The sequence below is a fragment of the Pseudomonas sp. NFACC42-2 genome (genome assembly GCF_900116055.1).
Classification (GTDB): Bacteria; Pseudomonadota; Gammaproteobacteria; order Pseudomonadales; family Pseudomonadaceae; genus Aquipseudomonas; species Aquipseudomonas marginalis.
Genome location: NZ_FOZO01000013.1, coordinates 1 through 115,343 on the forward strand (window position 1 = coordinate 1; position 115,343 = coordinate 115,343).

A 115,343-nucleotide genomic window follows, 5' to 3' on the forward strand; every position below is an offset into this window, starting at 1 on the left:
CTTCAGGTGCTGGTGATCGCAAGGTCGTGGAAGTTCGAGTCTTCTCCTGGGCACCAAATTCAGATCAAACCCGCGAAAGCGGGTTTTTTCGTTTCCGGGGTTTGAAAACCTCCACCAGCAATTTCCCCCTTTCGGCGCACTTGAGAAGTTTTATCGTTTATCCTTGCAATGATTTGTTGCACTCAAGTGAGGAAAACCCCGGATGATGATCCGCGATACCCGTCTCAAGACATCCCTTCTGCGTGGCCTGACCATCACTCTGCTCGGCCTGACCCTACTCTCTCCCGCCGCCTACTCCGCCGACAAAGTCTCCCTGACCCTGTACAACGGCCAACACAAAGAAGTCGGCGATGAACTCGCCAAGGCCTTCGAAGCCAAGACCGGCATTCACGTCAACGTACGCAAGGGCAGCAGTAACCAACTGGCCAGCCAAGTCGTGGAGGAAGGCGACCGCTCCCCTGCCGACGTGATCTACACCGAAGAATCGCCGCCATTGAACAAACTTGGCGAGCAAGGCCTGCTGGCCAAGATCGATGCAGGCACGCTCGACGTCCTGCCCAAGGATTACGTGGGCCGTAACGGCGACTGGATGGGCGTGACCGCACGCACCCGCGTCGTAGCCTTCAACCCCAAACTGATTGCCGAGAAAGACCTGCCCAAGTCGGTATTGGATTTCGCCGGCCCCGAGTGGCAAGGCAAGGTCGGCTTCGTACCTACCAGCGGCGCCTTCCAGGAACAGGCCGTGGCGATCATCAAGCTGCACGGCCGTGAAGCCGCCGAAGAATGGCTGACCGGCCTGCGCGCCTTCGGCAAGGTGTACAGCAACAACATGGTCGCCCTGAAGGCCGTGGAAAACGGCGAAGTAGCCACCGTTCTGGTGAACAACTACTACTGGTTTGCCCTGAAAAAAGAAAAAACCACCCTCGATTCCCAACTGCACTACTTCACCGATGGCGATGCCGGCGGCCTGATCACCGTGTCTTCGGCGGCCGCGCTGAAGTCCAGCAAGCATCCAAAAGAAGCCCAGCAACTGCTGGCGTTCATGGCCAGCGAAGAAGGCCAGCGCGTGATTACCACGACCTCGGCCGAGTACCCGCTGCGCAAAGGCATGGAATCCAACCGCGGCCTTAAGCCCTTCAGCGAACTGCAACCGCCGAAAGTCACGCCTGCCGACCTGGGCAACGCAGAAGAAGCCCTGGACCTGGAACGTGAGGTTGGCTTGAACTGATGAACCCATCGCTACCCACCCCCGCCCTGCGCGGGGGGCTCAGCCCGCGCCGCAAGCGCCCTTCGATCTGGCTACTGCTCCCCGTCCTGCTACTGGTTGGCCTGAGCCTGCTGCCGCTGGTGTACGTCGGGCTGAAGGCTTGGCAGGCGGGCTGGGAGCAGGCGGTGCATCTGCTCTGGCGGCCCTACGTCTTCGGGCTGCTGCGCAACACCCTGGCGCTGATGGTCGGCGTGACGGTGGCGTGCGGAGTGATCGGCCTGTCCCTGGCCTGGCTGCTGGAACGCAGCAATCTGCCGGGGCGCCGCCTCTGGGGCGTAATCCTGTGCCTGCCGTTCGCGGTGCCGGCGTTTGTCAGCAGCTTTACCTGGGTATCCCTGAGCGCCCACTTCGAAGGGCTCGGCGGCGCGATCCTGGTGATGACCCTGTCCAAATACCCGTTGGTGTTTTTGCCAGTGGCCGCAACCTTGCGCAACCTGGACCCGTCCCTTGAAGAATCGGCCCGCACCCTGGGGCTGAATCGCTGGGGCGTATTCCTGCGCATCACCCTGCCCTTGCTGTGGCCGTCGCTGCTGGCCGGGGCACTGCTGATTGCCCTGCATATGCTGGTCGAGTTCGGCGCGCTGTCGATCATCGGCCTGCAAACCTTTACCACTGCGATCTACCAGCAATTTGAACTGGAATTCAGTAATGCCAATGCCGCGATGCTTTCGGCGGTATTGCTGGTGATGTGCCTGACCCTGCTGTGGCTGGAACTGCGCGTGCGCGGCAAGGGCCGGCACGTGCGCATCGGCCAGGGCGCGGCGCGGCATGGGGAGCAGGTGCGACTGGGCAAGTGGGCGCCACTGGGCCAGGCGTATTGCCTGGCGTTGGCGATCATCGGCAGCGGCATCCCCTTGGGCATGCTCGGCTATTGGCTGGCGGTAGGTTCATCGGCGGCATTTCCAATGGCCGAGATTGGTGAGGCATTGCTGTCCTCCCTGATGCTGTCGCTGGGTGGCGCAGCGCTGTGCCTGGCGCTGGCGGTACCGGTGGGGCTGCTGGTGGTGCGCTACAAGGGCCGACTGGCAATCTGGGCCGAACGCCTGCCGTACCTGCTGCACGCCCTGCCCGGCCTGGTGATTGCGTTGACGCTGGTGTATTTCGCCCTGCATTACGTGCCGGCGCTGTACCAGACGTCGGCGTTGTTGCTGATCGCCTATGCGTTGTTGTTTCTTCCATTGGCCCAGGCGCCGATCCGCACGGCCTTGAACAAAGCTGCACCGCAGCTGGAAGAGGCTGCGCGCACGCTGGGGGCATCGTCGTTCAGTGCATTTTGCCGAGTGACGCTGCCCATTATTTTCCCGGCATTGGGTGCGGCATTTGCGCTGGTGTTCCTGGACGCCATGAAGGAATTGACGGCGACGTTGCTGCTCAGCCCCACCGGGCTGAACACCTTGGCGACTGCCGTGTGGGCGCACACCTCGAATGTGGAGTTTGCGGCGGCGGCGCCTTATGCGGCGTTGTTGATAGTGGTGTCGGGGTTGCCGGTCTATCTGCTGACAACTCGGATGTACTTGAGCCGCTGAGATCGCTATCGGGGGCAAGCCCCCGATGAGGCCAGAACGGACGACGCTAAGCCCGGAACTGCCCCAGACTCGCCTTCAACTGCGCCGCCAACCCATCCAGCACCTTGCCACTGGCGGTAGTCTCCACCACCGCCTGCGCCGCACGCTCGGCCTGGGCATGGATCACCTCGACCCGGCCTCGTACCGCATGGGCGCCCTGGGCCTGATGCTCGGCGGCGCGGGTCGCCAGACCAATCGCTGCATGCACCTGCTCCACCGAGGCCTGCACCGTCTGCTGCAAGCGCACGCTGTCGCGCAGCACCAGCAAACCTTCGTTGGCCTGGCGCCCGGCCTTGCCGATGGTTTCCACCGCCTCCCGCGCGCCCTGCTGCAACGCGACGATATGGGCCTGGATATCGCCGGTAGAACTTTGGGTCTTGCTGGCCAACGCACGCACTTCGTCCGCCACCACCGCAAAGCCCCGCCCGGTCTCGCCCGCACGCGCGGCTTCAATGGCCGCGTTGAGCGCCAGCAGGTTGGTCTGCTCGGCGATACCATGGATGACCGTCAGCACCACTTCGATCTGCTCGCTTTGCTGGGCCAGGCGCTCGATAACCTGGGACCCGGCCTGGACTTGCCCCGCCAGTGCCTCGATCAAACTGCCGACTTCGGCCGACGTGCGCGAGTTCTCGTCCGTCGCCTGACGAATATCCACCACCTGCTGCAACGCCGCCTGCATGGCGTGGCTTTCGGCCTGGGCCTCGTCGGCCATTTGCGACAGCGCGCGCAAACTCTCCGCCACCTCATCACGCTGCAAGCCAGCGGCCGCATCGGCGCCGGCATTGCGCAAGGTCATGGCGCCGATTTCCACGCCGGTACGCTGGGCCACATCGCCCGCCTCGCGCACGATGGGTTGCAACTTATCCACAAAGCGATTGACCGCCGAGGCCATGTCGCCGATTTCGTCCTTGCTGTTGATCTGCACGCGCTTGGTGAGGTCGCCCTCGCCTGCTGCCAGGTCATCCATGGCCGCGATAAGCAGTTTCAGGCGATTGACCACACGGCGGCCGAGAACCACGGCGATCAGCAGCAATACGCCGAAACCGACCACCGCCAGCCCCATGCCGATGCGCCAACGCAAGGTGCCGGCAGCCTCCTGCACGGCGCCGGTGGTGTTGACGGTCATCTGGGTCGCAGTGGCTTGCGCCGACTGCAGGCGAGCACCCATGGCCGCCGCGCTATCCGCCGCGGCACCTTTGAGGCTGTCGCCGACCAACTGATCACCGCTGGCTATCAGTGCGGCAAAACGCTTGTCCAGCGCTTGCAGATCGGCCTCGACCGACGCGGTCGACACCCCCATGAGCACCTTGCCAATCTCCACGCCGTTAGGGCTGATGGACGCCTCGACGTAGAACACCGAAGGATCGTTCTTCGCGGCGTTCAGGACTTTGTCCAGGGCGCGATCGCCCTGGCCTTTTTCCAGCAACGCCTTGTTGATCGGATTTTCGCGATTCAGATAACGAGTCAGGTGCTCACCCGCCGCGTCGTCATAGACCACGAACAGCACGTTGGGATTGCGCTGGGCGCGTCGGGCAAACTCGGACAGCGTTGGCACATCGCTGTCCCACATGGCGCGGGGCGCAACCGAGGCCAGCAGTTGCGCCATATCGTTGGCGGAGTCTTGCAGGTCTTTTTCCAGGGTCGCACGCAACTGTTTCTGCTCTGCCTGCAGGCGCTCGGAAAGCCCGGCGGTCAGGCGCTGACGGGTACTGGTGGACAAGCTGTCCAGGCTCGACGTGACTTCCTTGCCGGCCTGGGCCAATTCACCGGACAGCTTCTGGCTGTCGATGCCCAGGCGACTGCCTAAATCGGCCTCCAGCGCCGTGACCGTGCTCCGGGTGAGAGCGACCGCCACCAGCACTTGCACCAAAAGAGCGATACCTAGGGTAACGAACACCGGCCGCAACAGACGGCTTTGTAACAATGAGAGAACGGCAGACATCGGGAATCCCTCCACCACGGGTGCCATTAATTTGATAGCACCGCGAAAGAAAGAAACATAGCAAGGGTCGTGCCGCTTGGCATGCAGATACGACAAAGGGCTCCCGAAGGAGCCCTTTGCTTTTTACATCAATAGCTTATTAAGCGAACGGATGACGCAGAACGATGGTCTCGTTGCGATCCGGGCCCGTCGAAATAATGTCAATCGGCGCACCGATCAGCTCTTCAACGCGCTTGATGTAGGCACGAGCATTGGCTGGCAACTCTTCCAGGGTCTTGGCACCCACGGTCGACTCGCTCCAGCCCGGCACTTCTTCGTACACAGGCTGCAGGCCCACGTAGCTGTCGGCGTCAACCGGGGCAACGTCCTTGCCTTCGGCATCTTTGTAACCGACGCAGATGTTGATGGTTTCCAGGCCGTCGAGTACATCCAGCTTGGTGAAGCAGATGCCCGAGATGCTGTTCACATCGATCGCGCGACGCAGGATAACGGCGTCGAACCAGCCACAGCGACGAGCACGGCCGGTGGTCGCGCCGAATTCGTGACCCTGCTTGGCCAGGTGCGCACCGACTTCGTCGAACAGTTCAGTCGGGAACGGGCCCGAACCTACACGGGTGGTGTAGGCCTTGGTGATGCCGAGGATGTAGTCCAGGAACATAGGACCAACGCCCGAACCGGTAGCGACGCCGCCAGCAGTGGTGTTGGAGCTGGTCACGTACGGGTAGGTACCGTGATCGATGTCCAGCAACGAACCCTGGGCGCCTTCGAACATGATGTCCTTGCCGGCGCGACGCAGGTCGTGCAGCTCGGCGGTCACATCCAGCATCAGCGGCTTGAGCAGCTCAGCGTATTCCTTGCACTCGGCCAGGGTCTTGTCGAATTCGATGGCTGGCTCTTTGTAGTAACCCACCAGCATGAAGTTGTGGTAATCCACCAGTTCACGCAGCTTGTCTTCAAAGCGCGGCATGTTGAGCAGGTCGCCCACACGCAGGCCACGACGCGCAACCTTGTCTTCGTAGGCCGGGCCGATGCCGCGACCGGTGGTGCCGATCTTCAGCTCGCCACGGGCCTTTTCACGGGCCTGGTCCAGCGCGACGTGGAAGGACAGGATCAGCGGGCAGGACGGGCTGATACGCAGGCGCTCGCGCACCGGTACGCCTTTTTCTTCCAGCTTGGTGATCTCACGCAGCAGGGCATCCGGCGCAACCACGACGCCGTTGCCGATCAGGCACTGCACGCCTTCGCGCAGGACGCCCGACGGGATCAGGTGCAAGACGGTTTTTTCGCCATCGATGACCAGGGTGTGGCCAGCGTTGTGGCCGCCTTGGTAGCGCACTACGGCGGCAGCATGTTCGGTCAGCAGATCGACGATCTTGCCTTTGCCCTCATCACCCCATTGGGTGCCCAGGACTACGACATTCTTACCCATAACACTTGTCCTCATTCGCGCAAACTTGGTGCCGGCGATGGCCGGCAGGAAAACTCAAGAAGCCAGTGGCGATACTTGCCAAAGCCCGTTCTGCAGAATCAATTGCCGGTCGCAGTCCGCTTCACGGGCGGCGGCCAATGGCTGCCCAGGCAATGCCTGGACAACACGCTGACCCTCACTGCGCAACTGGCAAACCTGCTGCCAGAGTGCTGCGTCCGTACTGTCGGGCATCCAGATGCCACCAGACGGCAGCTCGACCTCAGCACGCCCCAGGGTCACCAGGGTTTTCAAATCGGTGGAAAAGCCGGTGGCCGGACGCGCACGACCGAAGTCGGCGCCGATGTCGTCGTAGCGACCACCTTGGGCGATGGCCTGGCCAACGCCCGGTACAAACACCGCGAACACCACACCGGTGTGGTAGTGGTAACCGCGCAACTCGCCCAGATCAAAATACAGCGGCAACTGCGGGAACCGCGCCGACAACCGCTCAGCAATCGCCAGCAGGTCATCCAGTGCAGCCAATACCGGCGCCGGCGCCTTGGCCAGGCGTTCACGTGCAGCCACCAGCACTTCACGGCCGCCACACAGGTTGACCAGTGCACGCAGCATCTCGGCCAGATCCGCAGGCACGCCAGCGGTCAGGGCAATGACTTCATCGATCGCCTTGCGCTGCAGGGCATCGAACAGCTGTTGCTCGGCTTCACCGGACAAACCGGCCGCACGGGCCAGGCCACGGTAGATACCCACGTGACCGAGGTCCATGTGGACATCTGGCACATCAGCCAGTTGCAGCATGGCCAGCATCAGGCTGATCACTTCAACGTCGCTGCTCGGGCTGGCATCACCGTACAACTCCGCGCCCAACTGGATAGGGCTGCGGGAAGACGACAAGGCACGCGGTTGAGCGTGCAGCACGCTGCCGGCGTAGCACAGGCGGCTCGGGCCTTCGCGGCGCAGAGTGTGCGCATCGATGCGCGCCACTTGCGGCGTGATGTCGGCACGGAACCCCATTTGCCGGCCCGATTGCGGGTCGATGACCTTGAAGGTGCGCAGATCCAGGTCCTGGCCCGCGCCGGTCAGCAGGGATTCCAGGTACTCGATATGGGGGGTCACGACAAACTCGTAACCCCAGCTCTGGAACAGATCCAACACCTGGCGACGCGCTACTTCAATGCGCGCAGCTTCTGGTGGCAGTACTTCTTCGATGCCATCTGGCAGCAGCCAGCGGTCTACCGTTGCCATTACGCCATTCCCCTATGATCCGGGCGGCCAGCCCTCGGCCGAGCCTTGAGTGAAGCAGAAAACACCCGCCCCCTGCATAAACCACGCGCAAGAGCGACGTGACGAACGACCTGTTAACGGCCTCGTCGGGCACTTTCCTCGAAAAACCTGTCACGCCTGCCGAATCAAACATGCAGACGCAAAAAAGCCGGGAATTTCCCGGCTGCCGCATCATACACCCGTTTTCTGAAAGGATCACCCCGCCAGGCGTTTTAGCCGCCCGACGGAGTGCGCCCTACAAAATCACGGGCTGGTTACTTGGACTTTTCCAGGTAGCGGAAGAAGTCGCTGCTTGGGTCCAGCACCATGACGTCGGTTTTGTTCGCGAAGCTTTCACGGTAGGCACGCAGGCTACGGTAGAACGCGTAGAACTCCTGGTCCTGGCCGTAAGCCTTGGCGTAGATCGCCGCGGCTTGAGCATCACCATCACCACGGGCCTCTTCAGACTCGCGATAGGCTTCTGCCAGCAGTACACGGCGCTGACGGTCGGCATCCGCACGGATACCTTCAGCCAGCTCGTTACCCTTGGCACGGTGCTCACGGGCCTCACGCTCACGCTCGGTGCTCATGCGCTCGAACACGCTGCGGTTCACTTCCTTCGGCAAATCGATGGCCTTGACCCGAACATCGACAACTTCGATGCCCAGCTCTTTTTCCGCCATCGTGTTCAACGAACGGGTGATATCCGCCATCAGCGCATCACGTTCACCGGACACCACCTCGTGCAGGGTGCGCTTACCAAACTGGTCACGCAGGCCCGACTCCAGACGACGCGACAAACGCTCGTCGGCAATCTGCTTGAGGCCGGAGGTCGCAGTGTAGAAGCGCTCGGCGTCCTTGACGCGCCACTTGGCGTAGGCGTCAACCATCACGGCTTTCTTTTCCAGGGTCAGGAAGCGCTGTGTCGGTGCATCCAGGGTCATCAGGCGGGCGTCGAACTTGCGCACCTGGTTGACGTAGGGGACTTTCACATGCAGGCCCGGCTGGACATCCGCCTGGACCACGCGACCGAATTGCAGCAGCACCGCACGCTCGGTCTGAGCCACGATGTAGAAGCAGTTCCAGGCAGCGATGACCACGACGACGCCCACAATCAGGGCGGTCAGCGATTTATTGCTCATCAACGACTCTCCCTGGTACGTGTTTGCTGTTGCAGCAAGTCAGCGGCCGCACGGGCGCTCGCTTCATTGGCAGCGGCATTGGAACCGGTGGACGGTGCACTGGAGCTGCTGCGACCACCTTCGATCATCTTGTCCAGCGGCAGGTACAGCAGGTTATTCTGCCCACCCTTGCTGCCGGTCACGAGGACCTTGCTGGTATTGCTGAAGACTTCCTGCATGGTGTCCAGGTACAGACGCTCACGCGTCACTTCAGGCGCCTTGCGATACTCGGCGACCAGCTTGGTAAAGCGATCCGCTTCACCCTTGGCACGGGAGACCACTTCGTCACGGTAACCATTGGCATCCTCAAGGATACGCTGGGCCTGGCCACGGGCTTCCGGCACGACGCCGTTGGCGTAGGTTTCAGCCTGGTTGCGCGAACGCTGTTCGTCTTCACGGGCGCGGATCACGTCGTCGAACGCTTCCTGCACTTCACGCGGTGCCGCTGCGCTCTGTACGTTCACCTGGGTGACGGTGATACCGGTGCGATAGGTATCGAGGAAGCGTTGCAGGCGCTCCTTGATTTCGCTGGCCATCAGTTCACGGCCTTCGGTCAGCACCTGGTCCATGGCGGTGGAACCCACCACGTGGCGCAGGGCGCTTTCGGTTGCGTGCTGCAGGCTGATTTCCGGCTGATCGACGTTCAGCACGAAGTCCTGCAGGTTGCTGATCTTGTACTGCACGGTCAGCGGCACTTCGACGATGTTCTCGTCTTCGGTCAGCATCTGGCCCTGCTTGGTGTAGGCACGCTCACGCGTGACGTTCTCCATGTACTTCTTGTCGATCGGCGGGAAATAGATATTCAGGCCAGGACCGACAGTCTCGTAGTACTTGCCGAAGCGCAGCACCACGGCTTGCTCCTGCTCGTCCACGACGTATACGGCGCTGTACAGCCATACGGCCGCCAGCACGACAAGACCCAGGCCCAGCAGGCCGTAGCCGCCGCCCTTGCCGGTGCGACCACCTTCATCACCACCACGTTTTTTTCCACCACCGAACAACCCATTCAGGCTTTCCTGCAGCTTTCGGAAGGCCTCGTCGAGATCTGGTGGCCCCTTGCGGTCGCCATTATTGCGGCGCTTACCACCCCAAGGATCCTGATTATTCGAGTTGCCACCCGGCTCATTCCAAGCCATAGCGCTCTCCATCTGATAAAGCAAAGACGCACCCACGGCGCGCCGACCAATGCTACAGAATGCCTGCTACTGCGGCACAACCGCTTTCGGAGGCTTTTATTGCAAAGTGTGTTGTTCGATGAACTCTGTCGGTACTACGCCTTCACGGCTGACCAGCCGATTGAGCTCCGAGCGCGGCAATCGAACGGCCAGCAAGCTGACACCTTCTTCGTCGTGTTCTTCTTTCTGTACCGCGCCCAGCTCGAAAAACTGTGCACGCAGTCGAGCAAAACGCTGAGGCAAGCGCAAGGTGCCGACGAACAAATCGCTGCCGAGCAATTCGGCAATCGCTTGTTCAAGCAGCTCCAAACCACTGCCATCGCGCGCCGACAGCCAGACCCGCTGGGGCTTGCCGTTCTCGTCGCGCTGGATTTGTGGCTCAACGCCTTCAAGCAAATCGAGTTTGTTATAGACCTCGAGGATCGGCAAGTCCTGGGCACCAATCTCACCCAGCACGACCATCACCTGTTCAATCTGCAACATGCGATCCGGTTCGGCCGCATCGATCACGTGCAACAACAGGTCGGAATTGCTCGACTCTTCGAGCGTAGACCGAAATGCCTCGACCAGCTTGTGGGGCAGGTGCCGAATGAAACCCACGGTGTCGGCCAGGACAATCGGCCCCAGGTCGTCAATATCCAGACGGCGCAAGGTCGGGTCGAGGGTAGCGAACAGTTGGTCAGCCGCGTACACGTCCGATTTGGTCACGTTGTTGAACAGCGTGGACTTGCCGGCGTTGGTATAGCCCACCAGGGACACGGTAGGAATATCGGCACGTGAACGGCCACGTCGCGATTGCTCGCGCTGGCTACGCACCTTCTCCAGTCGGCCCTTGATCTGACGCAGGCGAACCCGCAGCAGGCGGCGGTCGGTTTCCAACTGGGTTTCACCCGGGCCCCGCATGCCGATACCGCCACCCTGACGCTCAAGGTGAGTCCACCCGCGAACCAGCCGGGTGCTCATATGGTCAAGCTGGGCCAGTTCTACCTGGAGCTTGCCCTCATGGGTACGGGCGCGTTGGGCGAAAATATCGAGAATCAGACCGGTGCGGTCGATCACGCGACACTCGAATACACGTTCGAGGTTACGTTCCTGACTGGGCGTGAGGGTGTGATTGAAGATCACCAGATCGGCTTCTTCGGCATGGACCAGGTCGCGCAATTCCTCGACCTTGCCACTGCCAATCAGGAATTTGGCGGTTGGCCGATGACGCGGCACGTTAAAAAACGCAACGGTCTCGGCGCCGGCCGAATTTGCCAGCTCCTGAAACTCCTGCGGATCTTCGCGCGCCTCAGGGTCCTGTCCATCCAAGTGAACGAGGATTACTCGCTCACCACCACCGTGGCGCTCAAAGAACAAAGGAGACTCCTATCAGGCGTTACCTGGCTCAGCGTCAGCTGCATCATCACCGGCGGCGCTAGGCAGACGGATTGGACGAACTGGAACCACTGTCGAGATAGCGTGCTTGTAGACCATCTGGCTGACGGTGTTTTTCAGCAGGATCACGAACTGGTCGAACGACTCGATCGTGCCTTGCAGCTTGATACCGTTGACCAGGTAGATGGAAACCCCCACTTTCTCTTTACGTAAAGTATTCAAGTAAGGGTCTTGTAGCGAATGCCCTTTTGACATGTGCCGCACTCCTTTAAGGATCAATAATAAAAAATCGGAAAATAGATAGCTTATGGCCGTCACACCCCCAAGGATAGACGGCAATTGCAAGGACTCAGCTCAATATGGAGACCGTTCCCAAGTATTTCAAGGCGCGTGACAGATTGTCGCTGCCCAGGCTGTCCAACCAGTGCAAATCGCTCCAGCTGCGCAGCCAGGTGAACTGGCGCTTCGCTAATTGGCGCGTGGCAATGATGCCGCGCTCCTGCATTTCGGCTGACGTCAGCTTGCCATCCAGATGATCCCAGACTTGGCGGTAGCCTACAGCACGTATCGAAGGTAACCCTGGATGCAGGTCACCTCTTGAACGCAGTGCTACGACCTCGTCCACAAACCCCTGTTCCAACATAATTGTGAATCTTTGTGCAATTCGTTCATGCAGCACCTGGCGATTTGCCGGAGCGATGGCCAGATTCGCCACAGTATAGGGCAATTGTGACTGTCCAGATGCGCCTGCATCAGCACTTTGCGCAGTTTGTTTCAGCCGCAGTTCAGTCATGGTCTGCCCGCTGACCCGCCAGACTTCCAGGGCGCGACTGAGGCGCTGGGGATCATTGGGGTGAATGCGCGCGGCAGATACCGGGTCAACCACTGCCAACTGGTCGTGCAGGGCTTGCCAGCCAAGGCGTGCAGCCTCTTCTTCAAGTTCGGCGCGCACCTGGGCATCGGCGGGCGGCATGTCGGCCAGCCCTTCCTGCAAAGCCTTGTAGTAGAGCATCGTACCGCCCACCAGCAGGGGGATGTTGCCCCGCGCGGTGATTTGCGCCATGGCGGCCAGGGCGTCGGTGCGGAAATCCGCTGCGGAATAGCTCTCGGCCGGATCGATGATGTCGATCAACCGGTGCGGATACTGCGCCAGCAGCGCTTTGGAAGGCTTGGCGGTACCGATGTCCATGTCCCGGTAAACCAGGGCAGAGTCGACACTGATCAGCTCGCACGGCAGCACCTTGGTGAGCTCGATGGCCAGGTCGGTCTTGCCGGCGGCCGTGGGGCCCATCAGGAAGATCGCGGGGGGCAAGGCACTCATCAACGGCCGCGCAAGAACAGTTTGTCCAGATCGTCCAGGCCCATCTGGGTCCAGGTCGGACGGCCATGGTTGCACTGGCCGCTGCGTTCGGTGTTTTCCATGTCGCGCAGCAGGCCGTTCATTTCCGGCAAGGCCAGGCGGCGATTGGCGCGGATGGCGCCGTGGCAGGCCATGGTGCCGAGTAGTTCGTTGATGTGTGCCTGGATACGGTCACTGGTGCCGTACTCCATCAGGTCAGCCAATACATCGGCCACCAGTCGGTTGGCTTCGGCCTGCTTGAGCAGCGCGGGAATCTGGCGAATCGCCAGGGTCTCAGGGCCCAGGCGCTGCAACTCGAAGCCCAGTTTCTGGAACACACCATGATGTTCTTCAGCGCAATCGGCCTCACGCTGGCTGACGGCCAGGGATTCCGGCACCAGCAACGGCTGGCCACTCAGGCCTTCGCTGGCCATGGCGATTTTCAGGCGCTCGTACATGATCCGCTCGTGGGCGGCGTGCATGTCCACCAGCACCAGGCCATGGGCATTTTCCGCGAGGATGTAGATGCCCTTGAGCTGCGCCAACGCGTAGCCCAGGGGTGGGATATCACCGCCACCTTCCGGCAAGGCCACGGCGCCCGGCTCGGCACCCGGCAACGGCGCAAAGAACTCACGATAGGCAGCCTGCGCTTCGGCGACCGGCACGGCCGATTGCGGACGCGGTGTGTATTGGTACTGATAACCCGCCCCCGAGCCAGAGCCCGGCGCCGTATAGCTCGGCTGGGGTTGCGGCGATTGCAGCAGGTTTGCCGCCAGGCTCATTTCGCCCTGAGGGCCAAACTCGCCCGCTTCGGGGCCGCTCGGCCGCACCACCGCCGTCACGATGGGCGCAGACAACTGGTCATCCGGGCGCACATCGCCCAGGGCACGGTGCAAGGTGCCATAGAGGAAGTCATGCACCATGCGCCCGTCACGGAAGCGTACTTCGTGCTTGGTAGGGTGCACGTTGACGTCAACCACCGAAGGGTCGACCTCGAAAAACAGCACAAAGGTCGGATGCCGGCCGTTGAACAGCACATCGCGATAAGCCTGGCGCACCGCGTGGGCCACCAGTTTGTCGCGTACCGCCCGACCATTCACAAAGAAATACTGCAAGTCCGCCTGGCTGCGGGAGAAGGTCGGCAAGCCCACCCAACCCCACAGGCGCAGGCCGTTGCGTTCGATTTCAATCGGCAGCGCCTGCTCCAGGAACCCCGCACCGCACACTGCCGCGACACGGCGAGCACGCGCGGCGTCGTCGTTGGCTTCGTGCAGGCTAAGGATGGTCTTGCCGTTGTGGCGCAGGTGAAACGCCACATCGAAACGCGCCAGGGCCAGGCGCTTGATGACTTCTTGCAGGTGATCGAATTCGGTTTTTTCGGCCTTGAGGAATTTGCGCCGCGCCGGGGTGTTGAAGAACAGGTCGCGCACTTCCACCGAGGTGCCCACCGGGTGTGCAGCCGGCTGGACTCGAGGCGCCATGTCGCGGCCTTCGGTTTCCACCTGCCAGGCCTGCTCGGCATCACGGGTGCGCGACGTCAGGGTCAGGCGAGCCACGGAGCTGATGGAAGCCAATGCCTCACCGCGAAAGCCCAGGCTCATCACCCGCTCCAGGTCTTCCAGGTCGCGGATCTTGCTGGTGGCGTGACGGGCCAGGGCCAGCGGCAGGTCATCGGAGGAGATCCCGCTGCCATCGTCGCGGACGCGCAGCAGCTTGACGCCGCCCTGCTCCACATCGACATCGATGCGCCGGGCGCCGGAGTCGATGCTGTTCTCCAGCAACTCCTTGATCACCGATGCCGGCCGTTCAACGACCTCGCCCGCCGCAATCTGGTTGGCGAGGCGCGGGCTGAGCAATTCAATGCGCGACCCGCTGTTCAAGACTGATTCGCTCATTACTGTGCCGCCAATTCAGTGCCGGGGATGGTCAATACCTGGCCGATTTTCAACTCATCGCTCTTCAGGTTGTTGGCGCTGCGCAGAGACGCGGCCGAGACCTGGAAACGCACGGCCAGCATGGCCACGGTGTCGCCGGGCTGCACGCGATGGTCGCGCGGGCCCTGGGCGATTTTTCCGGAATCGCGCAGCCAGGCAATGTAGGTGCCCGGCGGTGGGTTCTGCTGGAAGAACTGGCGCACGCCAGCACTGATGGAGCGCGCCAAGGCCTGCTGGTGGCTGGCACTGGCCAGCTTCGAGGCTTCGTTGGCATTGGAGATAAACCCGGTTTCCACCAGGATCGATGGGATGTCCGGCGACTTCAACACCATGAACCCGGCCTGTTCCACGCGCTGCTTATGCAACGAGGTCACCCGGCCGATGTTGCTCAACACCTTCTGACCGACGTTCAAGCTGGAGGTCAGCGAGGCCGTCATCGACAGGTCAAGCAGTACCCCGGCGAGCATCTTGTCCTTGTCATCGAGGGACACGTTGCCGGCCCCGCCGATCAAGTCGGAACGGTTTTCGCTGTCGGCCAGCCAGCGGGCGGTCTCGGACGTGGCGCCGCGATCCGACAGGGCAAACACCGAGGCACCGAAGGCGGCCGCCGAAGGTGCGGCGTCGGCATGGATCGAGACGAACAGGTCGGCGCCCTTCTTACGGGCGATTTCGGTACGCCCGCGCAACGGAATGAAGTAGTCGCCGGTACGGGTCAGCTCGGCGCGGTAGCCTTTCATGCCGTTGACCTGGCGCTGCAGCTCACGGGCGATGGCCAGCACCACGTCTTTCTCATGCTGGCCGCGCGAGCCGGACGCGCCCGGGTCTTCACCGCCGTGGCCGGCATCGATCACCACGATAATGTCGCGCTTGCCGGCCGGCGCTGGCGGCGGCGGTGGCAGCTTGACCTGGGGTTGGGACGGGTTGACCGGTACGGCCGGCACTGTCGCCACGGCCGGGGTTGGCGCCGGCGGCGGCGCGGCATCGGCGGCGTTGTCGAACAGATCGACCACCAGCCGGTTGCCGTATTGGGCGTTTGGCGCCAGGGAGAAGCTTTTCGGGGTCACGACCTTTTTCAGGTCGATTACCACCCGCAGGTCGGTCGGCGTGCGCTGCGCCGAGCGCATGGCGGTAATCGGCGTGTTGGCGGTGGACACGTTCAACGGCGCGGCCAGGGTCGCACCATTGATGTCGATCACCAGGCGATCGGGCGCCGTGAGGGTAAAGACACTGTGCTGGACCGGGCCAGACAGGTCGAACACCAGTCGCGTGTTATCCGGCGCTCGCCACAGGCGAACACTCTTCACCTGTGAAGCAGCCAGAGCATTGACAGTCATTGCCGCAAGCAACACCCCTACGACAGCAACCAACGCGCGAAAGCGCATACCTAACCCCACCAATTATTTGAATTCCAAAGCCAGAGCGGCGCACCACGACTCACCGCGCGCGCCCTGGGGCAACAACTTCAGCTGACGTCCGTGATCATGCGGCGTAATGGTAATGGTCAGGTCCGGCTTTGGCAAAAAGCCTGTGCCTTTATCTGGCCACTCGATCAGGCACAGTGCGTCTTCATCGAAGTAATCACGGATGCCCATGAATTCGAGTTCTTCGGGATCCACCAGGCGGTAGAGGTCGAAATGGAACGCCCGCACTGCACCGATCTCGTAGGGTTCAACCAGGGTGAACGTGGGACTCTTGACCGCCCCCGTGTGGCCCAGGCCGCGAATGATCCCCCGGGACAGCGTGGTCTTACCCGCCCCCAGGTCGCCTTCAAGAAAGATCAGCCCTGACCCGGCCGTGACCTGGGCAATACGCTGACCTAACGCCACCATGGCGTCTTCATCGGCCAGGAAAAGAATTACTTCAGACACGGCGACTGTTCCTCCAGCAATTGACGAATGGCGGGTATCAGGTCGCTGGCGGCCAGCCCGCGACCAAAGCTGCCCTGGCGATCCCCCGCCGTGGCGTGCAACCAGACGGCCAGGCAGCTGGCTTCATAAGCCGGCATGCCCTGGGCCAGCAGCGCACCTACCAGGCCGGCCAAAACGTCACCGAGACCCGCCGTCGCCATCGCCGGATGGCCTTGGTCACAGCGTGAAACGCGCCCGTCCGGACTGGCAATCAAACTGCCAGCACCCTTGAGGATAGCCACTGCCTTGAATTTCTGACTCAACGCGCGCGCCACCTTAAGACGGTCGGCCTGAACCTCGGCTGTCGAAATACCCAACAAGCGCGCCGCCTCCCCAGGATGCGGAGTGATCACGCAATGGGCCGGCAGGCTCACGCTGCCAGTCGCCAGTTGATTGAGCGCATCGGCATCCCAGACCTGCGGCTGCCGTGCATTGGCTGCGACGGACAACAGACTTTTGCCCCAGGCGGCCTCGCCCAGGCCGGGGCCAATGACGATTACCGAGATTTTTTCCAGCAACCCCATCAACTGGTTGGCCGAGCTCACACCGACGCTCATGACTTCCGGCAAACGCGCCAGCGCGGCCGGCACATGCTCAAGGCGAGTGGCCAGGGACACCATGCCCGCACCACTGCGCAAGGCGCTTTCGGCACTCAACAGGGCGGCACCGCCAAAGCCACGGTCGCCGCCAATCATCAGCAGATGACCGAACTGGCCTTTATGGGCGTCCGGTGAACGCGCAGCCAGTTGCGGCAAATGGCCATGCAACAAAGGCTGAACGTCGGTTATTTCGTGTTTTGTCTGCGGCATGCGTCTTCAAGCTCCGATGTCTGGCAGAATTATACGCATCTAACCTGTGGTTTCCCGTGTCTCATGCCCGCTATTACCTCCGATCTGCCCGCCCTCGCCCAATCGATCAAAGACTGGGGCCGCGAGCTGGGCTTTCAACAAGTCGGCATCAGCGGCCTGGACCTGGCCGAGCATGAACAACATCTGCAACGCTGGCTCGACGCGGGCTACCACGGCGAGATGGACTACATGGGCGCCCATGGCAGCAAACGCTCGCACCCGGACGAACTGGTGCCGGGTACCCTGCGCGTGGTGTCGCTGCGCATGGATTACCTGCCCGGCGACACGCAGATGGCGCAACTGCTGGCAAAACCGGAAAAAGCCTACATCTCCCGTTATGCCCTGGGCCGCGACTACCACAAGCTGATCCGCAAGCGCGTGCAGCAGTTGGCCGACCGCATCCAGGCGCAGATCGGCCCTTTCGGCTTTCGCGCCTTTGTCGATAGCGCGCCCGTGCTGGAAAAGGCCATTGCCGAACAAGCCGGGTTGGGCTGGATCGGTAAAAACACCCTGGTGCTCAATCGCAAGGCCGGCAGTTATTTCTTCCTCAGCGAACTGTTTGTCGATTTGCCGCTGCCCGTGGATCCCCCCCACGCCACCGAGCACTGTGGCCGCTGCACCGCCTGCCTGGACATCTGCCCTACCAATGCGTTCGTCGGCCCCTATGTACTGGACGCCCGGCGCTGCATTTCCTACCTGACCATCGAACTCAAGAGCGCGATCCCGGAAGACCTGCGCCCGCTGATCGGCAATCGGGTATTCGGCTGCGATGACTGTCAGATCGTTTGTCCGTGGAATCGTTTCGCGCGCCCCACTGCCGAAAGCGATTTCAAGCCACGGCACAACCTGGATAACGCAGAACTGGCAGAGCTGTTCATGTGGGATGAGGATAAATTCCTCAGCAGCACCGAAGGCTCACCGTTGCGCCGTGCCGGTTACGAGCGCTGGCTGCGCAACCTGGCGGTGGGCCTGGGCAATGCGCCGTCGAGCATTCCGGTGCTGGAAGCCTTGAAGGCACGCCGGGATTACCCGTCGGAGCTGGTGCGCGAGCATGTGGAATGGGCGCTGAACCAGCACGCGGCGCGTTAGTGCACGTCGTCGTTGTAGACGAACTTGGGCATTTCCCAGTGAAAACGGATCGCCAGCAGGCGCAATAGAAAGCCGCTGAACAGGGTCAGCAGAATCGCCTGCTCGCTGGGCAGTTCCAGATAGAGGCACAGCAGATAGAACCAGGCAGCGAGGAATGACACGCTGGCATACAGTTCACGGCGGAAGATCAGCGGAATGTCGTTGCAGAAGATATCCCGCAGAATGCCGCCGAAGACGCCGGTGATCACCCCGCTGACCGAGGCCACCAGCATGCCGTGGCCCATTTCCAGGGCGGTCATGCAGCCGATCAAGGTGAAAGCGACCAGGCCCACGGCATCCAGCGCGAGGAACAGCGAGCGCAGGCGACGCATCAGGGGTGCGATAAAGATCGTCACCAGCGCCGCGATGGAGGTCAGCACCAGGTATTCCGGATGCTTGACCCACGTCAGCGGGTAGTGGCCGAGTAATACGTCACGTACCGAGCCGCCGCCCAACGCCGTCACGCAGGCGATCAGCACCACACCAAACCAGTCCATGCCGCGCCGGCCGGCGGACAACGCGCCGGTCATGGCTTCGGCGGTGATGGCGATGAGGTAGAGCATCAGCAGCATGATGGCGATCCTTGTAGTGAGCGGGCTTGCCCCGCGCTGGGCTGCGCAACAGCCCCAAATACTTGGCGATGATATCTATAGGGAGAAATGCGGCAACGGCAGTGGGGCCGCTACGCAGCCCAGCGCGGGGCAAGCCCGCTCACCACAGGAAGCCCGGACACGATAAGAAACCGTTTCAAGCCTTGATGAAATGCTTGCGGTAGTGCTGCAACTCGGCGATCGACTCGCGAATATCATCCAGCGCCAGGTGGGTGCTGCCTTTATGGAAGCTGTCCTTGACCTCCGGCGCCCAGCGCGCGGCCAGTTCCTTGAGCGTGGACACATCCAGGTTGCGGTAGTGGAAGTAGCTTTCCAGCGCTTTCATATGGGTATAAAGGAAGCGACGGTCCTGGCAGATGCTGTTGCCGCAGATCGGCGACTTGCCCTTGGGCACCCACTCCTCCAGGAAGGCAATGGTTTCGGCTTCGGCTTCGGCCATGCTGATGCGGCTGTCACGCACACGCTGGGTCAGGCCCGAGTTGCCGTGGGTGCGGGTGTTCCACTCGTCCATGGTGGCGAGCACGGCGTCGCTGTGGTGGATGGCGATCACCGGACCTTCGGCCAAGGTGTTTAGGTTGCTGTCGGTGACAATGGTCGCCATCTCGATGATGACGTCGGTGTCAGGGTTCAGACCGGTCATTTCCAGATCGATCCAAATCAGGTTCTGTGGGTTTTGCATGGCTTGATTCTCTTGGCACCTTGGCGTAGCTGCGCAGTTTAGCAGGCGGGGCCGTGCTAGACTCGCGACCGTTTTACCCAACCTTTGCATTATCGACACGGAACACCAATGGCCAAACGCCAGCTCAATCGTCGCCAAAACTGGCGCATCGAAAAGATTCAAGGTGAGCGCGCCGCCCGCGCCGCCAAACGTGAATCCTCAGCCGTAGAAGCGCTCGAGGGCGGCGACCTGGGCCCCGAACAGACGGGCCTGGTAATCGCGCACTTCGGTGTGCAGGTCGAAGTCGAGGCGCTGGAAGGCGAACTCGCGGGCCAGGTGTCCCGCTGCCACTTGCGTGCCAACCTGCCTGCGCTGGTCACCGGCGACAAGGTGGTATGGCGCGCCGGCAACCAGGGCATCGGCGTGATCGTCGCCCAACTGCCGCGCACCACCGAACTGCGCCGCCCCGACAGCCGTGGCCAGCTCAAGCCGGTAGCGGCCAACGTCGACATGATCGTGATCGTGTTTGCACCGCTGCCCGAGCCCCATGCCAACCTGATCGACCGCTACCTGGTGGCAGCCGAGCATGCCGGCATTCGCCCGTTGTTGCTGCTGAACAAATTCGACCTGATCGACGAGCAGAATGCCCCTGCGCTCAACGCGCTGCTGGCGGTCTACCGCACCCTGGGCTACCCGGTGCTGGAAGTCTCGGCCCATCACGGAAATGGCATGGAACAGCTGCAACAGCAGTTGGACGGACGTATCAGCGTCTTTGTCGGCCAGTCGGGCGTAGGCAAATCCTCGCTGGTCAATAGCCTGCTGCCGGAAGTCGACACCCGCGTGGGCCCGCTGTCGGAGCTGTCCGGCCAGGGCACCCACACCACCACCACGGCGCGGCTGTTCCACTTCCCGGGCGGCGGTGAGTTGATCGACTCCCCGGGTATCCGTGAATTCGGCCTCGGCCACGTCAGCCGCAGCGACGTGGAAGCGGGCTTTATCGAATTCAACGACCTGATCGGCACCTGCCGCTTCCGCGATTGCAAACACGATCGCGAGCCGGGCTGCGCCCTGCTCAAGGCCCTGGAAGACGGCCGTGTGCAGCAGCAGCGAATGAACAGCTACCGGTCGATTATTGCGAGCTTGCCGGAAAGCAGTTATTGAGCAGGCATTTCCTGATACATATAAATGGAGACGTAAAGCGCCCTGCTCCATTGATTTAGCGGGAGCTGGCATCAAGAATTCGGCACAACTGGGTAGCTCATCGACGCAAGCCAGCTTGAATTCGACATTCCTGATGCCCATAATCGCTCCGTCACCAGCGCAAGCTGGCAGGAGTCTGGATCCTTTTCGGGGTTGATCCAGCGGCGCAGAAGGGGCGATGCAAGCTCCACTGCGTGTCGAATGAAGCCGCCTTCGGGCGGCTTTGCTTTTTGTGGGGAATTGGCGATTGACTCTCTACTATCATCCCAAACAAGGCGATGTGCTGCTTTGTGACTTCACCCGCGGCTTTGTGGCCCCGGAGATGCTCAAGATCCGCAAGGTGGTGGTGATATCCCCTACAACCACCCACAAGCGCAAACTCTGTACCGTTGTGCCCATCTCCTCTACCGCGCCGGAGATCCAGTACGACTGGCATCACCTGCTTCGCATAAACCCACTTCAATCCGATGGCTACAAAGAGCTGTGGGTGAAGTGCGACATGATTTATACCGTCAGCTTCGAGCGCCTCGACAAGCTGCATAGAAAGACCCGATCCAAAGGACGAGAATACTTCGTGCCACGCCTGGGCACCGACGACATGCAAGGCGTGATCAGCGGGGTCAAGGCCTATCTACCACTCTGAGCAGAAATGAAAACGCCCCGATCAGTCGGGGCGTTTTCATTGGTAGACACGCTGTATATGGCTTAGGACCCCGTCGCCGGCGCCGTCGGGTCTTTCACGCCGCCATCATCAAACAGGTTCAGCTTCTGCCGCAGCTCATGGGCCGGCAATGGCTCCTGGCCGGGCGGAATGGCGTTCGGGTCGGCCGGGACTTCACCTGGCGCGCCCGCCCCTGAGGTTGGGACCGGTGGTGGTACAGGCTGGTCACCTTCAATCGCACGCTGGGCCTTTTTGGTCAGCACCACGATATCGATGCGGCGGTTGATCGGGTTGAACGGGTCTTTCGCATCAAACAGCTGCGAAGACGCAAAGCCCACCACACGTGCGACTTGCTGGTCAGGGTAGCTGCCGGCCACCAGTGCCCGACGCGCGGCGTTGGCACGGTTGGCGGAAAGCTCCCAGTTGCCGAAGTCACCCTGGCCCGCGTAAGGCTTGGCGTCGGTGTGGCCGCTGATGCTGATCTTGTTCGGCACCGCCTTGATGGTGTCGGCCATGGCCAGCAGGATGTCTTCAAAGTACGGTTTCAAACGCGCGCTGCCAGAGTCGAACATCGGCCGGTTGGCGGCGTCGGTGATCTGGATACGCAAGCCGTCCGGGGTGATCTCGAACGAAATCTGATCCTTGAACTTCAGCAGTTGCGGGTTTTCCTCGACCTTGTTCTGCAACTCTTGCAGCAACAGCTCAAGACGTTCCTGCTCGACCTGCTCAGCCATGGCTTCGACGGTATCGCGCTCGATCGGGATTTTTTCCTGCGGTGCTTCGGTTTTGACTTCCGGGTTGATGGTGCGCTCAGGCGCCAACTGCGGCGAACCGCCCAGGTCGATCACGAAGGGCGTGCCGCTTTCCGAGAAGCCAATCGGGTCTTTGAAGTAGCCGGCGATGGCGATCTTCTGTTCGGGCGTGGCGGTGGACATCAGCCACAGCACCAGGAAGAACGCCATCATCGCCGTGGCAAAGTCGGCGAAGGCGATTTTCCAGGCGCCACCGTGGTGCCCCGCAGCGAAGCGCTTGACGCGCTTGATGATTATCGGCTGGTTGTTTTCCATGGCTTAGCGACCGCGAACCGCTTGTTCCAGCTCGGCGAAGCTTGGGCGATGCTTCGGGTACAGGACCTTGCGACCGAACTCCACCGCCAACGAAGGCGGCATGCCGGAAGCGGACGCCACCAGGCTGGCCTTGATCGATTCGTACAGGTTGATTTCTTCCTTGGCGTCGTGGGCCAGGGAGGTCGCCAGCGGGCCGAAGAAGCCGTAGGCCGCGAGAATACCGAAGAAGGTACCCACCAGCGCCGCACCTACGTGCATGCCGATAGCCGCCTGGTCACCTTCCCCCAGGGAAGCCATGGTTACCACGATACCCAGTACCGCCGCGACAATACCGAAGCCCGGCATGCCGTCGGCTACACCGGTCACGGCATGGGAAGGATGCTCCAGTTCTTCCTTGAGGCTGAACAACTCCATGTCGAACAGGCCTTCGAGCTCATGGGGAGCCATGTTGCCGGAGGACATGATGCGCAGGTAGTCGCAGATGTAGGCGGTCATGCGCTCATCTTTGAGCACGGCCGGGTACTTGGCGAAAATCGGACTGGCCGCGGCGTCTTCGATGTCGGCCTCGATGGCCATCATGCCTTCGCGGCGGCTCTTGTTGAGGATCTCGTAAACCAGGCCCAACACTTCCAGGTAGAACGTGTGGGTGAAACGCGAACCGAACATGCCCAGCGACTTCTTGATCACGTGCATGGTCATGTAGCCGGGGTTCGCTTGCAGGAAGGCACCCAGTGCCGCACCACCAATAATCATCACCTCGAAAGGCTGGATCAGTGCCGCAATTTTACCGTGGGACAGGACGTAGCCGCCGAGCACGCTCGCGAAGACGACGATAATGCCGATAATTTTAGCCATAGGAGATGAGTACTTGCGCCGTCGGGTTCATGGACATATTTGGGGGAACTGGAAAACTCTTGTTCTACTTATCGGCAAAACTGCGCCAGACTATAGCCCGTTAAGGCGAAAAGCCAGTTCGGCCCGCTCCGGGTGTGTTGACCGCAAGTGATGATCGCGCCCCAATCATGGCTAATGAAACGACAGTCCCAACTGCAAAACCTGCTTCTCTAGCCGCTTGGATCAAGCGCCTGGACGAAGTGCTGCTGCCTGTTCCCCAGGCCAGCCATGACCGCGTGTGCAAAGCCATCCGCGATAGCCGCAGTTCGTTGCGAGATATTGCCGAGCTGATGCAAGACAGCCCGGCCCTCGTACTCAGCGTCATGCGCGAGGCCAACAGCCACACCCATGGCAGCCTGACGGCGCCGGCGGAAAACCTCGAAGTGGCGCTTAACCGCCTGGGCCTCAAACGCGCCGAGGAACTGCTGGCACGCCTGCCGTCGGTGCCGGCCGATGAAATTCCTGTAGCGCTGCGCCAGCTGTTGCTGGTCAGCCAGCACGCCTCGCAACAAGCCAGTGGATTGTTCGGCAGCCGCCTGGCGCGGCTGTGGCAGGACATTCACTGGGGCAGCCTGCTGTTTCTTTCACCGCTGTGGCCGATGGCCGTTGCCTACCCCAAGCTCCTGGAAGAATGGGAACTGCGGGTCATCCACAAGGGCGAGTCGGCAAGCAAGGTCGAACAGGCGTTGTTCGGTGTGCGCCTGCTGGACCTGTGCCTCGGCCTGACCGAAACCTGGCACCTGCCGATCTGGGTGTCCCAGGGTTATACCCTGTTGCGGACCGAGCAGCGCTTGCTGGTCAAGGCCCTGCACATCGCCCGAGAAGATGACCCTCTTCGTCACCAGCAATTGCTCGACGCCGATCCCAACCTGCGCCGCTGGTTGAATCAGCCGGCCAATACGGTGCTGCTGGCCAACGGCCTGGCGATGTCGGCCCAGGAATCCTGGACCTGCCCGCACACCCAGCGCTGGCAATACCTCACCGCGCTGTACCTGCAACAGCCCCTGAGCGAAGTGCAGCAACAGGTGCACCAGCAAGCCGTCACCAGTGCCCGCGACACCTTGATGCCCGATCTCTGGCACCCGGCGCTGTCGCTGATCTGGCCGTGGCATGTGCACAAGATTCATCGCGGCCTGCTGCCCGCACCACCGCCCACCGCCGAAGCCCTGGCTGTCTGGCGCAAGCGTTGTACCGAACTGCTGGTAGAGCCGAGCCGCTTTGCCAACGCCATGCATTTGACCACGTGCGCCAAGGAAGCCCTGGTGGCCAGCGGCATGCAGCGCGTCATGCTGTTCATGGCCGATCGTGCCCTGAGCACCTTGCGCGTACATCAGGCCGACGGCCTGCCGAAGGACGCCGCCAACCTGAGCCTGGACGTGGTCAACAGCACGCTGCTGCAGCGCCTGCTGGAAAAGTCCGCCCAGGTGCGCCTCACACCGGAAAACCACGCCCAGTTCTCGGCACTGCTGCCGCCGATCCTGCGCCGCCTGTTCACCGGCGAGCACCTGTTGTTGCGGTCCATGAGCTGCAACGGTCGCGTGGTGATGGTGATGATCGCCGACCAGGGCGGCGGGCCGTTCTCGGAAACCACCGTGCAGGCCTTCGGTAAAACCGCCCAATGCATCGAGAAAGCCCTGCACAGCTTTACCAACCGCAGCGCTTGATGCTTGCGCTACAATCGCCGTCCTTTAATCGCCAACATTCGTGCCCAGGAGACCTCACATGCCTGACTTCTCTGGCTTGCCGCTGGTGATCGAGTCCAGTGACCTGCTCGCTCAACTGGATGCCGAACACCTGATTCTGGTGGACCTCACCAGTGCCGCCCGCTACGCCGAAGGGCACATCCCCGGCGCGCATTTCGTTGACCCCAAGCGCACCCAGCTGGGCCAGGCGCCGGCACCCGGCCTGCTGCCCGGCAAGGCCGAGCTTGAGAAACTGTTCGGCGAACTGGGCCACACGCCCGACGCCACCTACGTGGTCTATGACGACGAAGGCGGTGGCTGGGCCGGGCGTTTCATCTGGATGCTCGATGTGATCGGCCACCAGAAATACCACTACCTGGATGGCGGCCTGCTGGCGTGGCTGGAGGGCAAGCACCCGCTCTCCACCGACGTGCCCGCCCCGGCCGGCGGCCCGGTCAGCCTTACACTGCACGATGGCCCCACCGCCACCCGCGAATACCTGCAAAGCCGTCTCGGCGCTGCCGACCTGGGCATCTGGGATGCCCGTGGCCCGCTGGAATACTCCGGCGAGAAAGTCCTTGCGGCCAAAGGCGGCCACATCCCCGGCGCGGTGAATTTCGAGTGGACCGCCGGCATGGACAAGGCGCGCAACCTGCGCATTCGCCGCGACATGCCGCAGATCCTCGAAGACCTCGGGCTGACCAAAGACAAAGAAATCATCACCCACTGCCAGACTCATCATCGCTCTGGCTTCACCTACTTGGTGGCCAAGGCGCTCGGTTATCCGCGAGTCAAAGGTTATGCCGGTTCCTGGGGCGAATGGGGCAACCACCCCGACACCCCCGTCGAGATTTAAGGTTTAAGGACAGTTAATGAAAAAGCAGTTGTTTATCCTCAGCCAGTACCTGCTGCCGCACCACCTGCTGTCGCGGTTGGCCGGCTGCATCGCCGAGTGCCGCGTGCGCTGGTTCAAGAATGCCTTCACCACGTGGTTCGCCAAGCGCTATCAAGTGGATATGTCCCAGGCCCTGGTAGAAGACGTGACCGCTTACGAGCACTTCAACGCCTTCTTCACCCGCGCCCTGAAAGACGGCGCCCGCCCACTGGACCAGACCCCTGGCGCTGTATTGAGCCCAGCCGATGGCGCGGTCAGCCAGCTCGGCCCTATCGAACATGGTCGTGTGTTCCAGGCCAAAGGCCACAGCTTCAGCGTGCTGGAACTGCTGGGCGGTGATGCGGCAGTGGCCGCGCCGTTCATGGGCGGCGATTTCGCCACCATCTACCTGTCGCCGAAGGACTACCACCGGGTGCATATGCCTCTGGCCGGTACCCTGCGCGAAATGGTCTACGTGCCTGGGCGGATTTTCTCGGTAAACCAGACCACTGCCGAAAACGTGCCGGAGTTGTTTGCGCGTAACGAGCGTGTTGTCTGCCTGTTCGACACCGAACGCGGCCCGATGGCCGTGGTATTGGTTGGCGCAATGATTGTGGCGTCGATTGAAACGGTATGGGCCGGACTGGTCACCCCGCCGAAGCGCGAGCTGAAAACCTTCCGCTATGACGAAGCCGCACGCGCGCCGATCCATCTGGAAAAGGGTGCGGAGTTGGGTCGTTTCAAGCTGGGTTCGACTGCGATCGTGCTGTTCGGGCCGGATCAGGTGAAGTGGGCTGAAGAACTGGTGGCGGGTTCGCCGGTGCAGATGGGCCAAGGCATAGCCTTACCTAAAGCCTGACGCCGAACCCAATGTGGGAGGGGGCTTGTTCCCTCCCACATGTAGTCAGTTACAACTGACCGTCGCGGTCGCGAAAACCCAGCAGATACAGCACGCCATCCAACCCCAGGGTAGAAATCGCCTGCTTGGCCGATTGCTTGACCAATGGCTTGGCACGGAATGCCACACCCAAACCGGCAATTGCCAGCATCGGCAGGTCGTTGGCGCCGTCACCGACCGCAATGGTCTGCTCCAGACGCAAACCTTCCTTGTGGGCCAATTCCTTCAGCAGGTCCGCCTTGCGCTGCGCATCGACAATCGGCTCGACCGCGACGCCGGTCACTTTGCCATCCACCACTTCCAATTCGTTGGCGAACACATAGTCGATGCCCAGCTTGGCCTGCAATTGCTTGGCGAAGTAGGTGAAGCCACCCGACAGGATTGCCGTCTTGTAGCCCAGGCGCTTGAGTTCGGCAAACAGGGTTTCGGCGCCTTCGGTCAGGCGCAGCGACGCGCCGATGGAGTCCAGCACGCTGACATCCAGGCCCTTGAGCAAAGCCAGGCGCTCCTTGAAGCTGGCGCGGAAATCCAATTCGCCGGCCATGGCGCGCTCGGTGATTTCGGACACCTGCTCACCCACGCCGGCCGCCTTGGCCAGTTCGTCGATGACTTCGGCTTCGATCAGCGTGGAGTCCATGTCGAACACCGCCAGGCGGCGGTTGCGGCGGAACAGCGAATCTTCCTGGAAGGCGATATCGACATTCAGCTCCTGGGCCACGCTGAGGAATTCGGCGCGCAGGGCTTGCGGGTCGGCCGGCTCACCGCGCACGGAGAACTCGATGCAGCCCTTGCCCTTGTCGGCCGGGGTGTCCAATGGCATGCGCCCCGACAGACGGTCGATATGGTCGATGTTCAAACCATACTGCGCGGTAATAGAGCTGACGCGCTGCAGCTGTTCGGCGGTGACCTTGCGGGTCAGCAGCGTCACGATATGGCGCTTCTTGCCCTGGCCGGCCACCCATTGCTGGTAATCCGCTTCGGACACCGGGGTGAAGCGCACCTGCTGATCGAGCTTATACGCCGTAAACAGGATGTCCTTGAGCACCGATGAGGCCTGCTCGGTGCTGGGGATTTCCACCAGGATGCCGAACGACAGCGTGTCGTGGATCACCGCCTGGCCGATGTCGAGAATGTTCACACCACCTTGGGCCAGAACGCCGGTAATGGCTGCGGTAAGACCTGGGCGGTCTTCACCAGTGATGTTAATCAGGACAATTTCGCGCAAGGCGCACCCCCAGGCTGGAAAAAAACCGCATTCTACCCACTTTCAGTGACCATCGGGCACAGCCAGCGCTTTGCCGGTCTTGGGCCTGTCGCTATACTGCGCGTCAACTTCACGGACCAAGAGCCGAGCTCAAGTGAACCGGCCCACGCCAGTAAAAACCGACAACTTCTTCCTGCTGATCTTCCGGGCACTGCGCCACCGCCGTGTACCGATCGCATTACGCATCGCCAGCCATAACGTGATCCTGGTCGCATTGGCCCTGGTGATCTACGCCTGCGTGATGGGTTTGCAATTCAAGCAGGCCATGCACGAGCAGGCCGACGCCCTGGGCGAGAGCCTGACCACGCAGACCGCCACTTCTGCGACTGAGCTGCTGGTGTCCAACGACATCCTCAGCCTCAACGTGCTGCTCAACAACCTGACCAAGAACCCGCTGGTGGCCCATGCGGCCATCTACAGCGTGGACAACCGCATCATGGCCGAAGCCGGGCAGCGCCCGAAAAACGGCCTGTTGGGCGAAGCCGAAGGCCTGTACCAGAGCAATATCACGTTTCAGGATGTGAAGGCCGGCCAACTGCGTATCAGCCTCGACATGCAGCAGTTCCAGCAGCCGATGACCATCAGCCTGCAAAGCATGGGCATCCTCAGCGCCATCCTGCTGGCATTGGCCCTGGCCCTGAGCCTGCGCCTGGGCCGGCATATCTCCACGCCGCTCATGCAACTGCGCATCTGGCTGCGGGACATCGACGAGCACACCCCGGCTACCGACCGCCAGGATGAAATCGGCGACCTTGCCCGCCAGCTGCACGCCAGCTTCGCCCCGGAACCGGTGGTACCCGAGGTCGAGCCAGAGCCTGAATACGACGACACCGATTACGCCGAAGAGCCCGAGTTCGAAGTGCGCAACCTGCGTGACCCGGGCTTCGACGAGCGTCCGCCGGTGGCGGGCCTCAAGCCGGCACCGCGCCATGCCTTCAAGGCCGAAGAAGACGAGCTGGACGATGAAGACCCTTTCGCCGACCTGCGCGATACGTCAGCCGACAGCCCCGCAATCGCGCCCAAGGCGGCGCCGGTACGCAGCAGCGAGCCGCAGTACAGCGCTGTGCTCGCCGTGCAGCTGGGTGCCCAGGACCAATTGCGTCGCCTGCCCCGCGCACGCCTGACCGAACTGCTGGAGCGCTACCGCGACTGCCTCGACCAGGCCGCCTCGCTGTACCAGAGCGAACTGCACACCCTCAACGACGGCAGCACGCTGATGCTGTTCCACAGCGAAGACAGCGGCGAAGACTACCTGACCAATGCGATTTGCTGTGGTGAGTTGCTGCGCGCCCTGGGCCATGAACTGCAGATCGAAGTCGCCGACAGCGGCATCACCCTGCAACTGCAACTGGGCCTCACCGTGGGCGACGACCTGTTCGGCATGAGCCAGATCGACCTGCTGCTGACTGAAAACGCCCAGGACGCACTGGCCTTGTCCCAGCACAGCCGCAACCTGCTGCTGGTGGAGCGCAAGATCAGTGAAGACACGCTGATCCGCCAACGCGCGCGTATCCGCCCGATTGCCAGCCCCGAGGGGGCAAGCTGCGTGGAGCGGTTGATGGAGCCGTATCCATCGATGCTGGAACGGCAGTTGGCGCGGATGCATGAGACCCGCTCCAAGCCCTGAAGTAATGTGGGAGGGGGCTTGCCCCCGATAGCGGAGTTATCGGTTAGCACATCATTGACTGAACCAACGTAATCGGGGGCAAGCCCCCTCCCACACTTGGATCTCCACAAACCTCAAGTGAATCGCACACAAACAAAAGGCCCGCTGAATCAGCGGGCCTTTTGTTTGTGTGGCATTCAGATCAGAACCTGAACACTTCCATATCCGTACGGATCGGCGTAGCCATCGGCATCTTCGGCTTTTGCGGCTCTGCCGGCTTGGCCTGTACCGGGGCCGACTTACGGGGCGCTTCGGCGATGGGGGGCTGGTTGGCCAGGGGCTTGAGGGCCACCGACAACTGCTGTGCCAATTGCTGCAGCAGCACGCCCTGGGCCTGAACCTGGGACGCGGTAGTGCCGGCATGTTCTTCCTGCAGGTGCACGATGCGGTTATCCCGCACCTGGCCGCGACGGTCGATCAAGCGCCATTGCGCATCGAGGATCGCCGGTTGCGATTTACCGGAATCGAGCCGGGTAATGGTCAGCAAGACCTGTACATCCGGGCTGAAGCCGGTGGGCGCGGGCGCCAGGACCACACGTTGGCTGTCCAACTGACCGGCCACCTGGCGCAACATCAACTGGTTGATGTCAGACGATAAACTGCCTGCCCAACGACCATCGGTGGAACCTTGCAGGCTTCCATCGTTCTGACGTTGCAGCAGGGTTTCGCGTTGCAGGTAGTCGGCGACGACCACCGGCCCGAGCAAAACGGCCATGCCAGCGGTCTGGGCTGGCTGAGCTGGACTTCCGCTGTCCAGCTGGTACAGCGACACAGGCTGGTGTGTGCTGCAACCCGCCAACCCCAAAAGGCCAGCGAGCATCAAAAATAGAGGAACGCGTGGAGCAGTCATCATCCCATCCAGGTGGCTGCCACAAGGCGAACCACAATGTAATACTAAAAATAACCTAAACACGCTCGGCCACGCCGGCGCTGGAAAGGCCATATCATCCGTGAATATGCGCCATGACTCCAGCGCCAAAGCGTCGATCTACGCTTTAAATCGTAGATCGAGGGCTCTAATACGCCTTAAACCGGCGTCTCCACCAGCAAAGCATCCACACGCTGGAAGCCGCGGGGCAGTTTATTACCGCGACGACCACGCTCGCCCTTGTAGTGCTCGAGGTCGTCAGGACGCAATGACAACGTGCGTTTGCCGGCCTGGAGCACCAGGGTGGAACCTTCCGGGATCACCGCGATGTCGGTCACGTACTCTTCGCGACTGGCCACCCGCTCGCCGGGAATACCAATAATCTTGTTGCCCTTGCCTTTACCCAACTGCGGCAGATCGCTGATCTTGAACACCAGCAAGCGCCCTTCGGTGGTCACCGACGCCAGCCAGTTGCCTTCGCGGTCTTCCACCGGACGCGGCAGGATGACCTTGGCGTTGTTCGGCAGGCTCAACAATGCCTTGCCCGCCTTGTTCTTGGCCTGCAGGTCTTCACCCTTGACCACGAACCCGTAACCCGCGTCGGAGGCGATCACATACAGCGACTCGTCATCCGGCAGCAGCACACATTCAAAATTCGCCCCAGGTGGCGGCGTCAGGCGGCCGGTCAACGGCTCGCCCTGCCCCCGCGCAGATGGCAAGGTATGGGCCGGCACCGAATAACTGCGCCCGGTGGAGTCAATAAACACCGCAAACTGGTTGGAACGCCCGGCTGCAGCAGTTTTGAAGCCATCACCGGCCTTGTACGACAGGCCAGTGGCGTCAATATCATGCCCTTTGGCTGAACGAACCCAACCCTTTTCCGACAGAACGACGGTAATTTTCTCGTTCGGCAGCAGTTCGGTCTCTGTCAGCGCCTTGGCTTCGGCACGCTGAACGATTGGCGAACGGCGGTCGTCGCCATAGGTTTCGGCGTCCTTGATCAACTCGCTGCGCACCAGCTTCTTCAGCTTGGCTTCGCTGCCCAGCAGGGCTTGCAGCTTGGCTTGCTCCTTGAGCAGCGCGTCCTGTTCGTCGCGCAGCTTCATCTCTTCCAGGCGTGCCAACTGACGCAAGCGGGTGTCGAGGATGTAGTCGGCCTGGATCTCGCTCAGCTCGAAACGCGCGATCAGCTCGGCTTTCGGGTGCTCGGCGGTACGGATGATGTGGATCACTTCATCCAGGTTGAGGTAGGCAATCAGCAAGCCGTCCAACAGGTGCAGGCGGCGTTCGACCTTGTCGAGGCGGAACTGCAGGCGGCGGCGTACGGTTTGTATCCGGAACTCCAGCCACTCGACCAACAGGTTGCGCAGGTTTTTCAACTGCGGCTTGCCGTCCAGACCGATGATGTTGACGTTGACCCGGTAGCTGGACTCCAGGTCCGTGCTGGCAAACAGATGTTGCATCAGCACTTCGTGGTCGACCCGGCTGTTCGTCGGGATGATCACGATGCGGCATGGGTTTTCGTGGTCGGACTCGTCACGCAGGTCAGCGACCTGGGGCAGTTTCGACGGTTTGGCCTGCATCAGCGCGGCAATCTGCTCCAGCACCTTGGCACCGGACACCTGGTGCGGCAGGGCGGTGACGATAATGTCGCCGTCTTCGATGTGATACACGGCACGCATGCGCACCGAGCCCTTGCCGGTTTCGTACATCTTCAGCAGGTCGGCGCGCGGCGTGATGATTTCCGCTTCGGTCGGGTAATCCGGGCCCTGGATATGCTCGCACAGCTGCTCGACCGTGGCCTTGGGCTCATCCAGCAAGCGTACGCAGGCGGTGGCGACTTCGCGCAGGTTATGCGGCGGTACGTCGGTGGCCATGCCGACCGCGATGCCGGTGGTGCCATTGAGCAGGATATTCGGCAAACGTGCGGGCAACACCAGGGGCTCGTCGAGAGTACCGTCAAAGTTCGGCCCCCAGTTCGCGGTACCCTGGCCCAGTTCGCTGAGCAGCACTTCCGAATAGCGCGACAGGCGCGCCTCGGTGTAACGCATGGCCGCGAAGGACTTGGGATCATCCGGCGCACCCCAGTTGCCCTGGCCGTCGACGAGGGTGTAGCGGTAGCTGAACGGCTGGGCCATCAGCACCATGGCTTCGTAGCACGCCGAATCGCCGTGGGGGTGGAACTTACCGAGCACGTCACCGACGGTACGCGCCGACTTCTTGTGCTTGGAGTCGGCGTCCAGGCCCAACTCACTCATGGCGTAGATGATGCGCCGCTGTACGGGCTTGAGGCCGTCGCCGATATGCGGCAAGGCACGGTCCATGATCACGTACATGGAGTAGTTGAGGTAGGCATTTTCGGTGAAGTCAGCCAGCGACCGGCGTTCTACGCCATCTAAGCTGTCTGCGAGGATGTCACTCATGCGGGCCTCATCATTGTTTGGTAAGGCGCAGCGGAAATGCCGCCGCGCCGGATCGATTCAAAAAAGTAGCGGCTCATGGCTGGGCGCTCCAGCCGCCGGCGGGGGCGGCAAAACGATAGACCATGGGGCGTTTTTCCCCATCGGCGCGGGGGCCGAAATTATTGTCGATGCCCAGCCAGGCACCGTCTGCGTCCACCACCAGGGCTTCGGCCAGGCCATAGGGCTGGGCGTAACGCCGCTCGGGCGTCAGGGTTTCGTCGGCGAACGACCAGCACAGCTCGACCTTGGCCGTGACCGTGTCGCGCCGGCAGATCTGGAACGCATTGCGCTCCAGGGTAAACAGCTTGCCGTTGAACAGTGACAGATCGGCGAAATCCTTGGACACCGCCTTGGCACCGACGAACTTGGCCGGCTGCATCTCCTGGCCGGCCTCGCTCAGCAACACGCAAGGGCCGTCGCAATCCCACAGGCTTTGCGGGCGCTTGATGGAGATGAGGCCGCGCCGCTCACGCTCCGCAGCCAGCCAGATCTGATTGCCCTCGGGGTTGATTGCCAGGCCTTCGAACAACGCATTGAAGTGCAGCAACATGCCACTGGCCCGGGCTTCACGCACCATGCCCGGGGCGATCTTCAACCATTCAGGCGCACCGCTGACCGGTACTTGCAGCACCGCCGCATGGGCTTCGCTGACAATGTAGCGATTGCCGGCGGCATCGCAGGTGATGCCTTCGAAATCCAGGTCGCCGCCGCGAATGAACGACGCAGCCTTGGTGCGTGAACGCAGCCCCCAGGGCAACCCGGATTCCGGCACCGGCGGTACATCGATGCTTACCGCTTCGGCTTGCCAGGTCGGCGCACGGGTATCGAGACGGTAGATCTGGTCGTCATCGCGGTCGGAAACCGTCCACAGCTCCTTGCCACACAGCGCCAGGCCCGACAGGTTCCCGCCGCGCATGCCGTCCACCGGGTGTTCGGACACCAGCTTGAGCTCAGCCACGGGCGCGGCGGCGACCTGAGTCGCCACCAGCCCGCTCAACATCAGGATCGCCAGGGCGAAACCTGTGCGCATCAGCCCAGGACCTCAGCCAGGTTGCCCTTGGATTCCAGCCAGGACTTGCGGTCCGGCGCGCGTTTCTTCGCCAGCAGCATGTCCATCATTTCCGAGGTGGCGGCGAAGTCTTCCAGGGTCAACTGCACTAGGCGCCGGGTGTTGGGGTCCATGGTGGTTTCACGCAGTTGCGGCGGGTTCATTTCACCCAGGCCCTTGAATCGGGTGACCTGGGGTTTGCCGCGCTTCTTCTCGGCCACCAGGCGGTCGAGAATGCCATCGCGCTCGGCTTCGTCCAGGGCGTAGAAAATCTCCTTGCCCAGGTCGATACGGTACAGCGGCGGCATGGCGACGTAGACGTGACCGGCATCCACCAACGGACGGAAGTGCTGCACGAACAACGCGCACAGCAGGGTCGCGATGTGCAGGCCGTCGGAGTCGGCGTCGGCGAGGATGCAGATCTTGCCATAGCGCAGCTGGCTCATGTCGGCGGCGCCTGGGTCGACGCCGATGGCCACCGCGATGTTGTGCACTTCCTGACTGGCAAGGACTTCGCTGCCATCGACTTCCCAGGTATTGAGGATCTTGCCGCGCAACGGCAGGATCGCCTGGAATTCCTTGTCCCGCGCTTGCTTGGCGGAACCACCGGCGGAGTCACCTTCGACCAGGAACAGTTCGGAGCGCATCGGGTCCTGCCCGGCGCAATCGGCCAGCTTGCCCGGCAATGCCGGGCCCTGGGTAATGCGCTTGCGCTCGACCTTCTTGCTGGCCTTGAGGCGACGGCCGGCGTTGTTGATCGCCAGTTCCGCCAGGGCCAGGCCCAGTTCCGGGTGCTCGTTGAGCCACAGGCTGAAAGCATCCTTGACCACACCGGAGACAAACGCCGCCGCCTCGCGGGACGACAGGCGCTCCTTGGTCTGGCCGGAGAACTGCGGTTCCTGCATTTTCATCGACAGCACGAACGCAATGCGCTCCCACACGTCTTCCGGCGCCAGCTTCACACCACGTGGCAGCAGGCTGCGGTACTCACAGAATTCGCGCATGGCATCCAGCAGGCCCTGGCGCAGGCCGTTGACGTGGGTGCCGCCCTGGGCGGTGGGGATCAGGTTGACGTAGCTTTCCTGCACGCTGTCGCCGCCTTCGGGCAACCACAGCAGCGCCCAGTCGACGGCTTCCTTGTTGCCGGCCAGGCTGCCGCAGAACGGCTCATTGGGCAGGCGCTCGAAATCGCTGACGGAATCTTCCAGGTAGGAGCGCAGGCCGTCTTCGTAATGCCACTCGACTTTCTCGCCAGTGCCTTTGTCTTCAAAGGTCACCAGCAGGCCCGGGCACAATACGGCCTTGGCCTTGAGCACGTGCTTGAGGCGGCTGATGGAGAATTTCGGCGAATCGAAGTACTTAGGGTCCGGCGCGAAGTACACGCTGGTGCCGGTGTTGCGCTTGCCGACGGTACCGATGACCTGCAGGTCGGTGGCTTTGTAGCCATCGGCGAAGGTCATCTCGTACTCGTTGCCGTCGCGCTTGACCTTGACCCGCACCAGCGTGGACAGGGCGTTGACCACGGAAATACCCACACCGTGCAAGCCACCGGAGAACTGGTAGTTCTTGTTGGAGAACTTGCCGCCGGCGTGCAGCTTGGTGAGGATCAACTCGACGCCCGACACGCCCTCTTCCGGGTGAATGTCCACCGGCATGCCGCGACCATCGTCGGACACTTCCAGGGAGTGGTCGGCGTGAAGAATGACGTGCACCGACTTGGCGTGCCCGGCCAAGGCTTCGTCGACACTGTTGTCGATGACTTCCTGGGCAAGGTGGTTCGGCCGACTGGTGTCGGTGTACATGCCGGGGCGTTTGCGCACCGGGTCGAGGCCCGAGAGGACTTCGATGGCGTCGGCGTTATAAGAGCTAGCGCTGGGAGTGGCCATGGGGTCTCGTCGTGAGTCGTTCGATTAAAAAGTGACCTGCGGCTTTACAGTGCTGCAAAGTCGAAGGATTGATACTGATCTGCGCCAATGCCGGCAAAACTCAACAGCGCCGGCAATTGCCGGGCGAACCCCTGGTAACCATGGTCGCCACCTGCCTGGATACGCAAGGCACAGGCACGGTAATACCCTTGGGCGAGGCGATAATCCAGTGTTTCATCGCCGGTCTGCAACCACACCTGGTAACGCGCGGCGTCCTGGGGTGCCGGTACTTCCAGCTCGGCCAGCGCCGTGACATGGTCGTGGGTCAGCTCCCAGGTTTCATCGGTGTAGAGGTTCTTCTGGGTGCCCAGGTAACCGTCGAACATCCGATGGGGGCTGACCGCCGGGTTGACCAGCAGTGCCTTGAGGCCATGGCGCTCGGCAAGATGGGTTGCATAGTAGCCGCCGAGCGAGCTGCCGACCAGCAGCGGCCGCCCCAGCTTGGCAATGGCTTCCTCCAATTGAGGAATCGCCTGACGTGGATGGTGATGCAGGGCCGGCACACGCAGTTGGTTGGCCAGGCCGAGGGCATCCATCACGGTTACCAGTTGGCAGGCCTTGTTGGACGCGGGCGCGCTGTTGAAACCGTGGATATACAGGATCGAAGCGGACATGCCGGGGCCTCGCTGGGGCTGCCAAAGAGGCGCAGTTTACAGGGAACAGGGGGCTTGTGGGTGCAGCCGATCGCCGCTGACGGTACTATCTGCGGCCCGGGAACCCGGATATATGGCCGGAGGCGAGTGGCCCGATTTCAAGCGGGGAAACACCATGCAACTTGAATGGCTTGAGGATTTTGTCGAACTGGCGCGCACTCGCAGCCTGTCGCGTGCCGCCGAAAATCGCTGTGTCACGCATCCAGCGTTCGGTCGACGTATCCGGGCGCTGGAAGAATGGGTCGGCACGCCATTGATCGAGCGCAAGCAACCCCTATCACTGACTCCCTGCGGCCTGCTGTTCCTTGATGCCGCCACTCAATCGCTGGAATTGCTGGGCACTGTCAGAGCGCAGTTCAAAAATGACACCCTCAGCCGCGACGAACCGGTGCGCATCGCCACCGGCCGGACCCTGGCCTGTGACTTTTTCCCCGATTGGTACGAGTCATTGCACCCGAAACTGGGCAGCTTTGCGGTGTCATTGCTCACCAGCGGTGCGCAAGAAGCGATCAGCCGGTTGTCCGCCGGCGAGGTTGATCTGCTGCTGAGTTTTTCCAGCCCGTTGACCCAGACGCTGTTGGACCCGGAGCATTTCGACTCCCGAGTACTGGCCAAGGAGGAACTGCTACCGGTCAGTGCACCGAGCGCCCCTGGGCAGCCGCAACTGCAGATACTCGCCGACAGCAACGCCCTGCCTATTCCTTGGCTGGCCTTCTCACCCACTCTGACACTGCGCAGCGTACTGGCCCGGCATTTGGATCGACTGCCGCAGCGCCTGGCGCTGCGAATGGTTTACCAAGCGGACTCCTATGACGCCATTCTGGAAATGGCCAAGCGTGGCCGGGGGCTGGCGTGGTTGCCGCGCATGGTCGTCAACGACGCGCTGGCATCGGGCGAGCTGCTGATGGCGGGTGGCGCCGAATTTTGCGTCAGTTTCGACGTTTCGCTGCATCGCCTGCGCGCCAACCGGAGCGAGATGGTGATGAGGATATGGACAGCCTTGACCCCCTGCGCCACCCAGTAGCCGGATTTACGCGCTCTATCACCGCTGCTGGCAACAACCTGCCGGGTCGTGCCGAAACAGCTCAAATCTGTGCCGAAAGAGCAATTGCCGTTCTGCCGCCTTTGGTTCACTTTCATCCGGGCTTTCACCCATAACAATTAACGCCTTCGATGTCGCCAGGCCGCGCTGCGGTTCGGAGAGTCCGTAGGCCAACAGTGAAACAAACCCGGTGCACACTCATGACAACTCAATCATCCGCCTTATCATCGGCCCAGGCTCCCACCCGGCGCGGCCCATGGAAAGAGATCACCGCTGCCAGCGTCGGCAACGCGCTGGAGTTCTATGACTTACTGATCTATGGCTATTTTGCAGTCGTCATCGGCAAACAGTTTTTTCCGTCCGATAACGAAACCACCTCATTGCTGCTGGCCGTTGGCTCGTTCGGCATTTCCTTTCTGATGCGCCCGCTGGGCGCCATTGTGCTCGGTTCATACACCGACAGAGCCGGACGAAAGGCGTCATTGACGCTGTCGATCATGATCATGCTGGTCGGCACCGCAATGATTACGTTCGCCCCGACCTACGAGCAGATCGGCCTGGCGGCGCCGCTGCTGATCATCGTTGCCCGCATGCTCCAGGGGTTTTCCACGGGCGGCGAATTTGGCGCGGCGACCGCGTTCATGGTCGAACACGCCGACGCCGGGCGACGGGGTTTCTTTGCCAGCTGGCAATTGTCTACCCAGGGGCTGGCAACTGTGCTGGCGGCGGGTGTCAGTGCGATCCTCAGCTATGCGCTGTCGGATGTGCAGTTGAACGATTGGGGCTGGCGTGTAGCCTTCGGCTTCGGCCTGCTGATCGGGCCGGTAGGCTTTTACATTCGCACACAAATCGATGAAACGCCGGACTTCAAGAAAAACGTAGCCAACGTAGCGGTCAAGACCCCACTGCGGGATGTCTTGATCAAAGGGCACGTCAGCCTGTTGCTGGCTATCGGCGTGGTGGCTGGCGCGACCGCATTCAATTACGTGCATAAACTGTACATGCCGATCTACGCCTTTAAACAACTGAGCATCACTGCCACGTCGTCCTACCTGGGGGCCCTGATGACCGGCGTTACGTTGATGCTCATGGCCCCGATTTTCGGTGGGCTTTCCGATCGCCACGGGCGATTCCGAGTGTTGACCATCGCCTTGTCGATTACCGGACTGTCGTCTTATCCGATGTTCCTGCTGCTCAATATCTTTCCCAGTTTCTCCACGCTGCTCGTCGTGCAAGCGCTTGTCGGCGTATTGATTGCGGCCTGCCTGGGGCCAATCCCGGCAATGCTTGCCGACATCTTCCCAACCAGCATTCGCGGTACTGGGCTGGCGCTGAGCTACAACTTTTCCGTGACCCTGTTTGGTGGTTTCGCCCCGTTGATCGTGACCTGGATGATCGAGGCAAGCGGCAGCAAACTGGCGCCGAGCTTTTATGTGATGGCAACCATTTTGATCAGCGTACTGGCGATCGCCTGCCTGGGCCGGCGCATGCGCAGCGCCCATCCCTGCGCCAGTTAAGGGCCACGAGTTCCCCCTGCTTGTCGCGGCTCGCTCCCGCGACAAGGTACCCACCTTGAGCCCTCGGAGGCAGACATGAAAACACTTGAGCAGGTTCGTGCATCACTGACACCGTACCCTGTGGAAGTCGAGTTCCCCGATCTCAGCCAATGGAAAGCCGGCAACTGCGGGATCGACTATGTCCACAGTTTTGACAGCGGCACGCCTGGACCACATGTGCTGGTCATGGCACTGACCCATGGCAATGAAGTCAGCGGAGCAATCGCAGTAGACGCCTTGCTGCGCAGCGGCGTGCGCCCTCGCAAAGGCCGTTTGTCACTGGCGTTCGGCAATGTCGAGGCCTATCACCGCTTCGACCCGCACGACATTGACGCCACCCGTTTTGTCGACGAGGACATGAACCGTGTCTGGCTACCATCAACACTGGACGGCGACCGCGACTCCGTGGAACTGCGTCGCGCACGTGAGCTGCGACCGCTGATCGACAGTGTCGACTTGCTGCTCGATATCCATTCGATGCACGAAGAATCCCCACCACTGATGATGTGTGGGGCCTGCGCCAAAGGCCTGAAATTCGCAAAATCGTTAGGCGTACCGGCAACCGTGGTGGTCGACGCCGGCCACGCCAATGGCCGGCGCATGCGCGACTATGGTGGGTTTGGCGATCCCGCCAGCCAAAAAAACGCGCTGCTGATCGAGACCGGTCAACATTTTTCTAATAAAAGCCAACACGTCGCCCTCGATATTGCCGCACGCTTCCTGATGGCGACTGATGCAGTCGCCGAGGCCGACGTCTTGAAGCTCCTGAGCCAGGAAAAGCCGGGGCCCCAGCAATGCCTGCAAGTCACTGAACCGGTGATCGCCCACAGCATGGACTTCCGTTTTACCGATGACTTCCGCGGCCTTGAGCGCATAGCCCAGGCTGGAACAGTGATCGCTCGGGACGACCGGCGCGAGATCGTCACACCCCATGACGACTGCGTGTTGATCCAGCCCTCGCTGCGGCAGTTGGGTCCAGGGGTTACGGTAGTGAGGCTGGCGAAGGTTCTGGATATTTAGCCGCCGAGACGTCAATAGCCGTCACTGCCGTAGTCCACCTGGAAGGCGAAGCCTTCGACCCGCTCCACCCCGGTCTCCAGCCGTCCGTCGGCATGCAAACGCAACCAACGATAGCCCGGTGCTTGCTCGCTGACATTGAAATCTTCGCTGCCCGGCGCGAACTGGATGCAGGTGGACGGCGAGGCCAGCAGGCGCACGCCGTTGCGCTCGCGGTCGATCTCCTGGTGCACGTGGCCCCAGAGCACTGCCCTCACCTGCGGAAAACGGTCCAGCACGGCAAACAACGCATCGGGGTTGCGCAAGCCGATAGGTTCCATCCACGCACAGCCGATGGGCACCGGGTGATGGTGGAAACACACCAGATGATGGCGGTTCGGAGCTTCGCTCAAGGCTTGAGCCAGCAATTGCAGCTGCGAATCCTGCAGGTAGCCCGGCACCGAGCCGGGCACGGCGGAGTCGAGCAGGGTGATACGCCAGTTGCCGACGTCCACTACGGGCTCCAGCAGGTCACTGTGCGCGGCGGCGTGCGCCATGATCTGCGGTTCGTCGTGGTTGCCGGGAATCCAGCGTGCCGGAGCATCGATTTGCCGGGTCATATCGCGAAACTGTTGATAAGACTCAAGCGTGCCGTCCTGGGACAAATCTCCTGTGGCCAGCAGCAAATCGATCCGAGGCTGCTGCGCGCGCACCAATTCGATCACCCGCTGCAGGCTCTCGCAGGTTTTCATACCCAACAGCATGCCGTCGGCCTCGGCAAACAGGTGGCTGTCGGACAATTGCACCAGCAACGCCGGCGCATCGGGGTTCACGGTGGATACGCTCGGCAAGGCGCTCTCCCAAGGCAATCACAGGAATATAGAGTTGGAGCGATTATGCTGGGGCAGGACGCAAAGAGGAAACCCAGGAAGCCGACGCAGTTCACATCTACCGCACGACTTCGAACTCGTGGCCCAGGGCCAGGCAGTGGCTCAACCATTCACCGAGGAACACATTGAGCTGTGCTTTCTCATCGGGCTGGTGCATGAACACATTCGGGTAAGGATAGATGCTGCGAAAGCGCCGCGCATGTTCGGCGCTGATCACTTCGGCCATTCGCGCATCGTGGTACACCTGCACTTCCAGCTGCGGCACCGGCAGCCACGGCAGGCTGTGTTCCTGGCGCACCCGCAGGGTGGTGGTGTACGGGCAATTGACGATGACTTCCAGGGCCAGCACGCCCAGCATCTGGTCGCCATGGGTCACGCCGATGCGGCGCGCCTCCGGGGTGTGGCGCATGTCGGGCAACAGGCGCATCAGCCGCGCATAGTTGGCCTCGCAGGCGGCTTGCAGCCCGATCAGGTCGACTCGATAACGTTCCCGTGCCTTTACTGCCATAACCCCCTCACTTCCGCGCGATTAAGCGCAAGCCATTGCAGGGCGATAATGCTGGCTGCGTTGGAAATCCTGCCGTCGCGCACGGCTTGCAGGGCGTCTTCAAAAGCCCAGACCGTGACGCGGATGTCTTCTGCCTCTTCTTCCAGTCCATGGACACCACCGGCCCCCGAGCTGTCGCAGCGACCCAGGTACAAGTGGACAAATTCGGTACTGCCACCGGGCGACGGGAAATACTTGGTGATCGGCCACAGTGCGGAGAACGTCAGCCCAGCTTCCTCCTCGGCCTCGCGGTGTGCAACCTCCTCCGGCTGCTCATCCCTGTCGATCAGGCCGGCAACCATCTCGATCAACCATGGGTTGTCGGTACGGCCCATGGCCCCCACGCGAAACTGCTCGTTGAGCACCACTTCATCACGCTGCGGATCGTAGGGCAGAACACACACGGCGTCGTGACGGACGAAGACTTCGCGATTGATCACTCGGCTCATGCCGCCAGCGAATTTTTCGTGGCGCAGTTGCACGCGATCGAGCTGGTAGAAGCCCTTGTAGGCATTGTCGCGCTGAACAATCTCGATCGTACTCGGCGTCGTTTTCGCAATGTCTGTCATATCCTTCCTCATCATGTCCGGTGCAATTCGCGCCATCCTAACGCGCTCGTGCCCCTTGGTGCAGCCCCTTTGCGGTTGCCGGGCCAGACGGAGGAGGTCAAACTCACGCTCAATCAGCTTAGTGGCGAACTGACTGCCTTGCTGGTAGTCGAAGCTGCACAATTTCGCTCTTATCGATAGACGAAGGACATCCATGTCGCTTTTAAAAATCGCCTCCGTGGCCTGCATCGCCCTGACCCTCGGCGCCTGCCAAAGCCTGTTCCAACCCAGCTATCGCACGCCGCTGGAAGCCACCCGCGACGCCAGCGAGCAGAGCAAGCCGGGCTGCGCCGCCAGCGATTGCCCGCTGGTGAATATCGACACCGTGCACTTTGCCAAGGAACCCAAGCTGGATGCCTTGATCGAGCAACGCCTGCTGGAAATGACCCGTACCAACGCGGGCGACCCGCTGCCGTCGAGCCTGGAGTCCTATCGCGAGCAATTCCTCGGCACCGCCGCCCCACGCAACAGCATGTACTTGCAGGCCAAGGTACGGGAGCAGCATGACGGTTTGGTAATCATCGAGCTGTCCAGCTACCTGGACCAGGGCGCCACCCACGGCGAGCCTGGCCGCGCGTTCATCAACTATTCGCGCCAGCAGCAAAAGGCCCTGTGGCTGAGCGATATGCTGCTGCCAGGCAAGGAAGACGCGTTCTGGAAAGCCGCCCAGGTGGCGCACAACAGCTGGCTGATCAGCACCCGCCTGAGCCTGGAACCGGAGTTCGTGAAAACCTACCCGTTCCAGAAAACCCCGAACGTGGCGCTGACCTACGGGGGTGTGATCCTCAAGTACCCCACCAGCACCATCGCGCCGTACGCCCTGGGCCATGTCGAGTTGCAGATCCCCTACTCGCGCCTGGAAGGCATCCTCAAGCCTGAGCTGGTGCCCGCGCGCCGCTGAAGGCCCGCCCCAGGATGAACTGCAACAACCCTGCCAGCACCAGCGCCGGCAGGGTTGCGCCGATGTCCGGGTACAGGTTGGCCAACAGGTGATAAGTGCCGATGCCACCCAACCAGGCCAATAGAGCCGGCCAACGCAGGCTGGCGACATTGCCATTAGCACGACGGCGCAGGATGAAATGATCCACCAGCACCACGCCGAACAACGGCGCAAACACTGAGCCGATCAGCAACAGGAAGTTCTGGTATTGCGCCAACGGGGCAAAACAGGCGATCAGGGTGCAGATCACACCAATGGCCAGGGCCAGGTGCTCGACCTTCACGCACAACAGCATCCCACTGGACACCGCCGCCGAGTGAATATCGGCAAAGGCGTTTTCCGACTCGTCCAACAGGATCAGCAACAGCGGAATCCCCAGGCCGGCCCCGGCCAGCGCCAGCAACAGCGCATTCACTTCACCGCTGGGCGCAAACGCCAGGGTGTAGGCCACCCCCAGGCTCATCAGCCAGAAATTGCCGATAAAGAAGCCCAGCGCCGTGCCGCCAAACACGTTTTTGGCGCGCTTGCCGAAGCGGGAGTAATCGGCAATCAGCGGCAACCACGACAGCGGCATGGCGATGGCGATATCAAAGCCCACCGCAAAGGGCATCGAACCGTCACCGGCCCGAGCCCAGAGTGCGCCGAGGTCAGCCTTTGCGAACAGGTTCCAGGTCAGCCACAGGCAGGCCGCCAGCAGCAGCCAGATCCCCCATTTGCGCAGGATCTGGCGTACGAACGCCAATGGCCCGCTGACCGCCAGCAGGGTCGCCAAACCACCGAAGAACAGTGTCCACAGCAACGGATTGGCGAACAGGCTGCCGTCGCTGAACGCGCGCGCGCCCAACAGGCTGGCAGCATCGCGCATCACAATGATCTCGAACGAGCCCCAGCCGATCAGTTGCAGCAGGTTCAGCAACGCCGGCAGGCTGGCGCCTTTGGCTCCGAGGCTGAGCTTGAGCGCGGCCATGGCGGACAGGCCGGTGTCGCTGCCGATCACACCGACGGCGGCCAGCAACAGCACGCCGACCAGGGTGCCGAGGAAAATCGCCAGCAAGGAACCGGACAAGCCCAGGCCCGGCGCGAGCAAGGCGCCGGTTTGCAGGACCATCAGGCCGATGCCGAGGGAGAACCACAGGGAGAACAGGTCGCGGGCGCCGAAGACGCGTTTGTCAGCAGGCACCGCGATGTCGGGGGAGTAGGTGCTGGGTTGAATGCTCAAGGGTGTTATCTCTGAGGGGCATTTTTGTTTGAAAGATTGCTATCGGGGCGGTGCGACGACTCGACAAGCCCCCCACACTTGAATGTGTTCGCCATTCAAAATGTGGGAGGGGGCTTGCCCCCGATAACGGCGGTACAGGCACCGCCGTCTCTGGATCAGACCTTCTTGTACAACTGACTGCCTTCCTGCTTGAACCGCTCCGCCTGCTCCGCCAGGCCCTTGGCGACGTCCACATCCACCGCGTCAATGCGCTGGTTGGCCGCGTACTCGCGCACTTCCTGGGTGATTTTCATCGAGCAGAACTTCGGCCCGCACATGGAGCAGAAGTGCGCGACCTTGGCCGAGTCCTTCGGCAGGGTTTCGTCGTGGTACGAACGCGCAGTATCCGGGTCCAGGCCGAGGTTGAACTGGTCTTCCCAGCGGAACTCGAAGCGCGCCTTGCTCAAGGCGTTATCGCGGATCTGCGCGCCCGGATGCCCCTTGGCCAAGTCCGCCGCATGGGCCGCGATCTTGTAGGTGATGATCCCGGTCTTCACGTCATCCTTGTTCGGCAGGCCCAGGTGTTCCTTGGGCGTGACGTAGCAGAGCATGGCGCAACCGAACCAGCCGATCATCGCCGCACCGATGCCGGAGGTGATGTGGTCATAGCCCGGCGCGATGTCGGTGGTCAGTGGGCCGAGGGTGTAGAACGGCGCTTCGTCGCAGCATTCGAGCTGCTTGTCCATGTTCTCCTTGATCAACTGCATCGGCACGTGGCCGGGGCCTTCGATCATGGTTTGCACGTCGTGCTTCCAGGCGATCTTGGTCAGCTCGCCAAGGGTTTCCAGTTCGCCGAACTGCGCGGCGTCGTTGGCGTCGGCAATCGAGCCCGGGCGCAGGCCGTCGCCGAGGGAGAAGCTGACGTCATAGGCCTTCATGATTTCGCAGATTTCGTCGAAATGCGTGTAGGTGAAGTTCTCTTTGTGGTGCGCCAGGCACCACTTGGCCATGATCGAACCGCCACGGGACACGATGCCGGTGACGCGCTTGGCGGTCAGCGGCACGTAGCGCAGCAGCACGCCCGCATGGATGGTGAAGTAGTCGACGCCCTGCTCGGCCTGTTCGATCAGGGTGTCGCGGAACAGCTCCCAGGTCAGGTCTTCGGCCGCGCCGCCGACTTTTTCCAGGGCCTGGTAGATCGGCACGGTACCGATCGGCACCGGCGAGTTGCGGATGATCCACTCACGGGTTTCGTGGATGTGCTTGCCGGTGGACAGGTCCATCACGGTGTCCGAGCCCCAGCGAATGCCCCAGGTGAGTTTCGCCACTTCTTCTTCGATGGACGAACCCAGGGCGCTGTTGCCGATGTTGCCGTTGATCTTCACCAGGAAGTTACGGCCGATGATCATCGGTTCCAGTTCGGTGTGGTTGATGTTGGCCGGGATGATCGCGCGGCCACGGGCGATTTCTTCACGCACGAATTCGGGGGTGATGATTTTCGGCACGCTGGCGCCGAAGCTGTGGCCGGCGTGTTGCTGGTCGAGCAGGCCACTGGCACGGGCCTCTTCCAGCTTCATGTTTTCGCGGATGGCGACGTATTCCATCTCGGCGGTGATGATGCCTTTGCGCGCGTAGTGCATCTGGGTAACGTTGGCCCCGGCCTTGGCGCGGCGCGGGTTTTTCACGTGGGCGAAACGCAGCGCAGTCAGCTCCGCGTCGCTCAGGCGCTGTTGGCCAAAGTGCGAACTCAAGCCCGACAGGCGCTCAGTGTCGCCACGCGCTTCGATCCACGGCGAGCGCACATCGCCCAGGCCTTTGCGCACGTCGATGATCACATTCGGGTCGGTGTACGGGCCGGAGGTGTCGTAGACCACCACGGGCGCATTGATTTCGCCGCCGAAGTCGGTGGGGGTCACGTCCAGGCTGATTTCACGCATGGGTACGCGAATGTCCGGGCGAGTGCCCTGCACGTAGATTTTTTGCGAGCGGGTAAACGGCTGCACGGAGCCGGAGTCGACCTTGGCCGATTCACTCAAGTGCACGGTGTTTTTCAGTTTTGTACTTTTTATTTCTGTGCTCATCACGGGCTCTCCAACTATCCGGGCGGTGGATTTTTTGTCGGAGCGAACCTGTGACGGACGGATGCACTGAAACCAGTGCTGTGCTTGGTGCACGAGGGTTGTTCGAAGGTCGAACAACATCCCGGACGAAGCACAAGAGGACTCGCCGGGGGACGAGAAATCTTGTTCCCTACGCAGGCGTTAACCTGATCAGGTTCAACGGGATCCGGTATTTACCGATCTCAGCCTTCCAACAAGGCACCCCGACAAGAACTCGGCCAGTCTAGACCATGCCGTGGGCAAATTGCCAATAGCGGTGCATTCAGCGTGATGAATGGCGTGATTGCGGGATTGTTGCGCCGAGTCAGCGCCACTACACTCGATTGCCGCCACAATGCTTGACGCCAGGAATGGCCCGTCTTAGCCTTGGGCGTTAAATTATCGCCGTAATATTCACACTAGGGATCGCCTCATGCTGCGCAAACTCTCACTGGCTCTCGCCGTGTCTTGTGCGACCAACGGAATGGTCTGGGCAGCTGAAGCGCCCTTGTCCGCCAAAACCGACCTGGTCAGCGTCTATCAGGAAGCGGTGGATAACAACGCCGACCTCGCTGCCGCCCGCGCCCAATACGGCGCGCAGAAAGAAGTCGTGCCCCAGGCCCGCGCGGGGTTGCTGCCGAACCTGTCGGGCGGTGCCGACATCAATAACGTGCGCACCCAGATCGACACACCGGCCGCCACCGCCAACCGCGACGCCCACTCCTGGCGCGCGACCCTGAGCCAACCGCTGTTCCGCGCCGATCGCTGGTTCCAACTGCAAGCCGCCGAGGCCACCAACGAACAGGCGGCGCTGCAACTCTCGGCCACCGAACAGAACCTGATCCTGCAAAGCGCCGAGAGCTACTTCGCCGTGCTGCGCGCCCAGGACAACCTGGCCTCGACCAAGGCCGAGGAAAATGCTTTCAAGCGCCAGCTGGATCAATCCAACGAACGCTTCGACGTGGGCCTGTCGGACAAGACCGATGTGCTGCAATCCCAGGCCAGCTATGACACTGCACGGGCCAACCGGATCCTGGCCCAGCGCCAGGTGGACGATGCCTTTGAAGCGCTGATTACCTTGACCAACCGCCAGTACAACTCGATCCAGGGCATTGTCCACACGCTGCCGGTGTTGCCACCGCTGCCCAACGACGCCAAGGCCTGGGTCGAGACCGCCGGTCGCCAGAACCTGAACCTGCTGGCCAGCAACTACGCCGTCACGGCCGCCGAGGAAACCCTCAAGCAGCGCAAGGCCGGCCACGCGCCGACCCTGGACGCCGTCGCACAGTATGAAAAAGGTGACAACGACGCCCTTGGCTTCAGCAACCCGAATGCCTTCGGCACGCCCTACCGTGGCGATGTGGAGCAGCGCACCATCGGCCTGCGCCTGAACATCCCGATCTACAGCGGCGGCCTGACCAGCTCGCAGGTGCGGGAGTCGTACTCGCGCCTGGGCCAGACCGAGCAGCAACGCGAAGGCCTGCGTCGCCAGGTGGTGGAAAACACGCGCAACCTGCACCGCGCGGTAAACACCGACGTGGAACAGGTCCAGGCGCGCCGCCAGTCGATCATCTCCAACCAGAGCGCCGTGGAAGCTACGGAAATCGGTTACCAGGTGGGTACGCGCAATATCGTCGATGTGCTGGACTCACAGCGCCAGCTCTACGCGTCGGTGCGCAACTACAACAACAGCCGCTATGACTACATCCTCGACAACCTGCGCTTGAAACAGGCGGCGGGCACCTTGAACCCGGGGGACCTGCAGGACCTGACGCGCTACCTCAAGGCCGACTACAACCCGGATCGTGACTTCCTGCCACCGGACCTGGCCAAGGCGGCCGCCGAACAGCTCAAGGCTCGCCCAGGCTACTGAGCACGCCACAAAACCAATATGGGAGGTGGCTTGTTCCCTCCCATATTGGTAACGGTGTTAAGTCAGGGAGCTATCAGTCTATCCAAACCATCCAGCAAGCGCTTAAGCGCCCCCTGGTTAGCCTGCATCACCTTGAGCCCCGCCTGCGCCATCCGGCGTGCATCCTGGGGCAGCTCGAACAGCTGGCGTACGGCCTCGGCCAGCCCTTCTGCGTCCTCCACCTCTCGCAACGCCCCCGCTTCGCGCATCATCGCGGTGATTTCGAGGAAGTTGAACACATGGGGGCCCATGATCACCGGCTTGGCCAGGGCCGCCGGTTCCAGCGGGTTGTGCCCGCCGGTCGGGACCAGGCTGCCACCGACAAAGGCGCTGTCGGCCAGGGCATAGAGAAACAACAGCTCGCCCATGGTATCGCCGAGCAGTACCGAGGTTTGCGCGGTCACCGGCTCGCCGCTGGAGCGACGCACCGTGGCAAACCCTTGTTGCGCGCACAACTCGAACATCGGGCCGAAGCGCTCCTGATGACGCGGCACCAGGATCAGCAGCGCGTTGGGATAGCTCTCGAGCAATTGCCGGTGGGCCGCCAGCACCACTTCATCTTCGCCTTCGTGGGTACTGGCGGCGATCCACACCGGGCGCTCGGCGGCGCCCCATTGCTCGCGCAGGGCGGCGGCGCGCAGCGGCAGCTCGGGGTCGATGGTCAGGTCGAACTTGATCGAACCAGTGACTTCGACGGTTTCCGCGCGTGCGCCCAGGCTCAGGAAACGCTGGGCCTCGGTCTCGGTCTGTACCGCGAACAGGCTCATTTCCGATAGCATCGGCGCCGTCAGCCTGGCGAAACGCGCATAGCCCTTGGCCGAACGCGCCGACAGCCGCGCATTGGCCAAGGCCACCGGAATACCGCGCCGGGCGCAGGCGTGGATATGGTTGGGCCACAACTCGGTCTCCATGATCACCGCCAGCCTGGGCTGTACACGATCGAGAAAACGCTTGGCTGCACAGGGCAAATCGTAAGGCAGGTAGCAATGCTGGATGCGCGGCTCGTTGGCGAACAACGCCTGGATGCGCTCGGAACCGGTGGGCGTCATGCAGGTGACGGTGACCGGCAGGTGTGGATAACGCGCCAACAAACCGCGGATCATCGGCGCCGCGGCAATGCTTTCGCCCACCGACACCGCATGCACCCAGATCCCGCCCGGTTGCATCACCGGCAAGCCATAGGAAAACCGCTCGCCGACGCGCCGGGCATAGGCCGGCGCCTTGCGTGCACGCAACCAGAGACGTAAGGCCACCAACGGCAGCGCCAGGTAAAACAGACAGCTGTAGAGAGTTCTATTCATGGCGGCGGAGTTTATCGGCTTTTTCAGTCGATCGCCTGCAAGCACTCGGCAAAACGTTTGGCGAGAAAGCGCGCGGCGGGGCCCAGGTGCTCGTCGCGCCGCCAGACCAGCTCCACCACCAGGGCCGGTGGCGTCCATTCGCTGTCCAATTCCACCATCTGCTGCTGATAGGTCGGGTACTGCACGATATGCCGTGGCAGCCACGCCCAGCCCAGGCCGCTCATCAGCCATTCGGCCAGTACGTAGAAACTGTCGGCACGCCACACCAGCGGGCTGGCCGCTTCGCTGCCGGGGTAGACGCTGGTCTGGGTCGACATCAACAACTGACGAAACTGGGCCAGGTGCTGGCAGGTCACGTACGACTCCTTGGCCAGCGGGTGGTTCACGCCGCACACCGTGACCATCTCCACGCTGCCTACCACCCGCCGCTCCAGGGCTTCGGGGATCTGGTCGTGGTAGAACAACAGGCCCAGGTCGGCCTGGCGCTCCACCAACTTGCGCGCCACATCGCCCTGGGCGGCGCTGGACAGTTGCACTTCCAGCAACGGGTACTGCCCCGCCAGCGCCTCAAGGCTGTCGAGTACCGGCTGGAACAACATGGCTTCATCCTGGGCCAGGCGCAGGCAGGCTTCTTCACCGCGGGTCAGTGACAGTGCCCGGCCATTGAGGCGCTCACATTGGCGCAGCACTTCGCGGGCCTCCTCCAGCAACACACTGCCGGCTTCGGTCAGGCTGGGCTGGCGGCCGCTGCTACGCTCGAACAGGCTCACGCCAAGGTCGGTCTCCAGCATCGCGATCGCGTTGCTGACTGCCGATTGCGCCTTGCGCTGCCCGCGCGCCACCGCTGAAAACGAACGCTGCTCGGCGACGCTGACAAACAAACGCATCTGCTCCAGGTTCCATTGCATGCTCATCCCACAACCCATCTTTATTTCGGATAGGTAATGACTTTACCCCATCTGATAAAACTCTAGAATGCCGGCCTTATCAGATTGCTTTACACCGAGGACTCACCCATGAACGCCGCCTACTGCTACCTGGCTATTGCCATCTGCTCGGAAGTGATCGCCACCGTTTCCATGAAAGCCATCAAGGGCTGGAGTACTCCCATCCCGCTGTTGCTGGTGATCGTCGGCTATGGCGTGGCGTTCTGGATGCTGACCCTGGTGGTGCGTACCGTGCCGGTCGGCGTCGCCTACGCGGTATGGGCCGGGATGGGCATCGTGATGGTCAGCATTGCCGCGCTGTTTATCTATGGGCAGAAGCTCGATGTGCCGGCGATGCTGGGGATGGGCCTGATTGTGCTGGGCGTGGTGGTCATCCAGCTGTTTTCGAAAACCGCCGGGCATTGAGTGTTCACTTGAGCCTCCATTGAATCCAGGACTCGCCGCCTCGCTAAAGCGCGACAGCGCCTACGGTGTGCATGGTGCGGGATGTATACTTGCGGCCTTGTTTTGAAATGAGGTCGCCCATGCCATCCGTTATTTCCACCGACGTCCTGATTGTCGGCGCCGGAGTTGCCGGGCTCTGGCTGAATGCGCGCCTACGCCGCCAGGGGTTTTCCACGGTGCTGGTGGAAAACGCCACATTAGGTGGCGGGCAAAGCGTGAAATCCCAGGGGATTATCCACGGCGGTGCCAAATATGCCCTGCACGGCGCCCTCACCGGCGCCTCCGAAGCGATTGCCGATATGCCGCGCCGCTGGCGTGAAGCCCTGGCCGGTGACGGCGAGCTGGACCTGTCTGGCGTGCGCGTGCTCTCGCAAGCCCATTACCTGTGGTCCCCTGGCACGATCGCCGGCAACCTCACCAGCTTTTTTGCCAGCAAGGCCGTGCGCGGCCGTGTCGATCAGGTCAAGGGCGACGACCTGCCGCCAGCCCTGCAAGACCGTGGCTTCAAGGGCAAGGTCTATCGCCTGGCCGAACTGGTGGTGGACGTACCCAGCGTGATCGAACGCCTGGCGCAACTGGCCGGTGACGGCTTGCTCGCCGGGCAGCGCATCGAACCACTGCGCGAAGGCGACACCCTGGTGGGCCTGAAGGTCGATGGCCGCGAAATCCGTGCCCAGCGCATCGTCCTGAGCGCCGGCGGCGGTACCGCCGAACTGCTCGCCGCCCTGGGCCTGAGCCAGCCGGCCATGCAGAAACGCCCGTTGCATATGATCATCGCCAAGGGCCCAGGCCTGAAGCCGCTGTACGCCCACTGCCTGGGCGGCGGTACCAAGCCGCGCATCACTGTCACCACGCACCCGGCCGCCGATGGCAATTGGGTGTGGTACCTGGGCGGCGACATTGCCGAGGCCGACGGCGTGGCACGCACCCCCGAAGAGCAGATCGCCACCGCCCGGAAAGAGCTGGCGCACCTGCTGCCCTGGATCGATATGAGCCAGACCCGCTGGGCGACGCTGCGGGTCGACCGCGCAGAACCCCTGCAATCGGGCCTGAGCCGGCCTGACAACGCCTTCGTCGCCGAAGAGGGCCGCCTGCTGGTGGGCTGGCCGACCAAGCTGGCGCTGGCGCCGGATTTCGCCGATCGCGTGATCAACAGCCTCGAACGCGACGGCATCCGCCCAAGCGCATCGGAGCCTTTGCCCGACCTGCCAAAACCCGCCATCGGCGTACCGGCCTGGGAGCAACTGTTGCCATGAGCCTGCCGACCCTGCACGACCTGCACCGCCCCTTGGGTAGTACCGGCTTGCTGGTGTCGCCGCTCGGCCTCGGCACCGTCAAGCTGGGCCGCGACCAGGGTGTGAAATACCCCAGCGGCTTTACCATTCCCGATGACGACGAAGCACGGATGTTGCTGCGCCAGGCCCGCCAGCTGGGCATCAATCTGATCGATACCGCACCCGCCTACGGGCGCAGCGAAGAACGCCTGGGGCCACTGCTGCGCGGCCAGCGCCAGGACTGGGTGATTGTCAGCAAGGTCGGCGAGGAGTTCGAAGAAGGCCTGTCCCGCCATGATTTCAGCGCTGCCCATACACGGATGTCGATCGAACGCAGCTTGAAACGACTTGAAACGGATTTTATCGATCTGGTGCTGGTGCATTCCGATGGCAACGACCTGCACATCCTCAACGACTGTGAGGTGTACCAGACCCTCGCGCAGTTGAAACAAGAGGGCAAGATTCGCGGTTTCGGCTTCTCCGGCAAAACCGTCGAAGGTGGCGTGAAGGCTCTGGAACAAGGTGATTGCGCGATGGTCACCTACAATCTGAACGAACAGGCGGAAAAAGCCGTCATTGAGTATGCGGCGGCCCATGGCAAGGGCATTCTGGTCAAAAAGGCGCTGGCCAGCGGCCACGTCTGCCTGGAACCGGGAATGGATCCAATACACGCCAGTTTCATGCTGTTGTTTGCGCAAACGGGCGTCGCCAGTGCTATTGTCGGGACCATCAATCCGCTGCACCTGGCCCATAACGTGGCGACCGCTGCCAAGGTCATTCGTCAACTCTGATGCCGCCGACGCGGCCGACCCCGTCGCAAGAAGGAGCCGACATGCCGCGAACGCTCATAAGAAAAAACCCCAGCAACTTCAAGACACTGCCGCTGCACGTCGAAGCCACCCCGGAAGGCCTGAGCTACCAGAGCGTGGGTATGCCGCTCAACTTCGCCCAGACCCTGCAACGGCGCAAGCCGGTTGACGTGCCGGATGCCGAACGCTTCGCCCTGGAACTGGCCAACCTCGGCGTATCGGTGCGCCTGACCCTGCACTGGCAAAACAAGGATTACTGGGTGTTGGTGCGCCAGCGTCGCCAGGACCGTGGCGATGTGGTGCTCAAGCTGATCTCCGGCTACGTGCCCGCCCATGAACTGAACCTGCCGCTGCACACCGCCATCCAGGAGATTGCCGAGGAATGTCTGTTGGAGACCCCGGAAGGCTGGCTCGGCGGGCGCTTCAACGACACCTGGTTGCCGGCCCCCTACTCCGCCGCGCTGCATTACCGCGAAGCCTTGCCGTTTCGCCTGAGCCCTTTGTCAGGCGCCGCACGCCCGGTACGTTGCGCAACCACCCAACTGATCGAGCGCCCGCGGGCCTATGTGCATGTGCCGACCGCGTCGCTGCAACTGATTTATGACTTGCGCCTGGAAGTGCCGAAGGAAGCCAAATCCCTGAGCCTGTTCCATGTGGATGAGCGGCTTGAAGGCGACCAGCTGGTGGCACGCCTGGACCGCCAGCGCCCGGACCTGTACCTGATGCCATTGAAAGACGGCCAACCGCTCGCCGAGCTCTACACCGTCAAGAAAGACCAGCTCTACCCCGCCAGCACCCGCGGTCTGTACCTGGCAGAAAGCTTCGCCCAGCAGGAAGGTTGGCTGGTGCGCGACGAGCGCATTCGCTGGAAGGATTGGCTGCGGCAGCAAGGCCTGGCGGAGCCTGAGAAAGAATCGAAATTGAAGCGCCTGACCGGCAAGGCGCGCCAGATGCTGCGCAAGATCGTGCCAAAGAAAAAAACCAGCCGCTGAGGGCTGGTTTCTGCTGGATCAGCCCTTGAGCAACCGCGCCAGGCCAACCGTCAACGGGGTCGGCTCAGGCAGCTTGAAGCTGGCCAGCAAACGCTGGTTATTTGCCCGCGAATGCCGAATGTCTCCCGAGCGTGCCGGGCCGTAAGTCACGGCAGGCAACGTACCAATGGCCTCTTCCAGCGCCTGCAGCACCTGCTTGAGGGTAGTCGTGCGGTTCCAGCCGACGTTGATCGCCCCCAACGGCGCGTCCGGGGCTTCGATGGCCTGCACCAGCACGTCCACCAGGTCTTCCACGTACATGAAGTCGCGGGTCTGCTCGCCATCGCCGAACACGGCAATCGGCAGGCCTTGCTGAGCCCGTTCGCTGAAGATGCTGATCACGCCGGAGTACGGCGATGACGGATCCTGGCGCGGGCCGAAGATATTGAAGAAGCGGAAAATCACCGGTTCCAGGCCGTGCTGGCGCCGGTAGAAGTCGAAGTAATGCTCGCCGGCCAACTTGTCCGAGGCATAGGGCGTCAACGGCGCCTTGGTGGTCTCTTCGTCAATGGAAGCGCCTTCGCCGTTGTTGCCATACACCGCCGCGCTGGAAGCAAATACCACCCGCTTCACACCGGCTTTGCGCATGGCTTCGCAGACATTCAGGGTACCGACGAAATTGCTCTGGTGCGTGCTGACCGGGTCATCCACCGAAGCCTGCACCGAAGCGACCGCCGCCAGGTGCACCACCGCCGTCGCGCCGACAGCGGCACGCGCCACCAGCCCGGCATCGGCGACATCACCCTCGAGCAGTTCGACGCGCGGGTTGTCCAGCGGCAGGTTGCTGCGCTTGCCCGTAGACAGGTTATCCAGCACACGCACCGCATAGCCCTTGGCAAGCAGCGCATCGACCAGGTGCGAGCCAATAAAGCCCGCGCCACCGGTGATCAGGACCAACGGATCAGCCTTACTCATTGTTGCGGATCTTCTCGACAATGGCGGTGGTCGAGCTGTTCTCAACCAGGCCCAGCACTTTGACCTTGCCGCCGTAGGCACTGACGATATCAGCACCGACCACCTGGTCGACGGAGTAGTCGCCGCCCTTGACCAGCACGTCCGGCTTGACCTGGGCCAGCAGGTTTTCCGGGGTGGCTTCAGGGAAGCTGATCACCCAGTCCACCGCGCCCAACCCGGCCAATACCGCCATGCGTCGGTCGACGCTGTTGATCGGACGGCCAGGGCCTTTCAGGCGGCTGACCGACGCGTCATCGTTGACCGCGACGATCAGCCTATCACCTTGGGCGCGAGCCTGCTCCAGGTAGGTCACATGGCCGGCGTGGAGGATGTCGAAACAGCCATTGGTGAACACAATGCTTTCGTTGTGGGCACGGGCATCGTCAATCGCCAGCAGCAATTGCTCGATGCTCAGCACACCACGTTCCGAACCTTCGGAGCGCTGGATCGCCCGGCGCAGTTCAGGCGCGCTGATCGCGGCCGTCCCCAGCTTGCCGACCACAATGCCCGCCGCCAGGTTGGCCAGGGCCACGGCGTGGGGCAACTCTTCGCCGGCCGCAATGGAGGCCGCCAGGGTGGAAATCACGGTGTCACCGGCACCGGTGACGTCAAACACTTCACGGGCACGCGCCGGCAGGTGCATCGCCGGGTGACCGGGACGCAGCAGGGTCATGCCATGCTCGCCACGGGTCACCAGCAAGGCGCCGAGGTCGAGGTCGGCCATGAGTGCCGCGCCTTTGCTCACCAGGTCGTGCTCATCGGCGCAACCGCCGACGATGGCCTCGAACTCGCTGAGGTTCGGTGTGATCAGGCTGGCACCTCGATAAATCGAGAAGTCCTTGCCCTTGGGATCGGCCAGTACCGGAATGTTCCGCGCCTTGGCGGCCTGGATCAGTTCCTGGTGGTTCTTCAGGGCGCCTTTGCCGTAGTCGGACAACACCAGCACCTTGATACCTTCGAGCAACGCGTCGACCTGGCCGCTGAGGGCCAGGGCGTCGGTGGCGAAGGGTTCTTCGAAATCGATCCGCAGCAATTGCTGGTGACGGCTCATCACCCTCAGCTTGACGATGGTCGGCTGATGGGCAATGCGCTGGAACAGCGCGCGCACGCCGGCGCCGCGCAGGCTGTTGGCCAGGCTGTCGGCGGCTTCGTCGTCGCCGGTCACACCGACCAGGGAGGCCGGGGCGCCGAGGGCGGCAATATTGAGGGCAACGTTGGCAGCGCCACCTGGACGGTCTTCGATTTGCTCGACCTTGACTACCGGTACCGGCGCCTCAGGGGAAATCCGTGAGGTACCGCCATGCCAGTAACGGTCGAGCATGACATCGCCGACCACCAAGACAGGGGCTTGATCGAATCGCGGCATGGACAACTTCATGGAGCAACCCACATACAAAATGAACAGGGGCGCGATATTAGCACAGGGTGAGCGCCGCCTAGTTCGAGAGCTTTATCCGCGATGCATCAGGCACTGAAACTGATCACTTTTTAAACAGTGCCGCCAGGATCTGCTCCACGGCTTCGGCCAGATCGACCTCATCGGTATTGATTTCGCAGTCGGCCGCAAGCGGTGCCTCATAGGGGCTGTCCAACCCGGTGAAGGCCTTGATGCGCCCCTCCAGTGCGGCGCGGTACAAGCCCTTGGGATCGCGCCGGGCACATACGTCAAAGGGCGTGCTGACATAAATCTCAAAGAACTGCTCCGGCCCGAACAGCGCCCTGGCGCTCGCCCGATCGACGCTGAACGGCGAGATCGCCGACACAATGACAATCAAGCCGGCGTCCACCATCAGGCGCGCCACTTCGCCGATACGCCGGATATTTTCCTTGCGCGCCGCATCGCTCATGCCCAGGTCATTGCACAGCCCTGCGCGCAAGTTATCGCCATCAAGCACGAAGGTATGCCGCCCCTGCTCGTTGAGTTGCACCTCCAGGGCATTGGCCAGGGTCGACTTGCCGGACCCGGACAGCCCCGTCAGCCATACGCAGCAGGGCTGCTGGTGCTTGAGCGCCGCCCGTGCGGCCACCGACAGCGATAGGGAAAAGGGACGGATGGCAGCGCCACCGCCGGCCAGCAACTGGCTATTCATAACCCAACACCTCGTAGTCACGTTGATAGGCACGCCTGACCAACCGGCGCGTGCGCGAGGAGCAAAAGTCCCTGACCGCCTCGTGGCGACGCCCCAGTGAAACATTCAGATGCGGCAGGGATGAGTCCACGCCGAGGCGTTCGCACAGGTGCTGGAAGTCTTGCTGCAATGACTCCTGGCGCCCGAGAAAGTCCATGGCCATCTGGCCCATGTGATCGATCAGAAAGTCGGTCTGGGGAGCAAAGTGCAATTGACGTCGCAGGTTATCCGGGTGCAGCCAGCCGGCAACGAAATGGTCGAAGTCGCGGTAGCTGGAAACCAGCGACTGGGCTTGCAGGTCGCGAGCGCCCATAGGGTTGCCGCGCAAGTAGGTATAGGCCGAGTAAGCGCGCTCCAGCGGGTCGCGTACGAAAGCGAATTTGAAGCTGCGCTCGCAGTGTTGGGGAAATTGCTGCTCATACCAGTAATACGGCAGATGCCCCGGCCAGCGCCCCTCGAGAAGTGCCGAGCACAGGCTGCTGCCGGCGCATTTGGGCACATGGATAAACACGCACTGGTATCGTTCGAAAGCCGGGTTAAGCGTTGCTACCCCAGACAGGGATTTGTTCACCGCCTGGCGATCCACCACCGACAAACGCCCCAGCAGAAACACCCTCTGGTGTTTGGGAAGCAGCTTCCACAGTAGACGTTGCAACATTCCAATACCCACGCAAGAAGGTTAGCCCTCTCGTTCGTCATTCGAATCGAGAAGGCCAACATAACAAACGACAGGCGGTGGATTATTTGGCTTTGGTCAAGCCCTGTAACGGCCCGGATACAAACACCGGGGCGCATTGCGCGCCCCGGCTGGTCAGGTGATGTTTGCCGTCGCCGGCTCGTCCAGCCCCATGGCGTGCAGGCGCGAGTAATAACCCCCCATGGCCAGCAGTTCGAGATGTGTCCCGCGCTCGACAATTTCGCCGTGGTCCATCACCAGAATCAGGTCGGCTTTCTCGATGGTGGACAACCGGTGCGCAATCACCAGGGTGGTGCGACCTTTCATGACCTTGTCCAGTGCAGCCTGGATATGCCGCTCGGACTCGGTATCCAGGGCCGAAGTGGCCTCATCGAGGATCAGCAGCGGGGCATTTTTCAGCAGGGCCCGGGCGATCGCCAGGCGCTGACGTTGACCACCGGAAAGCAGCACGCCATTTTCACCGACTTCGGTGTCCAGGCCTTTTGGCAGCTCGGAGATGAAGTCCATGGCGTAGGCGTCGGCGGCGGCTTTCTCGATGTCGGCACGAGGTGCATCCGCGAGGTCGCCGTAGGCGATGTTGTTGGCCACGGTGTCGTTGAACAAGGTCACATGCTGGGTCACCTGGGCCACGTGACGACGCAGGTTACGCAAGCGGTAGTCTTCGATCTCGACCTCGTCCAGCAGGATTTCCCCGGTTTCGTGATGGTAGAAACGCGGGATCAGGCTGGCCAGGGTCGACTTGCCGCTGCCCGAGCGGCCGACCAGGGCGATCATCTGCCCAGGGGCTGCGCTGAAGCTGATGTTCTTGAGCACCTCACGCTCCGTACCCGGGTAGGTGAAGCTCAGGTTGCGCACGTCCAGGCGACCGCTGACGCGATCACGCTCCACAGTGCCGCTGTCGACTTCGGGCTCTTCATCCAGTTGTTCGAAGATGCTCTCGGCACCGGCCACGCCTTTCTGGATCGTCGAGCTGACTTCCGACAGCTGGCGAATCGGCTTGGGCAGCAGGCCCGCCGCAGTAATGTAGGCCACCAGGTCACCGGCCGTGGCTTCACCGCGCAACAGCAGCACCAGGAACATCAACGCGGCCATGGCCGTGTAGATCACCAGTTGCAGCATCGGCGTATAGACCGCGCCGGTCTTGTTCATGCGCAGCTGCTTGTCGGTATTGCCCTGGCTGGCGGCGGCAAAGCGACGCTCCTCGTAGCTTTCGCCACCGAAGCTGCGCACCACGCGGTAACCCTGGATGGTTTCCGAAGCGACGTGCGTCACATCGCCCATTGCCACCTGGATCTTCTTGCTCTGCTTGCGGAATTTCTTGCTGGTGCTGCCGACCATGATCGCGATCAGCGGCAGGATCGCCAGCATCACCAGGGTCAGCTTCCAGTTCATCCACAGCAGGTAGCCGAACAGGAACACCACCGTCAGGCCTTCGCGGATCACCACCTTGATTGCATCGGTGGCCGCACCGGTGACCATGGTCACGTTGAAGGTGATACGGGAAATCAGGTGCCCGGAGTTGTGGGTATCGAAATAGCGGTTAGGCAACACCAGCAGCTTGTTGAACAACTGGACCCGCAGGTCATGCACCAGCCCCAGGGAAACCTTGGCCAGGTAGTAGTTGCCCAGGAACGACCCCAGCCCCTGCCACGCGGCGATCAGGATGATCAGCAGCGGCACGGCCATCAGCAACTTCAGGTCCTTGAACAACGGGATCTTGGGCAGGAACACCACATCGGGGTTGCTCAAGCCATCGACGAAGTACTTGAGAATCCCGGCGAGCATTGGCTGGGTCGAAGCGAAGATCACGAAGCCCACGATACTCAGCAGGAACATGCCGAGGTACGGTTTCACATAGCCCAGCAGCCGGAAATAGATTTTCAGGCTGGATTCCTGGTCCGCTTTGGGCGGTGCGTCACTCATGTGTCGAGCTCACTGATTGGGTAGGACGCGAACTTTATCACACGCGTCGGGTTTGGCCCGAGCCCAGACCAAAACACTGGCCAGGGCAATCGGCAACCAGGAGATAAACCACTCGGCCCGCGGCGTGCCGGTCAGGCTGGCGGCATCGAATTGCATGGCCAGGAACGAAAACACCCACATGCCGATGATGCCCTTGCCATAGAGCGTGTCGCGGGCCTTCCAGGCCTGCCACAGCACCCCGAACCACAGGCCGCACCACAGCAGCAGGCCCGGCAGGCCCAACTCGATGCTCACATGGGTGAACAGGTTGTGGGAGTGATCGAAAAAGAGGTTATCGGCAAATACCTTGTAGTCCCCGCCCAGCCCCAGGCCGGTCCACGGGCGCTCGCTGATCATCTGCACGGCGGCCATGAAGATCTGCGGGCGGTAAGACACACCCCGGGCCAGCACCAGGGACTGCATGGCGAAGAACACCGCCAGCGCCGCGATGACCGCACCAATGGCAATCACCGTGCTACGGCGGTCACGGCACCAGGCCGGCATTGCCACGACAGTCAGCAACAACGCCAGTGCGGCGCCGCGGCTTTGACTCAACACCACGAACAACCCAAGCAACGCGATGGACACTGCCCATGCCACCTGCATCCAGCGACCGCGCGGCAGCCAGTGCAGCAACCATACGGCGGCCAGGCCGATCACATAGGCACCCAGGATCGGATGGCTCAACTGGCCCAGGCCTTCGAGACGCGCATACCAGTCGTTATGCTCAAAGCCATAGAATTTGATGATCGCCAGGAGCGACGACAGGGCCAGGCCGAAACCACCCCATTGCATCACGCGGATCACCTGCTCGGTCCGACCACAGGCGAGTACCGGGAAAAACAGCAGGAACACGCCGATGTACAGCAGGCGCTTGGCTTCGCGCGAAGGGTCCTCGGCATTGGTCCACGTCAGGCTGATCGCCCCCCAAGCCGCCAGCAACCCGACCATCACGCAGAGCCAGCGCTGTTCGCGCCATACCTCCATGAGACGCTCACGGGCCGACCAGGCAAACACCATCGCCGGCAACCACAGGAACAGCGTCAAACCCTGTTGATAAATCTTATTGGTCGGGGCAAAAGCAATCGCCAGCAAAAACCAAAGTAACCCGAAAATCATCCATACCTGCGCCCAACGACTTGCTTGCATCACCCGCTCCTGAATACGTTCAACCCGCCAACCCGGCATGGTTAAAACCCAAAACTTTCGGCATTATTACCGATCACTGTGCCCGCGACTCCCACAAGGCTTTCCGACGATGCAATGTTCAAGGCTTTCCCAAGCCGATTTAACCGCGATGATTGAAGGTGCCAGAATCCTGGAACAGGACAGCTACGGCCCCAAAGTCTACCTGCTGACCGACGGGAACATCCTCAAGCTGTTTCGCCGCAAGCGCCTGCTGTCGTCCGCGCTGTTCCGCCCATACTCCAAGCGTTTCATCGACAACGTGGCGAAGTTGCAACAACGGGGCATCCCGACCCTGACCGTGCTCGCGTTCTTTCAACTGACGGCGCCCGGCATGACCGCCGTACTCTACCGCCCCTTGCCGGGCGAAACGCTGCGCCAGATTTCCAACCGTGAAGGCTTTGACTGGCACACCAACCTCGACCCGCTGGTGGCCCTTATTCGCCGCCTGCATGGCGCGGGCATCTACTTCCGTTCGTTGCACCTGGGCAATATTGTCGTGACGCCGGACAATGAAATGGGCCTGATCGACGTGGCCGACATGCGCTTCCTGCGTGCCCCCCTGAACCCGGAACTGGCAAGGCGCAACCTGCAACACTTCGCCCGCTATATTGCGCGCGAGAAGCTGAACGAACACTTTCCAATGCAAGCACTGGAGCAAGCGCTGCTAGCGGCATGAGAACAGCCGCCGGGTGGTTTCAGTGAAATCGTTCCAGGCCTGCTCCGGCGCCAACGCCCGCGATTGAGCCTCGACAACCTGCACGCCGGAACTCACGAACGCGCGTGCCAGGAGTTGCCCCCAGGACGTGGCGCTGTCTACGGGCGCGTACCAGCCGGCATCACCCAGTTGTTCGCGGAACACTGCCAGTTCGCTGGTCAGTACGGGCACGCCGGCCATCACCGCCTCTTGCAGGATCAACCCCAGGCCCTCTTCCGTCGACGGAATGGCGACCCAGTCAAACGCCCGATAAAGGGTCGCCGCCTCAGTAATATGCCCCGGCAGGTACACCTTGTCGCGCAAGCCAAGCGCCTCGATACGCGCCTCAAGCCTGGGCCTCGCCGGCCCCTCGCCGATGATCACCAGGCGCGCATCCGGCCGATCGGCCGTCGCACTGGCAAAGGCCTCCAGCAAACAGCCAAACCCCTTGCCGTCGACCAGTCGACCTACCGCCCCCACTGCCGGCGAGCCATCCAACGGCAGCCCCAGGCGGGATCGCGCCGGCTCACGGGCAAGCGCGGCGGCACGAAACACCGCAGGATCGAAGGCACTGCGCAGCACCGCCACAGGCCGTTGCAGGTAACGCTCAAGGGAGCCGGCGAGGGTTTGCGACACGGCCGCCAGCGTCAGTTGCGACGCCGGGAGTTGCTCGAAGAGCTTGCGATCAGCTTTGCGCAAGCGCGTGACACCATGAAAAATCACCACGGCCCGCACCTGCGGCAAGTGCTTGAGCACCGGTAAAAGCACCCGCGCGACACCGATGCCATCTAGCAGTACAACCTGCACATCCTCAGGCAGGGCCTTCTGGAAGCGCGCACGCATCCAGGGCATCAGCCACTTCCACAGGTGCCGCCCCTTGAGCCTGGCGGATGAGAGGTTCCACTCGACGGCCTGCTCGACCAGGCCATCGCTGCCGGCGGCGCTGCCCTGAAGCAACCAGGTGTGCACCGGTACATCGCTGTCGGCCTGGGCCAGTATTTGCTGATGAACCTTCTGCACCGAAGCGAATGCAGAGCCACCAGCCCACATGATGTTGAGAATACTCATCGAAAAAACCTTATGCGGCGTTGGTGTGGCTCGTCGTATTTACTGGCGGATCAACCAACCGATGCCGACTCCCAGGATCAGCATGAGCACCAGCTTGACCCGCTCTCGCCGCTTGCGCCGCGCCTTGGTCAAGCGCTCTTCCGCCGTCGCCACATGCAAACCGAAACCGGTGTGCAAGACCGCATCGCCCTCCAGGGTGACGGCGCCCAGGTTCAGCTGCGCGTAACGCCTGGAAAGCCCTTTCTCACCCTCGAACCCGGCATAGGGCGCACATAACCGGTATTCCTTGATACGTCGCAGCCCCGGGTTCAGCGAGAACCCTTGCCAGTCAGGCTTATCGGACAGCAAGGAATAACAGGGTACCCCGCCAATCACCTCGCGCGGCCCCAGATGAATATAGGGGCTGTGCACCTGCAAGTCGTAAACGTAATTGCGCAACCAGACTTGGAGAATATCGGGACGCTGCTCCAGCACGGTCTTCGAATCCTCGACAAACCCGGGTCGATAAAACGCCCAGTCATCTTCGCAATGGAATATGTACGGGGTCTTGACCGAGCCGTAGGCCAAGTCGATGGATGCCAATTGCCCCAGCTTCGGGCGGTTGATCAGGAACGTGCAATGGCCGAGCCAATGCTCGGGAATCGCCAGGCGTACCGCGTCATCGCCAGAGTCTTCGGTAATGAAGACTTCGCGGATGGCCGCTGTATTGAACAGATCGAAGCTCGCGAGCGTGCGCTTCAGCAAATCGAAGCGACCACAACTGGTCACGACGAGCGTTATATCGCTTTGAGCGGAGAATTGCATTCAAGCCTCGATAATATCATAAGGCCACCAAGCGCGGCCACCTGGCAGATATCAAACGCCTAGTTTCAAGCGCAGCGTTTCCAGCAAACTCAACGGTGCCCGGGGCCGCAGCGGCGGCTTCAGCGCCTCGACAATGCGCTGGCCGATGCGCGCAAAGCTGAACTGGCTGACCGCGAGGTCCTGCCCGTTGCGCGCAATCTCGGCCGCCAGTTGAGGATTGGATCGCAATGCAGCGAGTTTTTCCTGCAACTGGGGAATGTCTTTGTAGAACACCACATTGACCATGTCCTTGAAGCCAAGGGCCTGGTTTTCCGCGGCGCCCTGGTCAAACGCCAGCAGCACACAACCACAGGCCATGGCTTCGAAGTTCTTGATCATATACTCGCCCATGCCCACGTCGGCACTGACGAAAAAACGAATCCGGTTGAGGGTTGCGCAATATTCCTCACCGGATTTGGTGCGCGTAACCACCAAAGGTTCAACGCGGGCCAACTCATCGAGCAATGCCTTGCGACCACTGTAGGCCACGCTGTTGGTGCTGCCGACAAATGCCAGCTCAATGTCGCGCTCCAATCCCTGGGCCTGCAACAGCGCCTGATCGTAGCCCTTGGGCACGAACACCGCATCGAAGCCTTCGGCGCGCAGGCGCTCGGTCACCATATGCCCCGAACTGATAACCCGCACCCACGGCAAGCGACGGTAATGGGCACTGAACTTGCCCGTGTACTTGCAGGGAATGTAGTTCTGGTAGGCATCGTGTTCGAGGATCACCAGGTTCGGGATCGTACGGATAAAGCCGACCTGGCGAATCTCCTGCTTGAACCGCAGGAAGAACACGATGCGGTCATAACGGCTCACGTCGACTTCACGCTTGAAGTAACCGCGCAGGTTGCGCTGCTCAGCACTGCTCAGCCAGCGGGTATCACACTCGCAGTGCTCGGCAATGCCTTCGTACAGGCGATCCAGAATCGCGCGCTGTTCTTTCTGTACCAGAAACAAAACTTTCATGACCTTCCCTTTCACAACTGCCGTCACAAACGCCAGAACAACTCATGCCGTCGTACGGCCTTGCGGAAAAACTCGTTCTCACCATAAGGCGACCGCGCCCGCCCCGCCAAGACCCGTTGCAGCCAGCGCCGCACACGACGCTTGAACGGAGGGGCGGGTTGCAGGTCATGCATCATGCCCAGCGCCATGGCCTTGTCGCGCTGCCGGGCCGGCGACAGCGACAGGCTGCACGGCCACAGTTCCAGCGTGTCATCGAACAGCGGCGGCAGGGCAATTCCGGCGCCCGCGTCGCCCATGGGCCAGCGGTCGTTGTCATGCAGATGGTTGGCGTAGCCGAGCACGGTGGTCGGCTGCCACTCCAGACCTTGCAAGGCTTCGATCACCGCTTGCTGCGCGCAGATGTGGTCCGGATGGGGATCCAGGACCGGATGGGGCAAGACGATCACTTCAGGGCGCGCGGTCAGCAGCAACTGACGCAGATCGGCGAGCAGGTTTTGCCAGGTCGGCAGGCCATCGGCATCCGCCGGCAACGGGAAAGGGTTGAATTGGCGGAACAGGCGGGTATCCGACAGGTCGGCCTCGCGCGAAGCGATCGGCTGATCAGGCGCAGCGCGCATCGCCGGCAGTTGCAGGCAGAAGTAACCCAGCTGCACGCAGTGCGCCTGTGGCACACCGGCCCAAAGCGGCACGGCTATGCTGTCCCAGGCGCGCAAACGCCCTTTGGTCCGCGCGGCCTCGACCGGATCCAGGCCCATGCGTTGATAGTGCTCGGCTTCGATTTCACCGGCGGTAAGGGTCACGATCCACGGCTTGTCGGCCTGGCTGTAAAGACCGAAGGCAGCCAATTCGGCATCGTCGGCATGAGGCGCGATAACCATGACCCGCTGCGCCGAATAATCCGGCGTGCCCCAGGCCCACAGCCGAGGAGCGCCCTGCAGGCTGCAAAAGCGCCCGCGTAAACGCAACTCACCGGACACCAGGGCCGACGCCCAGCCACTGAGGTTCAGGTAGCGAACGCCATTCACCCCGCGCTCGAAGGCCTGTCGGTCAGTGCTCTCGCCGCCCAGAATCTCAATGGCCGGATCCAGGAAACGTCCCAACCAACCACTCTTGACCTTGATCGCCAATACCAGCGTCGCCTCGGCCTGCAGCGGCGAATCCACCCGCAGCCGGCCACCGTCGAAGCGAACCCCGGCCACCTCGGCATCCGTCGAAAACCGGTATCGGTAGTCTTCGTTGGGCGCATAAAACAGATGGTCGGCAAACCATGCCTCGTGGGCGACCCAGGCCAGCACACCGAGCGCCAACGGCAGCCACCACGCCACCCAGATCCCAATCACCACCAGCAGCAGCAAGCCGATCAGCAAGCCGACCCGTTTGTTGCGCCGATGGCGCTTGAGCAATTGCTGTTTGCGGCTCATACGGTCAGCACCGGCACAGGGTTGCACCAACGGTCCTTGTACTCGCGGTCGGCACGCCCGAAGGAGAAACGCAGCGGTTTGCCCACTTCACGGGCCTGTTCCCAGGCGCCCTGGGTGTTGAGGAAGCTCAGGACACTGCCCGGGCTGAACGCACGGGTTTCAGGGTCGACACCACCGTTGACATACTCCACGCTGATCCACTCCGGCGACTCGACCCGGTACACCAACTGGATAGCGATAGGCGCATCATTGAGGAAAATCACCGAGCCGATCAGCCATTCGCGCAGCAGCTCGATCACCTCAGCCATGCGTTCGGCACCGGTGGCGACAAAGCCCCAGCGGCGCAGGAACAGATCGCAGTAGATCGCGGCCAATTCCCCACTGGAAAACTCGCTCACCGGTCGCACCACCCCACCGGCCTCTTCGAGCAAGCGCAGTTCGCGACGCTGGTTGTAGCGAAACTTCTTCGACAGTTCTTCCGGGGTGCGGGCCATGGCCAACTGTTCGGCCTGGGGCTTGAGGCCGCTGAAACGGCCTTCATTCAGGGCCGACAAATAGCGTGCACGGTGCCGCAAGGGCGCCTGGGCTGCAGGCGCAGCGGGCAGGATCAACTCGGCGTTGCCCAGGTCGAACAGGCCTTTTTTGCCGCGCTGCTTGAGCACATCCTTGGACAAGGCCAGGTCGCGCCCCCAGGTCGCGATGCAGGCCTGAAGCTCGCCACCCTGCTCCCAGGCCAGGTAACGCACCGGGATGTCGGCCAGCCCGGCCAGACGTTCGATCACTTGCGGGTGGGTCGCGACACTGCCGCCAAAACGCTGCCAGGCATCGCTGTAGACCGGCGCGTCGACGACGGACCAGCCACGCTCGCGCCAGCCTTGGAATCGATTGAGCATCAAGCCCCCGCGGTCAGTTCAATAACGTGCGGCAATTGCCAGAAGGTATCGCGTACCGCCTGATCCGAGAAACGCTCGCGCAGGCGCTCCAGCATCATTTCGGCGCACCGCCGTTGCTGGTGTTGATCCATTGCTGCCAGATGCCGCAGCCCCTGGGCAAGGTGTTCGGCATCGCCGAAGGGAAACAGGATACCCACGCCCTCGACCACCTCCTTCGCACCGCCACAGGCCGTCACCAGCAACGGGACGCCGGCCGCCATGGCTTCCAGCAGCACCATGCCAAAGGGTTCATGGTCGGAGCTCAGGGCAAACACATCGAATGCCCGGAAGTACCGACGCGCATCCGGCACCTGGCCGAGGAACAGCACCTTGTCGGCAATGCCCAGCTCCCGTGCGAGGGCCTTGAGGTCCTGCTCCAGGCGCCCGCTGCCGAGGATCGCCAGGCGGCTTTCGGCCGGCAAGTGCGCCAGCGCCTGGGCAAAGCCCTTGAGCAGCGTGGCCTGGTCCTTGTCCGGGTGCAGGCGACCGACATTGCCGACCACCCATTCGTCCGGCGACAACCCCAACGCGTCGCGCGCCTCATGTGCAGGCACCTGGGTGGCCTGCAAGGCGTCGACGTCGATGCGGTTGTACAACGTCTGGATGCGCGTCGCCGGCCAGGTCGGCAAGCAGCGGCGCATATCGTCACGCACCGCGTCGGAAACCCCCAGCAGGCTCAGGCGCTTGCGGAAGATACCGGCAAACAGCCTGCGACTGCGACGCTGGTAATCCCCAAAGGCGTGATGCACGCCAATCACCGGCAGCCGCGTGCCGAGCAAGGCGATGTAGATCGGCTTGAAACGGTGCGCGATACAAAAACTGAAGTTGCGCGATGCGGCGATCTTGCGCAGTTCACGGATGGCACCCAGCTTCAGGCCGCGAATGGCCTTGGAGCTGAATTCCATGAACAACACTTCATCGGACGCACAACCGGCGGCCACGTGCGGGTCGGCGACCCCGGTGAGAAACACCGTGGTCACCTTGTAGCCGGAGCCTGCGAACAGGCTCGCGTACTGTCGCGCGCAGTCCAGGAACGGCCCGTCATAGCCATGGCAGAACTGCAGGACGTGGCGTTCAGCCGAGCGCGTCATAAGGGTCCACGCCGTCCTTGACGACCAGGATGTCTTCCATGATCAGGTACTGCAGGTCGGAGCCGAAGAACATGTTCAGCGCGTCGGTCGGCGAGCAGATCATCGCTTCGCCACGACGGTTGAGCGAGGTGTTCAGGGACACGCCGTTGCCGGTCAGTACTTCCAGCTCTTTCATCATGTCGTAGTAGCGCGGGTTGTATTCGCGCTTGAGCACCTGGGCGCGGGAGGTGCCGTCTTCATGCACCACTTCCGGCACGCGGGTCTTCCACTCTTCCGACACTTCAAAGGTGAAGGTCATGAACGGCGCCGGGTGGTCGACCTTGATCATCTGGGGCGCTACGGTGTCGAGCATCGACGGGCAGAAAGGCCTCCAGCGCTCGCGGAACTTGATCTGGTGGTTGATGCGGTCTGCCACGCCGGTCGCACTTGGGCAACCGATGATCGAACGACCGCCCAGGGCGCGCGGGCCAAACTCCATGCGGCCCTGGAACCAGGCCACCGGGTTGCCGTCGACCATGATCTTGGCGATGCGCTTGGGCATGTTCTCGATCCTGCGCCAGTTCGGCTTGCTCTCGTGCTTGGCGCAGGCGGCGATCACGTCTTCATTGCTGTAGGACGGACCGAGGTAGACGTGTTCCATCTTCTCCACCGGTACACCACGGGCGTGGGACACGTACGCGGCGGCACCGACAGCAGTGCCGGCATCGCCGGACGCCGGTTGCACGAACAGCTCTTTCACGTCGTCACGGGCAATGACCTTCTGGTTCAGCTTGACGTTCAGCGCGCAGCCGCCGGCGAAGGCCAGCTTGCCGGTGTCCTTGAGGATGTCGCCCAGGTAATGGTCGATCATCTGCAAGGCCAGCTTTTCAAACAGCGCCTGCATGCTGGCGGCGTAGTGGATGTACGGCTCGTCGGCGATGTCGCCTTCGCGCTTGGGGCCCAGCCACTCGATCAGTTTCGGCGAGAAGTAGAAGCCCTTGCCCTTCTCTTTATAACGGCGCAGGCCGATGACGTTGGCGTAGTCGGTGTTGATCACCAGCTCGCCGTTTTCAAACGAGGCCAGGCGCGAGAAGTCGTACTTGCTGGCATCGCCGTACGGCGCCATGCCCATGACCTTGAACTCGCCGTCGAGCATCTCGAAACCGAGGAACTCGGTGATCGCGCCGTACAGGCCGCCGAGGGAGTCCGGATCGTAGAATTCCTTGATCTTGTGGATCTTGCCGTTCTCGCCGTAGCCGAAGAACGTGGTGGCGTACTCACCCTTGCCGTCGATGCCGAGGATCGCGGTCTTCTCCTGGAAGCCGGAGCAGTGGTAGGCGCTGGACGCGTGGGCAAGGTGGTGTTCAACCGGTTCGATCTTGATTTTCTTCGGATCGAAGCCCAGTTGCTCCAGGCACCAGACGATCTTGTTGCGATAGCGCTTGTAGCGACGGTTGCCCATCAGGATCGCGTCAAGCGCGCGGTCCGGGGCGTACCAGTAACGCTTGGCGTAGTGCCAGCGCGCCTCGCCGAACAGGCTGATCGGGGCAAACGGGATCGCCACCACATCGACGTCGGAAGGCTTGATGCCGGCCTGTTCCAGGCAGAACTTCGCCGACTCGTAGGGCATGCGGTTCTTTGCATGTTTGTCGCGTACGAAGCGCTCTTCTTCGGCGGCCGCGATCAGCTTGCCGTCGATATACAAGGCTGCGGAAGGATCATGGCTAAGGGCGCCGGACAGGCCAAGAATCGTCAATGCCACAGGGGTCTAGCCTCTTTTAGTCTGCATGCAGGCGGGTTGCGCCTGAAAAAAGTGTGCTTCCCGCCTGGGCAGGAAACAGCTAAAGGGCGGGATTATAGCTCAAAAGCAGTGGGAAGCTGTTAGCGGCGAGCGGCAAGAGTCGCCTGCAGCATCGCCGTGTGCACAGTGCGAGCGCGCTGATGGGGCGCGTAGCCGAATTCCTGAATGATAAAAATCTTCCCAGTCACTAAACTCGCGCCCTTTTGCGCGTTTACACCCTAAGCGCCACGGATTCCGGCTGACTCATGACCCCTCTCGCTCGCTTCAACCTGTTGCTGCCCGGCCTGCTCGCCCTGTGCGGCGTCGCCCAGGCTGACGACCCCGCGCTGATCCTCGACCCCAGCGTCGTCACCGGCTCGCGCAGCGCCAGCCCGACCTTCGACCTGCCCTACTCCGTGGACGGCATCGGCCGCGAGCAGATCAGCGACGGCCAATTGGGCATCAACGCCTCCGAAGCCTTGTCCCGCGTGCCCGGCCTGGTGGTGCAGAACCGCCAGAACTATGCCCAGGACCTGCAGATTTCCTCCCGTGGCTTCGGCGCCCGCTCGGCGTTCGGTGTGCGCGGCATCAAGCTGATCGCCGACGGCATCCCCGCCAGCACCCCGGATGGCCAGGGCCAGGCCGCCACGTTCAACCTCGACACCGCCGAGCGTATCGAAGTGCTGCGCGGCCCGGCCGCCACCCTGTATGGCAGCAATGCCGGCGGCGTGATCCAGATGTTTTCCCGCGATGGCGAAGGCCCGCCGCGCATCGGCGCCGAAACCCTGGTGGGCAGCGACGGCCTGAACAAGAACCACCTGAGCGCTGAAGGCGCGGCGAACGGCGCAGGCTTTGTACTCGACGCCTCGCGCATGGATACCAACGGCTACCGCGACCACAGCAGCGCCCGTCGCGACCAGACCTTCGCCAAGCTCAACTTCCAACCGGATGACGACAGCAAGCTGGCGCTGATCTACAGCAGCCTGGAGCAGAACGGTACCCAGGATCCACTGGGGCAGACCTGGGACGCCTACAAGGCCGACCCGCGCTCGGTGAGCAGCAATGCGCTGACGTACAACACGCGCAAAAGTATCGATCATCAGCAATTGGGCATGAATTATGAGCGGTATTTCGGTGATGCGACGTTGCAGGTGAATGGCTATACCGGGCGGCGGAGTGTGGTTCAGTATCTGTCGATACCCAAAGGCACACCCGCCAACGAACGTGGCGGTGGCGTGGTGCAATTTGACCGCAAGTTCTACGGCGGCAGCGTACGCTGGATGCAGCCCGTCGAAAGCGCACCGGGCGACTTGATGATCATCACCGGGCTGGATTTCGACCAGAGCGAAGACAGCCGCCATGGCTATCAGAACTACAGCGGCAATACCCTTGGCGTAAAAGGCCAGCTACGCCGCGATGAAATCGACACGGCGCGCAGCCTTGACCCCTACACCCAGGCCAACTGGGCCCTCGACCGCTGGACCCTGCAAGCGGGCATACGTCACAGCACCATGCAGATGGATGTCGATGATCAATTCCTGAGCAACGGCGACGCCAGCGGCAGCAAGACCTATCAGAAAAACACTCCATCCATGAGCGTGATGTATGCATTCACGCCCGAGTTGCACGGCTACGTCAGCGCAGGCAAAGGCTTCGAAACGCCGACCCAGGCCGAAATGGCCTACGCGCCAGGCACTGTCGAGGGCTTCAATTTCGGCCTGAAACCGTCCGAAAGCACCCAATACGAAGTGGGCTTGAAGGCCCAGGTGCACGACACCCGGATCAACGCCGCTGTGTTCCAGATCACCACCGAGGATGAACTGGTGGTCGAGCAGTCCCTCGGCGGCCGCACCAGCTACCAAAACGCCGGCCGCACCCTGCGTCGCGGCTTCGAACTGGGCATCGAAAGCCAACTCGCCGAACACTGGAGCACCAACCTCGCCTACACGCGCCTGCAAGCTACCTACGACAGCGACTTCACCAGTGGCACAACTCCCGTGGACAAAGGCAACTACCTCCCCGGCGTGCCGCAAACCACGCTGTTCGCCGAGCTGAACTGGAAACCCCGGGACTGGGTCAGTACCGCTGTCGAAGGCCTGTACCGCAGCAAGGTCTACGTCGAAGACACCAACAGCCAACACGCCGCGCCGGGCTACAGCGTGTTCAACTGGCGCGCACGGTTCGAGCAGAAGGTCGAACACTGGACCTTCCACCAGACCCTGCGCCTGGATAACCTGCTGGACCGCCAGTACGTCGGGTCGGTGATCGTCGGCGACAGCAATGGCCGCTACTACGAAGCGGCGCCCGGGCGCTCGTGGTATGCCGGGGCGGGTGCGGCGTATCAATTCTGAACGCACCACACCTTCAATGCGGGGGCCCCGCGCTGTCGCGCAGCAAATCGGAACCCCTGTGGCGAGCGGGCTTGTCCCCCTCACCACAGGAATGCGGTCGCCTGAAATTGTTTATGCAATAAGGGGAGTTTGCTCATTCCCCCAAGCGTCGGATGGAGTACAGCTTTAGGGGTGCAACACTAGACGCGCTCCAGCATCCGCCGGCTGGCAAAACTGAAGCTCAGCACGATAAAGATCAGCACTCCAGTCGCCACCTGCTGCCAGTAGAAATTCCAGCCGATCAGCAGCAGCCCGTTGGCGATCACGTTGATAAACAGCACTCCGAGCAGGGTCCCCGGAACATTCGCCCGTCCCTGTCGACTCAAGGTGGTGCCGATAAACACCGCGCCAATCGCATTGAGCAAAAACGCGTTACCGGACAGCGGCACATAGGCGCTGACTGTAGAGCTGAGCAACACGCCCGCGACCCCACAGGCCAGGGCGGTAGCCAGGGCCACGATGGTGACGATGCGCCGCACCGACAACCCCGAGTAATACGCCAGCAGCGGCTGGGTGCCCTGGGCCAGCAACTCGCGGCCCAGGCGTCCGCGCGCCAGGGCCAGGCCGTAGAACAGCGCCAGCCCCACTACCACCAGCAGCGGTGTCAGCCCAGTGAGCTCAGGCTTCAAGCCTTGGCTGATATAGATCGGCTGGCCGCCGTCCGAGAGCAGTTGCTGGGCGCTGGTACCGATAAACAGGGTGCCCAGGGTGGCCAGGAACGGACTGATCCGCAGCCCGGCAATCAAGCCCGCATTGACCAGCCCCACCAGCAGCGCCACCGCCAGCGCGCCGGTGGCCGCCACCGCCCAGCCATGGCCGCCATTGAGCAGCACCACAAAGCTGAAACTGGCAAAGTCCAGCGCCGTGCCCACCGACAGGTCGATGCCCCCGGCCGCCACCGCGTAGGTCATGCCGATGGCGACAATCGCCAGCAGCACGAAGTTGTTCAGCACCAGGCTTTGCAGGTTGCCGGCACTGAGGAAGCCCGGCGCTTGCAGCGCAAACACCACGACAATCAGGGTGAACACCAGTGGCAATGTCAGCGGCAATACTGCGCGTGCGTTCATGCCGTCGCCCCTCGGTTCACTGCGCTGGAGGCTGCGACGACCAGCAGGATCAACACGCCCTGCACACCATTGACCCAGAAGCTGGAGAGGTTAAGCAGTTGAAAGCCATTGATCAGAAAACCAATCAACAGCGCCGCCAGCAAAGTCCCCGGAATGCTCGCCACCAGCCGGCGGGAAAACACCACACCGAGAAAGGCGATCGCCACCACCGACAGCAGCATGTCGCCGGAGCCGGTGGTGCTGCCGCTGAAGAACGCCGCCGAACACAGCGCAGCCACGCCGGCACATAGACCGGACAGCAGATAGCTCGACAACACGTAGACGGGCACTCCAATGCCCGCCGCTTCGGCCGCCTGGGGGTATTCGCCCACCGCATGCAGGCGCAACCCATAGGCCGAATGCTGAATCAGCAGCGTCAGCGCGCCCGCCGTCACCAGCAGCACCCAGGCCAGGGCCGGTACGCCCAACCAGGTGCCGCCACTGAGCAGGTCCAGCAGCGGCGAGTCCGTGGAGACCACCGTGTTCTCCGTCAACACCAACTCCAGCCCCGCCAATACATTCATGCTCGCCAGGGTCGCCAGCAACGGCGGCAAACGCAGCACCACCACGGCCAGCCCATTCAGCAAGCCGACCGCCAAACCGCAGCCCAGGGTCAGCAGCAACGTCAACCCGAGATCCAGGCCGGCGTTATTGAGGCGGCTGAATACCGCCGCGCACAAGCCCAGGTTGGCCGCCAGCGACAGATCCAGTCCTCCGGACACCACGTTCGAGCCGCCGCCGATAATCACGCAGGTGAGCCCGAAGGCCAGCACGCCGAGGATCGCCGACTGGCTGAACACATTGGCCAGATTGCCCACCGACAGAAAATTCGGCGCAGCCACGGCAAACCCCAGCAGGATCGCCACAAACACCCCCACCGACCCACGGCGCAGCACCAGCACCCATAACCGCTGCGATAACCCAGGCGTCGCCGCTTCAAGCATGTTCCACCTCTCGAGCGCTTAAAGCCGCCGCAGCCACGGCTCCCGTCGCACAGGCCAGCAACTGATCGCTGTCCGCCTCCCCGGCACGGAATTCACCGGCGATCTCACCCCGATGCAGCACCAGGATTCGGTCACTGATCCCCAACAACTCTGGCAAATCCGACGACAACACCAACACCGCCGCCCCCTCTTCCACCAAGCGCCCGATCAAGCGGTAGATCTCCACCTTGGCCCCCACATCCACCCCCACGCAGGGCTCATCCAACAGGTACACCGCCGAGCGGCGGCTCAGCCATTTTCCCAGGGCGACCTTCTGCTGGTTGCCACCACTGAGCTGGCTGACGGCCGATTGGGGCCCCGGCGCCTTGACTGCCAATTCGTCGATCAGCCGCAGGCTTTCCCCCTGCTCCTTGCGGCGGCTCAACAAGCCCCAGCGGCTGAACCGCCCGAGCCCCGCCAGCGTGAGGTTTTCCAGCACCGAAAGCACTGGCGAAATCCCCTGGCTGCGCCGCTCTTCCGGCACCAGCGCAAGGCCTTCGGCAATCGCCTGGCCCGGCGAACGCAGGCGCAGCAAACGTCCGTCCAGATGCACACTGCCGCTGTCGGCGCGCTCGACACCGAAGAGTGTCTTGAACAACTCCTTGGCTCCCGAGCCAACCAGCCCGGTCAGGCCGACGATCTCTCCGCGCCGCACGTCCAGATCGATCTGCCGATAGCGCCGCGCCAGGCTCAACCCGCGTACCTGCAACAGCGGCGCTCCCAGTGCAACCTTGGCCTTGGGGTACATCTCCTGCACCTCGCGATTGACCATCAGCCGCGCAATCTCGGCGCTGGACGTATGCCGGGGCTGCACCACCGCCACGTCCCGACCATTGCGCAGCACCGTGACTTCATCGCACAGGCTGTCGATTTCCTGCAGGTAATGGGAGATGTACAGGATGGATAAACCCTGGTCGCGCAGGCGCTTGACGATGCGCAGCAACTGGTCGACTTCACGCTTGACCAACGCCACGCTGGGCTCGTCGAACACCAGGATCTTGGGCTGGCGAATCAACGCCCGGGTGATTTGCAGCACCTGGCGTTCGGCGCTGTTCAGCTCGCTCACCAGCGCACCGGCGGGCAATTGCAGATCAAAATATTCCGCCAGCAAGCGCTCGGCTTCACGTTGCTGCCGGCGTCGATCCACAAAGGGCCCGCGCCGCAATTCATGCCCGAAAAACAGCGCCTCGCCCACGGTAAAACTGGCGGGCAACAGACGCTCCTGATGGATGAACTGCACGCCCAGCGCATCCACCTGGCGCGGCGACAAGGCGGCATACGACTGGCCGTCGATACTCACCTGCCCTGCGTCCGCCTTGTGGATGCCGGCCAGGATCTTGATCAGGGTCGACTTGCCCGCACCGTTCTCACCCACCAGGCCGTGGATGCTGCCACGTTCGACTTTAAGGCTTGCGTCATCCAGCGCCAGGGTGGCGCCAAAGCGTTTACGCAGGTGTTGCAGGTGCAGTGCCGGCATCAGTCACCCCGCAGTTGCTGAACCTGGTCCAGGTTGGCTGCGGTGGTCAGCAGCGTGGCCACATGGGTTTCCTTGGGCAGGTCTCGTTGCCCGGCCAGGTAGCGCGCCACGTTCTGCACAGCGGTCTTGCCGATCAACGCCGGTTGCTGCGCCACCACCGCCCCCACCGGCGAATTTGCCTGGCCGAGCAGCGCCAGCACTTCCGGCGTACCGTCGACGCCGTAAGTCTTGATCTCGGTGCGCCCGGCATCGATCAGCGCCTTGCTCGCGCCCAACTGCGGAATGTCCCACGCCGACCAGATCGCCGAGACGCTGCCCGCCGGGTACTTGTTGAGCAGCGCCGAGACTTGGGAATAAGCATCCTGCACGGTGTTGGGGATCACGTCGCGAAGCTCCGGCTGGATGATTTCCAGCTGGGGGTAATCCTTGAGCGCCAGCTTCAACTGGTCATAACGGATCGCACACACCGGCACGCCGTAGAAACCGTTGAACACCAGGATCTTGCCTTTGCCGCCGGCGTCCTTGATCAACTGATCGGCCAACGCCTTGCCGGTGGCGACGTTGTCGGAGGTGGTGTTGTTGAGGCTGTACTGGGACGGTGCATCGATGGTGAACAGCGGGATGCCGGCCTTGCTGATGCGCTTGAGCCAGGGGTCGATCACGCTGAGGGTGCCGAGGGTCTGGATCACGGCGTCGGGTTTCTGGGTGACCACGGTTTGCAGCTGGGTCACCAGGTTCTTGTCGTTACGCCCGGCATCGAGGGTGATCGGCGTGCCGCCCAGGCGCTTGATCTCATCGACCTGGGCCTGGAACGCCTTGATATCGAAATAGTGACTGGTGCCGGTCATGCTCACGGCAATGCGCTTGCCGGCCAGGGACGGCACGGCCTCATCGCCCTCGGCGGCCTGGACACTGAAGACATGGCCCAGCAACAGCGCGGCGCCAAGGCAGATCAAACGGGAAAGCGAGGAAAGGCTGGAAGGCATACAGGGCTCCGCTGCGACCGGTGAAAGGGTTCACCAGGAGGCGTTGCAGAGCCCGTGCCAGGATTTTTATTACGTAAAATCAATGGGATAACGTTTCCGCATGAAGGCAGACTGTCGTTCTGGGGCAACAACTGTCTGTTAACTGTTGCTCAGGCAACAGTTCTTACTATTGAACGCGTCAGTAGACTCGCACAACCACGGCCGTCGGTTACTCAGGTGCTGCGCGTTGACACTCTAAAATCGCGGACATAGAATTTGCCGCAAATGGACTGGGGGATCCCGGTCGGCGTTATAGCCTCGGTGAGTCTCACCGGGGCTTTTCGCTTTCAGCAGTAGGGAAAATTTTCAGCCCCCAATTTTCAAAGCCCTCTCCCACCTTGCTCCGCCCTCCACTGCAATAAAACTTGCGTTTGAGCACGTCAAAGGCACGATTTTCCTGGCCCGGTCGTAAAACGCTCATGCCGATGGGGCGCGCAACAAGATCCGCAAGCTGCAACCCCGTAGAGTTGACCTGCTTCGTGGCAAACACGATGTCAAATGGGAGGCGGATACCTGGACGATTGGCTCCATCGCATATCCGACGAAACTCCAACTCAAGCTCGTTATCCTCTTTACGACCTCGACGCTCGAAAATCACATGCGTCAGTGCGCCTTGCTGATTTTTCTCATGTAGAAATTCGTGAAGGGTTTCGAGACAGAAGCCCAAAGCCAGATGGTAGGGGTTGTGTATTGGGCCTTGCTGCTCTCTAAGCGTAGCTTTATCAATCACACAACTGATCAAGACGAAATTGCTCGACTCAATGATGCTGGTCAGCTCCTCCAGGAAAACATGCTTGTGTTGGCGAGAGACAAACATACTGGAGAACGCCCCTTTTTCCTTACGGATTTCCAGCTCATGCAAGCCAACAAGGTCATGCCCCATATGATTGAACTTGAACTTTTGAAGGGCAGGGATGACCTTTTCGCAATAGTGCCTCTTATGGAAAACACAGAAAGCTAAAACAAACATGGGGTAGTTGACATCAAGTGTCTGCATCCCGTGATCGCCACTTTCATCCACATAGACGATGAAGTCGCTGAACTCCCCTTTTGGCGGTTTCGCTGCCACAACTTCTGCAACACGCTCCGCCTCACTCTCACTTTCAAAGAGCAGAAACTGCGGAGAGGTTAGTTTTTCATCTGCCATGGGATATTTAATCCTAGGTTTTAGGTTCTTCTGGGTCGCCCCTCTACGTTCATATTGCCCTCAAGCTCTGCTACAGAGGGCCACCAGTCTGGACCCCTTTCGGCAAACGCTGATCAATCAGTTGATACAACGCACTACTCTCAGGCCAGTTCCGCATAAACCGCGCACGGTCCCTGGCATACGCCGGGGCGAAGCTGGCGGCAGAGCTGTGTTGGCACATCGCGTCGAGGTCGATCAGCGACCAGCGATCCTTATCCCAGAACAGGTTATGGCCCTTGAAGTCGCCATGGCTGATGCGCTCGCGAATCAGCTCGGCGAACAACTGGTCCAGCGCCAGCAGTTCGTTTTCCGGCGCGTCACCCTGTTCGATATAGGGCGCGAAACGCTCGATGATGTCCGGGCCCGGCAGGTATTCGGTGACCAGGTAAGCGCGGCTGCGCAGCCAGAAAAAGCGCTTTTCCAGGACGGCCAATGGCTTGGGCGTGGCGATGCCAAGGAAGGCCAGGCGGTTGCCTTCGCGCCAGGAATGCCAGGCGCGGCTCGGGCGCCAGAAGCGCTTGAGCCAATGGGCGAAGCCCTTGATGTTGTAGCGCTTGATCACCAGCGGCCGGCCGTCCACTTCGACCTTGGCCACACTGGCCGCACCACCGGTCTTGTACAGGTGGCCCTGGTCGAGCAACGCATCCGCCTGCGCCAGCACCGGCAGCATCGCGGGCTCTTCCTCGCGACGGATCGCGCGCAAGGCAAAGGCGCCACGCACCACGCTGAACAGCGTGCAGTCGCGGCCCACCTTGTTCAACAAGTCCTTCAGGCGCCAGGCGCTGACCTTGCGCACCTGTTTTTCCAGGGCTTCGAGGGGCAAGGCGTGCTCGCCGTTGCCCAGTAGGTAGTACACCAGCAGTTCTTCGGTAAACGGCTCGAGGTTTTTCGGCAACTGGGCAAAAAACACCCCGAGGTTTTCCAGCACGCGGTTACGCGACAGTGGCTTGCCGGCCTCTTCGACGCGAATACCGGCGCCATCGATCAGGTACAGCTTGCCGTCCTGACGCAGCAGGTTGTCCAGGTGCAGGTCTTCCTGCCACAGGCCCTTGGCATGCATCTGCCCGATCGCACCCAGCGCCTCGGCCAGCACGGCGGTTTGCTCGTCGGCCAGTGGCGGTAGCGCTTCAACGGCGTGCCAGGCATCGGCCAGGCTCTCGGCACCTTCGATAAACTCGAACAGCAGCCAGCCGCCCTCGCCGTCCTGCAAGCCATCGGCGAGCAACAGCGGGGTGGTCAGGCCTTGCTCGGCCAGCAGGCGTACGCCGCTGAGTTCACGCTGGAAATGCCGCGCGGCCTTGCCGCCCACCAATAACTTGGCCAGCACCGGACGCCCGCGCCATACCGCCGCGCCCACGTAACGCTCGCCCGGCAACACCCGCAACAGGCTCAACAGTTGCAGTTGCCCCGGGCCGGCGGCATCCGCCAGGTCGACAGTGAGGGGCAGGCTCGGCGTGCGGCCGGCGTTTTTCAACTCGGACAGGCGCATCAGCGGTTCTCCTTGTGGCTACGCCGCTTCGTCAGGCGTTGCAGCCAGGTGGTGACGAGTGCGCTGCCTTCCGGCTGATCGAGGTAAGCCGCCAGCAGTTGACGCACCTGGGCGTCGGACCACTGTGGCGCACGGCGCAACAAAGGTTCCAGGTCCTTGACCCGGTCACGCCAGCCGAACAGCAGCGGGCGGGTTTTCTCCAGGTCGATCAACTGCGCGGCGTAGCCGTCACCAGTAGCCTGCAGGAAAATATGCTTGGGGTAGAAACAGCCGTGCACCTGGCCGACGCTGTGCAACCGGCGCGCCAGTTGACCGCAGGCCAGCAGGATCGCGCAGTGCTGGGCATCGCTGAGTTGCGCCCATTGTTCCAGCAATGAATCCAGGTCATTCCAACCGTCCAGGGCACGGGTCAGCAGCATCGCGCGGTGCTCACCGGCGACTTTGCGCTCGCCGTAGAACGCCGCCTGCAGCGCCGGGATCCCGAGCTTGCGGTAACGGCTGATGTTGCGGAACTCGCGGGAAAAACTCGGCTCGCCCAAGGGCCGGTGCAAGCTGCGCGTGAGGTAGTTGCTCTGGCGCTTGAGGTAATAGCCGTGGCCGTCGAGCTCCAGGCGAAACACGCTGCTCCAGCCGCCACGGCTGGTGTTCGGCTCGTCCACCGCGTCCAGTTGCCGGGCCCACAGGGCGTCGAAGGTCGCAAGGCCGTGGCGCTCCAGCAGGGCACGATCTTCAGCCGCCAGGAAATCACTCATTCACGTCCCTCGAAAAACTTCACTACGTGGCGAATCCGCCGTTTGTCCGACTCACTCAGGTGCCGACACCCACGGTACTGCATGTAGAAGCGCAGGCGCTGAGTGGCCGACAAGTGATACTTGGCCACCTTGTCCAGGCAGGCCAGGTCCTTGGTGATGCGGTACTTGAGCCAGAAACCGCGCCAGAAATCGCCGTTGGGGCAATCGATCAGGTACAGGGTGGCCTGATCGTCGATCAGCAGGTTGCGCCACTTCAAGTCGTTATGGGTAAAGCGATGATCGTGCATGGTGCGCGTGTATTCGGCGAGCTGGCGGCTGACCGCGTTGACCCACTTGGGGTCGCGCAGGCGCGCATCCTTACGTTCGGCCAGGACCGAGAGGTCTTCGGTCCTCGGCAACTCGCGGGTGATCATTGCGCCACGATCATAGGCCAGGCCGCTGCGCTCAAGGCCCCAGGCGACCACATCGGCGGTGGGAATGCCCCACTTGGCGAAGCGCTTGAGGTTCTGCCATTCGGACTTGACCCGCGGCTTGCCCAGGTAACGCCGCAGGCCCTTGCCGGCACCGGTATAGCGCTTGACGTAGTAGTTGACCCCACCACGCTCCACCCGGATCACTTCCGACAGCGGGTCGCGGGTCAGCCGCTCGCCTTGCAGGGCAAATACCGCTTCGAGGCTTCCAAAATCATCCACCAGGGCGGCGTAGGCAGGCTCCAGGTTCCAACCCGCCATCAGATCGCATCCCCATAACGTTGCTTGCGCGCGTAGAGCTTGTCGGCCTTGCGCTGCATCAGGCTCAGGGACGCCGATTGCTCGGCCAGGATCTGACGCAGCGGCTGGCGGAAGTAGCCCTTGAGGAAGCGCAATTTATCGCGCCGGGTCAGGCCGATGTCCAACGCCGAGTAATACAGCGCGGAGAGGTCCTTGTCGCGCCAGCGCAGCGGCAGATGGGCGCGCATTTGCGCCCGGTGCAGGTCGATCACCGAGAGCTTGATGTTGCGTGCGTCGATCGGCTTGGACGTGTCCAGCAGGAAGTGGCACAGGTAGCAGTCGCGGTGATTCACGCCGCCCCGGTGCATGTCGCCGACCATGCGCGCCAGTTCGGCCGTGAGCGCATGGCGCAGTGCGGGTGCGGGCGGTTCGGCGACCCAGTTGACGGTCAGGTCTTCAAGGCTGATGGTCGGCGCCAGCTCTTCGGTGATGATGAACGAGTGCTGGTCCGCCGGGTTGCTGCCTTTTTCGCCGAAGGCCACGCCGGTCATGGTCGGCACGCCGATCGCCTGCAAGCGGTGAATGGCATCCCATTCCAGGCCGGCACCGAGCACCGGCAGCTTGGCGGTGATCAGGTTCTTGAAGATTTCCGCCCAGCCGATGCCACGGTGGATTTTGACGAAATACGGGCGGCCATCCACCTCGGTGCGCAGCGTGCGACGCGCCGCCAGTTCACGGAATACCTGGCCTTGCAGTTTCTCGACTTCGGCGAAGGCATCACGCCCGGCCCATAACGTCTTGAACGGTTCGGCAAGAATCAACTTCATCGTTTTGGCTCCGCCAGAATCACATCCGCAGCGTGCTGCGGCATGCTGTAGAGGTCGGCCGTCTCAGCGAAGGCCAACCCATTGCGGCCCCAGGCCGCGCGCTGTGCAGAATCGGTCAACATCTGCGCCAGGTACTGGTTCAACTGAGCCTGCTCAAACGGCTCGTCCAGCACCAGGCCGCTGTCGGCTTCGGCGATGTAATGGGCATAACCACACACCGCCGAGACCAGCACCGGCAACCCGGCCACCAGGGCTTCGAGCAACACGGTGCCGGTGTTTTCGTTGTACGCCGGGTGGATCAACAGGTCGGCGCCCAGCAGGAAGCGCGGAATATCGCTGCGCCCCTTGAGGAACTGCACGTTATCGCCCAGCCCGAGGGTGGCGCTTTGCAGTTGGAATACCTTGGGGTCGTCCTGGCCGATTACAAACAGGCGCGTGCGTTTTTTCAGCTCAGCGGGCAACGCCGCCACGGCCTTGAGGCTGCGGTCGACGCCCTTGGTCTTGAAGCCGGAACCGATCTGCACCAGCAGCAGGTCGTCAGCGCCCAGGTTGAATTCCTTGCGGAAGCCTTCACGAATCTCGGCCGCATTCGGCGGCGCGCGGCGGTCCTGGGCAATGCCTGGTGGCAGCAGGTGGAAGCGCTCCAGCGGCGTATCGTAATGCTTGATGAACAGCGGCTGCTGCACTTCGGAAATCATCAAGACTTCGGTCTTGGCGTCCTTGGCAAACACCGCGCGCTCGTACTCGGCAAAGTGGCGATAGCGGCCAAAACTGCGGTACAGCGAATGACGCAGGTTTTGTGCCTTGTCTTCAAAGCAGCCGTCGGCGGCGTAGTACACGTCCAGGCCGGGCATCTTGTTGAAGCCGATCAGGCGGTCCACCGGGCGCTTGGCCAGGTCGGCCTCCATCCAGGCGCTGAGCTTCTCGTTGCGCCGATGGTTGAAGAACGCCTTGACCGGCGCCACCAGCACTTCGAAGCCGGGCGGGATGTCGCCCTCCCAGATCAGCGTGTAGACACGAATCTGATGGCCGCGCCGCTGGCACTCCAGGGCGATGCGCATGAAGTCGCGCTGCAGGCCGCCGAAGGGGAAATATTTGTACAGAACAAAAGCCAGTTGCATCAGTGCAGCTCCTCAGCCAGTAACAACGTGCTCAGCCGGGTTGCCACACGCTCAGGGTTCAGGCGCGTGAAACACAGGGGCGACTCGCGCTTGATGTCGAACCGACGCAGGTCGTCGGCGGTCGGTTGATAGGTACATTGTTTTTGCAGGCACGGCGCACAGGCAAAGTCGCTGGCCAGGTGAATCTGGCCCTTGCCATAGGCGCCGGTCAGGCCGGGGTTGGTGGGGCCGAACAGGGAAATGGTCGGCACATCCAATGCCGCCGCCAAATGCCCGAGTCCGGTGTCCACCGCCACACAGGCGCGGGCGCCGGCCAATACCCGGGCCACGCCGGCCAGGTTCAGCTTGGGCAGCACTTCGGCGTTGTTCAGGCCTTGGGCCAGGCGCTCCGCCCGGGCCTTTTCGGCGGCGTTGCCCCAGGGCAACTTCACGTCCACGCCCAGGCGGCCCATACGTTCAGCCAACTCGCGCCAGTAGGCTTCGGGCCAATGCTTGGTGTCCCAGGTGGTACCGTGCAGCAGCAGGACGAAGGGCTTTTTCGGCGGCAGGCCGAGCAGTTTTTCGGTGCTGAGGCCGTAGTCGCCCAGGCCTTTGGGCAAGTCATAGCCGAGGGCCACGGCGAACAGTTGGCGCAAACGCTCCACCGCATGCTGCCCACGGGCCACGGCCAGGCGCCGCGAGTAGAAGCGCGCCGCAATCGGCTCACGGGCCGAGTGTTTGTCGAATCCGGCCACCGGAGCCCGCACGTAGCGGGTCAGCCAGGCGCTTTTGAACAGGCCCTGGGCATCGATCACCAGATCGTACTTGGTCGACTGGACTTGCTGCTTGAAGCGCCGCCACTCGCCGCTCTTGAAGGTTTGCCAGAGGTTCTTGCGCCAGCGGCGGATCGCCACCGGGATCACCTTGTCCACCGCCGGGTGCCAGGTGGGGATTTCAGCAAAGCCTTCTTCCACCACCCAGTCGAAGCGAATGCCGGGGATCGCCCGTGCCGCGTCAGTCAGTGCCGGCAAGGCGTGGATCACGTCGCCCAGGGATGAGGTCTTGATTACCAGTACCCGCAACTCAGTGAACCTCGACCACGTCGCCCTGCAACCGCTGCAAGGCATCGGTTACCGGCTGCGGCAGCAATTGGCGCAGGCAGTTGTAATGGCCGAAACGGCAGGTGCGATCAAAACATGGGCTGCAATCCAGCCCCAGGCGCACCACTTCGACCTGGTCGGCCAACGGCGGGGTGAAGCCCGGCGAGGTGGAGCCGTACACCGCCACCAACGGGCGGTTCAGCGCAGCGGCCACATGCATCAGGCCGGAGTCGTTGGACACCACGGCGTCCGCACAGGACAGCAAGTCGATGGCCTCGGCCAGGGACGTGTCGCCACTGAGGTTGACGGCCTCTTCGCGCAGGCCCGGGATCAGGCGCTGGCGAATGTCTTCACCCACCGAGTGATCGTTTTTCGAACCGAACAACCACACCTGCCAGCCTTCGCGAATCTTCATCTCGGCAACTTTGGCGTAGTGGTCCGACGGCCAGCGCTTGGACTCGCCAAACTCCGCACCGGGGCACAGGGCCAATACCGGGCGATCCAGGGCCAGGCCGAACTTGGCCAGTGCCGCATCGCGGGTCACCGGGTCGATCTGCAGGCTGGGGCGCGGGTATGGCTTGGGCAGCTCGGCGCCCGGCGCATAGGCCAGGGCCATGAAGCGTTCGATCATCAGCGGGTAACGCGCCTTGTCCAGGGTGCGCACGTCGTTGAGCAGGACGTAGCGGAACTCACCGCGCCAGCCGGTGCGCTTGGGGATGCCGGCAAAATACGGCACCAACGCCGACTTCAGCGAGTTGGGCAACAGGATCGCCTGGTCGTACTGGCCCGCCAGGGATTTGCCGATGCGACGGCGTGTCGCCAATTCCAGGGCACCGTGGCCGAGCGGAAAGCTCAAGGCCTTGCGCACTTCGGGCATGCGCTCAAGGATCGGCCGGCTCCACTCGGGGGCAAGCACATCGATCTGGCAGTCCGGGTAGCGCATACGCAGGCTCTGGAACAGAGTCTGCGCCATCACCATGTCACCGACCCAACTGGGCCCAACGATCAGAATATTCATGTAGTTTCCACAAACGATGCGGGGAGGCTTATGCCTCCCCGCCCTAATAGTGTTTCAACCCAACCCCAGCGCCTGCCAGATTCGCATCACCTGGCGCCGTTCGTCAGCGAACTGATCACCGGGTACCGTACCGGCCTCGTTCTGCAAGGCCTGGCGATGCGCGGCGGAACGGTAGGCCTTATACACCTCGCGCAGCAGATGGGCATCGGCGGCGGGCATCAAACCCACCTGCTCCAGGCCTTCCAGAATGCGGATATTGTCGGTATAGCGCAGCAACGATGGATGTTGCGCAGACCACGCCAAAGCCGCGTATTGCACCATAAATTCAATATCGACGATACCTCCGGCGTCCTGCTTGAGGTCGAACAGCACCGTGGCGTCGAAGGCATTGGCGCCGGTGCCGGCCGTCGTGGCCTTGGTGCCCAGGTTGTCGCGCATCTTGGCGCGCATCTCACTGACCTCCTGGCGCAACTTCGCCAAGTCGCGCTCACGCCCCAGCACTTTAGCCCGTACCTGCTCGAATGCCTGGCCCACATCCTGGCTGCCCACCAGCACCCGCGCGCGGATCAGGGCCTGATGCTCCCAGGTCCATGCTTCATTTTGTTGATAGCGGTCAAACGCCCCGAGGGAACTGACCAGCAACCCGGATGCGCCGGATGGTCGCAGGCGCATGTCGACTTCATACAACTGGCCGGAGTTGGTCTGGGTGGTCAGAAGATGAATGATCCGCTGGCCCAGGCGCGTGAAGAACTGCGCGCCGTCGATCGGCTTGGCGCCGTCGGTCTCGGCCTGTGGGTCGCCATCGTGGATAAACACCAAGTCCAGGTCCGAACCATGCCCCAGTTCGATGCCGCCGACTTTCCCATAACCGACAATGATGAACCCAGGATCGCACAAGGTACCATCCAAGCGCTGCGGTGAGCCGTGGCGGGCCACCGTCTGGCGCCAGGCCAGGGCCAGCACTTGTTCGAGGATGGCTTCGGCGAGCCAGGTCAGGTAGTCGCTGACTTTCATCAACGGCAGGCTGCCGGCGATTTCCGAGGCGGCCACGCGCAGGCGGTGGGCCAACTTGAAGTGCCGCAGGGCTTCCATCTGCTGTTCAAGGTCATCCTCGGGGATGCGCGTAAGGCGCTCGCGCAACTCGGCGGCGAGTTCCGGCGCCAGCGGTGGCTTGAACAGGCGGCCTTCGTTGAGCAACTCATCCAGCAGCAGCGGGAAGCGCGTGATCTGCTCGGCGATCCACGGGCTGGCGGCGCACAGGGTCAGCAGGCGGCGCAGGGCGTCGGGGTTTTCCGTCAGCAGCACCAGATAGGCGGAACGCCGGGCGACGGCCTCCACCAGCGGCAGTACACGCTCCAGCACCAGGTCCGGGTTGGCGTGCTCGACGGCCTGGGCCAGCAAGCGCGGGATAAAGGCATCCAGGCGTTCACGCCCCAGGCGCTGCATGGCCCGCAGTTGCGGGCTGTTGCGCAGGCTGGCCAAGGCTTTAAGGGCCTTGGTGGCGTCGGTGAAGCCGCCTTCAGCCAATTGACGGCAAGCGGCCTCTTCATCCTGGGACTCTTCCCACAGCGGCAGCCATTCCCCGCCCACGACCAACTCGCTTTCCGCGCCTTCTTCTTCATCAGGATCCGCAATCACCTGGCGGAAGTGCCAGTCCACACGGCCACGCCAATACATCAGGCGCTCGTGGAACGCCGCCCAGTCGGCAAACCCGAGCATAAAGGCAATGCGCGCCTGGTCTTCAGGGCTGTCCGGCAGCATTTGGGTCTGGCGGTCGGCAATCGCCTGGATCGCATGCTCGGTGTAACGCAGGAATTCATAGCCATTGCGCAACTCGGCAATCACCGCCGGCGGCAGGTAGCCCTGGCCTTCCAGGGTGCCGAGCACCTTGAGCAGCGGCCGCTGCTGCAGGCTGAGGTCGCGGCCGCCATGGATCAGCTGGAACGCCTGGGCGATAAATTCCACTTCGCGGATGCCGCCCGAGCCCAGCTTGATATTGTCGGCCATGCCTTTGCGTCGGACTTCCTGCTGGATCAGCTGCTTCATGGTGCGCAGCGCCTCGATGGCGGAAAAGTCCAGGTAACGGCGGTACACGAACGGCCGCAGCATATCGAGCAGCTGCGCACCGGCCACCTGGTCACCGGCAACCACCCGCGCCTTGATCATGGCGTAGCGTTCCCAGTCGCGACCCTGGTCCTGGTAGTACTGCTCCAGCGCGTTGAAGCTGAGCACCAGGGCACCGGCCGAACCGTAGGGACGCAGGCGCATGTCGACACGGAACACAAAGCCGTCGACGGTCATCGGGTCGAGGGCCTTGATCAATTTTTGACCAAGGCGAATAAAGAACTCCTGGTTATCCAGGGAGCGCTTTACACCGACGGTTTCGCCGCCCTCGGGGTAGGCGAAGATCAGGTCGATATCCGACGACAGGTTCAGCTCCACCGCACCGAGCTTGCCCATGCCGAGGATGACCATATGCTGCGGTTCGCCGCTGCGCCGCCCGGTCGGCGTGCCGAACTGCACGCAGTGGCGCTGGTACAGCCATTGGTAGGCCTGGTCGATGCTGGCGTCGGCCATGTCGGAGAGGTCGCGACAGGTTTGCACCAGGTCGGCCTGACGGGTCAGGTCGCGCCAGATGATGCGCACTTGCTGGCGCGTACGCTGGCGACGCAGTACGCGGCCCAGCTCATCTTCTGTTTCGGCCTGTTGCACCGCACCGGCAATCTGCCCGCACAGCTCGCCCGGCGCAAAGCCGCGGTCCAGCTCGCCCCAGGCGGCCAGCTCGAGCAACATCAAAGGGTCACGAACACTCTGTTCAATGACAAAATCACTGGCGGCACACACACGGGCGAAGTCGGCCCACCGTTGCGGCGTCCACGCAGAAAGGCCATGATCGTCGTCCAGCGCGGCCACGGCGTCACGAAATGACTGCGCGGCCACGGCGTCACGAAATGACTGCTCGGCCCGCTGGGCCTTTGGCAACAGAATGGCCGGCAGTTCGGCCAGCGTTGGAAGGCTCATGGTCTATCCTTGGTCGGCGTGTAAATGGCCTGCTGCTGTGAAGGCAAGCACCGCGCTCGATGAAGGACTGTCGAACAAAGGTGATAAATAGCTGAAAATATGTAATTTTTGGCAGGTAACATTAAACCTCTACCTTTTCTTGTTCGCAAAAGATCAACAATAACGATTATGCTCACCAGCCAGACCGAGCAATCCGCTCGGTCTTGTGTAGTTTTACTACTCGTATATACATTCGAAAGGCTGAAATGGCCGACGATTTGTAGTAAAACTACAGGACGCCGAAGCAACCTTCGGCCATCCAAGAATTTATGTCGTCTGCCCACAAGGCCAGTCGCAAACTTCAGGCAACCGATTCTGGTAGCCTTTCCGCCCTGGAGCAAGCCATGCAAGACCTCGATCCCGTCGAAACCCAGGAATGGCTGGACGCCCTGGAATCGGTTCTCGACAAAGAAGGCGAAGACCGTGCTCACTACCTGATGACCCGTATGGGCGAACTCGCGACCCGCAGCGGCTCGCAACTGCCCTACGCCATCACCACGCCATACCGCAACACCATCCCCGTTACCCACGAAGCACGCATGCCTGGCGACCTGTTCATGGAACGCCGCATTCGCTCGCTGGTACGTTGGAACGCCATGGCGATGGTAATGCGCACGAACTTGAAAGATTCTGACCTGGGCGGTCACATCTCCAGCTTCGCTTCCAGCGCAACCCTGTATGACATCGGCTTCAACTACTTCTTCCAGGCCCCGACCGAAGAACACGGCGGCGACCTGATCTACTTCCAGGGCCACACCTCGCCAGGCGTCTACGCCCGTGCCTTCATGGAAGGCCGCATCAGCGAAGAGCAAATGAACAACTTCCGCCAGGAAGTCGACGGTCAGGGCCTGTCGTCCTACCCGCACCCTTGGCTGATGCCTGATTTCTGGCAGTTCCCGACGGTATCCATGGGCCTGGGCCCGATCCAGGCGATCTACCAGGCACGCTTCATGAAGTACCTGGAAGCCCGCGGATTCATCCCGGAAGGCAAGCAGAAAGTCTGGTGCTTCCTGGGCGACGGCGAGTGCGACGAGCCGGAATCCCTGGGTGCCATCTCCCTGGCCGGCCGCGAGAAGCTGGACAACCTGATCTTCGTCATCAACTGCAACCTGCAGCGCCTCGACGGCCCGGTTCGCGGCAACGGCAAGATCATCCAGGAACTCGAAGGCGTGTTCCGCGGTGCCCAGTGGAACGTGACCAAGGTCATCTGGGGCCGTTTCTGGGACCCACTGCTGGCCAAGGACGTCGACGGTATCCTGCAACGTCGCATGGACGAAGTCATCGACGGCGAGTACCAGAACTACAAGGCCAAAGACGGCGCGTTCGTGCGTGAACACTTCTTCAACACGCCTGAACTCAAGGCGATGGTTGCCGACCTGTCCGACGACGAGATCTGGAAACTCAACCGTGGCGGCCACGACCCGTACAAGGTCTATGCGGCGTACCACGAAGCGGTCAACCACAAAGAACAACCGACCGTCATCCTGGCCAAGACCATCAAGGGTTATGGCACCGGTGCCGGCGAAGCGAAAAACACTGCGCACAACACCAAGAAGGTTGATGTTGAAAGCCTGAAGCTGTTCCGCGACCGCTTCGACATCCCGGTCAAGGACGAAGAGCTGGAGAACCTGCCGTTCTTCAAGCCGGAGGCGAACAGCGCCGAAGCCCGCTACCTGAGCGAGCGTCGTACCGCACTGGGCGGTTTCGTGCCACAGCGCCGCGCCAAGAGCTTCAACATCCCGACACCACCGCTGGATACCCTCAAGGCAATCCTGGACGGCTCGGGCGACCGTGAAATCTCCACCACCATGGCCTTCGTGCGGATCCTCGCGCAGCTGGTCAAGGACAAGGAAATCGGCTCGCGTATCGTGCCGATCATCCCGGACGAAGCCCGTACCTTCGGTATGGAAGGCATGTTCCGCCAGTTGGGCATCTACTCCTCCGTCGGCCAGCTCTACGAGCCAGTCGATAAAGACCAGGTGATGTTCTACAAGGAAGACAAGAAGGGCCAGATCCTCGAAGAAGGCATCAACGAAGCGGGCGCCATGAGCTCCTTCATCGCTGCCGGTACTTCGTACTCCAGCCACAACCAGCCGATGCTGCCGTTCTACATCTTCTACTCGATGTTCGGTTTCCAGCGTATCGGCGACCTGGCTTGGGCAGCGGGCGACAGCCGTACCCGTGGTTTCCTGATCGGCGGTACCGCCGGCCGTACCACACTGAACGGCGAAGGCCTGCAACACGAAGACGGTCACAGCCACATCCTGGCTGCCACCATCCCGAACTGCCGCACCTTTGATCCAACCTACGGCTATGAGCTGGCGGTGATCATCCAGGACGGCATGAAGAAGATGACCGAAGAGCAGCAGGACGTTTTCTACTACATCACCGTGATGAACGAGTCCTACCAGCAGCCAGCCATGCCGGCCGGCGTGGAAGAAGGCATCATCAAGGGCATGTACCTGCTCGAGGAAGACACCAAGGAAGCGGCGCACCACGTGCAGCTGATGGGCTCCGGCACCATCCTGCGTGAAGTCCGTGAAGCGGCGAAGATCCTGCGTGAAGAGTTCAACGTCGGCGCCGACGTATGGAGCGTTACCAGCTTCAACGAACTGCGTCGCGACGGCCTGGCCGTAGAGCGCAACAACCGCCTGCACCCGGGCCAGAAGCCTGCGCAGAGCTATGTCGAAGAGTGCCTGGCCGGCCGTAAAGGTCCAGTCATTGCCTCCACCGACTACATGAAACTGTTTGCTGAACAAATTCGCCAGTGGGTCCCGTCCAAGGAATTCAAAGTCCTGGGCACCGACGGTTTCGGTCGCAGTGACAGCCGCAAGAAGCTGCGTCACTTCTTCGAAGTCGACCGTCACTTCGTGGTGTTGGCAGCCCTGGAAGCCTTGGCTGACCGCGGTGAGATCGAACCCAAGGTGGTAGCTGACGCTATCGTCAAGTTCGGGATCAACCCGGAAAAACGCAACCCACTGGACTGCTGAGGAGATTTTTTGTGAGCGAACTCATTCGCGTACCTGACATCGGCAGCGGTGAAGGTGAAGTAATCGAGCTGTTTGTGAAGGTCGGCGACACCGTCGAAGCCGACCAGAGCATCCTGACCCTGGAATCGGACAAGGCGAGCATGGAAATCCCTGCTCCCAAGGCCGGCGTGGTCAAGAGCCTGAAAGTGAAGCTGGGCGACCGCCTGAAAGAAGGCGACGAACTGCTGGAACTGGAAATCGAAGGTGCCGCTGATGCGGCCCCTGCGTCGGCTCCTGCTGCCGCTGCTGCTCCGGCACCTGCCGCGGAAAAACCTGCCGCTGCTGCCGAGGCTCCTGCAGCCCCGGCTGCTGCTCCGGCCGAAGCCACCGTCCAGGACATTCATGTTCCGGACATCGGCTCGTCGGGCAAGGCCAAGATCATCGAGCTGCTGGTCAAGGTCGGCGACACCGTCGAAGCCGACCAGTCGCTGATCACCCTGGAGTCCGACAAGGCCTCCATGGAAATCCCATCGCCGGCTGCCGGCGTTGTGGAAAGCATCGCGGTCAAGCTGGAAGACGAAGTCGGCACGGGCGACTTCATCCTCAAGCTGAAAGTACAAGGCGCTGCGCCTGCCGCTGCTCCAGCACCGGCTGCTGCTCCGGCGGCCAAGGCTGAAGCCGCTCCCGCCCCTGCCGCCCCGGCACCGGCTGCAAAAGCCGAGGCCGCACCGGCCCCTGCGGCTGCAGCACCGGCGCCAAGCGGTGCCAAGGTTCACGCAGGCCCGGCGGTTCGCCAACTGGCGCGTGAATTCGGCGTCGAGCTGAACGCCGTGTCGGCCACCGGCCCCCACGGTCGCGTACTGAAGGAAGACGTGCAGGTCTACGTCAAAGCCATGATGCAGAAAGCCAAGGAAGCTCCGGCTGCCGGCACTGCTACTGGCGGCGCGGGCATTCCACCGATCCCAGTGGTGGACTTCAGCCGCTTCGGCGAGACCGAAGAAGTGCCGATGACCCGCCTGATGCAAATCGGCGCGTCGAGCCTGCACCGCAGCTGGCTGAACATTCCGCACGTGACCCAGTTCGACCAGGCCGACATTACCGACCTGGAAGCTTTCCGCGTTGCGCAGAAAGCCGTGGCCGAGAAGGCCGGCGTGAAACTGACCGTGCTGCCGCTGCTGCTCAAGGCCTGTGCGCACCTGCTCAAGGAGCTGCCGGACTTCAACAGTTCGCTGGCGCCAAGCGGCAAGGCGATCATTCGCAAGAAGTACGTGCACATTGGTTTTGCCGTCGACACGCCGGATGGCCTGCTGGTACCGGTCATCAAGAACGTCGACCAGAAGAGCCTGCTGCAGCTTGCCGCCGAGGCTGCCGCACTGGCGGCCAAGGCCCGTGACAAGAAGCTCACCGCAGACGACATGCAAGGCGCCTGCTTCACCATCTCCAGCCTCGGTCACATTGGCGGTACGGGCTTCACGCCAATCGTCAACGCGCCGGAAGTGGCGATCCTGGGTGTTTCCAAGGCCACCATCCAGCCAGTCTGGGACGGTAAAGCGTTCCAGCCGAAGCTGATGCTGCCACTGTCGTTGTCCTACGATCACCGTGTGATCAACGGCGCGGCCGCTGCACGCTTCACCCAGCGTCTGAGCCAGTTGCTGAACGACATCCGCACCATCCTGCTGTAAGCCACAGCGGCCTCCCTTTCATCGGGGAGGCCTGGTTGCACCGATTTCCGAGCGCCACGCTCGTACCTCAACCCCGTCAATTTGGCGGGGCTTTTTTTGCTTTTCTCTACAGACAGAACAGGGTTGTACACCTTCTGTCATCCTGACTGAAGAATTCCTCCGCCCGGCCGATACCCCCCTTATAGCACTTAGCCTTCATCCTCTCTTGTCAGCCCGCGCCGCATGATGCAACCTTGCCGCAGGCAACAGTAAAGAGGGCGTGAGCCCGGCGCCGTGCGCGTTATTTGAAGTGAGTTCCCCCCCATGAAAAGCCAACCCGATGTCGCCCGTATGGCGGCCGAGGTAGTGACGCAGTTACCGGTGCCTTCGCGCCTCGGTATGCTGCGTTTCGAGCGGCTTAATGAGGCAAGCTGGGCCCTTCTGTACCTCGACCCTAACTGCGAACGCCAATTCGGCCTGTCGGCGGTCGAGCTGTGCGCGCTGCTCGGCACCCCCTTCGCCAGCCTGATGGAGCCTCAGGCGCGCTATCAACTGCACGACACCATCCAACAGCAACTGAGCGACAGCCCTCACTACCTTGTGCGCTACACCCTGCACACCAATGATGGCCCCCTGAGCCTGCTGGAAATGGGCGAAGCCTACAAACAACACAATCGCCACCTGCTGCGCGGCTACCTGATGGTGGTCGACGGCCTGTTCAACGAAACATCCCTGCCCGCCCCGACGGAGGACCTGGAAAGCCAGAACAGCCGCCTGCAGATCGCCCTGGAGCTCAACCAGCGCGCCCAGCAGGAACAACTGCAGCACCTGGAGCGGGTGCGCGCCCAGCAGGAGCTGATCCTGTTGCTGGCCCGCCAGCGCTACACCGCCAACAACTCGCTGCAGGAAGCCGCAGAGCTGATCACCCGCAGCGCCTGTGACATCTACCAGATCGACTGCGCCAGCATCTGGAACCTCGAAGGCCAGCGCCTGGTACCGATCTCGGCCTACCACCGCGATGACCAGCAGCACCACCTGCCTGAGCCCATCGACGCCAGTTGCTTTCCGGATTACCTGGAAGCGCTGCACACCAGCCGGGCAATCGACGCGACCAACGCGATGCGCGACCCGCGCACCCGGGAAATGGCCGAGAACCTGCGCGCCAAGGATATCCACGCCATGCTCGATGCGAGCATCCGCGTCGATGGCCAGGTGGTCGGTGTGCTGTGCCTGGAACAGGGAGGCAGCCCGCGTGCCTGGCAGGCCGATGAGATTGCCTTTGCCGGCGAACTGGCCGACCAATTCGCGCAAGTGATCAACAACCACAACCGGCGTACCGCCACCAGCGCCCTGCACTTGTTCCAGCGTGCCGTGGAGCAAAGCGCCAATGCCTTTCTGCTGGTCAATTGCGACGGTGTGGTGGAATACGTCAACCCAAGCTTTACCGCGATTACCCAATACAGCGCCGAAGAAGTCCACGGCCACCGCCTGGCCCAACTGCCGGCCCTGGAAAACCTCAGCGAGCTGCTGTTCGACGCACCGTCGAGCCTGGCCAAGAGCAACAGCTGGCAGGGCGAGTTCAAGAGCCGACGCAAAAACCTCGAACCCTACTGGGGCCAGCTGTCGATTTCCAAGGTGTATGGCGACAACCGTGAGCTGACCCACTACATCGGCATCTACGAAGATATCACCCAGAACAAGCTGGCCCAGCAGCGCATCGAACGCCTGGCCTACACCGATAATCTGACCAACCTGGGCAACCGTCCGGCATTTATCCGCAACCTGGATGAGCGTTTTGCCCGCGACAGCGACAGCCCGATCAGCCTGTTGCTGGTGGACATCGACAACTTCAAGCGCATCAACGACAGCCTCGGCCACCAGACCGGCGACAAGCTGCTGATCAGCCTGGCCCGCCGCCTGCGCAACAGCCTGAGTGCCGGCGGCAGCCTGGCGCGTTTTGCCAGTAACGAATTCGCGGTGCTGCTGGACGACACTGACCTGGAGAGCGGCCAACAGGTGGCCAGCCAGTTGCTGGCGACCCTCGACAAACCGATGTTCGTCGACAACCAACTGATCAGCGTCACCGGCTCCGTGGGCCTGGCCTGCGCGCCGCTGCACGGCCGCGACCCGCAGACCCTGATGCGCAACGCCGGCCTGGCCCTGCACAAGGCCAAGGCCAACGGCAAACACCAGGTACAGGTGTTCACCGAGGCCTTGAACGCCGAGGCCAGCTACAAGCTGTTCGTGGAGAACAACCTGCGTCGTGCCCTGACCCAGAACGAACTGGACGTGTTCTACCAGCCCAAGCTGTGCCTGCGCAGCGGCCGCTTGCTGGGCATGGAAGCGCTGCTGCGCTGGAACCATCCGGAAAAGGGCATGATCCGCCCCGATCAGTTCATCAGCGTCGCCGAAGAAACCGGTTTGATCATCCCGATCGGCAAATGGATCGCGCGCCAGGCCTGCCGCATGAGCAGGCAACTGAGCGCCGCTGGCATGGGCAATTTGCAGGTAGCGATCAACCTGTCGCCCAAGCAATTTTCCGACCCGGACCTGGTGGCCTCGATCGCCACGATCCTCAAGGAAGAACAGCTGCCGGCCAACCTGCTGGAACTGGAGCTGACCGAAGGCCTGCTGCTGGAAGCGACCGAAGACACGCGCCTGCAACTGGACCAGCTGAAGAGCTTCGGCCTGACCCTGGCCATGGACGACTTCGGCACCGGTTACTCGTCGCTGAGTTATCTGAAAAAATTCCCCATCGACATCATCAAGATCGACCGCAGCTTTATCCACGAAATCCCGGACAACCAGGACGACATGGAAATCACCTCGGCCGTGATCGCCATGGCCCACAACCTCAAGCTCAAGGTGGTGGCCGAAGGCATCGAGACCGCCGAGCAACTGGCGTTCCTGCGTCGGCACCGTTGCGACGTTGGCCAGGGCTACCTGTTCGACCGGCCCATCCCCGGTGCAGAGCTGCTCGAGAAGCTTAGACGCTACCCGCGCGGGCCAATCGCCTGACAGCGCTGTAACACTCGGGCACACTGGCTGTCTGAAATTTACCGCTAACCCAACCTGACGAGAGGACTGCTCATGGCCTTGCGCTCGGAAATTCTGGTGAACAAAAACGTGCTGCCTACTCAAGAACAAGCGTTGCCCGGTCGTGAAACCCCGATGAACCTGCCGCAGACGCACTTCGTCAACGGCAACCCGCTGCTGGGCCCATTCGTCGACGACGTCGGCTTCGCGATCTTCGGCCTGGGTTGTTTCTGGGGCGCCGAGCGCAAGTTCTGGCAGCGCGACGGCGTGGTCAGCACCGTGGTCGGCTATGCCGGCGGTTTCACGCCGAACCCGACGTATGAAGAAGTCTGCTCGGGCCTGACCGGCCACAGCGAAGTGGTGCTGGTGGTGTATGACCAGGCCAAGGTGAACTACGAAGACCTGCTGAAGATGTTCTGGGAACTGCACAACCCGACCCAAGGCATGCGCCAGGGTAACGACATCGGCACCCAGTACCGCTCGGTGATCTATGCGACCACGCCTGAGCAATTGGCGGCGGCGCAGGCCAGTGCCGAGGCCTATCAGGCTGAACTGACCAAAGCGGGCCTGGGTGTGATTACCACCGAGATCGACGAGGCGCCAACGGTGTACTTCGCCGAGGCGTATCACCAGCAGTACCTTGCGAAGAATCCACAGGGCTACTGTGGGATCGGCGGCACCGGCGTGACTTGCCCGATCTAGGATCAACCTGAATCAAAATGTGGGAGGGGGCAAGCCCCCTCCCACATTGGTTTTGCACCAGACTTGGTTACTCGGCAATAAGCCAATCCATCTGCCACCCACCCTGGGTCTGGCCAAGCTTCTTGGACAGCCACGGCAACAGCTCGCGCAACTCCTCTTCCAGGCCCCACGGCGGGTTGGCAATCGCCAGGCCCGAGCCGGTCAGGGTGTTGGGCGTGTCCAGCGGATGCACCAGCAATTCCACGCGCAGCAACTTCGGCGCACCGGTGCCGGCCAGGTCCTGGTAGAAGCGACGCAGCATGCGCTGGTCCTTCACCGGGTACCAGATCGCCGCGACGGTCTGGCGCATACGGCTGACGGCTTCCTTGAGGGACGCAGCACAGCGCTGCATTTCGTCGAGTTTTTCAAACGGCGGATCGATCAGCATCAACGCACGCTTTTCCGGCACCGGTAACAGCGCGCGCGGCACGTGCCAGCCTTCGCCCAAATGAACCTTGACCCGACGATCGCCCTTCATGTTGTCCTTGAGCAACACGCCGTCTTCCGGGTGCTTTTCATTGAGCAGCACGCGATCCTGGGGGCGCGTAAGGCGGCGCGCCAGCTCCGGCGAGCCCGGGTAGTAGCGCAACTGGCCATCGGGGTTCATCTCGTGCAGCACGCGCATGTAGTCGGCGGTCAACGCTGGTAGATCGTCGGCGCCCCACAAACGCGCGATACCTTCCAGGTACTCACCCGTGCGATTGGCCTGATCACCTTGCAGGTCGTACAGGCCAATCCCGGCATGGGTGTCGAGGTAGGCGAACGGTTGCTCCTTGCGCGACATCAGGGCGATGAGGCGGGTCAAGGTCAGGTGTTTGAAGACATCGGCGTGGTTGCCGGCGTGAAAGGCGTGACGATAATTCATGGTTGCTCCTGCGCAGGGGGCGAAGTTTACCTTCTACGGGCGCAAAGGTGCAGGGCCGCATGCCGGGCGGTGCTTATGCCGCAAACGCAGGCAGCCCGTTGAAAAAAATCTAAATGTCGACGGCGAGGCGGATTTATTGTGGCCATCCACCACTCCAGGGAGGTCAATAACAATCATGAAAGACGCCACCATCGCGCTGCACCACGGTTTCAAGTCGGACCCGACCACCAAGGCCGTCGCCGTGCCGATCTACCAGAACGTCGCCTTCGAATTCGATAACGCCCAACACGGCGCCGACCTGTTCAACCTGGACGTACCCGGCAATATCTACACGCGCATAATGAACCCCACCAACGATGTGCTGGAGCAGCGCATTGCCGCCCTTGAAGGCGGTATCGCGGCGCTGGCCGTCTCGGCCGGCAGCGCGGCGATCCACTATGCCATCCAGACCTTGACCCGTGCGGGTGACAATATCGTCACCACACCGCAACTCTACGGCGGCACCTACACCCTGTTCGCCCACCTGCTGCCGAGCTTTGGCGTGGAGGTGCGCTTCGCCCGGGACGACAGCGCCGCCGCCATCGCCGAACTGATCGACGACAACACCAAGCTGGTGTACTGCGAAAGCATCGGCAACCCGGCGGGCAATATCATCGACATCGAAGCCCTGGCCGACGTCGCCCATGCCCGCGGCGTGCCGCTGGTGGTGGACAACACCGTGGCCACGCCGATCCTGTGCAAGCCGATCCAGTTCGGCGCCGACATCGTGGTGCACTCGGTGACCAAGTACGTCGGCGGCCATGGCAACTCCCTGGGCGGTGTAATTGTCGACAGCGGCACGTTCCCGTGGACGAAATACGCGGATAAATTCCCCGGCCTCAACCAGCCCGAGCCGGCCTATCACGGCGTGGTCTATACCGAAAAATTCGGCCCCGCCGCCTTCATCGCCCGTGCCCGTACCGTGCCACTGCGCAACACCGGCGCAGCATTGGCGCCGATGAATGCCTTCCTCTTGCTGCAAGGCCTGGAAACACTGGCATTGCGCATGGAGCGCCACACCGAAAACGCCCTGGAAATCGCGCAATTCCTGCAAGGCCACGCCGAGGTGGAGTGGGTCAGCTACGCCGGCCTGCCGGACCACCCGCACCACGCATTGGCGCAGAAATACATGCAGGGCAAACCGTCGGCGATCCTGTCCTTCGGTTTGAAAGGCGGCTTTGATGCCGGTGTGCGCTTCTACGACGCCCTGCAAATCTTCAAGCGCCTGGTCAACATAGGCGACGCCAAGTCCCTGGCCTGCCACCCGGCTTCCACCACTCACCGACAGATGAACGAGGAGGAACAGGCCAAGGCCGGTGTAAAGCCGGAGATGATCCGCCTGTCGGTGGGTATCGAAGCGGTCGAAGACCTGATCGACGACCTGCAACAGGCGCTGGCTTCAACTCAACTCTGAGTCCAGGTAGCCCGCCAGCGCTTCAGCGCTGATCTCCGCACTGCGCGCGAAGTAGACGACCTTGTGCCGCAAGGTCGCCGGCGTGAAAGCGGAATACAGGTCGGGGCGCTGCTCTTCCAGCCACTGCAGCAGGTTGTCGATCAGGGTCTGCGGCGACTGCGCGGCCAAGTGCGCCAATAACGCGTCAGGCACGCGCCACCAAGGGCTGGCCTTGGCCGCAGTGACCGATGGCGTCGTCACGCTCAACGGCTGGCCATTGATCAGATAGCGCTGGAACACGGGCAGTACTGCGCCGATTTCATCGCCCAGTTTCTGCACAATCGGCAGAAACTGGGCGCCATCCCAGAAGCGCAGGAATACGCTCCGCTCATCGGGAAGCACTATCTTGGTCAGGCCTTGCAGGTGAGCAACCACGACTTCCAGCGGGCTGGACGATACCGCCAGCCAACCCCAGTCCGAAGCGTCAGTGGCTGCGATCCAATCGAGGAAGGCACTGTCGGGTTCGACAACCCCTGCGTAGGGCATCACCTCATCCCACCCGGCATAGGCCGTGCCCGCCCAGATCGCTTGAGGCAGCGTCCCTCCGGCCGAGACTTGCCACGCAGCCAGCGGCTTCGCGTCACTGGCACTGCTCAGTACCACGTAAAGCCGCTCATTGGGGAGTAGAGGGAATTGTGCCAGCCAGTCATCGGGGCTCAAGGGTTGGGACATCAGGGTAAATTCCTTTTAAGGTTGAATGGAATGGGAGGGCACACTGCCCGTCACTGCAGCGTTGGCACTCTTCACAAAACGGCGCGCTCCGTTTCAGGCTGGCGACCTGTATCCGGCTCAGCGGTGCAGGTATAACCGCCAGCAACGCCGCTTTCACCCCAGGCATCAATGGCGACGCCGCCGGAGCAGGCGCGCCTCCCAGCTGGATGGGCGTGCTGCTGAAAATCCCCTCTGCCGACAGCGTGATCGACTGCCCACCGGCCTGGACTGTCACGCTTGCGCCCGCATCAATGACGACACTCTGCCCGGCGCCCATCCGGATCGTCCGCCCGGCCCGCATCTGCTGCGAACCGCCGACCACCAGATGATCGTCCTGCTTGAGTTCCGTCAAACGGTTGCCATGGGTGATGCGCTGCTCTTCGCCTTGCAGCTCATGGTGCGACTCACCGCCCACCCTGATGCGGCGCTGATGGTCGATCTGCACCTGCTGGTCATGCAGCACATGCTGGGTCCAATCCCGCTGGGCGCGCAGGTAGATCTCCTCGGCGCCCTTGCGGTCTTCGATGCGCAGTTCGTTGTAGCCACCACCACCGGGGCTGCTCTGACTACGGAAGATGCTGCGGGTCTTGTCTGCCGGCAGGTCGAGGGGGACCGGCGTCGCCGCGTTCGGCAGGCAGCCCATCACCAGCGGCATGTCCATATCCCCATTGGCGAACCCCACCAGTACTTCCATGCCCACTCGCGGGATAAGTACCGAGCCATAGCGGTCATGGGCCCAACCGCTGGCCACCCGCAGCCAGCAGCTGGAATGATCGTCATGCGCCCCAGCGCGATCCCAGGCCAACTGCACCTTGACCCGGCCGTATTCGTCGCAGTGGATTTCACTGTCGACGGGGCCGGTCACCACTGCGTTTTGATAACCCGACAACACCGGCCGCGCCTGCTCAGGCAAGGGCGGGCGGAAGATCACGTCCCACGGAGTCGCCACACATTCATTGCGATACCCCTGAAGAAAATCTCCACCGCCAACCTCGGTGACAGCCTCCTCCAGAACCTGGGGCTGCCTGCCTTCGCGTGTAACTTGCGTCACCAGCCACACGTCATTCCATTCGTCCCGCGGATGCCCGGTCAACTTGAAGAACCGGCCGCTGCTCAATGCAGGGTCATCGCCGCTGGCACGGGCTATTCGATAGTCGCTACGATGCCGCTCCAGGCCACGTTGCGCGAGGTATTTGCCGTGGGGGCGATCGGAAAAATGACCGGGGTAGGCCTGCGCCTCAAACCGTGGAAGCTGTTCGCCGACCACGCCAGCCTCCAGCACCAGGCTCGGCTTGAGAAAGTCGTAGTCACGCAGGTTGACCGCGGTGGTGCGGGTTTCCAACCGCAGCGCAAAGCGCTTGATGGCCGGCGTATCCGCCACCATCCCGGAGCCCGGCATGTAGGGCGTAGGCTGATCGGGCGGGGCGAAAACGGTCTGGTCATCGCCAAACACCAGCAGGTGTCCTTCGGGCGAATGCTGGAAGTGATAGTGAATCCCCTGCTCGGCACACAGGCGCTGGATGAAGGCCAGGTCGCTCTCGCCAAACTGCACGCAATACTCGCGCTCGGGATAGGCGCCACTGAGGTGAAATTCGAATTGGTCCGCATGGAGCCGCTGCTCTGCCAGCACCTGCGCAATGATCTGCGGCACCGTCTTGTGCTGGAAGATCCGCTGGTGACTGCTGTGCGCGAGATAGGCCAACTGCGGCACAAGGCTGATCTGGTAACGCGTCAGCCGCCGCCCGGAATCGCCCTGCGCGACCCGATAAACCAGGCCATGGATACCACGGTCGTGAGCGTCGAAACCCAGGTATGCCGGGCGATGCAGCAGGCTTTCCAGGTCCAGGTCGGGCTGTTCGCTGACCAGCTCAAGATCAAAACGATACGGCTGGCTGATGGCTTCGCGACCCCGGAACTCAAACACCTTGAGTTCACTCGACACACCGTCAAGAGTCAGGGTAAAGGCACTTTGATTGGCAGGAGCGAACATCCGGTGTTTCTCTGCGAGGGGTAGGCGGGAGATTCTGCACCACTGCCTCACCCTGCCGGGCACAGCCCAAATAAATCAGTAAAACCCTACATGTGTACGTAGGAGTCCTACTCAGTCCAGCTCGAATCGCACGCAAAAAAAGACCCGCCATCCGTAGGACGCGGGCCTTCTTTTAATTCATCGAGCGCTCAGCGCCCGGCAAATCACTTGTTGAGGTTGTAGTCTTTTTCCGCCGCATCAAAGCGCTCGACCATACCGGCTGTCGGTGCGCCCAGCTTGCTCACGACGTAGATCGCCAGGCTGGCGAAGATGAAGCCTGGGATGATTTCGTACAGACCCAGCAGTTCGAAGTGCTTCCACACGATCACGGTGATCGCGCCGACCAGGATCCCGGCCAGTGCGCCGTTGCGGGTCATGTTCTTCCAGATCACCGAGATCAGCACCACAGGGCCGAACGCAGCACCGAAACCAGCCCAGGCGTAGCTCACCAGGCCCAGGACGCGGTTGTTCGGGTTGGCGGCCATGGCGATGGCGATCAAGGCCACCAGCAGTACCATCAAGCGGCCGACCCACACCAGTTCAAGCTGGGAAGCGCTTTTGCGCAGGAAGGTCTTGTAGAAGTCTTCGGTCAGGGCGCTGGAGCACACCAGCAACTGGCAGCTCAGGGTGCTCATGACCGCAGCCAGGATGGCCGACAGCAGCACGCCCGCGATCCATGGGTTGAACAGCAACTTGGCCAGTTCGATAAACACGCGCTCGTGGTTCTCGTTGACCGGGCCCGCCACTTCCGGGTGCGCCGAGAAGTAGGCGATGCCGAAGAAGCCCACGGCCACGGTGCCGCCCAGGCACAGGATCATCCAGGTCATGGAGATGCGACGCGCGTTGGCGATCGACTTCACCGAATCCGCCGCCATAAAGCGCGCGAGGATGTGTGGTTGGCCGAAGTAACCCAGGCCCCAGCCCATCAGCGAGATGATGCCGATGAAGGTGGTGTTTTTCAGCATGTTGAAGTTGTCGGGGTTCTTGGCTTCGATGGCCAGGAAGGTGGTGTCGACGCCACCGGTGGCCAGCAGCACGATGATCGGCGTGAGGATCAGCGCGAAAATCATCAGCGTGGCTTGTACGGTGTCGGTCCAGCTGACAGCCAGGAAACCACCCACGAAGGTGTAGGCAATCGTCGCCGCAGCGCCGGCCCACAGCGCGGTCTCGTAGGACATGCCGAAGGTGCTTTCGAACAGGCGGGCACCGGCCACGATGCCGGACGCGCAGTAGATGGTGAAGAACACCAGGATCACGACCGCAGAGATGATCCGCAGCAGGCCGCTTTTATCTTCGAAACGGCTGGAGAAGTAGTCCGGCAGGGTCAGGGCGTCGCCGTTGTGCTCGGTCTGTACCCGCAGGCGACCGGCCACGAACAGCCAGTTGAGGTAGGCACCGACGATCAGGCCGATGGCGATCCAGCTTTCCGACAGGCCGGACATGTAGATCGCGCCCGGCAGCCCCATCAACAACCAGCCGCTCATGTCGGAAGCACCGGCTGACAAGGCAGTCACCACGCTCCCGAGGCTGCGACCGCCGAGGATGTAATCGGAAAGGTTGTTGGTGGAGCGATAGGCCATGAAGCCGATCAGCACCATTGCTGCGATGTAGATCACAAATGTGATCAGGGTTGGATTACTAACGCTCATAGGAGTGACGCCCTGGCTTTGTTTTTATGTAGCGGCGGTCTGTCAGACGGCCACCTACTGGAAGTAGGTAAACGTAACTGCGTGCCGCGCATTTATGACTGACGTTTCCCCAGGAAAGCCGCCAGCCGATGAACCGAACCCTAAAGCCGGTTGCACCTTGGGCGCGAATGCTATTCAACAAAGCAAATAAGGTGCAACCAGTTTCTTGGGAATAAGTTGCACCCAAGTGTAAAACCCGCAAAACGTCCCTTTTTTGCTCCTTTTCGGAGCAAGAACAGCCGATCTCAGAAGCAAATGCACCAAGCCGAAGCGGATTCCGTCGACGGCCAATTTTTTTCCGATCAAACGACGAAAAATTCATCAACAAAATGGGTTGCACCCGGTTGCACCTCTCCCTGAGCAAAGCTAATCTTGCCGCCAGCTGATGCCACTCGGTAGTGGCACCCATGAGGATAAGAAAATGGCTACGACCACCCTTGGGGTCAAACTCGACGACCCGACCCGCGAACGCCTCAAGGCGGCCGCGACCTCCATTGATCGCACGCCGCACTGGCTGATCAAGCAGGCGATTTTCAATTACCTGGAGAAACTCGAGGGTGGTGCAACCCTGACCGAGCTCAACGGCTTGAGCAGCAAGGACGCTGACGACGCGGGCGAAGTCCAGAGCGACCACGCCCACCAGTGCTTCCTTGAGTTCGCCGAGAGCATCCTGCCGCAATCCGTACTGCGCGCTTCGATCACCGCCGCTTACCGTCGCCCCGAGCCGGAAGTGGTGCCGATGCTGATCGAACAGGCCCGCCTGCCGGTGCAAATGGCCGAAGCCACCAACAAGCTCGCCGCTTCGATTGCGGAAAAATTGCGCAATCAGAAGAGTGCCGGCGGCCGTGCCGGGATTGTTCAGGGCCTGCTGCAGGAATTCTCGCTGTCGTCCCAGGAAGGCGTAGCCCTGATGTGCCTGGCCGAAGCACTGCTGCGGATCCCGGACAAAGGCACCCGCGATGCGCTGATCCGCGACAAGATCAGCACCGGCAACTGGCATCCGCACCTGGGCAACAGCCCGTCGCTGTTCGTCAACGCCGCTACCTGGGGCCTGCTGCTGACCGGCAAACTGGTCGCTACCCATAACGAAGCCGGCCTCACCTCGTCCCTGAGCCGCATCATCGGCAAAAGCGGCGAGCCGATGATCCGCAAGGGCGTCGACATGGCCATGCGCCTGATGGGCGAGCAGTTCGTGACCGGCGAAACCATCGCCGAAGCCCTGGCCAACGCGAGCAAATTCGAAGCCAAGGGTTTCCGCTATTCCTACGACATGCTCGGTGAAGCCGCCCTCACCGAACACGACGCGCAGAAATACCTGGCCTCGTACGAGCAAGCCATTCACTCCATCGGCAAAGCCTCCCACGGCCGCGGGATTTATGAAGGCCCGGGTATCTCCATCAAGCTGTCGGCCCTGCACCCGCGTTACAGCCGTGCGCAGTACGAACGTGTGATGGATGAGCTGTACCCGCGCCTGCTGTCCCTGACCCTGCTGGCCAAGCAATACGACATCGGCCTGAACATCGACGCCGAAGAAGCCGACCGCCTGGAACTGTCGCTGGATCTGCTCGAGCGCCTGTGCTTCGAACCGCAGCTGACCGGCTGGAACGGTATTGGCTTCGTGATCCAGGCCTACCAGAAGCGTTGCCCGTATGTGATCGACTACGTCATCGACCTGGCACGCCGCAGCCGCCATCGCCTGATGATCCGCCTGGTAAAAGGCGCGTACTGGGACAGCGAGATCAAGCGCGCCCAGGTCGAAGGCCTGGAAGGCTACCCGGTGTATACCCGCAAGGTGTACACCGACGTTTCCTACATTGCCTGTGCACGCAAGCTGCTGTCGGTACCGGAAGTCATCTACCCGCAGTTCGCTACGCACAACGCCCATACCTTGTCGGCGATTTACCATATCGCCGGTCAGAACTATTACCCCGGCCAGTACGAGTTCCAATGCCTGCACGGCATGGGTGAACCGTTGTACGAGCAGGTAGTAGGCAAGGTTTCCGAAGGCAAGCTGAACCGTCCGTGCCGCGTGTACGCACCGGTCGGCACTCACGAAACACTGCTGGCCTACCTGGTGCGTCGTCTGCTGGAAAACGGCGCCAACACCTCGTTCGTCAACCGTATCGCCGACCAGTCCATCTCGATCCAGGAGCTGGTGGCCGATCCAGTGGCCAGCATCGAGCAGATGGCGACGCTGGAAGGCGGCTTCGGCCTGCCGCACCCGCGTATCCCGCTGCCCCGTGACCTGTACGGCAGCGACCGTGCCAACTCGGCCGGTATCGACCTGGCCAACGAACACCGCCTGGCATCGCTGTCCTGCGCCCTGCTCGCCACCGCGCACAACAACTGGAAGGCCGCGCCGATGCTCGGTTGCGCCGCCAGCGAACAAGCGGCGACCCCCGTACTGAATCCGTCCGACCTGCGTGACGTGGTCGGTCACGTGCAAGAAGCCACTGTCGAAGACGTCGACAACGCGATCCAGTGCGCCATCAGCGCCGGCCCGATCTGGCAGGCCACCCCGCCCGCCGAACGCGCCGCGATCCTGGAACGTGCCGCCGACCTGATGGAAAGCGAGATCCAGCCGCTGATGGGCCTGCTGGCCCGCGAAGCCGGCAAGACCTTCGCCAACGCCATCGCCGAGGTGCGTGAGGCCGTGGACTTCCTGCGCTACTACGCGGTACAGGCGCGCAACGACTTCACCAATGACGCCCACCGCCCACTGGGCCCGGTGGTGTGCATCAGCCCGTGGAACTTCCCGCTGGCGATTTTCAGTGGGCAAGTGGCTGCCGCACTGGCCGCCGGTAACCCGGTCCTGGCCAAGCCTGCCGAGCAAACCCCGCTGGTCGCCGCACAAGCCGTGCGCATCCTGCTCGAAGCCGGTATTCCCCAAGGCGTGCTGCAATTGCTGCCGGGCCAGGGTGAAAGCGTCGGTGCGCGCCTGGTGGGTGATGATCGCGTCAAGGGCGTGATGTTCACCGGTTCCACCGAAGTCGCGCGCCTGCTGCAACGCAATGTCGCCGGACGCCTGGATGCCCAGGGCCGTCCGATCCCGCTGATCGCCGAAACCGGCGGCCAGAACGCAATGATCGTCGACTCCTCGGCACTCACCGAACAAGTGGTCATCGACGTGGTGTCCTCGGCCTTCGACAGCGCCGGTCAACGTTGCTCGGCCCTGCGCGTGTTGTGCCTGCAGGAAGATTCGGCAGACCGCGTGATCGAAATGCTCAAGGGCGCCATGGCTGAATGCCGCCTGGGCAACCCGGAACGCCTGTCGGTGGACATCGGCCCGGTGATCGACGCCGAAGCCAAGGCCGGCATCGAGAAACACATCCAGGCCATGCGCGACAAAGGCCGCAATGTGTACCAGGTGGCGATTGCCGACGGCGAAGAAATCAAGCGCGGCACCTTCGTGATGCCCACCCTGATCGAGCTGGAAAGCTTCGACGAGCTGCAACGGGAGATCTTCGGCCCGGTGCTGCACGTGGTGCGCTACAAGCGCAAGGAGATCGACCAGCTTATCGGCCAGATCAACGCTTCCGGCTATGGCCTGACCCTGGGCGTACACACCCGTATCGACGAGACCATCGCCAAGGTGATCGACAACGTCAATGCCGGTAACGTCTATGTGAACCGCAACATCGTCGGTGCCGTGGTCGGCGTGCAGCCGTTCGGCGGCGAAGGCCTGTCGGGCACAGGCCCGAAAGCCGGTGGTCCGCTGTACCTGTACCGCTTGCTGTCGACCCGTCCTACCGATGCGATCGAGCAATCCTTCGTTCGTGGCGACAAGCTGGCGGCACCGGACGTACGTCTGCGTGATGCCATGAGCCAACCGCTGACCGCCCTGAAAACCTGGGCCGACAGCAATAAGTTCAGCGAGCTGAGTGCGCTGTGCAGCCAGTTCGCCGCGCAGTCCCAAAGCGGAATCACCCGTCAGTTGGCCGGCCCGACCGGCGAGCGCAACAGCTACGCCATCCTGCCCCGCGAGCACGTACTGTGCCTGGCGGACGTGGAAGGCGATCTGTTGACTCAACTGGCGGCGGTATTGGCCGTCGGCGGTTCGGCGGTGTGGCCGGAAACCGACCTGACCAAGGCCGTGCTCCCACGCCTGCCGAAGGAGATTCAGGCGAAAATCAAGCGCGTGGCCGACTGGACCAAGGACGATGTGGTGTTTGACGCCGTCCTGCACCACGGCGATTCCGACCAACTGCGTGGGGTGTGCCAGCAAGTGGCGCAGCGTGGCGGGGCGATTGTCGGGGTACATGGTTTGTCTCAGGGCGAGACATCCATTGCCTTGGAGCGCCTGGTGATCGAGCGTGCGTTGAGCGTTAACACCGCGGCTGCAGGCGGTAATGCCAGCCTGATGACCATCGGCTAACTGAATGTGGGAGGGGGCTTGCCCCCTCCCACATTTGATCACATTTCAATTCCCCTCCCCGCGTTCTGCCTCTTCATCACCCAGATCAATCTTGCTATCCAGTCTTTATTCGCGCACTTAGACTCAGGCCAATTCCCCCAAAGGTAAGCCGCCATGTCCGAGACGCTGCTCAGTTCCCGTAATCTGGCTTTCGAGCTGTACGAAGTCCTCGATGCCGAGGGCCTGACCCAGCGCGAGCGGTTTGCCGAGCACAACCGCGAAACCTTCGATGCGGCCATCGGCACGGCCCGCAACATTGCCGAGAAGTACTTCGCGCCACACAACCGCAAGAACGACGAGAACGAACCGCGTTTTGAGGACGGTAAGGCGATTCTGATTCCGGAAGTGAAACCGGCGGTGGATGCGTTCCTGGAAGCCGGCTTTCTCAATGCGGCCCGCAGCTTCGAAGCCGGTGGCATGCAGTTGCCGACCCTGCTGTCCCAAGCCTGCTTCGCTCACTTCCAATCCGCCAACGCGGCCTCGACGTCCTACCCGTTCCTGACCATGGGCGCCGCCAACCTGATCGAAAGTTTCGGCACCGAGGAGCAAAAACAGCGCTTCCTGCAACCGATGATCGAAGGCCGCTTTTTCGGCACCATGGCCCTGACCGAGCCCCACGCAGGCTCGTCCCTGTCGGATATTCGTACCCGCGCCGAGCCCGCGGCTGACGGCAGCTATCGCCTCAAAGGCAACAAGATCTTCATCTCCGGCGGCGACCACCCGCTGTCGGAAAACATCGTACACATGGTGCTGGCCAAGCTGCCGGACGCGCCCGCCGGGGTGAAGGGCATTTCACTGTTTATCGTGCCCAAATTCCTGGTCAACGACGACGGCAGCCTCGGCGCGCGCAACGACGTGCTGTTGGCCGGGCTGTTTCATAAGATGGGCTGGCGCGGCACCACGTCCACGGCACTGAATTTCGGCGATAACGGCAACTGCGTCGGCTATCTGGTGGGTAAACCGCACCAAGGCCTGAGCTGCATGTTCCAGATGATGAACGAGGCGCGCATCGGTGTCGGCATGGGCGCGGTGATGCTCGGTTACGCCGGCTATCTCTATTCGCTGGAGTACGCCCGCGAACGCCCGCAAGGCCGCTTGCCCGACAGCAAGGACCCAGGCACCGCGCCGGTCTCGATCATCCAGCACGCCGATATCAAGCGCATGCTGCTGACGCAAAAAGCCTACGTCGAAGGTGCCTTTGACCTGGGCCTGTACGCCGCGCGGCTGTTCGATGACACCACCACACTGGAAACCGAGGCCGAACGCAAACAGGCCCATGAACTGCTGGACCTGCTCACCCCCATCGTCAAATCCTGGCCCTCGGAGTTCTGCCTCAAGGCCAACGAGCTGGCGATCCAGATCCTCGGCGGCCACGGCTATACCCGCGAATACCCGGTGGAGCAGTACTACCGCGACAACCGCCTGAACCCGATCCACGAGGGCACCCATGGCATCCAGTCCCTGGACCTGCTGGGGCGCAAGCTGGCGCAGAACGGCGGCGCGGGCCTGAAGCAACTGATCCGGCTGATCGCCGACACGGGCGCGCGGGCACAGGAATATCCAGGCCTGACGGCATTGAGAGAGCCGCTGGAGCACCTGGTCAGCCGCCTGCAAAGCGTGACCATCGGCCTGCTGACGGATCTCGCCCAGGGCAAGGTCAACAGCAGCCTGGCGAACTCGGCGCTGTACCTGAAGGTATTCGGGCATACGGTGATTGGCTGGCGCTGGCTGGAACAGGCGATTCGCGCCGAAGAAGGGCTGGCCAAGGGCAATGGGGCCGATGTCGCCTTCTATAAAGGCAAGCTCCAGGCCGCCCGGTATTTCCTGACCTGGGAAGTACCGGGCTGCCATCATGAACTGGCGATTCTGGAGGCACGGGATGATACGTGCCTGGGGATGCAGGATGAGTGGTTCTAGGGCTGGATCGCCTTGGAAATCACCTCGACCGTGGCGCTGACTTGCTCTTGGTAACGGTCGAGTTCCTGCTGGTGAGCCTGCTGCATTTCGATCTGCTCGGCGCACAGGTTCAGCGCCGCCAGCACCAGTAGCTTGTCACCGATCAGGGTCGGGTACTTTTTCTTGGTGGTGGCCAGGGAGGCCTTGAGCATGGTCACGGCGTGCATCAGGGTTTTATCTTCCCCGGCCGGGGCCTTGATCGAGTAATCCTCTCCGAGAATCGAAACGACCTTTATCCCTTCATTCATGCGCTGACAGGGCCTGCGCTCACGCGCTCAACCAGCGCCTGGATCCGCGCTGCCGTCGCGCCGTGCTTTTCTTCCTGTTCCATCAGGTTCAGTTGCAGGCTGTCGTTCTCATCCTTGGCGCGAGCCAGTTCGGCCTTGAGGGATTCGTTGCTGCCCAGTAGCTCCTGATTCTGCTGTACCAGGTCGCTGACCAGTTGTTCCAGTTGGCTGAGGGATGCTTCTAACATTTTGATTTCTCGGGCTTTTTCAAAGGGCGGTGACGATAAAGAAAATTCACCTCGGATGCCAGGGTTATCCCTGGCGCGCAGCCCGTTTTTTAAGGGCCGGGCCACGCTTTCGAGCCTTAGTGACTGCATTTCCCCCATCTGGTTCCTGAATCCGCGCAACCCCTCGTCAGATGCGACAAAAACGCACAGCCCCCTCTAGACTTTAGTCGTACGCCCGATAGAGAGGCACACCCCATCTCATGACCGCACGGATTGCGCCTCTCCCAGGATTTCCGCATGTCGCTTCGTAATATGAATATCGCTCCGAGGGCCTTCCTCGGCTTCGCGTTTATTGGCGCGTTGATGTTGTTTCTAGGCGTGTTCGCCCTGAACCAGATGAGCAAGATCCGTGGCGCCACCGAAGACATCACCTTGTCCAGCGTGCCAAGCATCCGCGCCCTGGATGAGTTCACCCAACTGACCCTGCGCCTGCGCGTGTTGTCTTACCGCTTGCTGACCAACCGCGAGCCGGATGTGCAGCAAAAGACCCTGGAAGCCTTCGAACTGCGCAACCAGCAGATCCGCACAGCCCAGGGCGTCTACGAGAAACTGATTGAAAGCAGCGAAGAACGTAGCACCTACAACGAATATGTAAGCCTGTTGGGCCAGTACCATCAGATTGAAGAGCGCATGAAGAGCCTGTCACGGGCCAACCAGGTGGATGAGCTGCGCAGCCTGCTTAACACCGAATTGCTGAGCAACTCCGAGCAGGTCAACGCCGTGCTGACGCGCCTGCTGGACCTCAATAACAAGATGGCCCTGGCCACCAATCAGGAGGCCGAAGACCAGTACAACGCGGCCTTCAACCTGGTCGTGGGCCTGCTGGTGATCGCCACGCTGCTGACCCTGCTGTTTGCCTGGCTGCTGACCCGCAGCATCACCCTGCCGATTTCACAGGCACTGGAAGCGGCGGAAGAAGTCGCCGAAGGCAACCTGACACGGCCGATCAAAGTCGACGGCAACGATGAGGCCGGGCGCCTGCTCGCCGCCATGGCCAAGATGCAGGACAAGCTGCGCGACACCCTGCAACGCATCGCCGGCTCCGCAACTCAACTGGCTTCCGCCGCCGAAGAACTGAACGCCGTCACCGACGAAAGCGCCCGTGGCCTGACCCGGCAAAACAACGAAATCGAGCAAGCCGCCACCGCCGTCAACGAGATGACCAGCGCCGTCGAAGAAGTCGCACGCAATGCGGTGAGCACCTCGGAAGCCTCGCGCAACGCCACCACGTCTGCTGGCGACGGCCGCGACCTGGTGCAGGAAACCGTCAGCGCCATCGAGCGCATGAGCGGTGACGTGCAGGCTACCGCCACCCTGATCGGCGAACTGGCCAATGAGTCGCGCGATATCGGCAAAGTGCTGGACGTGATTCGCGGCCTGGCCGACCAGACCAATTTGCTGGCCCTGAACGCGGCGATTGAAGCCGCACGTGCCGGTGAAGCCGGTCGCGGGTTCGCGGTGGTCGCCGATGAAGTGCGGGCCCTGGCCCATCGTACCCAGCAGTCCACCAGCGAGATCGAGCGGATGATCGGCAGTATCCAGGCCGGCACCGAGCACGCGGTGGACTCGATGCGCAACAGCACCGAACGGGCGGAGTCGACGCTGAACATCGCCAAAGGCGCCGGGATGTCGCTGGACACCATCAACACGGCGATTGTCGAGATCAACGAGCGCAACCTGGTGATCGCCAGCGCGGCGGAAGAACAGGCGCAGGTGGCGCGGGAAGTGGACCGCAACCTGGTGAACATTCGCGATCTGTCGGTGCAGTCGGCGACCGGCGCCAGTCAGACCAGTGCGGCGAGCAGTGAGCTGTCGCGCCTGGCGGTGGATTTGAATGGGATGGTTGGGCGGTTTCGCCTCTAACTGCCTGCACTGGCTTGAAATGTGGGAGGGGGGCTTGCCCCCGATAGCGGTGGGTCAGTTACAGATAAGCTGACTGACATACCGCCATCGGGGGCAAGCCCCCTCCCACATTCAGATCTGCGCCCGTCATTAAAAGCTTTTTGACAGCACCGCAATTCAACAGGTTAGAATCCCTGGCACGCAGACTGCATGGTCAGTTTGCGTCCCGTCTTGTTTGCCCATGGAGTACTGCCTTTGAATGCGACGACCATCAACAGCCTGTTCTTGATCGGCGCGTTGCTGGTGAGTGCGAGCATTCTGGTGAGTTCTCTTTCCTCGCGCCTGGGTATCCCGATCCTGGTGATCATCCTGGCCGTGGGCATGGTGGCCGGCGTCGATGGCGGCGGCATCATTTTCGACAATTACCCGACTGCCTACCTGGTGGGCAACCTCGCGCTGGCAGTGATCCTGCTCGACGGCGGTTTGCGTACGCGGGTAGCGAGTTTCCGCGTGGCACTCTGGCCGGCATTGTCCCTGGCCACGGTGGGGGTGTTGATTACCACCGGCCTCACCGGCATGGCGGCGGCCTGGCTGTTTGACCTGAATATTATCCAGGGCCTGCTGATCGGTGCGATTGTCGGCTCGACCGACGCCGCAGCGGTGTTCTCGCTGCTGGGCGGCAAGGGCCTGAACGAACGGGTGACCGCCAGCCTCGAGATCGAATCCGGCAGTAACGACCCGATGGCGGTGTTCCTCACCGTCACCCTGATCGACATGCTCGCCAGCGGCCAGACCGGCCTGCACTGGAGCCTGCTGACCCACCTGGTGCGCGAGTTCGGCATCGGTGGCATCGTCGGCCTCGGCGGCGGCTGGCTGATGCTGCAGATGGTCAACCGCATCAACCTGGCCACCGGCCTGTACCCGATCCTGGTAATCGCCGGCGGCCTGTTCGTGTTCGCCCTGACCAACGCCTTCCATGGCAGCGGCTTCCTCGCCGTGTACCTGTGCGGCCTGGTGATCGGCAATCGCCCGGTGCGTAGCCGCCATGGCATTTTGCATATGCTCGACGGCATGGCCTGGCTCGCGCAGATCGGTATGTTCCTGGTGCTGGGCCTGCTGGTCACGCCCCATGATTTGCTGCCGATTGCCCTGCCGGCCCTGGGTCTGGCGCTGTGGATGATCCTGTTTGCGCGGCCGCTGTCGGTGATGGTCGGCCTGCTGCCGTTCAAAGCCTTCCATGGCCGTGAAAAGGCCTTTATCGCCTGGGTCGGCCTGCGCGGCGCGGTGCCGATCATCCTGGCGGTGTTCCCGTTGATGGCCGGCCTGCCCCATGCGCAGCTGTACTTCAACCTGGCGTTCTTTATCGTGCTGGTGTCGCTGCTGGTACAGGGCACCAGCCTGCCGTGGGTGGCCAAGCTGCTCAAAGTGACCGTGCCGCCGGACCCGGCGCCGATCTCCCGCGCAGCCCTGGAAGTGCACGTCACCAGCGAGTGGGAGCTGTTCGTCTACCGCCTGGGCGCAGAAAAATGGTGCATCGGCGCGGCCCTGCGCGAGCTGAAAATGCCCGAAGGCACGCGCATCGCGGCCCTGTTCCGTGGCCAGCAACTGCTCCATCCGTCGGGTAGTACGGTGCTGGAAGTCGGCGATCTGCTCTGTGTGATCGGCCACGAACACAACCTGCCGGCCCTGGGCAAACTGTTCAGCCAGGCACCGCAACGCGGCCTCGATTTGCGCTTCTTCGGCGACTTCGTCCTCGAAGGCGACGCCCAGCTGGGCGCGGTTTCGGCGCTGTATGGCCTCAAGCTCGAAGGGATCGACCCGGACATGCCACTGAGCCGCTTCATCACCCAGAAAGTCGGCGGCGCGCCGGTAGTGGGCGACCAGGTGGAGTGGAACAACACCATCTGGACCGTCGCGGTCATGGACGGGAACAAGATTGGCAAAGTCGGCGTCAGATTCCCCGAAGGAAGTCGCCCGGGCCCCGGACTCTTCCTCTAAACTGCGGGGCGACAGCACGCCCCCGATTCTTCACCTTGCTCGATCGGTCTCTATGCCAACCCTGCGCACTTTTCTCGCCACTGCCCTGCTGGGCCTGACCCTTTGTGTCGGCAGCGTCTACGCCGCCGACCCGCCCAGCGCCGACGCCATCCAGCAAACCCTGGACAAGCTGCCTGATCGCAAACTGCCCGACGCCGACATGAAGGCGCTGCAGTCGATTCTGCAACAGACCCTGACCTACCTGGGCAACAAGCAGGATTACGAGCAGCGCCTGGTCGACCTCAAGCGCCAGCTGGAAGACGCGCCGCGCCAGACCAGCGAGAACCAGCGCGAACTGACCCGGCTCAAGGCCACCAAGGTCATTCCGGTGGCCCAACGCTACGCCACCCTGCCGGTGCCGCAGCTTGAGCAACTGCTGGTGCAGCGCAGCACCCAGCAAGGCGACCTGCAAAAGGAACTGGCCGACGCCAACAGCCTGACCATCGCCGCCCAGACCCGTCCCGAGCGCGCCCAGACCGAAATCAGCAGCAGCCAGACGCGCATCCAGCAGATCAATGCCACCCTCAAGGCCGGCAAGGACAATGGCAAAGCCCTCAGCGGCGACCAGCGCAACCAACTGAATGCCGAACTGGCCTCCCTGAATGCCCTGATCCCCCTGCGCCGCCAGGAACTGGCCGGCAACAGCCAACTGCAGGACCTGGGCAACAGCCAGCACGACCTGATCCAGGAAAAAACCGCGCGCCTGGAACAGGAGATCCAGGACCTGCAAACCCTGATCAACCAGAAGCGCCTGGCCCAGTCCCAGCAGACCGTTACCCAACAATCCATCGAAGCGCAGAAAGCCGGCGGCAGCAGCCTGCTGGCCACGGAAAGCGCGGCCAACCTGAAGCTGTCCGACTACCTGCTCAAGAGCACCGACCGCCTCAACGACCTGACCCAGAAGAACCTGCAGACCAAGCAACAGCTGGACACCGTGACCCAGAGCGATTCGGCCCTGGACGAGCAGATCAATGTGCTCAAGGGCAGCCTGCTCCTCTCGAAGATTCTGTATAAGCAGAAACAAGCCCTGCCCCGCCTGACGGTGGACCGCGACCTGGCGGACGATATCGCCAACATTCGC

General features: G+C 62.1%; 92 protein-coding genes, 1 pseudogene and 1 riboswitch (1 of these 94 running past the window's edge). Of the genes and pseudogenes, 32 read left to right on the forward strand and 61 right to left on the reverse strand.

What is annotated here, in order from left to right:
* The 3 genes from BM416_RS30655 to BM416_RS20950 all read left to right on the forward strand — a co-directional run.
* Nucleotides 1-206 (forward strand): hypothetical protein (locus tag BM416_RS30655; RefSeq protein WP_218190227.1); only part of this gene is annotated, 206 nt, incomplete at its 5' end.
* Nucleotides 203-1,228, forward strand: coding sequence for an iron ABC transporter substrate-binding protein (locus BM416_RS20945; RefSeq protein WP_092489324.1), 1,026 nt, complete (start codon nucleotides 203-205; stop codon nucleotides 1,226-1,228). The genes BM416_RS30655 and BM416_RS20945, both read left to right, overlap by 4 nt.
* Nucleotides 1,228-2,793 carry an ABC transporter permease gene (locus BM416_RS20950; protein ID WP_092489325.1) on the forward strand — a complete coding sequence of 522 codons (1,566 nt, stop codon included), beginning with the start codon at nucleotides 1,228-1,230 and terminating at the stop codon, nucleotides 2,791-2,793. Before BM416_RS20945 ends, BM416_RS20950 begins: the two co-directional genes overlap by 1 nt.
* Before the next feature lie 46 nt (nucleotides 2,794-2,839).
* Here the strand turns inward: BM416_RS20950 and BM416_RS20955 are convergent, their stop codons facing one another.
* The 12 genes from BM416_RS20955 to BM416_RS21010 all read right to left on the reverse strand — a co-directional run bounded on the left by BM416_RS20955 (nucleotide 2,840) and on the right by BM416_RS21010 (nucleotide 17,185).
* Nucleotides 2,840-4,774 (reverse strand): methyl-accepting chemotaxis protein, encoded by a 1,935-nt coding sequence (locus BM416_RS20955; RefSeq protein WP_027604895.1) that lies wholly within the window; start codon nucleotides 4,772-4,774, stop codon nucleotides 2,840-2,842.
* Nucleotides 4,775-4,913: 139 nt separating this feature from the next.
* Nucleotides 4,914-6,203, reverse strand: coding sequence for an adenylosuccinate synthase (locus tag BM416_RS20960; RefSeq protein WP_027604896.1), 1,290 nt, complete (start codon nucleotides 6,201-6,203; stop codon nucleotides 4,914-4,916).
* A 54-nt stretch (nucleotides 6,204-6,257) separates the two neighbouring features.
* A complete protein-coding gene (locus BM416_RS20965; protein WP_092359361.1) occupies nucleotides 6,258-7,445 on the reverse strand; it encodes an ATP phosphoribosyltransferase regulatory subunit in 1,188 nt (395 codons plus the stop codon).
* A gap of 293 nt (nucleotides 7,446-7,738) precedes the next feature.
* Nucleotides 7,739-8,605: a protease modulator HflC gene (gene hflC, locus BM416_RS20970; RefSeq protein ID WP_010213607.1), complete on the reverse strand. Its 867-nt coding sequence runs from the start codon at nucleotides 8,603-8,605 to the stop codon at nucleotides 7,739-7,741.
* The gene (hflK, locus tag BM416_RS20975; RefSeq protein ID WP_092359364.1) at nucleotides 8,605-9,780 is read right to left on the reverse strand and encodes an FtsH protease activity modulator HflK; all 1,176 of its coding nucleotides are present in this window, start codon (nucleotides 9,778-9,780) and stop codon (nucleotides 8,605-8,607) included. Before hflK ends, hflC begins: the two co-directional genes overlap by 1 nt.
* Before the next feature lie 96 nt (nucleotides 9,781-9,876).
* Entirely contained in the window at nucleotides 9,877-11,178 is a 1,302-nt protein-coding gene (gene hflX, locus BM416_RS20980) for a ribosome rescue GTPase HflX (protein ID WP_027604899.1), read from the reverse strand.
* 12 nt (nucleotides 11,179-11,190) lie between these two features.
* Entirely contained in the window at nucleotides 11,191-11,451 is a 261-nt protein-coding gene (gene hfq / locus BM416_RS20985) for an RNA chaperone Hfq (RefSeq protein WP_003171355.1), read from the reverse strand.
* 94 nt (nucleotides 11,452-11,545) lie between these two features.
* Nucleotides 11,546-12,517, reverse strand: coding sequence for a tRNA (adenosine(37)-N6)-dimethylallyltransferase MiaA (miaA, locus tag BM416_RS20990; protein ID WP_092489326.1), 972 nt, complete (start codon nucleotides 12,515-12,517; stop codon nucleotides 11,546-11,548).
* On the reverse strand, nucleotides 12,517-14,430 hold the full coding sequence (mutL, locus tag BM416_RS20995; RefSeq protein ID WP_092489327.1) for a DNA mismatch repair endonuclease MutL: 1,914 nt from the start codon (nucleotides 14,428-14,430) through the stop codon (nucleotides 12,517-12,519). The genes miaA and mutL overlap by 1 nt, the downstream gene beginning before the upstream one ends.
* Entirely contained in the window at nucleotides 14,430-15,851 is a 1,422-nt protein-coding gene (locus BM416_RS21000) for an N-acetylmuramoyl-L-alanine amidase (protein WP_092489328.1), read from the reverse strand. Before BM416_RS21000 ends, mutL begins: the two co-directional genes overlap by 1 nt.
* A gap of 15 nt (nucleotides 15,852-15,866) precedes the next feature.
* Complete coding sequence (gene tsaE / locus BM416_RS21005; RefSeq protein ID WP_027604903.1) at nucleotides 15,867-16,337, reverse strand: tRNA (adenosine(37)-N6)-threonylcarbamoyltransferase complex ATPase subunit type 1 TsaE; 471 nt, start codon at nucleotides 16,335-16,337, stop codon at nucleotides 15,867-15,869.
* Nucleotides 16,325-17,185, reverse strand: coding sequence for an NAD(P)H-hydrate dehydratase (locus tag BM416_RS21010; protein ID WP_065946606.1), 861 nt, complete (start codon nucleotides 17,183-17,185; stop codon nucleotides 16,325-16,327). The genes tsaE and BM416_RS21010 overlap by 13 nt, the downstream gene beginning before the upstream one ends.
* 63 nt (nucleotides 17,186-17,248) lie before the next feature.
* Here BM416_RS21010 and queG point away from each other — a divergent pair, with 63 nt between their 5' ends.
* Nucleotides 17,249-18,313, forward strand: coding sequence for a tRNA epoxyqueuosine(34) reductase QueG (gene queG, locus BM416_RS21015; RefSeq protein ID WP_057010731.1), 1,065 nt, complete (start codon nucleotides 17,249-17,251; stop codon nucleotides 18,311-18,313).
* Here queG and BM416_RS21020 read toward each other — a convergent pair.
* Both BM416_RS21020 and orn read right to left on the reverse strand, forming a co-directional pair.
* Entirely contained in the window at nucleotides 18,310-18,927 is a 618-nt protein-coding gene (locus BM416_RS21020) for a trimeric intracellular cation channel family protein (RefSeq protein WP_175403002.1), read from the reverse strand. The genes queG and BM416_RS21020 overlap by 4 nt on opposite strands.
* A gap of 172 nt (nucleotides 18,928-19,099) precedes the next feature.
* Complete coding sequence (gene orn / locus BM416_RS21025; RefSeq protein ID WP_092489329.1) at nucleotides 19,100-19,642, reverse strand: oligoribonuclease; 543 nt, start codon at nucleotides 19,640-19,642, stop codon at nucleotides 19,100-19,102.
* Between the two features lie 108 nt (nucleotides 19,643-19,750).
* On the opposite strand from orn, the gene rsgA reads away from it, so the two are divergent.
* Together rsgA and BM416_RS21035 are read left to right on the forward strand one after the other, a co-directional pair.
* Nucleotides 19,751-20,782, forward strand: coding sequence for a small ribosomal subunit biogenesis GTPase RsgA (gene rsgA / locus BM416_RS21030; protein WP_032890468.1), 1,032 nt, complete (start codon nucleotides 19,751-19,753; stop codon nucleotides 20,780-20,782).
* Between the two features lie 286 nt (nucleotides 20,783-21,068).
* Nucleotides 21,069-21,464, forward strand: coding sequence for a type II toxin-antitoxin system PemK/MazF family toxin (locus BM416_RS21035; RefSeq protein WP_092489396.1), 396 nt, complete (start codon nucleotides 21,069-21,071; stop codon nucleotides 21,462-21,464).
* A 62-nt stretch (nucleotides 21,465-21,526) separates the two neighbouring features.
* Here BM416_RS21035 and motB read toward each other — a convergent pair whose 3' ends face one another.
* Both motB and motA read right to left on the reverse strand, forming a co-directional pair.
* Entirely contained in the window at nucleotides 21,527-22,549 is a 1,023-nt protein-coding gene (motB, locus tag BM416_RS21040) for a flagellar motor protein MotB (protein WP_092489330.1), read from the reverse strand.
* 3 nt (nucleotides 22,550-22,552) lie between these two features.
* Nucleotides 22,553-23,404, reverse strand: a complete 852-nt coding sequence (motA, locus tag BM416_RS21045) for a flagellar motor stator protein MotA (protein ID WP_053139364.1) — start codon at nucleotides 23,402-23,404, stop codon at nucleotides 22,553-22,555.
* A gap of 167 nt (nucleotides 23,405-23,571) precedes the next feature.
* Between motA and BM416_RS21050 the strand changes: the two genes are divergently transcribed.
* The 3 genes from BM416_RS21050 to asd are packed head-to-tail and all read left to right on the forward strand — an operon-like array spanning nucleotide 23,572 to nucleotide 26,858.
* Nucleotides 23,572-25,107 carry an HDOD domain-containing protein gene (locus BM416_RS21050; RefSeq protein WP_092489331.1) on the forward strand — a complete coding sequence of 512 codons (1,536 nt, stop codon included), beginning with the start codon at nucleotides 23,572-23,574 and terminating at the stop codon, nucleotides 25,105-25,107.
* A gap of 58 nt (nucleotides 25,108-25,165) precedes the next feature.
* Nucleotides 25,166-25,981 (forward strand): rhodanese-like domain-containing protein, encoded by an 816-nt coding sequence (locus tag BM416_RS21055; RefSeq protein ID WP_027604911.1) that lies wholly within the window; start codon nucleotides 25,166-25,168, stop codon nucleotides 25,979-25,981.
* A gap of 16 nt (nucleotides 25,982-25,997) precedes the next feature.
* Nucleotides 25,998-26,858, forward strand: coding sequence for an archaetidylserine decarboxylase (gene asd / locus BM416_RS21060; protein ID WP_003171334.1), 861 nt, complete (start codon nucleotides 25,998-26,000; stop codon nucleotides 26,856-26,858).
* Nucleotides 26,859-26,907: 49 nt separating this feature from the next.
* Here the strand turns inward: asd and serB are convergent, their stop codons facing one another.
* Nucleotides 26,908-28,122 carry a phosphoserine phosphatase SerB gene (gene serB / locus BM416_RS21065; RefSeq protein WP_027604912.1) on the reverse strand — a complete coding sequence of 405 codons (1,215 nt, stop codon included), beginning with the start codon at nucleotides 28,120-28,122 and terminating at the stop codon, nucleotides 26,908-26,910.
* Between the two features lie 133 nt (nucleotides 28,123-28,255).
* Between serB and BM416_RS21070 the strand changes: the two genes are divergently transcribed.
* Nucleotides 28,256-29,788, forward strand: coding sequence for an AhpA/YtjB family protein (locus BM416_RS21070; protein ID WP_092489332.1), 1,533 nt, complete (start codon nucleotides 28,256-28,258; stop codon nucleotides 29,786-29,788).
* A gap of 181 nt (nucleotides 29,789-29,969) precedes the next feature.
* Here the strand turns inward: BM416_RS21070 and BM416_RS21075 are convergent, their stop codons facing one another.
* The 5 genes from BM416_RS21075 to BM416_RS21095 form a co-directional block, all read right to left on the reverse strand.
* The gene (locus BM416_RS21075) at nucleotides 29,970-30,680 is read right to left on the reverse strand and encodes a PqiC family protein (protein WP_027604914.1); all 711 of its coding nucleotides are present in this window, start codon (nucleotides 30,678-30,680) and stop codon (nucleotides 29,970-29,972) included.
* 173 nt (nucleotides 30,681-30,853) lie between these two features.
* Entirely contained in the window at nucleotides 30,854-33,118 is a 2,265-nt protein-coding gene (gene parC, locus BM416_RS21080) for a DNA topoisomerase IV subunit A (RefSeq protein WP_092489333.1), read from the reverse strand.
* Nucleotides 33,119-33,191: 73 nt separating this feature from the next.
* Nucleotides 33,192-34,187 (reverse strand): esterase-like activity of phytase family protein, encoded by a 996-nt coding sequence (locus BM416_RS21085; RefSeq protein ID WP_092489334.1) that lies wholly within the window; start codon nucleotides 34,185-34,187, stop codon nucleotides 33,192-33,194.
* The gene (gene parE, locus BM416_RS21090; protein ID WP_027604917.1) at nucleotides 34,187-36,091 is read right to left on the reverse strand and encodes a DNA topoisomerase IV subunit B; all 1,905 of its coding nucleotides are present in this window, start codon (nucleotides 36,089-36,091) and stop codon (nucleotides 34,187-34,189) included. The genes BM416_RS21085 and parE overlap by 1 nt, the downstream gene beginning before the upstream one ends.
* A gap of 44 nt (nucleotides 36,092-36,135) precedes the next feature.
* Nucleotides 36,136-36,744, reverse strand: a complete 609-nt coding sequence (locus BM416_RS21095) for a YqiA/YcfP family alpha/beta fold hydrolase (RefSeq protein ID WP_092489335.1) — start codon at nucleotides 36,742-36,744, stop codon at nucleotides 36,136-36,138.
* Nucleotides 36,745-36,898: 154 nt separating this feature from the next.
* On the opposite strand from BM416_RS21095, the gene BM416_RS21100 reads away from it, so the two are divergent.
* From BM416_RS21100 to BM416_RS21110, 3 genes are all read left to right on the forward strand, one after another.
* The gene (locus BM416_RS21100; protein ID WP_092489397.1) at nucleotides 36,899-37,807 is read left to right on the forward strand and encodes a LysR family transcriptional regulator; all 909 of its coding nucleotides are present in this window, start codon (nucleotides 36,899-36,901) and stop codon (nucleotides 37,805-37,807) included.
* Nucleotides 37,808-38,025: 218 nt separating this feature from the next.
* A complete protein-coding gene (locus BM416_RS21105; protein WP_092489336.1) occupies nucleotides 38,026-39,342 on the forward strand; it encodes an MFS transporter in 1,317 nt (438 codons plus the stop codon).
* Between the two features lie 75 nt (nucleotides 39,343-39,417).
* The gene (locus BM416_RS21110; protein WP_092489337.1) at nucleotides 39,418-40,401 is read left to right on the forward strand and encodes a M14 family metallopeptidase; all 984 of its coding nucleotides are present in this window, start codon (nucleotides 39,418-39,420) and stop codon (nucleotides 40,399-40,401) included.
* A gap of 11 nt (nucleotides 40,402-40,412) precedes the next feature.
* On the opposite strand, the gene cpdA is transcribed toward BM416_RS21110, so the two are convergent.
* The 3 genes from cpdA to BM416_RS21125 all read right to left on the reverse strand — a co-directional run bounded on the left by cpdA (nucleotide 40,413) and on the right by BM416_RS21125 (nucleotide 42,383).
* Entirely contained in the window at nucleotides 40,413-41,228 is an 816-nt protein-coding gene (gene cpdA / locus BM416_RS21115) for a 3',5'-cyclic-AMP phosphodiesterase (protein WP_092489338.1), read from the reverse strand.
* 97 nt (nucleotides 41,229-41,325) lie between these two features.
* Nucleotides 41,326-41,775 (reverse strand): DUF1249 domain-containing protein, encoded by a 450-nt coding sequence (locus tag BM416_RS21120; protein ID WP_017526444.1) that lies wholly within the window; start codon nucleotides 41,773-41,775, stop codon nucleotides 41,326-41,328.
* A complete protein-coding gene (locus BM416_RS21125) occupies nucleotides 41,766-42,383 on the reverse strand; it encodes an NUDIX domain-containing protein (protein ID WP_092489398.1) in 618 nt (205 codons plus the stop codon). The genes BM416_RS21120 and BM416_RS21125 overlap by 10 nt, the downstream gene beginning before the upstream one ends.
* Nucleotides 42,384-42,576: 193 nt before the next feature.
* Here BM416_RS21125 and BM416_RS21130 point away from each other — a divergent pair, with 193 nt between their 5' ends.
* Nucleotides 42,577-43,323 carry an RsiV family protein gene (locus tag BM416_RS21130; protein ID WP_027604921.1) on the forward strand — a complete coding sequence of 249 codons (747 nt, stop codon included), beginning with the start codon at nucleotides 42,577-42,579 and terminating at the stop codon, nucleotides 43,321-43,323.
* Here the strand turns inward: BM416_RS21130 and cytX are convergent.
* Together cytX and thiC are read right to left on the reverse strand one after the other, a co-directional pair.
* Nucleotides 43,292-44,581, reverse strand: coding sequence for a putative hydroxymethylpyrimidine transporter CytX (gene cytX, locus BM416_RS21135; RefSeq protein ID WP_092489339.1), 1,290 nt, complete (start codon nucleotides 44,579-44,581; stop codon nucleotides 43,292-43,294). The genes BM416_RS21130 and cytX overlap by 32 nt on opposite strands.
* 155 nt (nucleotides 44,582-44,736) lie before the next feature.
* The gene (gene thiC, locus BM416_RS21140) at nucleotides 44,737-46,641 is read right to left on the reverse strand and encodes a phosphomethylpyrimidine synthase ThiC (RefSeq protein ID WP_027604923.1); all 1,905 of its coding nucleotides are present in this window, start codon (nucleotides 46,639-46,641) and stop codon (nucleotides 44,737-44,739) included.
* A gap of 149 nt (nucleotides 46,642-46,790) precedes the next feature.
* A riboswitch (TPP riboswitch) is annotated at nucleotides 46,791-46,896 on the reverse strand.
* Nucleotides 46,897-47,092: 196 nt separating this feature from the next.
* Here thiC and BM416_RS21145 point away from each other — a divergent pair.
* Nucleotides 47,093-48,532: a TolC family outer membrane protein gene (locus BM416_RS21145; RefSeq protein WP_027604924.1), complete on the forward strand. Its 1,440-nt coding sequence runs from the start codon at nucleotides 47,093-47,095 to the stop codon at nucleotides 48,530-48,532.
* 62 nt (nucleotides 48,533-48,594) lie between these two features.
* Here the strand turns inward: BM416_RS21145 and waaA are convergent, their stop codons facing one another.
* Together waaA and BM416_RS21155 are read right to left on the reverse strand one after the other, a co-directional pair.
* Nucleotides 48,595-49,872, reverse strand: coding sequence for a lipid IV(A) 3-deoxy-D-manno-octulosonic acid transferase (gene waaA / locus BM416_RS21150; RefSeq protein WP_092489340.1), 1,278 nt, complete (start codon nucleotides 49,870-49,872; stop codon nucleotides 48,595-48,597).
* A 23-nt stretch (nucleotides 49,873-49,895) separates the two neighbouring features.
* Entirely contained in the window at nucleotides 49,896-50,786 is an 891-nt protein-coding gene (locus tag BM416_RS21155) for a LysR family transcriptional regulator (RefSeq protein ID WP_092489341.1), read from the reverse strand.
* Between the two features lie 102 nt (nucleotides 50,787-50,888).
* On the opposite strand from BM416_RS21155, the gene BM416_RS21160 reads away from it, so the two are divergent.
* The 4 genes from BM416_RS21160 to BM416_RS21175 all read left to right on the forward strand — a co-directional run bounded on the left by BM416_RS21160 (nucleotide 50,889) and on the right by BM416_RS21175 (nucleotide 54,338).
* Nucleotides 50,889-51,224, forward strand: a complete 336-nt coding sequence (locus tag BM416_RS21160) for a DMT family transporter (RefSeq protein WP_027604927.1) — start codon at nucleotides 50,889-50,891, stop codon at nucleotides 51,222-51,224.
* A gap of 119 nt (nucleotides 51,225-51,343) precedes the next feature.
* Nucleotides 51,344-52,519: an NAD(P)/FAD-dependent oxidoreductase gene (locus BM416_RS21165; protein ID WP_092489342.1), complete on the forward strand. Its 1,176-nt coding sequence runs from the start codon at nucleotides 51,344-51,346 to the stop codon at nucleotides 52,517-52,519.
* Nucleotides 52,516-53,328, forward strand: a complete 813-nt coding sequence (locus BM416_RS21170; protein ID WP_065946617.1) for an aldo/keto reductase — start codon at nucleotides 52,516-52,518, stop codon at nucleotides 53,326-53,328. The genes BM416_RS21165 and BM416_RS21170 overlap by 4 nt, the downstream gene beginning before the upstream one ends.
* Before the next feature lie 41 nt (nucleotides 53,329-53,369).
* A complete protein-coding gene (locus tag BM416_RS21175) occupies nucleotides 53,370-54,338 on the forward strand; it encodes a metal ABC transporter ATPase (RefSeq protein WP_065940854.1) in 969 nt (322 codons plus the stop codon).
* Nucleotides 54,339-54,356: 18 nt separating this feature from the next.
* On the opposite strand, the gene BM416_RS21180 is transcribed toward BM416_RS21175, so the two are convergent.
* The 6 genes from BM416_RS21180 to BM416_RS21205 form a co-directional block, all read right to left on the reverse strand.
* Nucleotides 54,357-55,292 carry an NAD-dependent epimerase/dehydratase family protein gene (locus BM416_RS21180; protein ID WP_092489343.1) on the reverse strand — a complete coding sequence of 312 codons (936 nt, stop codon included), beginning with the start codon at nucleotides 55,290-55,292 and terminating at the stop codon, nucleotides 54,357-54,359.
* On the reverse strand, nucleotides 55,285-56,709 hold the full coding sequence (gene hldE, locus BM416_RS21185) for a bifunctional D-glycero-beta-D-manno-heptose-7-phosphate kinase/D-glycero-beta-D-manno-heptose 1-phosphate adenylyltransferase HldE (protein WP_065925651.1): 1,425 nt from the start codon (nucleotides 56,707-56,709) through the stop codon (nucleotides 55,285-55,287). The genes BM416_RS21180 and hldE overlap by 8 nt, the downstream gene beginning before the upstream one ends.
* A 103-nt stretch (nucleotides 56,710-56,812) precedes the next feature.
* Nucleotides 56,813-57,421, reverse strand: coding sequence for an adenylyl-sulfate kinase (gene cysC, locus BM416_RS21190; RefSeq protein WP_092489344.1), 609 nt, complete (start codon nucleotides 57,419-57,421; stop codon nucleotides 56,813-56,815).
* Nucleotides 57,414-58,118, reverse strand: coding sequence for a sulfotransferase family 2 domain-containing protein (locus BM416_RS21195; protein ID WP_092489345.1), 705 nt, complete (start codon nucleotides 58,116-58,118; stop codon nucleotides 57,414-57,416). The genes cysC and BM416_RS21195 overlap by 8 nt, the downstream gene beginning before the upstream one ends.
* Nucleotides 58,119-58,271: 153 nt before the next feature.
* Nucleotides 58,272-60,080, reverse strand: coding sequence for a lipid A export permease/ATP-binding protein MsbA (gene msbA / locus BM416_RS21200; protein ID WP_027604935.1), 1,809 nt, complete (start codon nucleotides 60,078-60,080; stop codon nucleotides 58,272-58,274).
* 9 nt (nucleotides 60,081-60,089) lie between these two features.
* Entirely contained in the window at nucleotides 60,090-61,268 is a 1,179-nt protein-coding gene (locus BM416_RS21205; RefSeq protein WP_027604936.1) for an O-antigen ligase family protein, read from the reverse strand.
* Nucleotides 61,269-61,416: 148 nt separating this feature from the next.
* Between BM416_RS21205 and BM416_RS21210 the strand changes: the two genes are divergently transcribed.
* Nucleotides 61,417-61,983, forward strand: a complete 567-nt coding sequence (locus tag BM416_RS21210; protein ID WP_175539088.1) for a BUD32 family EKC/KEOPS complex subunit — start codon at nucleotides 61,417-61,419, stop codon at nucleotides 61,981-61,983.
* Here BM416_RS21210 and BM416_RS21215 read toward each other — a convergent pair.
* The 7 genes from BM416_RS21215 to BM416_RS21245 are packed head-to-tail and all read right to left on the reverse strand — an operon-like array spanning nucleotide 61,972 to nucleotide 70,066.
* Nucleotides 61,972-63,069 carry a glycosyltransferase gene (locus BM416_RS21215; protein ID WP_092489347.1) on the reverse strand — a complete coding sequence of 366 codons (1,098 nt, stop codon included), beginning with the start codon at nucleotides 63,067-63,069 and terminating at the stop codon, nucleotides 61,972-61,974. The genes BM416_RS21210 and BM416_RS21215 overlap by 12 nt on opposite strands.
* A 39-nt stretch (nucleotides 63,070-63,108) precedes the next feature.
* Nucleotides 63,109-63,873 carry a hypothetical protein gene (locus BM416_RS21220; RefSeq protein ID WP_092489348.1) on the reverse strand — a complete coding sequence of 255 codons (765 nt, stop codon included), beginning with the start codon at nucleotides 63,871-63,873 and terminating at the stop codon, nucleotides 63,109-63,111.
* 51 nt (nucleotides 63,874-63,924) lie between these two features.
* Complete coding sequence (locus BM416_RS21225; RefSeq protein ID WP_027604940.1) at nucleotides 63,925-64,881, reverse strand: glycosyltransferase family protein; 957 nt, start codon at nucleotides 64,879-64,881, stop codon at nucleotides 63,925-63,927.
* Between the two features lie 23 nt (nucleotides 64,882-64,904).
* On the reverse strand, nucleotides 64,905-66,302 hold the full coding sequence (locus BM416_RS21230; protein ID WP_092489349.1) for a PIG-L deacetylase family protein: 1,398 nt from the start codon (nucleotides 66,300-66,302) through the stop codon (nucleotides 64,905-64,907).
* Nucleotides 66,299-67,195, reverse strand: coding sequence for a GNAT family N-acetyltransferase (locus tag BM416_RS21235; protein WP_092489350.1), 897 nt, complete (start codon nucleotides 67,193-67,195; stop codon nucleotides 66,299-66,301). Before BM416_RS21235 ends, BM416_RS21230 begins: the two co-directional genes overlap by 4 nt.
* Nucleotides 67,195-68,325: a glycosyltransferase gene (locus BM416_RS21240; protein WP_092489351.1), complete on the reverse strand. Its 1,131-nt coding sequence runs from the start codon at nucleotides 68,323-68,325 to the stop codon at nucleotides 67,195-67,197. The genes BM416_RS21235 and BM416_RS21240 overlap by 1 nt, the downstream gene beginning before the upstream one ends.
* Nucleotides 68,309-70,066: a carbamoyltransferase family protein gene (locus tag BM416_RS21245; protein ID WP_092489352.1), complete on the reverse strand. Its 1,758-nt coding sequence runs from the start codon at nucleotides 70,064-70,066 to the stop codon at nucleotides 68,309-68,311. Before BM416_RS21245 ends, BM416_RS21240 begins: the two co-directional genes overlap by 17 nt.
* Nucleotides 70,067-70,350: 284 nt before the next feature.
* On the opposite strand from BM416_RS21245, the gene BM416_RS21250 reads away from it, so the two are divergent.
* Nucleotides 70,351-72,435 carry a TonB-dependent receptor family protein gene (locus BM416_RS21250; RefSeq protein ID WP_092489353.1) on the forward strand — a complete coding sequence of 695 codons (2,085 nt, stop codon included), beginning with the start codon at nucleotides 70,351-70,353 and terminating at the stop codon, nucleotides 72,433-72,435.
* A gap of 179 nt (nucleotides 72,436-72,614) precedes the next feature.
* On the opposite strand, the gene BM416_RS21255 is transcribed toward BM416_RS21250, so the two are convergent.
* From BM416_RS21255 to glnE, 13 genes are all read right to left on the reverse strand, one after another.
* On the reverse strand, nucleotides 72,615-73,541 hold the full coding sequence (locus tag BM416_RS21255) for an ABC transporter permease (protein ID WP_092489354.1): 927 nt from the start codon (nucleotides 73,539-73,541) through the stop codon (nucleotides 72,615-72,617).
* Nucleotides 73,538-74,524 carry an ABC transporter permease gene (locus tag BM416_RS21260; protein ID WP_092489355.1) on the reverse strand — a complete coding sequence of 329 codons (987 nt, stop codon included), beginning with the start codon at nucleotides 74,522-74,524 and terminating at the stop codon, nucleotides 73,538-73,540. The genes BM416_RS21255 and BM416_RS21260 overlap by 4 nt, the downstream gene beginning before the upstream one ends.
* Entirely contained in the window at nucleotides 74,517-76,040 is a 1,524-nt protein-coding gene (locus tag BM416_RS21265; RefSeq protein WP_092489356.1) for a sugar ABC transporter ATP-binding protein, read from the reverse strand. The genes BM416_RS21260 and BM416_RS21265 overlap by 8 nt, the downstream gene beginning before the upstream one ends.
* A complete protein-coding gene (locus tag BM416_RS21270) occupies nucleotides 76,040-77,026 on the reverse strand; it encodes a sugar ABC transporter substrate-binding protein (protein ID WP_092489357.1) in 987 nt (328 codons plus the stop codon). The genes BM416_RS21265 and BM416_RS21270 overlap by 1 nt, the downstream gene beginning before the upstream one ends.
* A 307-nt stretch (nucleotides 77,027-77,333) precedes the next feature.
* On the reverse strand, nucleotides 77,334-78,212 hold the full coding sequence (locus BM416_RS21275) for a DUF3800 domain-containing protein (protein WP_092489358.1): 879 nt from the start codon (nucleotides 78,210-78,212) through the stop codon (nucleotides 77,334-77,336).
* Nucleotides 78,213-78,282: 70 nt separating this feature from the next.
* Entirely contained in the window at nucleotides 78,283-79,740 is a 1,458-nt protein-coding gene (locus BM416_RS21280) for a lipopolysaccharide kinase InaA family protein (RefSeq protein ID WP_092489359.1), read from the reverse strand.
* On the reverse strand, nucleotides 79,740-80,492 hold the full coding sequence (locus tag BM416_RS21285; RefSeq protein ID WP_065925666.1) for a lipopolysaccharide kinase InaA family protein: 753 nt from the start codon (nucleotides 80,490-80,492) through the stop codon (nucleotides 79,740-79,742). Before BM416_RS21285 ends, BM416_RS21280 begins: the two co-directional genes overlap by 1 nt.
* The gene (locus tag BM416_RS21290; RefSeq protein WP_092489360.1) at nucleotides 80,489-81,223 is read right to left on the reverse strand and encodes a lipopolysaccharide kinase InaA family protein; all 735 of its coding nucleotides are present in this window, start codon (nucleotides 81,221-81,223) and stop codon (nucleotides 80,489-80,491) included. Before BM416_RS21290 ends, BM416_RS21285 begins: the two co-directional genes overlap by 4 nt.
* Nucleotides 81,223-82,029, reverse strand: a complete 807-nt coding sequence (gene rfaP / locus BM416_RS21295) for a lipopolysaccharide core heptose(I) kinase RfaP (RefSeq protein ID WP_092489361.1) — start codon at nucleotides 82,027-82,029, stop codon at nucleotides 81,223-81,225. The genes BM416_RS21290 and rfaP overlap by 1 nt, the downstream gene beginning before the upstream one ends.
* A complete protein-coding gene (locus BM416_RS21300) occupies nucleotides 82,026-83,150 on the reverse strand; it encodes a glycosyltransferase family 4 protein (RefSeq protein ID WP_092489362.1) in 1,125 nt (374 codons plus the stop codon). The genes rfaP and BM416_RS21300 overlap by 4 nt, the downstream gene beginning before the upstream one ends.
* Nucleotides 83,150-84,211: a lipopolysaccharide heptosyltransferase I gene (gene waaC, locus BM416_RS21305; RefSeq protein ID WP_027604955.1), complete on the reverse strand. Its 1,062-nt coding sequence runs from the start codon at nucleotides 84,209-84,211 to the stop codon at nucleotides 83,150-83,152. The genes BM416_RS21300 and waaC overlap by 1 nt, the downstream gene beginning before the upstream one ends.
* Before the next feature lies 1 nt (nucleotide 84,212).
* Nucleotides 84,213-85,247: a lipopolysaccharide heptosyltransferase II gene (gene waaF / locus BM416_RS21310; protein ID WP_092489363.1), complete on the reverse strand. Its 1,035-nt coding sequence runs from the start codon at nucleotides 85,245-85,247 to the stop codon at nucleotides 84,213-84,215.
* Between the two features lie 54 nt (nucleotides 85,248-85,301).
* Entirely contained in the window at nucleotides 85,302-88,268 is a 2,967-nt protein-coding gene (gene glnE / locus BM416_RS21315; RefSeq protein ID WP_092489364.1) for a bifunctional [glutamate--ammonia ligase]-adenylyl-L-tyrosine phosphorylase/[glutamate--ammonia-ligase] adenylyltransferase, read from the reverse strand.
* 383 nt (nucleotides 88,269-88,651) lie between these two features.
* Here glnE and aceE point away from each other — a divergent pair, with 383 nt between their 5' ends.
* The 4 genes from aceE (at nucleotide 88,652) to msrA (ending at nucleotide 96,675) form a co-directional block, all read left to right on the forward strand.
* Nucleotides 88,652-91,297, forward strand: a complete 2,646-nt coding sequence (aceE, locus tag BM416_RS21320) for a pyruvate dehydrogenase (acetyl-transferring), homodimeric type (RefSeq protein ID WP_065940828.1) — start codon at nucleotides 88,652-88,654, stop codon at nucleotides 91,295-91,297.
* Nucleotides 91,298-91,308: 11 nt separating this feature from the next.
* Nucleotides 91,309-92,958 carry a dihydrolipoyllysine-residue acetyltransferase gene (gene aceF, locus BM416_RS21325; RefSeq protein WP_092489365.1) on the forward strand — a complete coding sequence of 550 codons (1,650 nt, stop codon included), beginning with the start codon at nucleotides 91,309-91,311 and terminating at the stop codon, nucleotides 92,956-92,958.
* Between the two features lie 303 nt (nucleotides 92,959-93,261).
* A complete protein-coding gene (locus BM416_RS21330) occupies nucleotides 93,262-95,955 on the forward strand; it encodes a putative bifunctional diguanylate cyclase/phosphodiesterase (RefSeq protein ID WP_092489366.1) in 2,694 nt (897 codons plus the stop codon).
* 72 nt (nucleotides 95,956-96,027) lie between these two features.
* Nucleotides 96,028-96,675: a peptide-methionine (S)-S-oxide reductase MsrA gene (gene msrA, locus BM416_RS21335; protein WP_092489367.1), complete on the forward strand. Its 648-nt coding sequence runs from the start codon at nucleotides 96,028-96,030 to the stop codon at nucleotides 96,673-96,675.
* A 67-nt stretch (nucleotides 96,676-96,742) separates the two neighbouring features.
* Here the strand turns inward: msrA and BM416_RS21340 are convergent, their stop codons facing one another.
* Complete coding sequence (locus BM416_RS21340) at nucleotides 96,743-97,579, reverse strand: 23S rRNA (adenine(2030)-N(6))-methyltransferase RlmJ (RefSeq protein ID WP_065940824.1); 837 nt, start codon at nucleotides 97,577-97,579, stop codon at nucleotides 96,743-96,745.
* Between the two features lie 175 nt (nucleotides 97,580-97,754).
* Between BM416_RS21340 and BM416_RS21345 the strand changes: the two genes are divergently transcribed.
* The gene (locus BM416_RS21345) at nucleotides 97,755-99,032 is read left to right on the forward strand and encodes an O-acetylhomoserine aminocarboxypropyltransferase/cysteine synthase family protein (protein ID WP_092489368.1); all 1,278 of its coding nucleotides are present in this window, start codon (nucleotides 97,755-97,757) and stop codon (nucleotides 99,030-99,032) included.
* On the opposite strand, the gene BM416_RS21350 is transcribed toward BM416_RS21345, so the two are convergent.
* The 3 genes from BM416_RS21350 to putP form a co-directional block, all read right to left on the reverse strand.
* On the reverse strand, nucleotides 99,018-99,743 hold the full coding sequence (locus tag BM416_RS21350; protein ID WP_092489369.1) for a DUF4123 domain-containing protein: 726 nt from the start codon (nucleotides 99,741-99,743) through the stop codon (nucleotides 99,018-99,020). The two genes, BM416_RS21345 and BM416_RS21350, sit on opposite strands and share 15 nt — an antisense overlap.
* Nucleotides 99,718-101,772: a type VI secretion system Vgr family protein gene (locus tag BM416_RS21355; RefSeq protein ID WP_092489370.1), complete on the reverse strand. Its 2,055-nt coding sequence runs from the start codon at nucleotides 101,770-101,772 to the stop codon at nucleotides 99,718-99,720. Before BM416_RS21355 ends, BM416_RS21350 begins: the two co-directional genes overlap by 26 nt.
* A 203-nt stretch (nucleotides 101,773-101,975) precedes the next feature.
* Entirely contained in the window at nucleotides 101,976-103,460 is a 1,485-nt protein-coding gene (gene putP, locus BM416_RS21360) for a sodium/proline symporter PutP (protein WP_027604965.1), read from the reverse strand.
* Between the two features lie 460 nt (nucleotides 103,461-103,920).
* On the opposite strand from putP, the gene putA reads away from it, so the two are divergent.
* Entirely contained in the window at nucleotides 103,921-107,874 is a 3,954-nt protein-coding gene (gene putA, locus BM416_RS21365; protein ID WP_092489371.1) for a trifunctional transcriptional regulator/proline dehydrogenase/L-glutamate gamma-semialdehyde dehydrogenase, read from the forward strand.
* A 153-nt stretch (nucleotides 107,875-108,027) separates the two neighbouring features.
* Entirely contained in the window at nucleotides 108,028-109,830 is a 1,803-nt protein-coding gene (locus BM416_RS21370) for an acyl-CoA dehydrogenase (protein ID WP_092489372.1), read from the forward strand.
* Here the strand turns inward: BM416_RS21370 and BM416_RS21375 are convergent.
* Both BM416_RS21375 and BM416_RS21380 read right to left on the reverse strand, forming a co-directional pair.
* The gene (locus tag BM416_RS21375; RefSeq protein ID WP_017526490.1) at nucleotides 109,827-110,117 is read right to left on the reverse strand and encodes a cell division protein ZapA; all 291 of its coding nucleotides are present in this window, start codon (nucleotides 110,115-110,117) and stop codon (nucleotides 109,827-109,829) included. The genes BM416_RS21370 and BM416_RS21375 overlap by 4 nt on opposite strands.
* Nucleotides 110,114-110,344 carry a hypothetical protein gene (locus BM416_RS21380; RefSeq protein ID WP_003187970.1) on the reverse strand — a complete coding sequence of 77 codons (231 nt, stop codon included), beginning with the start codon at nucleotides 110,342-110,344 and terminating at the stop codon, nucleotides 110,114-110,116. Before BM416_RS21380 ends, BM416_RS21375 begins: the two co-directional genes overlap by 4 nt.
* 291 nt (nucleotides 110,345-110,635) lie before the next feature.
* Here BM416_RS21380 and BM416_RS31245 point away from each other — a divergent pair.
* The 4 genes and pseudogenes from BM416_RS31245 to mscK form a co-directional block, all read left to right on the forward strand.
* Nucleotides 110,636-111,391 (forward strand): annotated as a pseudogene (locus tag BM416_RS31245) (MCP four helix bundle domain-containing protein); the annotation flags it as partial.
* Nucleotides 111,383-112,246 (forward strand): methyl-accepting chemotaxis protein, encoded by an 864-nt coding sequence (locus BM416_RS31250; protein WP_370671258.1) that lies wholly within the window; start codon nucleotides 111,383-111,385, stop codon nucleotides 112,244-112,246. The pseudogene BM416_RS31245 and the gene BM416_RS31250, both read left to right, overlap by 9 nt.
* A gap of 234 nt (nucleotides 112,247-112,480) precedes the next feature.
* On the forward strand, nucleotides 112,481-114,223 hold the full coding sequence (locus BM416_RS21390; RefSeq protein WP_027604969.1) for a potassium/proton antiporter: 1,743 nt from the start codon (nucleotides 112,481-112,483) through the stop codon (nucleotides 114,221-114,223).
* A 52-nt stretch (nucleotides 114,224-114,275) separates the two neighbouring features.
* A protein-coding gene (gene mscK, locus BM416_RS21395; RefSeq protein WP_092489374.1) for a mechanosensitive channel MscK crosses the window boundary here: on the forward strand, nucleotides 114,276-115,343 show its start. It continues 2,316 nt past the right edge of the window; 1,068 of the gene's 3,384 nt are visible here — the first part of the coding sequence; its start codon is at nucleotides 114,276-114,278; its stop codon lies beyond the right edge, outside the window.

Bases quoted from the DNA above. Each gene is read 5' to 3' on its own strand.
- BM416_RS20960 (WP_027604896.1), bottom strand. From the start codon at position 6,203: ATGGGTAAGAATGTCGTAGTCCTGGGCACCCAATGGGGTGATGAGGGC.
- BM416_RS21210 (WP_175539088.1), top strand. From the start codon at position 61,417: ATGATTGAAGGTGCCAGAATCCTGGAACAGGACAGCTACGGCCCCAAA.
- miaA (WP_092489326.1), bottom strand. From the start codon at position 12,517: ATGAGTGCCTTGCCCCCCGCGATCTTCCTGATGGGCCCCACGGCCGCC.
- hldE (WP_065925651.1), bottom strand. From the start codon at position 56,709: ATGAAGTTGTCCATGCCGCGATTCGATCAAGCCCCTGTCTTGGTGGTC.
- BM416_RS21300 (WP_092489362.1), bottom strand. From the start codon at position 83,150: ATGCAACTGGCTTTTGTTCTGTACAAATATTTCCCCTTCGGCGGCCTG.
- BM416_RS21105 (WP_092489336.1), top strand. From the start codon at position 38,026: ATGACAACTCAATCATCCGCCTTATCATCGGCCCAGGCTCCCACCCGG.
- BM416_RS21290 (WP_092489360.1), bottom strand. From the start codon at position 81,223: ATGGCGGGTTGGAACCTGGAGCCTGCCTACGCCGCCCTGGTGGATGAT.
- BM416_RS20955 (WP_027604895.1), bottom strand. From the start codon at position 4,774: ATGTCTGCCGTTCTCTCATTGTTACAAAGCCGTCTGTTGCGGCCGGTG.
- BM416_RS31250 (WP_370671258.1), top strand. From the start codon at position 111,383: ATGCAGGACAAGCTGCGCGACACCCTGCAACGCATCGCCGGCTCCGCA.
- BM416_RS21280 (WP_092489359.1), bottom strand. From the start codon at position 79,740: ATGCGCCTGTCCGAGTTGAAAAACGCCGGCCGCACGCCGAGCCTGCCC.
- BM416_RS21330 (WP_092489366.1), top strand. From the start codon at position 93,262: ATGAAAAGCCAACCCGATGTCGCCCGTATGGCGGCCGAGGTAGTGACG.
- rsgA (WP_032890468.1), top strand. From the start codon at position 19,751: ATGGCCAAACGCCAGCTCAATCGTCGCCAAAACTGGCGCATCGAAAAG.
- BM416_RS21195 (WP_092489345.1), bottom strand. From the start codon at position 58,118: ATGTTGCAACGTCTACTGTGGAAGCTGCTTCCCAAACACCAGAGGGTG.
- BM416_RS21260 (WP_092489355.1), bottom strand. From the start codon at position 74,524: ATGCTTGAAGCGGCGACGCCTGGGTTATCGCAGCGGTTATGGGTGCTG.
- aceE (WP_065940828.1), top strand. From the start codon at position 88,652: ATGCAAGACCTCGATCCCGTCGAAACCCAGGAATGGCTGGACGCCCTG.
- BM416_RS21375 (WP_017526490.1), bottom strand. From the start codon at position 110,117: ATGAATGAAGGGATAAAGGTCGTTTCGATTCTCGGAGAGGATTACTCG.
- BM416_RS21285 (WP_065925666.1), bottom strand. From the start codon at position 80,492: ATGAGTGATTTCCTGGCGGCTGAAGATCGTGCCCTGCTGGAGCGCCAC.
- BM416_RS21215 (WP_092489347.1), bottom strand. From the start codon at position 63,069: ATGAGTATTCTCAACATCATGTGGGCTGGTGGCTCTGCATTCGCTTCG.
- BM416_RS21130 (WP_027604921.1), top strand. From the start codon at position 42,577: ATGTCGCTTTTAAAAATCGCCTCCGTGGCCTGCATCGCCCTGACCCTC.
- BM416_RS21370 (WP_092489372.1), top strand. From the start codon at position 108,028: ATGTCCGAGACGCTGCTCAGTTCCCGTAATCTGGCTTTCGAGCTGTAC.
- BM416_RS21085 (WP_092489334.1), bottom strand. From the start codon at position 34,187: ATGCGCACAGGTTTCGCCCTGGCGATCCTGATGTTGAGCGGGCTGGTG.
- waaA (WP_092489340.1), bottom strand. From the start codon at position 49,872: ATGAATAGAACTCTCTACAGCTGTCTGTTTTACCTGGCGCTGCCGTTG.
- BM416_RS21355 (WP_092489370.1), bottom strand. From the start codon at position 101,772: ATGTTCGCTCCTGCCAATCAAAGTGCCTTTACCCTGACTCTTGACGGT.
- BM416_RS21145 (WP_027604924.1), top strand. From the start codon at position 47,093: ATGCTGCGCAAACTCTCACTGGCTCTCGCCGTGTCTTGTGCGACCAAC.
- BM416_RS21170 (WP_065946617.1), top strand. From the start codon at position 52,516: ATGAGCCTGCCGACCCTGCACGACCTGCACCGCCCCTTGGGTAGTACC.
- BM416_RS21345 (WP_092489368.1), top strand. From the start codon at position 97,755: ATGAAAGACGCCACCATCGCGCTGCACCACGGTTTCAAGTCGGACCCG.
- BM416_RS21055 (WP_027604911.1), top strand. From the start codon at position 25,166: ATGCCTGACTTCTCTGGCTTGCCGCTGGTGATCGAGTCCAGTGACCTG.
- putP (WP_027604965.1), bottom strand. From the start codon at position 103,460: ATGAGCGTTAGTAATCCAACCCTGATCACATTTGTGATCTACATCGCA.
- BM416_RS21265 (WP_092489356.1), bottom strand. From the start codon at position 76,040: ATGCCGGCACTGCACCTGCAACACCTGCGTAAACGCTTTGGCGCCACC.
- hflC (WP_010213607.1), bottom strand. From the start codon at position 8,605: ATGAGCAATAAATCGCTGACCGCCCTGATTGTGGGCGTCGTCGTGGTC.
- BM416_RS21225 (WP_027604940.1), bottom strand. From the start codon at position 64,881: ATGAAAGTTTTGTTTCTGGTACAGAAAGAACAGCGCGCGATTCTGGAT.
- BM416_RS21205 (WP_027604936.1), bottom strand. From the start codon at position 61,268: ATGCAAGCAAGTCGTTGGGCGCAGGTATGGATGATTTTCGGGTTACTT.
- BM416_RS21235 (WP_092489350.1), bottom strand. From the start codon at position 67,195: ATGCTCAATCGATTCCAAGGCTGGCGCGAGCGTGGCTGGTCCGTCGTC.
- BM416_RS20950 (WP_092489325.1), top strand. From the start codon at position 1,228: ATGAACCCATCGCTACCCACCCCCGCCCTGCGCGGGGGGCTCAGCCCG.
- BM416_RS21110 (WP_092489337.1), top strand. From the start codon at position 39,418: ATGAAAACACTTGAGCAGGTTCGTGCATCACTGACACCGTACCCTGTG.
- BM416_RS21350 (WP_092489369.1), bottom strand. From the start codon at position 99,743: ATGTCCCAACCCTTGAGCCCCGATGACTGGCTGGCACAATTCCCTCTA.
- BM416_RS21165 (WP_092489342.1), top strand. From the start codon at position 51,344: ATGCCATCCGTTATTTCCACCGACGTCCTGATTGTCGGCGCCGGAGTT.
- BM416_RS21180 (WP_092489343.1), bottom strand. From the start codon at position 55,292: ATGAGTAAGGCTGATCCGTTGGTCCTGATCACCGGTGGCGCGGGCTTT.
- motA (WP_053139364.1), bottom strand. From the start codon at position 23,404: ATGGCTAAAATTATCGGCATTATCGTCGTCTTCGCGAGCGTGCTCGGC.
- BM416_RS21050 (WP_092489331.1), top strand. From the start codon at position 23,572: ATGGCTAATGAAACGACAGTCCCAACTGCAAAACCTGCTTCTCTAGCC.
- BM416_RS21220 (WP_092489348.1), bottom strand. From the start codon at position 63,873: ATGCAATTCTCCGCTCAAAGCGATATAACGCTCGTCGTGACCAGTTGT.
- BM416_RS21230 (WP_092489349.1), bottom strand. From the start codon at position 66,302: ATGAGCCGCAAACAGCAATTGCTCAAGCGCCATCGGCGCAACAAACGG.
- BM416_RS21175 (WP_065940854.1), top strand. From the start codon at position 53,370: ATGCCGCGAACGCTCATAAGAAAAAACCCCAGCAACTTCAAGACACTG.
- rfaP (WP_092489361.1), bottom strand. From the start codon at position 82,029: ATGAAGTTGATTCTTGCCGAACCGTTCAAGACGTTATGGGCCGGGCGT.
- BM416_RS21270 (WP_092489357.1), bottom strand. From the start codon at position 77,026: ATGCCTTCCAGCCTTTCCTCGCTTTCCCGTTTGATCTGCCTTGGCGCC.
- msbA (WP_027604935.1), bottom strand. From the start codon at position 60,080: ATGAGTGACGCACCGCCCAAAGCGGACCAGGAATCCAGCCTGAAAATC.
- hfq (WP_003171355.1), bottom strand. From the start codon at position 11,451: ATGTCAAAAGGGCATTCGCTACAAGACCCTTACTTGAATACTTTACGT.
- BM416_RS21120 (WP_017526444.1), bottom strand. From the start codon at position 41,775: ATGGCAGTAAAGGCACGGGAACGTTATCGAGTCGACCTGATCGGGCTG.
- putA (WP_092489371.1), top strand. From the start codon at position 103,921: ATGGCTACGACCACCCTTGGGGTCAAACTCGACGACCCGACCCGCGAA.
- BM416_RS21125 (WP_092489398.1), bottom strand. From the start codon at position 42,383: ATGACAGACATTGCGAAAACGACGCCGAGTACGATCGAGATTGTTCAG.
- BM416_RS21075 (WP_027604914.1), bottom strand. From the start codon at position 30,680: ATGATGACTGCTCCACGCGTTCCTCTATTTTTGATGCTCGCTGGCCTT.
- thiC (WP_027604923.1), bottom strand. From the start codon at position 46,641: ATGAGCACAGAAATAAAAAGTACAAAACTGAAAAACACCGTGCACTTG.
- queG (WP_057010731.1), top strand. From the start codon at position 17,249: ATGCCCGCTATTACCTCCGATCTGCCCGCCCTCGCCCAATCGATCAAA.
- waaF (WP_092489363.1), bottom strand. From the start codon at position 85,247: ATGAATATTCTGATCGTTGGGCCCAGTTGGGTCGGTGACATGGTGATG.
- asd (WP_003171334.1), top strand. From the start codon at position 25,998: ATGAAAAAGCAGTTGTTTATCCTCAGCCAGTACCTGCTGCCGCACCAC.
- BM416_RS21380 (WP_003187970.1), bottom strand. From the start codon at position 110,344: ATGTTAGAAGCATCCCTCAGCCAACTGGAACAACTGGTCAGCGACCTG.
- BM416_RS20965 (WP_092359361.1), bottom strand. From the start codon at position 7,445: ATGGCAACGGTAGACCGCTGGCTGCTGCCAGATGGCATCGAAGAAGTA.
- BM416_RS21000 (WP_092489328.1), bottom strand. From the start codon at position 15,851: ATGCGCTTTCGCGCGTTGGTTGCTGTCGTAGGGGTGTTGCTTGCGGCA.
- BM416_RS21240 (WP_092489351.1), bottom strand. From the start codon at position 68,325: ATGACGCGCTCGGCTGAACGCCACGTCCTGCAGTTCTGCCATGGCTAT.
- BM416_RS21010 (WP_065946606.1), bottom strand. From the start codon at position 17,185: ATGCCGCAGACAAAACACGAAATAACCGACGTTCAGCCTTTGTTGCAT.
- msrA (WP_092489367.1), top strand. From the start codon at position 96,028: ATGGCCTTGCGCTCGGAAATTCTGGTGAACAAAAACGTGCTGCCTACT.
- BM416_RS21275 (WP_092489358.1), bottom strand. From the start codon at position 78,212: ATGGCAGATGAAAAACTAACCTCTCCGCAGTTTCTGCTCTTTGAAAGT.
- BM416_RS21160 (WP_027604927.1), top strand. From the start codon at position 50,889: ATGAACGCCGCCTACTGCTACCTGGCTATTGCCATCTGCTCGGAAGTG.
- hflK (WP_092359364.1), bottom strand. From the start codon at position 9,780: ATGGCTTGGAATGAGCCGGGTGGCAACTCGAATAATCAGGATCCTTGG.
- BM416_RS21340 (WP_065940824.1), bottom strand. From the start codon at position 97,579: ATGAATTATCGTCACGCCTTTCACGCCGGCAACCACGCCGATGTCTTC.
- BM416_RS21155 (WP_092489341.1), bottom strand. From the start codon at position 50,786: ATGAGCATGCAATGGAACCTGGAGCAGATGCGTTTGTTTGTCAGCGTC.
- parE (WP_027604917.1), bottom strand. From the start codon at position 36,091: ATGGCCACTCCCAGCGCTAGCTCTTATAACGCCGACGCCATCGAAGTC.
- BM416_RS21250 (WP_092489353.1), top strand. From the start codon at position 70,351: ATGACCCCTCTCGCTCGCTTCAACCTGTTGCTGCCCGGCCTGCTCGCC.
- BM416_RS21255 (WP_092489354.1), bottom strand. From the start codon at position 73,541: ATGAACGCACGCGCAGTATTGCCGCTGACATTGCCACTGGTGTTCACC.
- parC (WP_092489333.1), bottom strand. From the start codon at position 33,118: ATGAGTGACATCCTCGCAGACAGCTTAGATGGCGTAGAACGCCGGTCG.
- orn (WP_092489329.1), bottom strand. From the start codon at position 19,642: ATGCAAAACCCACAGAACCTGATTTGGATCGATCTGGAAATGACCGGT.
- mutL (WP_092489327.1), bottom strand. From the start codon at position 14,430: ATGAGCGAATCAGTCTTGAACAGCGGGTCGCGCATTGAATTGCTCAGC.
- motB (WP_092489330.1), bottom strand. From the start codon at position 22,549: ATGGAAAACAACCAGCCGATAATCATCAAGCGCGTCAAGCGCTTCGCT.
- cysC (WP_092489344.1), bottom strand. From the start codon at position 57,421: ATGAATAGCCAGTTGCTGGCCGGCGGTGGCGCTGCCATCCGTCCCTTT.
- glnE (WP_092489364.1), bottom strand. From the start codon at position 88,268: ATGAGCCTTCCAACGCTGGCCGAACTGCCGGCCATTCTGTTGCCAAAG.
- BM416_RS21100 (WP_092489397.1), top strand. From the start codon at position 36,899: ATGCAACTTGAATGGCTTGAGGATTTTGTCGAACTGGCGCGCACTCGC.
- BM416_RS21095 (WP_092489335.1), bottom strand. From the start codon at position 36,744: ATGTCCGCTTCGATCCTGTATATCCACGGTTTCAACAGCGCGCCCGCG.
- BM416_RS20945 (WP_092489324.1), top strand. From the start codon at position 203: ATGATGATCCGCGATACCCGTCTCAAGACATCCCTTCTGCGTGGCCTG.